We start from the raw sequence: 115343 nt of genomic DNA, 5'->3' as shown, positions 1-115343 counted from the left end.
GATCAGCCATTGTACCGCTTTCATCTTAGATGCAAAAGGACGTCTCTTGCCAATAGGCGTTCCCGGAGAGCTATGTGTCGGCGGTGACGGGGTGGCAAAAGGCTATTTGAACAGAGATGATGTAACAGCTGCCGTTTTTTCTCCTGATCCTTTCATACCTGGAAAAAAAATATACCGTACCGGTGATTTGGCGCGGTGGCTGCCCGATGGGAATCTAGAATATATCAGCCGGATTGACAGGCAGATTAAAATTCGCGGAAAACGGATTGAACCCGCTGAAATTGAAGCGCGGCTGTTAGAAATTGAAGGGGTCCGTGAAGCAGCAGTTACATTGGTGGAAACAGACGGAGAGGCGCAGTTATACACGCATTATGTTAGTGATGACAGCAGAAACGAAAAGGAAATTCGCGCTGCATTGGCACGTGTGCTTCCTGACTACATGATTCCGCAGCGCTGGGTCCGGGTTGACCGTATGCCGCTTACTGGAAACGGAAAAATCAATCGCAGCGCACTTCCTATTCCTGAAAACGAGTCTGAAAATCGTCAGGATCTTACACCGCCCAGAAACTGGGTCGAACAGGAATTGATGCAAATTTGGAAAAGCGTACTCGGTGTCAAAACGATCGGAATACATGATGATTTCTTTGCTATCGGCGGACATTCACTAAAAGCGCTTCAAGTGATACACATGCTTAAACATCATCAGCATATTGATATACCGATCGATGTCTTATTCGAAAATCCGACGATCGCCCAGCTTGCGGAAAAGCTTTATTCTAATCAGCTGACAGCGGCTGGCGAACAGCATGTGATCCAACTGAACGAGCAAGGCGGAAAAAACCTTTTCTGCTTCCCGCCGATTTCAGGCTTCGGGATTTATTTCAAAGACTTGGCACTACAGCTAAATCACAAAGCAGCCGTGTATGGCTTTCATTTTATTGAGGAAGACAGCCGCATCGAACAATACGTCAGCCGCATCACCGACATACAGCCAGAAGGACCGTACGTTCTATTAGGCTACTCCGCGGGCGGAAACTTGGCTTTTGAGGTCGTACAGGCTATGGAGCAGAAAGGATTAGTAGTCAGTGACTTCATTATCGTAGACGCCTACAAAAAGGATCAGTCTATAATAGCAGATACCGAAAAAGACGACTCAGCCGCATACCTGCCGGAAGCAGTCAGAGAAACAGTGATGCAGAAAAAAAGGTGCTATCAGGATTATTGGGCTCAGCTAATAAATGAAGGCCGCATCAAGTCAAACATTCATTTCATTGAAGCTGGCATTCAGTCGGAAACAAGCGGCCCGATGGTATTACAGAAATGGCAAGACGCCTCTGAGGAAGGCTATACCGAATACACCGGGTACGGCGCGCACAAAGACATGCTGGAAGGTGAATGTGCTGAAAAGAATGCAAACATCATACTTGATATATTAGACAAGATTACGTCAGATCAAAAAATGCTGCCAAACAAGCATTAAACAAATACAGGCCGGACAGAAGCGATCCTCTGTCCGGTTTTCTTTTTGCCAGAGAGTCGCGCATAAGAATGGATGCAAAAATGCGGGGAATGATAACAACATCCCTTTTCTTGGAGGCTTGTCATGGAACATCTTTCTTGGCTTACTTTTTTTATGCTGATACTGGCGAGTTACAGGCTGACACACTTAATTGTATTCGACAAAATTACTGAATTCATCCGAAAACCTTTTATGAAAAAGAAAAGGACTGTTGATGCAAACGGGCACGTGAATGAAAAAAACGTGCCGGCCTCAAACTTTGGCTATATGCTTAATTGCTACTGGTGCGCCGGCGTTTGGTGTGCCATCCTGATTGGGCTGGGCTATCTTTTTTTACCTGATATCGCTGTTCCGGTGATTTTCATACTATCGATCGCAGGCGCACAGGCCATTCTTGAATCAGCTGTCGGCGTAGGCGTAAAACTCGTTGACGTGTTAAAAAGTGTCCAAATACTCATAAATGATAAAAAATCCTAAAGCAGATAAAGATGCTTCGGGACTTTTTTACGTTCACCCGGTGATAATTCCGGTTTCTTCAATCGATTAAGCACCCTTTTACAGCCCGAGAATACCGTATTAACGAAATAGTGAAAGCGATGTAATGGGGGAGAAGAAACAGAATGAAGGGTTGTCAAAAGCCGATCGTACGTATTCTTGTCAGCTTGCTCATCGGAACGTTGATCATAACCGTTCCATATCTGGCCAAAGCACAAACGGACAGGGAACTGAGAGCCGTATGGATTGCATCCGTATTAAACCTTGATTGGCCATCAAAAAAAGGGTTATCGATTGAAGCGCAAAAACAGGAGTATCTCAGCCTGCTGGATGACGTTCAGTCAATGGGAATGAATGCCGTCATTGTTCAAATTAAGCCGACGGCCGATGCCTTTTATCCATCCGCTTACGGGCCTTGGTCTGAATATTTGACTGGTGTTCAAGGAAAAGACCCAGGTTATGATCCGCTCGCTTTTATGATTGAAGAAGCCCATAAACGAAATCTTGAATTTCACGCTTGGGTTAATCCTTACCGCATTACGATGAACCATACAGATCTCAATAAATTGTCTGAGGATCACCCGGCAAGAAAGCATCCTGACTGGGTCGCTGCTTACGGAAAGCAGCTTTATTATAATCCCGGCATTCCTGAAGCGAGGGATTTTATCGTCGAGGGCATTGAAGAAGTCGTAAAGCATTATGATATTGATGCCGTTCATATGGATGATTATTTTTACCCTTATAAAATAGCCGGACAGGAATTCCCTGATTCAGAACAGTACGAACAATACGGGAAAGGCACATTTCCTGATATTGATGACTGGCGAAGAGACAATGTAAACCAGCTTGTCAGCCAAATCAATCAAACAATCAAAGCTGAAAAACCATATGTTAAATTCGGCATCAGCCCATTCGGTGTATGGAGAAACATAGAAGACGACCCTACCGGATCAAATACCAAAGCAGGCGTCAGAAATTATGATGATCTTTATGCAGATACGAGACATTGGATCCAGCAAGGCGACATCGACTATATTGCCCCGCAAATTTACTGGAGCATCGGCTTCAACGCAGCGGCTTATGACGTGCTGGCTGATTGGTGGAGCAACGAAGTCAAAATCAGACCCGTTCATTTATACATCGGGCAGGCAGCTTATAAAATCAATAACAATTTTGACCCGCCATGGTCCGATCCTGAAGAATACGCCCGACAAATCAACCTCAACCGTCAGCTGGAGCTGGTGAAAGGAAGCATGCATTTCAGCCTCAAAGACCTCAATGATAATCCGCTCGGCATCAAAGACAGACTCATAACCGACCTGTACAGTAAGCCCGCACTGGTACCCGAAATGCCTTGGCTCGACAGCAAAGCGCCAAAAAAACCGAAACTGACCAAAGTAACCTCAGACGATAACGGAAATCTCCTGCACATACAAGACCACCCATCAAATCGAAAAACGAAGGAAACAGCCTATTATGCGATATACAGATCTGAAGGAAAACAAAAGCAAGCATTACTGGCCACCGCAAGAAAAACAAACGACAAGCAAACCTTCCTGGATGACACGGCAAAACCAAATAAAACCTATACGTATTATGTCACGTCAGCAGATCGGCTTCACAACGAAAGTAAGGCCTCGAAAAGAAAAATAAATCAATAGCCCTTAGAGACGGCTATTTACTAGCCGTCTCTTTATATTCCATTTTTCATGAATAGACAGGAAACGTATGGCCGGTGCTGAAGGACTAAGAGAAACAAATAAAAGAAATACAACTGGAGGAAAGAACGTGAATTCGGAAATGATTTTTACCGACTAGGACAAGATTATTGGCGTAGCATTGCAACTGAAGCCGTCCAAATGCTGGTCACTTTTTTATTTAAAAAAGTCAACGTAAACCGAATTCAAGCAGAGGTTATTCCTGCAAATGAAGCGTCAAAAAAAGTCCTCTTGAAAAATAATTTTATGAGAGAAGGCTTAATTAGACAGGCTTCTTATTGGGCCGGCAAAGGAGTTGTCGACTTAGAAATATATAGGAATACATCTGAATCTGCAGATTTTGATGTATGAAACGAGAAAAATGGGGGCAGCGGCTTGTTTATTGATACGTTTTTCCTTTGGAACCATGCCTTCATCCTCCCGGCACTTTCTGAAGGGCAAGAGATTGCGTTTGCAATATGGATGGTATGTGCTTACGCCATATATTTGTTCATTCCATTGCTGCTGTCATATAGAAAGTGATTCCGTTTTAATTTTCAGACTTCTTTTGTCAGGGAATGATTACTGAATTCACTTAATAGGATGTTACAAAGATGTGAAGGAGGAAACCAAGTGAATTTTGAGCTGACAAAAGAACAGCAAATGGTACGTGAAATGGTAAAGGATTTTGCAAAGAGAGAAATTGCTCCTCACGCAGAACATGTGGATCAAACGGGTGAATTCCCGATACAAACGTTTCAAAAAATGGGTGATCTGGGGCTGATGGGCATCCCCTTTCCTGAGGAATATGGAGGCTCAGGCGGAGATACGATTTCCTATGCCTTAGCTGTTGAAGAAATCGGCAAAGCATGCGGCAGTACAGGATTAAGCTATGCAGCTGCAGTTTCACTCGGTGCAAGCCCTCTATACTACTTCGGGACAGAAGAACAAAAACGGGAGCATTTGATTCCTCTAGCATCCGGAAAAGCACTCGGATCATTCGGTCTGACAGAACCAAATGCCGGCTCTGATGCAGGAGGCACGCAAACGAAAGCGGTTATAGATGGTGATGAATATGTGATGAACGGCGAAAAATGCTGGATCACAAATGCCAGCTATGCACGTACGGTGATTGTAACGGCAGTGACAGGCAAAAATGAGAGCGGACATAATATCATCTCCGCATTGATTGTTCCGACTGATACACCCGGCCTTACCATAACGAGCCCGTACGATAAAATGGGTGTGCGCGGGTCAAATACAGCGGAAATTTTGCTAGAGGATGTCCGTGTACCCGCAAATCACCTGCTCGGCGACCCTTCAAAAGGATTTAAACAGTTTCTTCATACCCTGGATGGCGGACGCATTTCAATTGCCGCTCTTGCAGTCGGCATTGCCCAAGCGGCACTAGACGCATCCTTAGCCTATGCAAAAGAACGAAAGCAGTTCGGACAGCCGATTTCTTCCTTTCAGGCCATTCAGTTTAAACTTGCCGACATGGCGATGGAAATTGATCTGGCCCGGCAAATGGTATTAAAAGCTGCCTGGCTGAAAGATCATAAGCGCCCGTTTACGAAAGAAGCGGCTTATGCCAAGCTGTTTGCCTCTGAAATGGCAACAAGGGCATGCAACCAAGCGATTCAAATCCACGGCGGTTCCGGCTACATGAGGGAATACGCGGTTGAACGGATGCTGCGGGATGCAAAATTGATGGAAATTGGAGAGGGCACATCAGAAATTCAGCGTATCGTGATCGCCAGACAGCTTCTGAAATAAAATGTAAACGCTTTCCGATCTCGTGAAAGGAGGACCGACACATGTCCGAACTCATCCATTGCACAATCGGCAGGCTGCTGGAACAAACGGCAGCAGCCTATCCTGATCAAGAAGCGGTTGTCTATCCCGACCGGAATCTCCGCTACACGTACGCGCAATTCAACAGGCTGTGCCGCCAAACCGCTAAAGGACTTATGGGGATGGGGATTGGAAAGGGAGACCACGTGGCCATATGGGCTTCGAATATACCGGAATGGCTTGCTGCTCAATTCGCCACCGCAAAAATCGGGGCCGTGCTCGTTACCGTGAATACGAATTACCAAGCCCAAGAGCTTGATTACTTGCTGAGACAATCAGATGCGGATGCGCTTATCGTCATGGATTCCTATCGCGGCACTTCTTATACAGGGATCCTCAACAGCTTAATTCCTGAGCTGAAGGATGCAGAGCCAGGGCAGCTGCAATCAGAACGCTATCCGTGTTTAAAAACACTGATTTATATCGGTGAAAAACGTTTACCAGGTATGTATCATTGGGACGATACAGAGATGCTGGCACAAACAGTGACAGATGTCGAGCTGGAAGCAAGAATGAACAGCCTTGAAAAAAATGACGTGATTAACATGCAATACACGTCAGGAACGACAGGATTTCCTAAAGGAGTGATGCTGACTCATTTTAATGTCATCAACAACGCCGTAAATATCGCTGAATGTATGAAATTAACCTCATCTGACCGCATGTGCATCCCGGTTCCGTTTTTCCATTGCTTCGGCTGCGTGCTTGGCGTTTTGGCATGTGTGTCCGTTGGTGCAGCTATGGTACCTGTTGTAGAATTTGAACCTGCCACAGTCCTTAAAACGGTTGAAAACGAGAAATGCACAGCGCTACACGGCGTACCGACCATGTTTATCGCGGAGCTTCATCATCAGAATTTTGATTCTTATGATCTGTCATCGTTGCGAACAGGCATCATGGCCGGATCATCCTGTCCAAGCGAAGTGATGAAAGCTGTCATTGAAAAAATGGGCATGACAGACATCACAATCGCTTACGGACAAACGGAAGCTTCGCCGGTGATTACACAAACAAGAGCTAATGATTCCTTCCAAAGAAGAGTGGAAACAACCGGCCGAGCCTTGCCTGAGGTCGAAGTGAAAATTGTGAAGCCCGGCACGTTTCAGGAGGTTCAAAGAGGTGTACAGGGAGAGCTTTGCACCCGTGGCTATCATGTCATGAAGGGCTATTATAAAGACGAAGATGCTACCCAAAAGGCAATTAACCCAGACGGATGGCTATTTACCGGTGATCTCGCTGTTATGGATGAGGACGGATACTGCCGCGTGACCGGGAGATTAAAAGACATGCTCATCAGAGGCGGTGAAAACATTTATCCGAGAGAAATAGAAGAATTTTTATACCGTCATCCAAATATTTTAGATGTACAGGTAGTTGGTGTGCCTGACGAAAAATATGGGGAGGAGGCTGCTGCCTGGATTAAGCTGAAAGAGGGGAAAACAGCTTCACCCGAAGAGCTGAAAGCCTATTGCAAAGGGAAAATCGCCCGCCACAAAATTCCGCGCTATTTCATCTTTACAGACGAGTATCCTATGACAGCCTCAGGCAAAATTCAAAAATATAAGTTGCGTGAAAAAACGATTCAGCTGTTTCACTTACCATCAAGTTAATGAGGGGTGAATTCATTTGTTTACAAAAGTGCTGATTGCCAATCGGGGAGAAATCGCAATGAGAATCATTCGTACGTGCAGCCGCCTTGGGATCAAAACGGCAGCCGTATATTCTGAAGCAGACAGAGATGCGCTCCATACAAAAGCAGCAACAGAGGCTTATTATATCGGAAAATCGAGAGTCAGTGAGAGCTATTTAAATATTGAGAGAATCATAGAGGCAGCGAAAAAAGCAAATGCCGACGCCATCCATCCGGGATATGGATTATTGTCAGAAAACAGCCGTTTTGCGCAACGCTGCAAAGAAGAAAACATTGTGTTTATCGGCCCTTCACCAGCTGTCATTGCCAAAATGGGAAGTAAAATTGAAGCAAGAAAGGCAATGGAGGAGGCAGGTGTTCCTGTAGTGCCCGGCGTTTCCGAATCCCTTGGAGACATTCAGGCAGCCTGCCTCGCCGCGAGTGAAATCGGCTACCCCGTTATGCTGAAAGCTTCAGCAGGGGGAGGCGGCATCGGAATGCAGCTCGTTCCTAACGAAGAAGCATTGATAAAGGCGTATGAAGGAAACAAAAAGCGCGCAGCAGATTTTTTCGGAGACGGATCCATGTATATAGAAAAGGTGATTGAACACGCCCGCCACATTGAAATTCAAATTCTTGCAGATCACCACGGGCATGCCGTGCATCTGTTTGAACGTGATTGCTCTGTCCAGAGACGCCACCAAAAGGTCATTGAAGAAGCCCCATCTTCATTTGTTGATGATGAGCTGAGATTGAAGATAGGAGAAACGGCAGTGAAAGCAGCCAAAGCGATCGGCTATGCCAATGCGGGAACAATCGAATTTTTAGTCGATGAGAATAAAAACTTTTATTTTCTGGAAATGAACACGAGATTGCAGGTAGAGCATCCCGTGACTGAAGAAATTACAGGTTTAGACTTAGTTGAGCAGCAAATAAGGGTTGCGGAGGGACAGACTCTCAAATTCGCTCAGCAGGACTTAAACCGAAACGGGCATGCCATAGAGGTCAGAATCTATGCGGAAGATCCGAAAACCTTTTATCCGTCACCGGGAACAATCACCACTTTTTCTCTCCCGACACAAAAGGGAGTACGGCACGAATGTGCAGTAGCAGCAGGGAGCGCGGTCACGCCTTTTTATGATCCAATGATCGCCAAAATGATCGTCACAGGCCAAAACAGAGAGGAAGCGATTGAGAGACTAAAGGAGGCGCTCCGTGATTATCGGATAGAAGGGATTAAAACGAATATTCCGCTTCTTTTACAGGCTGCTTCATCAGAAGCATTCAAAAAAGGAGACGTCACGACTGATTTTTTGAAAAACAACTTATAAAGGAGGCAGCTGTCATGACCATACACATTCAAATGGCAGGGAACCTGTGGAAGGTGCATGTTAAAGCCGGAGACCACATCGAAAAAGGCCAGGAAGTCGCCATTTTAGAATCAATGAAAATGGAAATCCCGATTGTTGCAGAGAGAAGTGGAACAGTAAAAGAAGTCAAGAAAAATGAAGGTGATTTCGTGAATGAAGGTGATGTGCTGCTCGAACTGAACGATCCAACTCAATGATCAGGGAGGCCAGACCATGTCCTATCCTAAACAAGTCATGTTAAGAGAAGTCGGCCCTCGGGACGGCCTGCAAAACGAACCGGTGTGGCTTGCAACAGAAGATAAAATCGCTTGGATCAACCAGCTGTCCCAAACAGGACTCTCCTATATCGAATTGACATCCTTCGTTCATCCAAAATGGATTCCCGCGCTTCGAGATGCTCTAGATGTGGCAAAAGGCATCAGCCGGGTAAAAGGCGTCACGTACGCAGCACTTGTTCCTAATCAAAAGGGACTGGAGAATGCGCTGGAAGGGGGTATTAACGAAGCTTCTGTCTTTATGTCCGCAAGCGAAACACACAACGTAAAAAACATCAACAAATCCACTGTTGACACTCTCCAAGTCCTCAAACAAGTAACCGACGACGCAAAAAAAGCAAATCTTACAGTAAGAGCCTATCTCTCCACAGTTTTCGGCTGTCCGTATGAAAAACGTGTACCGATTGAACAAGTAATTCGCCTAGCAGATTCTTTATTTGAATTCGGAATTTCTGAACTATCGCTTGGAGATACGATCGGAGCGGCAAATCCTGTACAGGTTGAAATCGTACTTGAAGCACTTTTGAAACGGTTCCCGGCAAGCCAGCTCGCACTCCACTTTCATGATACAAGGGGAACGGCTCTCGCCAATATCCTCACCGCACTGCAAATGGGCATCACAATATTTGACGGCTCAACAGGCGGGCTTGGCGGCTGCCCATATGCTCCAGGTTCCTCAGGAAATGCTGCGACAGAAGATATCGTGTGCATGTTTGAGCAAATGGGAATCGAAACAAACGTAAAGCTCGCCAAGTTGCTTCCAGCAGCCAAATGGATCGAGGAGAAAATCGGGAAACATCTTCCGAGCCGAAATTTACAGGTGTATAAATCATCTTTATAAAAGAAAGGAAAAACCAATGGGAGAATCTATCCTTTTTACTTCAAGAACAGAACACATTGCTGTCATCACCCTTAACAGGCCCCATGCGGCAAATGCCCTTTCAGCAGAAATGCTTAGCGACCTGCAATCCATTGTCCAAGAAATCGAATTCAACCCGAAAATCCGCTGCGTCATCCTGACAGGCGCCGGCGAAAAAGCATTCTGCGCTGGAGCAGATTTAAAAGAAAGAATAAAAATGAAACAAGATCAGGTTCTCAAAAGTGTATCCTTCATTCAGAGAACCGCTGCTTTACTCGAAGCCTTACCGCAGCCGGTGATAGCAGCCATAAACGGAAGTGCTTTAGGAGGCGGGCTTGAATTGGCAATGGCATGCGACATCCGTATAGCAGCCGAGAATGCTACATTAGGCCTTCCGGAAACGGCTTTAGCCATTATCCCAGGCGCAGGAGGGACACAAAGACTTCCCCGTCTGATCGGCAGAGGAAAGGCAAAAGAATTAATTTATACAGGCAGACGCATAACGGCCCATGAAGCCAAAGAAATAAACCTTGTAGAGCATGTTACGGCTTCTAGTGAGCTTATGGCCAAAGCAGAGGAACTGGCAGAAGCCATTTCAGCCAACGGACCAATTGCCGTCCGCCAGGCTAAATTCGCGATCAATAAAGGATTGGATACAAATCTGGCAACGGGATTATCAATTGAACAAAAAGCATATGAACACACGATCCCGACAAAGGACAGGACAGAGGGACTTCAAGCCTTTCAAGAAAAAAGACGTGCCGTATACACGGGAGAATAAAGATCGGAGGGAATGGCCTTATGGATTATGAAAAAGAACGAACAGAACGGGCGGAAAGGATACAAAAAGGCGGAGCGGAGAAGTATCATCGCAGCAACCAAGAAAAAGGCAAGCTCTTTGTAAGAGAGCGGCTTGCCCTCTTATTTGACGATGACATCGAGCTTGAGGACGCTTTTTTTGCAGAATGTATGTCAGACGGGCTTCCCGCCGACGGAGTCATAAGCGCCATCGGTAAAATCGGCGGCCAAACCGTCTGCGCCATGGCGAATGATTCTACAGTGAAAGCAGGCTCCTGGGGAGCAAAAACAGTCGAAAAAATCATCAGAATTCAAGAAACAGCAGAAAAATTAAACTGTCCGCTCATTTATTTAGTCGATTCGGCAGGCGCCAGAATCACCGACCAGATCAATGTATTCCCGGGTAGAAGAGGCGCAGGGAGAATTTTTTACAATCAGGTCAAATTGTCAGGGCGCATTCCCCAAATCTGCCTTCTATTCGGCCCGTCCGCAGCTGGGGGCGCTTATATTCCTGCCTTCTGCGATATTGTCGTCATGGTAGACGGCAATGCGTCCATGTATTTAGGCTCGCCACGCATGGCGGAAATGGTGATCGGCGAAAAGGTGTCACTTGAAGAGATGGGAGGCGCCCGCATGCATTGTTCAGTTTCAGGATGCGGAGATATTCTCGCAGAAACTGAACAAGAAGCCATTCACTTGGCACGCTCATATTTATCTTACTTCCCGGCAAATTATAAAGAAAAAGCGCCTGTACAAGAAAAACGGCCGCCAAAGCCCTTTGACATACCGCTTTCCGACGTTATTCCGCAAAACCAAAATGCACCTTTTAATATGTTTGAGCTGATCGATCGTGTAATAGATGAAGACTCTTTCTTTGAAATCAAAGCTTTATTCGCACCAGAAATCATTACAGGTCTAGCGAGGATTCACGGACAGCCTGTCGGAATTATCGCGAATCAGCCGAAAGTAAAAGGCGGCGTCTTGTTCCACGATTCCGCTGACAAAGCCGCTAAATTTATCACATTATGTGACGCTTTTCATATTCCATTGCTGTTCTTAGCGGACATTCCCGGCTTCATGATCGGAACAAAGGTAGAACAGGCCGGAATCATCCGTCATGGAGCCAAAATGATTTCAGCGATGTCAGAAGCAACCGTCCCCAAGCTTTCTGTGATTGTGAGAAAAGCCTATGGAGCGGGGTTATATGCAATGGCCGGACCGGCTTTCGAACCGGATTGCTGCATAGCGCTTCCAACCGCACAAATCGCCGTAATGGGCCCTGAAGCAGCCGTAAATGCTGTCTACGCCAAAAAAATCTCCGAGCTGCCAAAAGAGGAGAGAGCTGATTTTATCAGCAGCAAACGTGAGGAGTACAAAGAGGACATCAATATATACCGCTTGGCTTCAGAAATGATCATTGACGCGGTAATCCCAGCCAATTCATTGCGCGAAGAATTGCACAAACGGCTTAGGGCATACATGACAAAGAAAATGACATTCACCAATCGAAAACATCCGGTTTATCCAGTTTAAAAAAGAAGTACCAGGAGCGTGAATAAGCGCTCTTTTTATTGTTTATGATAATCTTATTATGTAAACTAATCAACTGTGCATAAAACCATCTGTTTTTTACAATAGTAAATAAAGGCTGCCGCACACCTATAGCGGCAATCTCCAGTATGATAAAAAGGGGCCTTTATTATGTACCATTTATATTCACATAACGACTTGGACGGAGTAGGGTGCGGGATCGTTGCAAAATTGGCTTTCGGGAAAGAAGTTGAGGTCCGTTATAACTCTGTCAACGGCTTAAATGCTCAAGTCCAATACTTCTTAGAAAAAGCAAAAGAGACCAGCAGACACGATGCCTTATTTATCACGGATCTTGCTGTCAATGAAGAAAATGAAAAAAGGCTGAACGAGTATGTCCATGCTGGCGGAAAAGTGAAACTGATTGACCATCATAAAACAGCCCTCCATTTGAATGAGCATGAGTGGGGATTTGTCCAGGTGGAATACGATGACGGACGTCTTGCATCGGCTACATCTCTTTTATACGACTACCTTGTCCAAAATGATCTGATGAAGCCGACAAACGCATTAGATCAATTTACAGAGCTCATCCGCCAATACGACACTTGGGAGTGGGAGCAGTACGATCAAAAACAGGCAAAGCGGCTTAATGACCTTTTCTTTTTGCTTTCAATTGATGAATTTGAACAAAAAATGATCCAGCGGCTTTCTGCACATGACGAATTCTTCTTTGATGAATTTGAAGTAAAACTGCTTGATTTAGAAGAAGAAAAAATCGAGCGCTACCTTCGCAGGAAAAAAAGAGAAATGGTGCAAACATTTGTTCACGAACACTGTGTAGGTATCGTTCACGCAGAATCGTACCATTCTGAACTCGGAAACAGACTCGGAAAAGACAATCCGCATCTTGATTACATTGCCATTTTAAGCATGGGATCAAAACGAGCCAGCTTACGCACCATTCATGATTACATTGATGTTTCAGAAGTAGCAGGCCGGTACGGAGGCGGGGGGCATGCGAAGGCTTCCGGCTGTTCCATAACGGACGAAGTATACGATTTGTTTGTAGCTGAAGCATTCCGAATGGAGCCGGTCCGCCCAGATGCATTTCGTAATTTCTATAACTTGAAAGGATCGGCAAACGGCTCATTATACGAAAATCGAGAACAAATGAGATTCTTCCTGTTTCCTTTGGACAACGCATGGAATATTCAAATTAACGGGGAGACACAGGACGAAACCTTCGCGGCTTTTGAGGAAGCAGAATGGTTTATTAAAAGGAATTATGCCGCATCTCTTGTACGGGATGAAGTGTTTGTCGCATTTTTAGCGGAACATATGAAGCTTTCTAATCATCATCGAAGATAACAAAAAAGATGCATAGGGGAAGAGTCATCCCTATGCATTTCCATAAGCTATCGTTTAAAAATGGCTGTGCGTTTTTTTATGACAAAATAAAGTGCAATGACCACAATCGCAAATATCATAATCGGCGTTGTATAGGTGCCCGCTATGTTCTCAACGTCATCCCACTGGCTTCCGAGCTGAATGCCTAAATAAACAAAGAGGATAGACCACGGAATGATAGCAAGCACAGTCAGTATCACAAATTTGAGAAACGGCATTTTGGCAATGCCTGCAGGAATGGATATCGCATGTCTGACAACCGGTATAAAACGTGCCGAGAAGACAACCCCCGTGCCGTACTTTTGAAACCAGCTTTCTGACATGTCAATGTGATGCTTTTTAATCAATAAGTACTTCCCGTATTTGTCCAAAAAAGGTCTGCCGCCATAGCGTCCAATCCAATAAATAAAGATCTGGGCAATGGTGCCCCCGATAACACCCGCAATGATTGCGCCGATAAAACCAATCGTGCCTTCTGATACCATATAGCCGCCATAGGCCAATACAATTTCACTCGGTATAATTTCGATCATCAAACCAATCGCAATGCCCGCATATCCCATATTCGTCAGCCATGTTAAAATTTCGCTTATCAAACTGCCCACATTCTTCACAACCTGTCCTTTTCTTTTTCACTATTATATGACTGATTGACCAGCAAGATGGTTACAAATTTTTTAATTGCAGCACTTCTTTTGTTTCCCGTTCAAGTGTTTCCCGCTCGAGCAATTCTTCTAGATAAGCTAAAAGCAGAGATCGCATTTCAGGACGCATTAAGCCGATTTCAGTGCTTGCTTTAAAACAGCCCAATTTATCGCCAATGTCATATCGTTTTCCTTTTAAAAGCCGCGCATGAATAGGCTGGGTGCGGCAAACCTCACGAAGTGCATCTGTTATTTGAATTTCGTTGCCTGCGCCTCTCCCAATCGACTTCAACACAGGGAAGATAGAAGGGGTCAGTACATATCGTCCCATCACGGCGATTTCCGAAGGCGCTTCTTCAGGAGAAGGCTTTTCAACTAAATCCTTCACTTCATACACATGCCCTTTAGAGCCTGATGTATTTATAATACCATATTTACTGACATCCTCAGGGAGAACTGACTGTACACCTACAACCTCTGTGCCGTAAGCATCGTATACATCCATTAATTGACGAAGAGCCGGTTTTTCAGACACCATAATATCATCGCCTAAAAGAACGACGAAAGGCTCACCTCCGATAAAATGCTCCGCACACAGCACCGCATGACCTAATCCGAGCGGCTCTTTCTGGCGGATGTAATGAATGTTGGCCAAATCGGCAATCTGCTGCATTTCCTTAAGCGTCTCCGTCTTGCCTTTTTCTCGCAGATTGAATTCCAATTCCGCCGACCGGTCAAAATGATCTTCAATCGAGCGTTTGTTTCTCCCTGTAATAATCCGTATATCTTCAATTCCTGACTCTACAGCCTCTTCTACAATGTATTGGATTGCTGGTTTGTCTACGATCGGGAGCATTTCTTTCGGCTGCGCCTTTGTCGCCGGCAGAAATCTCGTTCCTAAACCCGCTGCGGGAATGACCGCTTTTCTCACTTTTGTTCTCATTCATTTTCACTCCTGATCCTGTATGTTTTTCAGCGAATCTCCAAATACCCAGATTCGGTTTCCGGTAAAATTCATCATCATTCCGCCGATAGTGGCGGCGAGCTTACTCACCAAAAGCGAACAGCCGCCTCTTTGAAACAAATAAAGCAGCAAAAAGGTGATCCCCGACGCGGCAATATTAATCATGAGAAAGCGCACGATCTCTTTACTGTCAGCCTTACGTTTTACCTGAAACGTCCAATTCCGGTTCCACACATAGCTGTTGATGATACCTGCCGAATAGGAGCAGATCTGTGCCGGCAGATAAGGGATATGACAAGCGGTGAGGAAAAAGAAGACACCAAAATCTATCAGCGTATTGCCGACGCCCACGGTGCAAAAACGCCCTAATGTTTTTATTTTTTCTTTCAACATAACGGCATCCGGTTTTGACCTCCCTTCATAAAAGATGCATATGGCTGTCATATTGGGTGATATGGATTACTTTAGCGGAGAGTGTTGAATAAACAATTACTAAAATATGAACAAAACATGAAAAAGTAATGAGGCCTTGCAGATCCTTTAAGTTAATAGTTTGATCGTTTAGGTTGACGAATTTTACGAGCAACACTAATATTCCGCACAATTATTAACCTTTAATGATTTTTAGTTAACATTCATTTTCTAGGTAAGAAAGGAGGGGAATATGATGCAGGAAGAAGCATATTACAGCGTCAGAATGAGAGCTTCCCAGGGCGCCCCCATGAACAGGCAGAGAACGGGCCATCACTTACAGCAGATTACAGGAAGGGGTGAATGGCTTATTACATAAAGGCTTCTCGCGCTCAAGAGGGACAGCGACAAAGTAAAAGGCATCACAGGTCAGGCCGTAGTCATGGACGGCGGATATACCGCTCAATAGTTCTTATCCTCTTGAAAAAAACAGCCGCTCTGAACGGCTGTTTTTTTGTGCCTGTAGACCTTGAAGGCACAGTCTAAGGAAGAAGAGTTGGTAACAGCCTTCCATCACGGCTCTGATCATCTCTCTTTAAGACTGATTTTTCGGTGTCAGCCCCACTTATATATTTAATGAATAAATGTATCCAGTTTCTTTGTAAAACCGAACAATAATTCCTCCGAAAGTATTCTATACACATTTATTATAATCATGCTAGGATGTTAGATAAAGGATACTTTGTATAATATTGTATCCCTGTTCATTGTGATCGGAGGGAGCTGATGTAACTTGCATGAATTCAGACCAGCAGCAGTGTTGTCCGGACATCGGCAAGCTGTGAAACGTGTCATCAGGATGACGAAGGAAAAGGGAGCTAAATATACTTATTTGAATGTCAGTGCGCCTTTTCACAGTTCGATGATATGATCAGCATCCGAACAATTCCAGACTGTATTACACCAGTATTCCTTTCGGGATGCCGCATGGCCGATCATTTCCGCTTTTCAAATACTGGAGGCTGATAGGGAATCAAGGCTAGGAAATCAACGGTTTACTCTAGAAATTATCTATTTTTTGCGTTCTGGACCTGTGTCATCAATTTTTAAAAGAACCCCTTCATTTTAACGAAAAAGGAGGATGTTTAGTTATGGGTAAAAAGTGTAGCGTATGTTTATGGGTTCTTGCTTTATTATTGAGTTGCTTATTTGGGGAGTCTGCGTATGCTGCCAGTACTACAATTGCAAAACATATAGGAAATTCAAACCCGCTTATCGACCATCATTTGGGAGCAGATCCGGTTGCGCTGACCTATAACGGAAGAGTCTACATCTATATGTCAAGTGATGACTATGAATATAATAGCGACGGAACGATTAAGGATAATTCATTTGCCAATTTGAATAGAGTATTCGTCATCTCTTCAGCGGATATGGTGAACTGGACAGACCACGGAGCCATTCCGGTAGCAGGTGCCAACGGGGCTAATGGTGGCCGGGGGATTGCGAAATGGGCAGGTGCGTCCTGGGCCCCGTCAATTGCAGTAAAAAAAATAAACGGCAAGGATAAATTCTTCCTTTATTTCGCTAACAGCGGCGGAGGTATCGGGGTTCTCACCGCAGACAGCCCGATTGGTCCATGGACCGACCCAATTGGAAAAGCGCTCGTAACGCCAAGTACGCCAGGAATGTCTGGTGTTGTATGGCTTTTTGATCCGGCAGTATTTGTAGATGATGACGGCACCGGTTACCTGTATGCCGGGGGAGGCGTTCCTGGCGGTTCAAACCCAACGCAGGGACAATGGGCCAATCCTAAAACAGCAAGAGTCATGAAATTGGGCCCTGATATGACCAGTGTTGTTGGCAGTGCAGCTACAATTGATGCGCCTTTTATGTTTGAAGATTCGGGAATGCATAAGCATAACGGAAAATATTACTATTCCTATTGCATCAATTTCGGGGGCATGCACCCGGCCGATAAACCCCCAGGTGAGATTGGCTACATGACCAGTTCAAGTCCCATGGGTCCCTTTACATATAGAGGGCACTTCCTGAAAAATCCGGGAGCATTTTTCGGAGGTGGCGGAAACAACCACCATGCTGTTTTCAATTTTAAAAACGAGTGGTATGTGGTGTACCATACTCAAACTGTCAGTTCCGCTCTGTTCGGGGCCGGCAAAGGATACCGTTCTCCCCATATTAATAAGCTGGTGCACAATGCAGATGGATCCATTCAAGAGGTTGCGGCAAATTATGCAGGCGTAACACAGCTTTCCAATTTGAATCCATATAACCGGGTAGAAGCTGAAACGTTTGCCTGGAATGGACGCATTTTGACAGAGAAATCCTCAGCACCAGGCGGGCCGGTAAATAATCAACATGTAACAAGCATTCATAACGGAGACTGGATTGCTGTTGGAAATGCCGACTTCGGGGCGGGCGGTGCCAGGACGTTTAAAGCAAATGTAGCATCCACTGTAGGCGGGAAAATAGAAGTGCGCCTCGACAGTGCAAACGGTAAGCTTGCAGGAACCCTGAATGTACCTTCCACAGGTGGAGCGCAAACCTGGAGAGAAATAGAAACTGCGGTAAGCGGTGTAACCGGTGTGCACAAAGTATTCTTTGTATTTACCGGAACAGGTACAGGAAACTTGTTTAATTTTGATTACTGGCAGTTTACGCAACGATAGCACCTGTAATGGCACCGCTTAAGAAACGAGAAGGGTGCAGAACTGACCAACGCCGGAGCAGCCCCCATTGATCGGATAAGTCAACTCTGTTTGCAATATAAAAGGAGACAGAAAAAGACATATGAAGGAGAGGAAAAAATGATGTCATGCGTAAAAAAACCAATTTGTTTATTGTTGGTATGTTTCACTATGCTGTCAGTCATGTTAGCCGGACCAGGTGCTACTGAAGTTTTGGCAGCAAGTGATGTGACAGTTAATTTATCTGCAGAAAAACAAGTGATTCGCGGTTTTGGAGGAATGAACCACCCGGCTTGGATTGGAGATTTGACAGTTGCTCAAAGAGAAACCGCTTTTGGCAATGGACAGAATCAGTTAGGCTTTTCAATTTTAAGAATTCATATAGATGAAAATAGAAATAATTGGTACAGAGAAGTGGAGACTGCAAAGAGTGCAATCAAACATGGAGCAATCGTTTTTGCTTCTCCCTGGAATCCTCCAAGCGATATGGTTGAAACCTTCAATCATAATGGTGACGCATCAGCTAAACGGCTAAGATACGATAAATACGCCGCATACGCGCAGCATCTTAACGATTTTGTTACCTACATGAAGAATAATGGCGTGAATCTTTATGCGATTTCTGTTCAAAACGAGCCTGATTATGCCCACGAATGGACGTGGTGGACGCCACAAGAAATACTTCGTTTCATGAGAGAAAATGCCGGTTCCATTAATGCACGTGTCATTGCACCAGAATCATTTCAATACCTGAAAAATATATCGGACCCCATTTTGAACGATCCACAGGCGCTTAGGAACATGGATATTCTCGGAACTCACCTGTACGGTACTCAGGTCAGTCAGTTTCCTTATCCGCTTTTCAAACAAAAAGGAGCAGGGAAAGAGCTATGGATGACGGAAGTATACTATCCAAACAGTGACAATAATTCAGCGGATCGCTGGCCCGAGGCATTAGGCGTTTCAGAGCATATTCACCATTCAATGGTGGAGGGAGATTTTCAAACTTATGTTTGGTGGTACATCCGCAGATCTTACGGTCCTATGAAAGAGGACGGTACGATCAGCAAACGCGGTTACAATATGGCTCATTTCTCGAAGTTTGTGCGTCCCGGCTATGTAAGGGTAGATGCAACGAAAAATCCTAATGCGAACGTTTACGTGTCAGCCTATAAAGGTGATAACAAGGTCGTTATTGTTGCCATTAACAAAAGTAACACAGGGGTCAACCAAAACTTTGTGTTGCAGAATGGATCTGCTTCTCAGGTATCTAGATGGATCACGAGCGGAAGCAGCAATCTTCAACCTGGAACGAATCTCAATGTAACGGACAATCATTTTTGGGCCCATCTTCCAGCTCAAAGCGTCACAACATTTGTTGTAAAGCGTTAAAGACATCTGATTGTTCAAATAGATCATAGCAATGAGCCAATTTTCTCACACGAAAAAGAAAATTGGCTTATTTTCTGTGGTAGAAGAGAAGTGTTGATTTTTTAACAATGCACGGACATTGGGTATAATAGCTACACAACAAAGTATTAATAATAGATGACGAAAAAGAAATTTTGGAACTGATCAAAACAGTATTAAGAAGAGAAGGTATTGAGCGTGTGATCACAGCTTCTACTGCCCGTGATGGATTGGCTCAATTTCATCAAGAAAATCCAGATTTGGTTTTACTGGATATCATGCTGCCAGACGGTGAAGGCTATGATATCTGCAAGCAAATAAGAGCATTCGCCACTTTTATTAATGAAGGGGGAACAAGAAAGTGAAAACTTATGACGCATTTCCAGAACCAATTGGCGGCTATACTGTCGGTCGAACCCAGATGGATGTTGAGTACACGGCATCAGATCACTCAAAAAGAGAACTGACGGCGTTTGTGTATTATCCATCTGACAGCAGCGAAGGGAAGACTACATCAACGTACATGTTTTCTGAAGTCTATGAGATGCTTAATGATCAGCCACTTGTCACTGAGTATCTTAAAAAGAAGGATTTTTTCTCTATCGATATCAAGACCCAGTGTTACGACGACCTTGCTCTCTCCGGGAAGGAAAAGCGCTATCCGGTGTTATTCTATGTTTGCGGCGGGGGTGGTTCTCCAGAATGGGGTACAGTGATCTGTACAGACTTGGCAAGCATGGGATATATTGTGGTAAGCATCGGCCATCAGAATAGCACGATGTATAAGCGTAAAGATGGGCGCTTGTTTAATGTATCAAAGGATTTTTCGGATGTCATTATGGCGTTTTCTGAAGATCCGGAGATGCTGGCGTTAGCTGGTAAGATGGAGATGCGGCCTGACGATGAAACTGCCATTGAGATGTGCCATAACGTGCTTACACTGCCGATACTTGCCAAGTTAACAGAGTATAGTGAATTACAGACAGAAGATGTAAGGTATGTAGCCGATTATCTTTACAAACTGGACTCTGGAGAGCTGAATTCCAGCTTTAAGGGCAGATTGTTGCTTGACATCGGCATGGGCATAGTCGGACATTCTTATGGAGGGCCTACGACGGCGATTATTTGCCGGGACGACGACCGGTTCGCCTGCGGGATTGGCTTGGATAGCGGTGCGTTCGGCCTTCTCGACAGCGACCTTAAGAAACCCTTTTTGCTACTGTTTTGTGAACCTAACTATAACATGAATGCGATAATTGGCGCTAACAATAGCATGGAAACCTATTATTTCTCTGTTGATCGTGTTGCACATTTAGATTACTGCGACATCGTGTTTACCAGTGTTAATGAGGAACTCAGAGGCGAACGGGATGCTATGGAGATGCGAAATCTTGTTACAGACTATACGAAGAACTTTTTTGATCATTACTTACTGCAGAAGGCTGCAAGTGTGGAAAGTCTGGCATACGATGGAGTGGACTTGATCAAGAAGACCAGCAACAAGTGACATAACCGAGAGGTTGCTGATAAACGTATATTAAATTGTTAGTTTACATAATATATATTCTAGGAAGTAATTAATTTTAAAGAAATTCCGTCTCAATAACAAAGTATACTTAAGTTAGTGAGACGGAATAAAAAAATGTTCTGAGCTTCAGCAAGTCTTATTAAGAAACTTTAAAATGGCGAGGTCAACCCATAATAAACGGCTTCCAGCTCTTCTAATGTCATATCACCGTATGCACATTTGATCACCGAATCAGCAAACTCATCATAATCGTAATCACTGGTAAAACCTTGCTGCAGAAGTTTTTCATAGGCTTCAATCTGTTCTTTTTGGTTTTGGATATCTTTTTCCTTATTTGGATAGTCCGGCCCGTTAACCAGGTCGTTGTTTTGTTTGAATAGCAACATATACTGTTTCAATGTTTCGTCCACAGCTTACACCTCCTTGTTCTGCTGCTTATTAGATAATGAAAACGGACACCAATTGTGATGTCCGTCAATACAGTAACTATTTGGGTTCAGTTCCCCAAATTAGTTTTCCGTTATTATATAATGTGATTTTTTTTGTATCTTTAAACGTATTTGACTGAGAAAAAGAATAATCCCCGGTTTGTGAATAATTGCCCCAATCCTCATTGTGAAGACGAATTTGGATTTCTCCAGTGCTTGCTCCCGGTGACAGTGTCCCGTTTTTAAACCCAAGTTCCAGATAGGCATCTGCACCTTTTACAGGTTTTTGTAATGTCACAAACTTGTGCGTCACATTGCTGCATCCGATCTTCGCGTAGTCACAGTCGAAGTTTTGGCCTTTGTTTTTCGTGTTATACCAGTAGCGGACAGTTACATTTTTTAAATTAACGGTGGTCTTGCTGTTGTTTTTCACATGGATCTGAGGACGGATTTGGTTGCTGTTCACACTTCCATCCCCTGTTCTGTATTGCACAGATAGGCTGTTTTCCTGTACGGGTTTATCTTGCTTTGGTGTCTCAGATCTGTCTTCAGTCGAATGTTGGGAGCCACGGATCTTTTCCCTTACAAATGTCCCTGAAGCGGATAAATCTGATAACGGCCAGCCGCCTGTTTTAGATGCCCCCGGCTTTAAAGCTGAGGAAGATTCCTGCTTATCAGAAAGGTTCCAGTTTACCCAGCTGATTTTCTTGTTGTCGAGATAATTCAGCCATTCCCTCGACTGGTCAAGGAAGACCCCGCCATTTCCGGAAGCGTCACTCGTCCCCCATTCCGTTACAAAAATCGGCGCTCCTTTGCTGAGCGCATAATCGGCTTTATCCCTTAAATACTGGCCGTGTGTACCGGCATAAAAATGAAGCGCGTACATGACGTTTGCATCCTTAAGCTGATCATCCGCAGCATCATTTACATCCTGACTCCAAGTGCCTGTTCCCGTAATAATGATGTTATCCGGGTCATTTTTACGGATAACGGAAATCACTTCCTCCGCATACGGTTTGATGTCGCGCTTCCAATTTACATCACCGTTCGGTTCATTAGCAATTTCATATATAACGTTTGGTGAGTTTCCGTAAAGGCTTGACATTTCCTTAAAGAATTCTTTTGCCTTCTCTTTATTTTGATTTGGATTGCCGTCATTTAAAATATGCCAGTCAATGATGACATATATCCCGAGCTCTTTTGCCGCTTCAACAGCTTCTTTGACTTTATTTTTCACAGACGGATTCTCTATATAACCGCCTTCAGCCGTGTACATTGCCGCTCGGAAGACCGTAATTCCCCAATCGTCTCTTAGCCATTTTAAAGAGTCTTTATTGACATAATCGCCGAACCACTGCAAACCGTGTGAGCTGATCCCCTTCAGCTGCACCGATTTTCCGTTTTGATTGACTAGCTGAGTACCTTTAATGCTAAGCTGGCCATTAAGGGCTACAGGTGTTTTCGCCCCTGCCGCAGATGCTTCTGGTGCCGCGACACCACTAATTATTAATACTGTCATTACTAAACATGCGATAAAGATAGAGACTGAACGTTTCATATAGCATTCTCTCCTCCTCCAAATAATCATGTAAAACGTATGCCTATTAGCTGCCGCTCTTCCTCCCTTTCGTTTTTTAAACACGGACTCATTGTAAAAATCTCTCTTATGTTTGTCTATCAACCTAATTTCTTGTTTTTAGGCGGCTTAAAAGCCTGTCTATTGACTCTTTTTGAGTTGTTTTGTATACAGCTGATACATGTGTATCAGGGATAAAAGTGTTTGATCAGGACTTTGCACGTTATTTTTTAATGAAATCAAAAGATTCCGCTTTTTTTCGGCAAATAAAAAGCTGCATTCAAATCATTGAATGCAGCCGTTCCTTATCATTTATGCTTCTTGTTTCTCTTCTTCCCAAGTTTCAGCGTGTTTCAGTCCTGGGATATTTTTAGCTTTAAACACAGGATCAAGTCCTTGTTTGCGCTGTTTTGCGTAATCTTTATAGACTTTGTATGCTACGTTTGATAGCAGCGTGATTACAACTAAGTTAATCAGCGCCATAATCCCCATAAAGAGATCCGCCATGTCCCAAACAATTTGGAAACCTGCTACACATCCAAAGACAACCATAGCAATAACCGCAATACGGTAAATGTTCAGCCATGTTTTACTTGTTTTAATAAATTCAATGTTTGTCTCGCCATAATAGTAGTTTCCGACAACTGAGCTGAAAGCGAATAAGAACATTGCGACTGCTATAAAACTAGGTGCCCATCCTCCAATATGGTGGTTCAGAGCAGCCTGTGTGACTTGGATGCCGTCACCTTTTGGTGTTAGACTGTACAGCAAAATAATAAACGCTGTGGACGTACATACGATAAATGTATCGAAAAACACGCCTAATGTCTGGATAAAGCCTTGCTTTGCCGGATGCGAAACATGAGCTGTCGCAGCAGCGTTTGGCGCGCTACCCATTCCTGCTTCGTTAGAGAAAAGTCCGCGCTGTGCACCGATGACGATGATCGCTCCTATTCCTCCGCCGACAACTTGTTCAAATCCCAAAGCATTTTTGACAATGGTCGCAATAACGCTTGGAAATGCAGAAATATTAGTGAATACAACATATAGAGCTATGAGAATATAAAGACCAGCCATGACCGGAACAATCAATTGTGTCACTGCAACTACACGTTTTAAACCGCCGAAAATAATAAAAGCCGTTAAAGCAGCAAGAACAATAGCTACAACTATCTTGTTCACATGAAATGCGCCATCTAACGCTCCTGCAATTGTATTGGATTGAACAGCGTTAAAGATTAAACCGAATGATACGGTAATTAAGACAGCGAATACGATGCCGAGCCATCTGACTCCAAGACCTTTTTGAATATAGTAGGCCGGTCCACCGCGGAAATCGTTTCCGTCCTTCACTTTATAAAGCTGTGCCAACGTACTCTCAACAAAGCTTGAAGCCATACCTACAGCAGCTACAACCCACATCCAAAATACAGCGCCCGGTCCGCCTGTCGCAATTGCTAAGGCAACACCAGTCAAATTTCCTGTACCGACTCGGGATGCGGCAGAAATAAAGAATGCCTGCATAGAAGAAACACCTTTATTTCCATCAGGTTTCTCTCCTACTATTCTGAACATTTCAATAAAATAACGAAATTGGATAAAACCAAAACGAAGTGTAAAAAATAATCCAAGTCCTATTAAAATATAAAATAAATATTTCCAGATAAAATCACTTGGAATATTAATCAAACTGTTGAAAAAAGACTCCATATTTACCTCCCGTTTTCATCAATTCATAAAAAATTTAAATTTGATGTTAGATTTTTTAACATATCGAGTCTTATTATATCACATTATGTCGAATTAGGAAGTTTTTTCGGGAAGAATATTGTTCTAGATTGAAGTTACTCCTTCGGTCTCCCTCTCTATTATTTTTCTATGAATAAAAATTTCTTAATAAGCTTGTAAATAAGAGTCCTCTCTTGCCTGACATTTTCTGTTTCCTTTGATTCCAAAAGTAATAAATTCTAAACAACCAACATATCTTTTAAAATGTGTTTTTATTCACACCTTAGACCGGGTATACATACACTAATAAAAGAAATTTCTCTTTCAAAAATAAGCAAAAAGATATATACTTAACAAAGTGAAATTTATTTTTAAATTTAATAAATCAGGTTTACTTTCAGCATGGATTAGGGTATTATTATAAAAATATTCAGTAATATTAAAAGGGGGGAGATCATTTGAAAAAAGTAACGATACTGAAAGCGTCCATCTTATTTTTGGCGATTGCCAGTTTTCATTTGTTCTCAATTCCCCACGCCTTTGATATCGGCCATCATTATAAAGCCGTAGCCGACCAGCAGGAAATGCATGAGATGAAAGCCGGCCAAAATGCTGATGATGAGAAGAAATCCATCACAGGGGCATTTGCGCTGACTGCTTTATGGGCAATGGCTGTTCTGCTTCTGACCGCTGAAAGCAAAAGTACGGGATACTCCCGCAGGCGCCAGCGGAAAAAAAGCTTTATACTGGCCAAATTTTATCAATCGTCTTATTTCGACAAACTTCATGTTCAACATCACCCGAATATATAACGAAAATATGAGGAGGCTGTTAACATGTTGTTTATCTTAAGAATGGTGATTTTAGGCTTATTCTCTTTCACAGCGCTGAACTTATTTGTATGGCAAGGGATTGAAGTCATTCATGCCGTGACAGACTTATTCACCAGCCATGAAAGCTGATGAAAAACAAATATACCCGCTCACGATATGTGAGCGGGTTTTTTAATGATGATTATTCAGTTTTAAGACGCCAGACAGCTGTGATCTTGCCTGATTCTTCTTCATCAATAAAGAATGAACCATTGCTGTATCTGTCGTTTGTTCGCAATTCTTTAGCCTGCAGTTCTTTTCTGTCCCCTTTTTCCGTTTCTGCCATAAACCGCTCATTAAGTCCGCATGCAAACAGCGAAACGACACGATGTGGATTTTTCTTCAGCTCCCGCAGCATAACGACTCCCCGTTTTGCACGGGAGGTCTTTTCAAATTCAGAAAGACTCATACGTTTGACCGCTCCCCTTTGTGTGAACAATACAAGAGAATCGGATTCATGCAGAATTTCTCCTGACACGACAAAGTCTCCATCTTTCAAGTTAATTCCTTTAACGCCTGCTGCACGTGCACCCACAACATTCACTTCATCTTCTCCAAACCATAGGCCATACCCCAGATGTGTCGCCATCAAGATCTGACTGTCACCATTTGTCACGTGTACATCAATCAGCTCGTCTTCACCCTTTAGATTTAACGCTACAAGCGCTTTAGAATAACGCTGTGCTTTGTAATGCGTGAGTTCTGTCTTTTTCACCATGCCGTTTTTCGTGAAGAATAAAAGATAAGCAGACGGATCAAATTCTTTTATCGGGATGGCCTTAACAATCGATTCGTCCCGTTCAATCGTGATTATGTTTGAAAAATGCTGGCCCATGTCCTTCCATCTGATATCAGGCAGCTGGTGAACCGGACAATAGATGTAGCTTCCCTTATTTGTGAAAAGCAGCAGCACATCTGTCGTATTCATTTCAAACTGATGCAGCAGCCTGTCTGTATCCTTCATTCCGAAGTCCTGCCCGTTTGAAGCGGCAAAGGAACGCTGGCTTGTGCGCTTTAAGTAGCCATCTTTTGTAACGGTCACGTATACATCCTCAGAGGCAACCATGACTTCAAGATTAATTTTGATTTCCTCAATTTTTTCTTCAATGACAGAGCGTCTCGTGTCCGCATATTTCTTTTTCAGCGCTTTTAAGCTGTTTGTAATGACCTTTAACAGCTTTTTATCATTGCTCAGAATTGATTCAAGTTCTTCAATATTTTTGCTGAGTTCTTCAGCCTCTTCCTTGAGTGCTGTGATATCTGTATTTGTTAAACGATATAGCTGCAAGGACACGATAGCTTCAGCCTGAGGCTCAGTGAATTCATATTTCGCCATTAAATTGTTTTTGGCGTCACGTTTATCGCTTGAGGAGCGAATCGTTGCGATGACTTCATCCAAGATCGATAAAGCCTTCATAAGACCTTCTACAATGTGATGTCTGTCTTTTGCTTTTTGAAGCTCATAAACAGATCGGTTTGTGACCACTTCTTTTTGGTGGCCGATATATGCATCTAAAATAGCAGGCAGACTCATCAGCATTGGACGGCGGTTATGGATCGCCACCATATTAAAGTTATACGTAATCTGTAAATCAGTATTTTTATATAAGTAATTCAAAATGCCCTTGGCATCTGCTTCTTTCTTTAGTTCTACGACCACTCTAAGGCCGGTTCGGTCTGTCTCGTCTCGGACCTCGGAGATGCCTTCAACCTTTTTATCAATACGGTATTCGTCCATTTTTTTCACAAGGTTGGCTTTGTTGACTTCAAATGGGATTTCGGTAATCACAATTTGCTCTCGTCCGCCTCTGATCGCTTCGATCTCAGCTTTTCCGCGGATAATAATTTTCCCTTTTCCGGTTTCGTAGGCTTTTCTAATGCCATCAACGCCCTGGATAACTCCGCCTGTCGGAAAGTCAGGCCCTTTGATCACTTCCATGAGATCGTCTACAGAGCATGACGGCATTTGAATGCGTTTAATCACAGCATCAATGACTTCTCCTAAATGATGAGGCGGTATATCAGTCGCGTATCCTGCAGATATACCGGTAGATCCGTTGACCAGCAAGTTAGGGAACATAGCCGGAAGTACAACGGGCTCCTTGCTTGTATCATCAAAGTTCGGGACAAATTCAACTGTATTTTTGTCAATATCCCGCAGAAGCTCTGATGCAATCGAAGATAACTTCGCTTCTGTGTAACGCATGGCCGCCGGAGGATCTCCATCAATACTTCCGTTGTTCCCGTGCATTTCAATTAAAACATTACGCACTTTCCAGTCTTGGCTCATCCGCACCATTGCTTCATACACCGAACTGTCCCCGTGCGGATGGTAGTTACCGATGACGTTACCGACCGTTTTGGCCGCTTTTCTGAAATTTTTATCAAATGTGTTTCCGTCTGTATGCATCGCATACAGTATTCTGCGCTGTACGGGTTTTAAACCGTCGCGCGCATCAGGCAGCGCCCTGTCTTGAATAATATATTTACTATAGCGTCCAAAACGGTCGCCGATCACCTCTTCTAATGGTAAATCATGAAATAATTCTGGCTGTGACAATCATTAAACCTCCTCAGCGACCGATAAGTTTTCATTTTCTAAAATATTGCTTTCTTCGTCTAAGCCGAAAGCTACGTTTTTCTCAATCCACTTTCTGCGCGGCTCTACTTTATCGCCCATCAATGTCGTCACGCGTCTCTCAACACGTGCCGCGTCGTCAATTTTGACCCTTACAAGTGTACGGGACTCCGGATTCATCGTCGTTTCCCACAGCTGATCCGCGTTCATCTCACCAAGACCCTTGTATCGCTGGATTGTATAGCCCTTGCCGACTTTTTTCAGTACTCCATCCATCTCTTCATCAGACCATGCATATTCAATGATTTCTTTTTTACCGCTTCCTTTGCTGACCTTATATAAAGGAGGCAGTGCAATGAATACCTTTCCATTCTCAATGAGCGGCTTCATATAGCGATAGAAAAAGGTTAAAAGCAGCACTTGAATATGAGCGCCATCAGTATCGGCATCCGTCATAATGATGATTTTATCGTAGTTAATGTCGTCGATTGAAAAATCAGCTCCGACACCGCCGCCGATTGCATGAATGATCGTATTAATCTCTTCGTTTTTAAAGATATCAGCAAGCTTTGCTTTTTCCGTGTTAATGACTTTACCTCGCAATGGCAGAACCGCTTGGAATCTGCGGTCTCTTCCCTGCTTTGCTGAACCGCCCGCAGAGTCACCCTCAACGAGATACAACTCATTTTTTGCCGGATTTCTTGAACCCGCAGGTGTCAGCTTACCGCTTAATGTCGCTTCTGATTTTTTTCGTTTTTTGCCGCTTCTGGCTTCTTCCCGGGCTTTACGTGCCGCTTCTCGCGCCTGGCTGGCCTTTATTGCTTTTTTCACAAGAAGAGTAGCGGTGTCCCGATTTTCCTCTAAAAAGTAAGCAAGCTGTTCTGATACGATTGCGTCTACAGCAGATCTTGCTTCGCTTGTGCCGAGTTTTCCTTTTGTTTGTCCTTCAAATTGAAGAAGTTCTTCAGGAATACGGACAGAGATTATAGCTGAAAGCCCTTCCCTTATATCTGTGCCTTCAAGGTTTTTATCCTTTTCTTTCAGCAAAGCCACTTTTCTCGCATATTCATTAAAGGCTCTCGTCATCGCTGTCTTTGCACCTGACTCATGAGTACCGCCGTCTTTTGTTCTGACATTGTTAACAAACGACAGGATATTTTCAGAATAGCCGTCGTTAAACTGGAACGCAAAATCCACTTCGATGGAATGATGTTCTCCTTCAAACGAGACCACTTCAGACAGGGCATCTTTTTCCTCATTTAAGTAAGCAACAAACGCTTCTATGCCGTTCTCATAATAAAAGACTTCACGCTGGCCGTTCCGCTCGTCAATCAGTTCAATTTTTAATCCTTTTAATAAAAACGCTGATTCTCGTAATCGCTCAGAAAGCGTTTCAAAATTATAAGTTGTTGTGCTGAACATTGTCGGATCAGGTTTAAAGTGAGTAAGTGTGCCTGTCTTTTTTGTTTTGCCGATCTTTTCGAGAGATGTGACCGGTTTACCTCCGTTTTCAAAACGCTGCTGATAGACGAAGCCGTCCCGCTCAATCGTAACCGTCAGCCATTCAGATAAAGCATTCACGACAGATGCACCGACGCCGTGAAGCCCTCCGCTTGTCTTATAGCCGCCTTGACCGAATTTTCCGCCGGCGTGAAGCACCGTTAAAATGACTTCAGGGGTTGGTTTGCCGAGTTTATGCATTCCAGTCGGCATGCCGCGGCCTCTATCCTGTACAGAAATACTGTTGTCTTTATGTATTTTAACGATAATGTGATCACCATGGCCGGCAAGTACCTCATCGACTGAGTTATCTACTATTTCATAAACCAAGTGGTGCAAGCCTCTCGCGTCGGTTGAGCCAATGTACATACCCGGCCTTTTCCTAACGGCTTCAAGGCCTTCCAGCACCTGTATGGCATCTTCGTTGTAATCAAATTGCTGTTTTCTAGCCAAACGTACAAACCCCTTTCAAAAAACTAACATTCTCTTTTTCATTGTTTACCTGTCAATTGTATAAAAGTATTTTTCAAAATCCTTGCCCCGGTGCGCTTCTGCCTTGGACTCTTCATTATAACCAATGTAATCCCATTCTCAACATACAGCTAACGAATCATTCCGTATAACATCCAAAAGTGCTGTTTTTTCGATATAAGAACGTATGTTTGTTTATTATATATAAAGCAGCGGACCTTCGCAAATCGTACGGCCGGAACCCAGCTTAGCAAGGCATTCAAAAAAGCTGTTCAAGCTTTATTGTATCTGTTTCACAGTAATTCGCAAACAATATCTTTACATAAAAAAGCAAAAATCCTTGAATTCACAAGGATTTTTGCAGCTCTGCATCTATTTTGTTACAGCGTGTGCCACTTTTATGCACAGATCCATGATGACCGTTCTGCCTTCTTCCTTCAGCATCTGATAAGCCTCTTCGTTTACCAGGCCTTGCTGCGCCCAAAATACCGGGGCATCTGTCTCCAGAAACTCTTTAGCGACATCAGGAAGCTGTTCTGAACGTCTGAATACATTTACGATGTCAATCGGACCGTCAATTTCTTGTAACGATGATACGGCTTTTACACCGAGCGCCTCTTCGATCGTCGGATTTACCGGTATGATTTCGTATCCCGCATCCTGCATCGCTTTTGATACCATATACGATGTTCTTTCGGGACGATCTGAAAGCCCGACAACTGCTATTCTCTTACTTCCATCAAGAATTTCTTTGATTTCCGCTTTGGATGGGTTTTGCATGATAGACCACTCCTTTTTGTTTATTCTACAAGACCGATAAGGAAGAACGCAAAACATGATGTATGAATGATTAGATTTGTAAGCAAACTTTACAAAAAAACTTATCATCAGATCATGACATCTCATGTTAAAATAGAAAGTAGGGACATTGAAAAAGGAGAAATGTAGATGTTAATTGCTTTATTGATTATTTTGGCCTACTTGATAGGCAGTATTCCATCTGGCTTAATCGTAGGTAAGCTTGCCAAGGGGATTGATATTCGGGAGCATGGCAGCGGAAACTTGGGCGCTACCAACGCGTTCCGTACACTGGGCGTAAAAGCTGGTTCGATTGTCATAGCCGGAGATATTTTGAAAGGGACACTGGCAGCTGCATTGCCTTACCTCATGCATGTTGATATTCATCCGCTCCTTGCGGGAGTCATAGCGGTTCTTGGCCATGTGTTTCCTGTCTTCGCCAAATTTAAAGGCGGCAAAGCCGTGGCAACTTCGGGAGGCGTTTTGCTGTTTTATGCTCCTCTGTTATTCATTACAATGGTTGCGGTCTTTTTCATCTTTTTATACTTGACTAAATTTGTTTCTCTGTCATCAATGTTAACAGGGATATATACTGTCATATATAGTCTCTTTGTACATGATAAGTATTTATTGATTGTCGTCACGCTGCTCACTGTTTTTGTAATATACCGGCACCGGGCGAACATCAAACGAATTATCAATAAAACAGAACCTAAAGTCAAATGGTTATAAATGTTTGAAAAACTTCTATTTTGACACGAGGTAGCCTAATACGTTTATAATAGAGAAAATCAAATGATAACAAAGGGAAAAGGGGGTTCTGTTATGAATATGACAGTTAACGAAGACGCGCTGAACTGGTATAAAGAAGAGCTTGATTTACAAAACGGCGACCAAGTTCGTTTTTTTGTCCGCTATGGCGGCTGCAGCAACGTTCAAAAAGGTTTTTCTCTAGGAGTGACGAAAGATGCTCCTCAAGAGGCAGGAGTCACGGCAGAAGTCGGAGGCATCACCTTCTTTATTGAAGAAAGTGATCTTTGGTACTTTGACAACCATGATCTTCTCGTCAGCTATTCAGAGTCTGCTGATGAGCCTGTATTTGAATATCAATAAGAAAAAGAACGCATATGATATGCGTTCTTTTTTTATAAATGAAAACGTGTAAGATGATCGGTCAGGTTTTCTTGTTCTAGGATATATTTTTGCGTCTCACCCAAAAGATCAAAGTGGGGAAATTCGCTTTTTTTATGTATCCATTCTTCCTTCAAACCGTACGCCGCACCCCATTGAACCAGCTTATCAATATCTGCACAGCCTGCTTTTGTCACGGTTTTAGATTCCGGGAAACGGTCATCCAGCCAATAATGTGTTAAAAATGCGATTTCCCCTCTTTTGACTGCCTTCTTCCAGCGGTTAACTTCCTCCCGTTTTACGCCAAAAGCCATCTGTCATTCACTTCCCTATTTTTTGGCCTTTTCATATGCTGCGTGCCAATCGGGGAAAGCCTTACGAAACTGAATCGGTTTAAAACTTTCTTTATCCACACAAATATGAGATGATTTCGCTTCAATAGAAAGCTCACCGGCCGGATTATATATATGGTAGCCATATATGGTTTTAAAGCCGTTGTATTCCTCAATCCATGTGTGCACTACCGCAGTTTCCCCATAATGAAGGGGTTTTTTGTAGGAAATATTGATATCAACGACTGGGGAAAGAACGCCTTTCTTTTCCATATCACTGTACAAAAAGCCTAAGTCTTTAATGAGTGCCGTCCTTCCGACCTCCATCCAAACAAGATAATTCGCATGATACACGATCCCCATTTGATCTGTTTCAGCGTAACGCACTTCTATTTCTGTTTTTGATACATGCAAGATACTCTGCTCCCTTAATCAGTTTAGCCCCATTTTACCACATCCAAATCAGAAAGAAAAAAACCAGGTTTCCCTGGTTTTTAGGAACGGTATCCGTTTTCTCTCGCTTCGGATTCGTCTTGAATTTCATTGCGAAACGCCTCGATGCTCTCTTCCCGTCTCGCGTTTTTTTCTTTGATGCGCTGCTTATCTTCTCCTGAAGCAAACTCCATTGATTCTTCTGCTTCTTCTATATTTTCGATCGTATTTTGAACCATATCCTGCAGTTTCTCTACGTTGTCAGAACGGTCGTCAGGATTAGGCTGCTGATATTGATTTTGATTTTGGTTTTTTGTCATTGGGATGAACCTCCTTGAATAAAATCAATCCGGCTACTCGCCTTTCGTCTGCATGATAACTGGCTGTTGACCAGAAGTATCGTGCATTTTTTCCCCTTTATTGCGTTTATATTTAACAGGCTTTGTACCCAAGTGGCTCGGAGCATATTGAGGCTGACCGTTTTTCTTGTTGTTTCCCATGTTTATCCCTCCTCAACAAATAGGATTCTCAAAAGGAGGGGTAAACATGAATACAAATTAAAGGTTATTTTTGCTTGAATCTCTGTTCAAGTTTTTCCTCAAGCTGATTTAAATATTCCGTATTCGTCATCAGCTCTTTTTTGTTTTCCATGACGAGCTCATGAAAAGAACGTTTTCTCATCTTCTTCACTCTTCTCACCTCCGCGTATTCTTTTATTTTTTCCAATTCTGAAAATTTGTAAGCATGTTCGCACAAAAAAAAACTGAATCTAATGAATATCCAGTTTTTCTTTCATCTCTTTTTTTGTCATCGTCCCGATATGTATGTCTTTTATCACGCCTTTTTCATCTAAAATATAGGTAGTTGGGTATGAAAACACATTATAGTCTGCATTAATACCTTTTTTATCAATTAAAATGGGGAAGGTTAAATGATACGTATCTGCAAAGGCTTGCACCTGTTTTTCGCTTTTCTCAGCTGAAGTGAAATTAACTGCAATAACCGCTAAATCTGAGTGCTCCTTTTGCAGTTCCTCCATCGCCGGCATTTCCTGTCGGCACGGTTTACACCAAGTTGCCCAGAAGTTAAGCAGAACTTTTTTGCCTCTGACATCTGATAAGGAGCTGCTCTCTCCTGATAGCGTTTTCAAAGTAAAGTCAGGCGCTTGCTGTCCCTCTTCAATGCCTATTTCTTGTTTGCTAAATTGCTGATAGATGTTCCAGCACATGTATCCGGCAAGCCCTATTAACAGGATTCCTGCGACCCATTTTTTCAGCATATGTCATCCACCCCCGGAGCTATCTTATCTCATAAAAAGAAGAGAAAGCAGGGCGCCTTCTCTTCTTCATACGTCATGATTGCTTCATTTTTTCGCGAAGAACCATTTGCAGAATTCCGCCATGGCGGTAATAATCAATTTCAACTTCACTATCGAAGCGCACAAGTGCTTCAAATGTTTTTACATTTCCGTCTTCATCAATTGCTCTTACTGTAACGATATCACGAGGGCGTACGCTTTCATCAACATCCACCTCGATCGCTTCTTTACCGCTTAAGCCGAGTGTATCCGCATTTTCACCTTGTTTAAATTGTAGCGGGAGCACACCCATGAATACCAGATTACTTCTATGGATTCTTTCAAAGCTCTCAGCAATTACAGTTCTAATGCCGAGCAGGTTTGTTCCTTTTGCAGCCCAGTCACGGGAAGATCCCATACCATAATCTTTTCCAGCTAAGATAGCAAGGCCTGTTTTATCTTCTTTATATCTCATGCAGGCATCATAGATTGAAGTCACTTCACCAGTCGGCCAATACGTTGTATATCCGCCTTCTGTTCCCGGCGCGATCTGGTTTTTGATGCGGATGTTTGCAAAAGTTCCTCTCATCATAACCTCATGGTTTCCGCGGCGTGAACCGTAAGAGTTAAAGTCACGAGGTGACACACCTTTTGATTGCAAGTATTTTCCGGCAGGTGTATCTTTTCCGATTGCCCCTGCAGGAGAGATATGGTCGGTTGTGACTGAATCGCCGAATTTACCGACTACACGAAGACCTTTTAAAGGTTCAACCTTGCCTGGTTCAACTGACATTTCCTCGAAGAAAGGTGGGTTTTGGATATAGGTTGACTCATTATCCCATTTGTAAAGCGCTTCGTCTGTTGTCTCAATCTCATTCCAGCGCTTGTTGTCATCGAATACTGTTTCGTACTCCTTGCGGAAGAGCTCCGGTGTAACGGTTTGTTTAACAAGTGAATTAATTTCGTCCATTGACGGCCAAATATCGTTAAAGTACACTTTTTGTCCGTCTTTGCCGACACCGATCGGATCCGTCTTCAGGTTAATGTTCACTGTTCCAGCCAACGCATAAGCTACTACAAGCGGCGGAGAAGCAAGGTAGTTACCTTTCACAAGCGGATGAATACGTCCTTCAAAGTTACGGTTTCCAGAAAGAACAGACGTAATCAACAGGTCATTTTTCGCAACTGCTTCTTCAATTTCCGGTGAAAGCGGACCTGAGTTTCCGATACATGTTGTACATCCGTATCCTACGAGGTTAAAACCAAGCTCCTTCATGTATGGAAGAAGGCCTGAATTCACAAGATAACCTGTAACAACCTTAGAGCCCGGTGCAAGTGATGTTTTCACGTAATTAGGCACTTTGAGACCTAATTCAACCGCTTTTTTCGCCACAAGGCCGGCACCGATTAAGACGTATGGGTTAGATGTATTCGTACAGCTTGTAATCGCAGCAATAGCGATTGCACCTGTTTTCATGACTGTTTCTTCGCCGTTAAGCAATTTAAATTTAATTTCTTTGTCTTCCTCTTCGGCGTTTAATCCAAATCCTTGGTTACCCGCAGGGCTGACTAAGTGCTTTTTAAACGTTTCCTGCATATTAGAAAGCGGTATCAAATCCTGAGGGCGTTTTGGACCCGAAAGGTTGGCTTCAATTTTAGACAAATCAATTTCAACGACATCAGTAAATTGCGGGTCTTCTACGTCAGGAGTGTAGAACAAGCCGTTGCTTCTGCAGTATGCTTCTACTACATCAATATGTTCAGCATCGCGGCCTGTCAGACGCAGATAATTAAGAGCTTCTTCATCTACAGGGAAAAATCCGCATGTAGCACCGTATTCCGGAGCCATGTTGGCGATTGTCGCACGGTCTGCTAGCGGCAGTTCAGCAACTCCCGGTCCGAAGAACTCAACAAATTTGCCGACTACGCCTTTTTCACGCAGTACTTGTGTCACTTTTAACGCCAAGTCAGTGGCTGTTGTTCCGTTCGGAAGCTTTCCGACAAGTTTCGCGCCGATTACCTCAGGAACAGGGAAATAAGAAGGCTGCCCGAGCATTCCGGCTTCCGCTTCAATTCCGCCGACACCCCAGCCGAGAACACCGATTCCGTTAATCATTGTTGTATGCGAGTCGGTTCCTACCAGCGTATCAGGATACGTAATCAGTTCTCCGTCTTCTTCGACTGCGTGGACAACGCTTGCCAAGAACTCAAGGTTTACCTGGTGAACGATACCTGTTGCTGGCGGTACTGCCTGGTAGTTATTAAACGCTTTCTTTGCCCAGCTTAAAAATTTGTAACGCTCTGCATTTCTTTCAAATTCCAAGTCCATATTAATAGCCAAAGCATCTTCTGTGCCCGCTTTATCAACCTGTACAGAGTGGTCGATGACAAGATCAACAGGAATCTCAGGGTTGATTTTGTCAGGATCTCCGCCGACAGCTGCCATTGCTTTACGTAATGAAGCAAGGTCAACTACTGCCGGTACCCCAGTGAAATCTTGTAAAATAACGCGAGATGGTTTAAACGGAACATCGATTTCCTTTAACTCGGCAGTTCCCCATTTTGCCAAATTCTCCACGTGTTCTTTTTTGATGACGAATCCGTCAACTTGACGCAGTACAGATTCTAAAAGAACTTTGATGGAGTAAGGAAGCTTCGATACCTTTCCGATCCCCAGATCTTCCAATGCTTTCAAAGAGTAGTAATGATAGGTTTTCCCATTTGTAGTAAACGTTTTTCTCGCTTGGAAAACGTCTTGTGCTACAGTTTTTTGCTCGTTTGCCATTCTCCAAAATCCCCCTTCAGATCAGTTCATTCTCAGATGAACGTTACATTCCATCACAATTTTCTCACAATTTCATATTAAAACAAAATCATACATAAGTAAATATCAATGTTTTTATTAAATACAATAAGATCGGCTTATCAGGCGAAAAAACGGGAAATTTTACTGTTTACGCTCTCTCATATTCCTCATTGAAAGAAGCCATATTATGATTGAGGTGATAATGATGGTCAAAAGAAAAGCAAACCACGTAATAAATGGGATGAATGACGCAAAAAGCCAAGGCAAAGGGGCCGGCTATATAGAAAACGATCAGCTTGTACTGACTGAAGCAGAACGCCAAAATAACAAGAAAAGAAAAACCAATCAATAACGTTGAACTCTTTTAAGGAGGTTCTCATTTTATGACCAATAAAAATACAAGTAAAGATATGCATAAAAACGCCCCTAAAGGACACAATCCGGGTCAGCCGGAACCTCTTAGCGGAAGCAAGAAAGTAAAAAACAGAAATCACACAAGACAAAAGCACAATTCAAGTCATGATATGTAGTAAAAGCAGACCTTAGTGTCTGTTTTTTTATGCGTTCACCCATTTCTGACCAACTGCATATGCTAAAGCAAGGTTGATATATGGAGGAATGCTTCCATGACCCATTCAAAACGAAACGATGCTAATGATTTCGATGGTATGGAGGAATGGCTTCGACAATTTTTTGAAGATCCGTTCGCCTGGTACGACGAAACATTACCTATTGATCTATATGAAACAAGTCAGCAATATATTATTGAAGCAGACATATCGTCTTTACAGCCAACACAAATAACAATTACCTTGTCCGGATGTGAGTTCATCCTAACGGTTAAATCCTCGGAACAGACTCTTGAAAAACAAATGATGCTTCCTTTTTATTTGAATGACAAGTCGATTGAGACTGAATGCGAAAATCAAATTCTCACAGTTGCTGTCAATAAAGAGATGAATGAAGGCTCTTCTTTTTCTCTTCAATTTCCTCTCAGCTAAAATCAAAAGTCACTTTCATCCCCTATTATGAAAGTGACTTTTCTCCGTCCATTTATCGTCAAATACCCTCTAGTGACTCTCCCATGGCCAAATAGCAGATTCACTATACAATAGAATATGATCTATCATCTCTTTTGACTAGACGTCTATCATTTTTTTCTATTTTTTTTAACGTTGTTCTTCTATTCCTTCTTCATATACAATATGGTTAGTATAAGGGGGAATGATTGATGCTGGAAGGCTGGTTTTTGTGGTTTATTCTGTTTTGGGTGATCACGATGATTGTCTTGTTATCAATCGGCGGTTTTTTTATGTTCCGAAAGTTTTTAAAGCGTTTACCAAAAGAGGACGGCAGATCTGAGCTGGATTGGCAGGATTACTATATTGAAAACAGCAGACATCTATGGAGCAATGAAAACAAACAATTTCTCGATGAATTGGTTACACCTGTTCCAGAGCTGTTCAGAGATATAGCGAGAGCAAAAATTGCCGGAAAAATCGGAGAGCTGGCATTAAAAGAAAACGTAGCAGCGATTGATCAGCGGCTTATTATCAAAGGTTATATTCTGGCTACTCCGAAAAGAGATCATACCTTTTTAAAGAAGCATCTAAGAGACAAGAATATCGATATTGAACCTTATCAGGCCTTTCTTAAATAAAAAACCTTTCCCGCGAAGAGGAAAGGTTTTTTAATTCATTTGAATGTCTGCTGACTGCAGCTCGCTTTGAAGTTTTCGATATGACAGATACATGGCAATTCTCCACGGCACAATCATACCGAATGCCAGAATCCAAAACATACCGCTCAGTGCGCCGTAATCAACCGATGTGCTTAAAATCGATTTCATCACAATTCTGATCACCAAAAGGCCGATTAATATAAAGACAAATGCCTTAGACCGTTTCATGTAAATTTCATTATTTTTAATTTCAAACTTTGAAGTTTTTATAAGAAAAATAGAGAAAATCACGCCTAAAGTGATCGCTTCTAAAAACTCTTCACCTGTTACCCAAAAAACCGGAAATAAAAACATTAACGCCCCCGTACTCATAAAAATCGGCGGAAGAATGATTTTTTTCGCTGAAACAGGTTTATCGGAAGACTTAATTCTGACCACCATCACAGCTGCAGCCATTAAAACAGCAACAATTGATGAAACTATTATCATCATACTTATCATTCCTTTGTTTCTCGGAGTGTTGACACTATATACTATACTCCAAAACAATAAAAAAAACCATTTTGAAAAGAAATGACTTTCAATTCCCCATAACGCGATTCACAGCTTCTAATACTTTGGACTCCTCAAACGGTTTGACAATAAAATCTTTTGCCCCAAGTTCAATGGCTTCCGTAACAATTCTTTGCTGGCGCATTGCGGTACACATGATTATCTTTGCTTTAGGGTCAAAGGATATGATCTCTCGAAGCGCCTTAATGCCGTTTTTCACCGGCATCGTAATATCCATCGTCACTAAGTCCGGCCGAAGTTTTTTATACAGGTCAGCCGCTTGTTCGCCGTCCGCCGCCTCGCCTGCTATTATGTAATTTGCCTCTTCCAAGATCTCTCTGATTTTTACTCTCATGAACTTGGCGTCGTCTACAACTAAAACTCTTGTCATATTCCCCTCCAAAAATCGAATTCCTCAGGTAATAGTCTTATTGTACCAAAAACAAAAGGATTAGTAGTAGTGCAAAAGTAATTTAACAGTCAGAAACCTGTAAAACCACCAAAAAGATCCGACAGCAAAATAATGATCAAGCTCATCCAGTTAAAAAATAGCAGGATCCCAATTACAATCATAAGTACGCCGCCCGCTTTCATGATCAAAAGCTGATTCTTCCTGATCCACTTCAGCTTCGTAATGAAGAACGACAATAATACAAACGGAACGGCAAATCCGAGAACATATAGCATCATATACGGTACCGCTGAGCCAGGATTCGTACCTGCTAATGTGATAACAGCCCCCAAAATAGGACCGGTGCAAGGCGTCCAGCCAGCCGCAAAAGCCATACCGATTAAAATTGAACCGAAAAACCCCCCCGGCTTATGCTTAAAATGGACTCTGCGCTCTTTCATGATAACCTCAGGACGAAACACGCCAAGCGTGATAAAACCGAACAGAATAATGAGCAAAGCACCCACTTGCCGAATAGCATCATGATAATCCCTAAACAAGGTTCCAATAAAAGATGTACCATATCCTAAAGCAATAAAAATCACTGAAAACCCCAGCAAAAAAAACAGCGTATGAGCCAAGCTTCTTTTTTGCAGCAGCAGTTTCTCTGTTTTCACATCATCCATGCTCACTCCTGTAATATATGACAGGAAAGCCGGATACAGCGGCAGGCAGCAAGGCGAAATAAATGATAAAAATCCCGCCCCGAATGTCAGAAGATAATTCACATCTCCCATGTCATCATCCCTTCATAATTTGACATTCCTTCAAGTTATGACAAAATCATTTCATTTTTTTAACACTTTCACTCGAAGGATTTCTATTTTCAAAAAAAACTTATATAATTTAATTTGACATTGAGACATTGTACTCCTTCTCATTTGAAAATTAGTATAAATATGGATATAATATAAACATTCACTTTTGAAGATCTAATGTATGAAAGGATACATCCCTGTGATTAGAGAGCATCTATTAAATGAAATTGAAAAAAAAAGAGCAGAGCTGCTGCAAATTGTCATGGCAAACGGTATGACATCTCATATTACGATAGAACTCAGTCAGGAGCTTGACCATCTTCTCATACAATATCAAAAGCAGCGCCTTCGAGCAGTAGCGGGTGATGAATGATTGCAAAATAAAAAACCCGATAAAGGGTTTTTTATTTTATAACCATGTTTCTCTATATCATAATCTTTACGTATTATTTCGTTTGATTATTCATGGCTTTCATCATTTGATTGATTTTCTTTTGAGAAGGTTTCATTCCCATTTGCATCATCATCATGCGTAACATTTGTTCATTAATAGGCGGATTCTTTTTAAGGTAGCTCATCATATATTTACGAGCAATAAAAAACCCGAGTGCAACACCTATGAGCAGTGCAACAACGCCCACTAGGATGCCAACCCATAAAGTCATTTTATTTCCTCCTTCATGTTGTCTAGTTTAAAGTGTACTAAACCAAAAGCTATTATACAACATTTACATCTCTTTTTCTTCGGTTTTAGACAAAATTTCTTTCTTTCACCGGATTTAACCACCCATACCGCTTCGTATTGAAATCCATTGCGAGAAAGCAAGGGCTTACTTTGCGAAGAACTTCAAAAAATATCGTTTCTGCCTCGTAATCTCCGTTAGCTACAATTTCAATCATGTGTTCCCTCATCATAAAAGACGCTTGTCCCTTTGCTTTTGGCAGAGATAATCTATAAATATAATCCAGCTGTGTATAGTTTGTATTATTCAAATTCATTTTTAACCGCTGATGCATATGTAAAATCGGAATAGGTTTCGTAATATATTGAATTTGTTTCTCTGTCATTTCATACTGCTGCCTCGTCAGGCTTGTCCAATGATAGTCTTGAAACAGCTCAAACATAACCGATTCCCGCCCGAAATAGTGATTGGCAAATTCCTCTTTGATCAGGTACGTATAGTAGTGACGTTCCATCTTCTCATCCCCTTTTCCAGCAGCATTTCATTTGCAATCTATTATACAAAAGAAGAGAAGAAAGAATTGTCTATTACTGTTAACCAGCCAATACTATTTTTGTCGGATAAACAAGAAAAAGAGGATGATTTGACTCATCCCCTTTGAAAACCTTATTTATTGATTAATGCTTTAACTCGATCCACAACGTTTGCAACTGAGAAGCCGTATTCATTGATGATCGTTTCGCCAGGAGCGGAGGCACCGAATTTGTCAATGCCGAGCACGTCTCCTTCAAGCCCTGTGTATTTACCCCAGCCAAATGATGCGCCCATTTCAATCGCAAGGCGTTTTCTCACATCTGACGGAAGCACGGAGTTTTTGTATTCATCGGATTGTTTCTCAAAACGATCTACTGAAGGCATGCTGACGACAGAAACATCAATATTTTCTTTCGCCAATTCAGCCTGTGCTTCAATTGCCAGACCAACCTCTGAGCCCGTCGCGATAAGAAGAGCGTCCGGTGTTTCGTTTTTAGACTTAGAAACAACATAAGCACCCTTTTCTACACCAGCCAATGCCTCTTCAGCTGTTTGGTCGATTGTAGGAAGGTTTTGGCGTGTCAATACGAGTGCCGTTGGATGATCTGTGCTCTGTACCGCAAGCTTCCATGCCGCTGCTGTCTCATTACCGTCTGCAGGGCGAATTAAAGAAAGGTTAGGCATTGCGCGTAAAGAAGCAAGCTGCTCAACCGGCTCGTGAGTCGGTCCATCTTCACCGACCGCGATACTGTCGTGAGTAAAGACATATGTCACAGGAAGACCCATTAAGGCTGCAAGGCGAATCGCCGGACGCAAGTAATCAGAGAAGACAAAGAATGTTCCGCCGAATACACGGAGTCCGCCATGAAGCGCCATACCGTTTAAGGCTGCACCCATAGCAAATTCACGAACACCAAACCAGAAATTTTTGCCTGAGTAATCAAGCGCTGTATAATCACCGGAATTTTTAATCGTCGTTTTGTTTGATCCTGCTAAGTCTGCAGAACCGCCAACAAAGAACGGAATTTTATTCGCAAGACCGTTTAGAACCTCACCTGAAGAGGCACGGGATGCCAGACTGCTTCCTTTTTCATAAACAGGCACCTCTTGATCCCAGTCTTTCGGAAGTTCTCCTTTGATAGCCAGTTCAAGCTGTTGAGCGAGTTCCGGATAAATTTCTTTATATTTACCGAATTGGTCATTCCATTCCTGTTCCTTTTTCTCGCCGGATTCTTTTACTGTTTTTGCGAAATGCTCATATACTTCTGACGGAACGTAGAAATCTTCTTCATACGTCCATGCATAAGCTTCTTTTGTTAATTTACTTTCTTCTTTGCCAAGCGGAGCACCGTGAACACCGGAAGTGCCGGCACGGTTAGGGGAACCGAAACCAATTGTCGTTTTCACTTCAATTAATGTAGGTTTCTTGTCGTTTTGGCGTGCTTTTTCAATTGCGGCAGATAATTCTTCAATATTGTTTCCATCCTGAACGTAAAGAACTTCCCAGTTCATCGCCTCAAAACGCTGTTTTACGTTTTCAGAGAATGAACGATCCAGATCTCCATCCAATGAGATGTCATTTGAATCGTATAATACGATGAGACGGCCAAGCTGAAGATGGCCTGCTAGTGAAGCGGCTTCAGAAGAGATACCTTCCATTAAATCACCGTCACCGCAAATGCTGTATGTATAGTGATCGACTACATTGAATGAATCACGGTTGTAAGTTTCGGCTAAATGGCGTTCTGCAATAGCCATTCCGACCGCCATTGCGATTCCTTGTCCAAGCGGCCCTGTTGTTGCATCAACACCGGCTGTATGTCCGAATTCCGGATGTCCCGGTGTTTTGCTGCCCCACTGACGGAATCCCTTAAGATCTTCAATACTGAGATCATACCCGCTTAAATGAAGCATGCTGTATAAAAGTGCTGATCCGTGTCCCGCAGATAAAACAAAACGGTCGCGGTTAAACCACCCAGGGTTTGCCGGATTTACATTCATAAATTTTGTCCATAGCGTATATGCCATTGGCGCTGCCCCCATAGGCATTCCAGGGTGACCAGAGTTTGCTTTTTCAATAGCGTCTATTGATAGTGTGCGAATGGTAGCAACTGATTTCTTTTCAATTGTATCCATAAAAATCCCCTTCCTTATATGTTGTACCCTTTCATCATAAATGTCTGACGACTTTTTCTCAACTGTTTCAGCTTAAATTTGAGAGAAACTTGATGAATTTTGTCACCTGAAGAAAGCCCAGCTGTTTGTAGTATATACAAAAGAGGAATACGATATTGCCGTATTCCTCTTATATTAATGGAGTCTGTTATTTTTTTTTTCTCTTTTTAACTTTTCAGGTGTTACGTCATTGCCTTCAGGATCAATGATTTTTACACTTTTTAATGTGTTTTTCATAGAAGAACGAAATCCTTTTAGGTATTCTTGACGGAGCTTTTGCTGCTCGGCTTTTTCTTCTTCTGTGATAACGCCAGCTTTAGCTTTTGCGGCAAGTTCATTGATTCTGGCAATTTTTTCGTTTGAAATCATGATAAACTCCTTTATTGCATTTTGTGTATATACTACTAAAACACGAGGAGTTTTACAACTGATTCACTCGCCTGTCTGCTCATTCTCTATGTATTCTTGAAAACGCCGATGGACTGTCGCCTTTGACACATCATAGCCAAAACCTCTCAACGTAGCCGCGATTTCAGCAAACGTCAGTTTATTCGCTCTCAACCGGACAATCTCCGAGATCGGAACTTCTATTCTATCTTTTCCGCTGTTTTCATGCTGGTTTTTCAGGTTCTTTTGAGGCTTAAAACCATTTTTTACTGCGCGTTTCATTCCACGTTTAATTTTCATGTTGTGGATTTTTCTCTGGTATTCCTCCACAATACTGACGATTTCCAGCACCATAGAGTCAGCCTCCGATAACTCAAGTTCACCTCTGTGAGCTGTCGTAAATACTTTCACTCCTTCCCTGTAAATACAATGAAGAAGTGCAATTTTCGCGTTTCCCCGGCCGAGTCTTGTTTCATCCTGAACTAAAATCACATCAATATTTGAGTTCTTGATATGATCAAGCAAATCAAATACACCATCCCGGTCCATTTCATATCCGCTGGCTTTTTCAGAAATCACTTTGACGACTTCTATGCCGTTCTCAGCCGCAATGGCCGTAAGCTCCTCCTCCTGCCGCTTTAATGAGGTTTCTTGCTGTTCTTTATTTGTGCTTACGCGGGCATAAATGAGTGCTTTCACCTTTCTACCTTTCCTCTCTATTTAACAGTAGCCAGTTCGTATGCAGCCGGATGTTCCTTTTTTAATGGAATCACCAATTCATCTCCCGGCTGAAGTTCAGACGGCTGAAGATTATTTTTTTCAGCTACCCATTCAATAAAATCACTTTTATTTATCTTTTTTGAGTCAGCCACCTGGTCGGCAAGCGACCACAGCGTATCCCCCTGCTGAACTTTTATTTTAACATACTGGTTAAGCTCCTGGTCGCTGCTTGTATATGACAACAGAAGGATAACCACGCTTAGAATCACAGTGAACAGGCCGACAAAAATAATAGATTCTTTACTCATGATAACAACCTCCAACAAGAATGTTTGTTCGCATTTTTATAATTTCAGTATATACGAACAAACGTTTCTGTCAATTGTTTTTTCGAACCTATGTTTGTACTGTCAGGAAAATCATGCTATAATCTACTTAAAATCGACGTTTAGAGGTGCAAAAAATGACGAAGCTTTCAAAAAGGCAACTTGATATCCTCCGTTTTATTAAAGCAGAGGTTAAATCAAAAGGATATCCGCCTTCCGTTAGAGAGATCGGAGAGGCTGTCGGCCTTGCGTCCAGTTCAACTGTCCACGGCCATTTGGCCCGTTTGGAAACAAAAGGACTGATTAGACGCGATCCGACAAAACCAAGAGCGATAGAAATTCTGGATGAAGAAGTAGAGATTCCAAAGAGCCAAGTCGTTAATGTACCGGTAATCGGAAAAGTAACGGCCGGATCACCTATTACAGCGGTTGAAAACATTGAAGAATACTTCCCGCTTCCTGACCGTATGGTTCCTCCGGATGAGCATGTGTTTATGCTGGAGATTATGGGAGACAGTATGATTGACGCAGGTATACTTGATAAGGACTATGTTATTGTAAAACAGCAAAACACGGCGAATAACGGTGAAATCGTAGTGGCGATGACAGAAGATGATGAAGCTACGGTAAAACGTTTCTATAAAGAGGATACACACATTCGCCTACAGCCTGAAAATCCAACCATGGCTCCGATCATACTGCAGAATGTCAGCATATTAGGAAAAGTAATTGGTGTGTTCAGAACTGTCCATTAAACTATCAAACTATCAGGTACAAAGAATAAACCCCCTCTCCCTTTACGGAGTGGGGGTTTTGTTTTAAAAAAAAGCAGGTTCGCCCTGGCTTAGGTGCGAACCTGAATAGGAGGAAAAAGAACATCATGTTTACACCATAATTATCCATCATTTAATTGTTGAAGTCAAGAAATTTTCTTTCCTTAACGAAACTTTTTCTTTAAAAAATATTGTTTAAAAATGTAGTCGTTCCTATCTTATAAATGTTTCGATCTTGGACGTGAAAAGATTAGTTATACTCTGCTCTTTTATCATGAGCGAGATCAAAAAGAATATATTGAATATTTAGTACATAGTTTATTTAGTTAATTTATTCCACAAAAAAAGCTCACTGCTTTTCAATAAATGTGAGCATCAATCAAAAGTAAAATATTCTACACCATAGCGCCCTTTTACATGAACACTTCCACAGTTTGGGGAATGTTCTTCAGCTACTATTCGATACCGATGATACGGTTCAATGGAAACCTTATCTTGAGCGCTAAAATCAAACCAATTACCGATGAATTGTTTGGCGCTTAACGTAGTGTAATTACCTGTAAGTCCCATTCGCTGAAGCTTAATGTCAACTGAACAAGTATTCACTCCTCGTATCGTAAACTGGTACCCTAAAAAATAGTCAATTGCCGGTATATCACCAATGTTTTCTACATAAAGCGCTTTTGTTTCATCATTTAGAATGAAATCGGTTTTATATTCATAATGTAAAGTTGCTGCATGAATCGTCCCGGTTCCAAAAACACATAGCAAAACAGCTGTCATCAGCAAGATTTTATTTCTCAAATGCAATCCCCCTCCTTTACCATATATTACCCCCAAAAGATAAATATGTATATCCTCTGTTGCTCTGTTTCCCGTACTTTTTCAATCATAAAAATCCATATGGGTTTTAGCTTGCTTATAATATTGAAGTCTGTCTTGAAGAGTTCCTGTATGGAATTCAAATTTATGGCCGTCAGGATCGGTGAAATAAATTGATTTTCGATCACGTTCATCTCGTTCTCTCCCAGGCAAAATAGTAACTTGAAGATCTTTTAATTTTGCGGACATTTCTTCAAACTTACTTTCTTCAATTGTAAAAGCGATATGGGTATAAGAAGCCTTAATGTCATTTCTGGGAATGTCACGCTCTTCGTTGAGAGCCAGCCATATGCCGTTTAAATCAAAATATGCAGTGCTCCTTCCTTTGGCCAACAATTTAGCATCAAAGACATTTTGATAAAACTCGATGGATGTCAGTAAATCAGAAACAGAAAATAACAAGTGATTGATCCCTTTGATCTCCACTGTGTCTCCTCCTCAGTATTTATAGATAGCCGATTAAAAAACTTAAATATGGGACTTTCAATAATGCAATACAGACATTGGGATAAAGACGTTTTTTTAGTAAAAGCGTATAATTCTTCAAATTTTTACTCAGCCTGTTTCAAAAGATTGAAAGCTGGATTTTTATTTTTAGACGCTCATCCCCACCCTTATGTACGGGCGCTCCAGTCAGAAAGTTTCAATTCAACAAAGCAAAAAATACCAGTGTAAACAAAAGCAATTTGCTCAAAATAAACCATATTACTTAAGAAGGGAATGACCGTGATGAATGACTACGGCCTTCATGAAACGTTAGAATTGCTCGAATTGCTTACGTTTAAAAATCTTTGTTTGACAAAATCTTCAACCATGACGGGACTTGTACAAGATGAAGAATTAAAGAGTATTCTTGAACAGGATGCTCAAAAAACAAAACAGCAGGTTGCACGTTTGCAGGAATTGCTGTCAGTGAGAGGTGAACAAGCGTGAATGAGTTCTTTCAAAAATTAGCCGGAATGGGCAGCATGACCGAACAAGTGATCGCAACGGATTTTTTAATATCGGCAAAGACAGGCGTAAGGAATATTGCAGCTGCCATCACAGAATCTTCTTCCCCAGAAGTCAGAGAAACGCTGCAGCAATATTTACATGACGCGATTAATACCCATGAACAAATTTATCTTTATATGGCTGCAAAGGGTTTTTATCATTCTAAAGATTTAACTCAGCAAATAAGTGTCGATCTTGAGGCTGCAGATACCGCTAAAGATTTGCCTCAAATATAGGTGATCAAATGAAACATATTATCGCTCTTGCTTCTAAAACAGCTTTAACTCTTGCCCTCTTGTATGTGATTTTGGATAGAGTTTACCATGCTTCCTTCTTAAGTGTGCTGTTTATTGCATTTTTCTTAAGCTTTGTAACATACCTTTCCGGTGACATCCTGATCTTGCCGAGAACCAGCAATGTGACAGCTTCACTGGCTGACTTCGGGCTTTCACTCGTTATTCTTTGGGTCTTTCTTGAAACGCAAACGAGAAACGGTTTCTCACCGTTTGCAGCTGCTCTTATTGCTTCTGTCTGCCTGACTGTTTTTGAATATTTTTTTCACCGGTATTTGCTGAAAAATGTGTTGGATGAAACATTCAGAAACGAACTGACTGCTAAAGATAACACTTTGCAATATCAAACCGAGGCATCAGATGAATTGTTCCCTGAAGCCCCTGATCAGAAGGATGAAAAATAAGGAGGCGCAAAGCCTCCTTATTTTAATAACTGTTTTGCATAAAATGGGTCAACACTTCCGTAAAATCATAAAACCTCTCATTTTGAGTCGTGGATCTGCTTTTTAAAGAAAAGATGCCAAACAAAGATTCTCTAAAACCTGTACTCATCTCTAACTGGATGCTCAAACCGGTTTTTGATTTATTCGCTATATTGTTTGGACTTACGCCTGCATGCGGATGATCCGTACCAAGCAATTCAGCTGGAAAACCGGCTTTCTGCAGTTCTGAAACCAATTCTGCCGCTCTTGATCGGTCTGTTCCGCCGATTTGTATCTGTTGGTCCTCTCCTGCATACCCATGCAATGAAATGACATACTCATGACTTGCTACAAGTTTCAGTGCCTGAGGTTCATCAAAATGTGTGCTTGTTATATGCAGCACTGAATTTCCAGACGTCTTCAAACCTTCAAACAAATACATGGAATACTGTTGGCTGAGCTCTCTCGCTACTTCACTTGTGCCGCCTTCAATACCTCCCCCGTGAATAGCTAAAACAAGCACAGGGCTGCCGATTTCTTTTGTGACAATGCTGTAATCAGAAGGATCTTCGTTATTCTTTAATTCCTCGAAATTCTGATAGATATCCTCTGCACATACTGAAGAAACCGGAACAAACAACAAAAAAATTAACAACATTTTTACATTTTTTAAAGTTGATGGAAAACGTTTGACTATGTTACAATCAACATGCTTCAAGGAATGGAGCAAACGGCGGAGCAGGGATACTTTGGCCGGTTTCATCTACTCCGCCTCAAAACCAAAAACACAGGATGCTGGATTCTTTGAGGCTTTAGCACGAATTATCTCGTCCTCCTTGTTAAATTTTTGTTAAATTCACAATATTATATACCATTAGCCCGGGTGCTGTTCTTCACATTTATGAATTTATACTCCTTAGCAAAAAAGTAAGATCGCACCGGCTTTCCATTAAATAAAAAAATGCACCCGCCTGCTGGCTTGTGCACCTTTTACTTTCTGTTATTCCCGCGTTTCCTTACTTTGTTCAGCTTATTAATGTCTTTTTCAATTTTTCTTATACTCCGCTTTTGCGGAATGGCTTTTATTTCACTGTAAACAGCAATAAACCCGCTTAAAGTAACTGCTGCAATATAAACGAAACGGTGTTTAATAAAACGGACAACAAGATCATGGTCACCTGCTTCTTTTTCAAGCCTTTCGATCACATCTTTATCAAACAGCTGATCGACATAAACTTGCTTCATCCCCACTGCAAATCCCGCAGCCAGCCATACAATCAGAAATAAACTGATATACAACATAAAAACCCTTCCTTCCCCGTCTGTATGAGGTGCAGAATTAAAATGCGCCGGTCCATTGTTTGCCGGACGAGCAACTGTCAGATGAACGCTTGTCTTTGTTTTATATTCTTCATTTGGACGGGCAATATGTAATTTCATAATTAACAGTTAGAAATTGAATCCCAAACAGCCACATTTCGTGAACAGCTGTTAACCTGCTTGCACACGGAGCTTTTATAAGAAAGTTTTCAGATAATGGAAGCGGGCATGTCCCGATTCTTGTTCTAAGATAAATTCCTTCATCCCCAGCACCGCTTTTTCTCCGCCTGCTGGTCAGAATCAGGTTCTCTTTGTGATGATAAGGCTTTAAAACGCCTGTCATGTTACTGAAAGGAAGCGGCAGAGAAATATTCATGTACCCCTCTCCTTTTGAGCGATATACAGAATACAGCGCGGTGAAAATAGTTTCGTTTTTTTCATTTGTTCTGATCCAGGCACGCACCTTTTTTCTTCCGTCTTTTTTTGAATGGACACCTTTTATTGTACTGTGCATCCTATACCAGTCAGGGTTCGTTGACAGGTGTATTTGTCCGGTTCTTTTGCTGATGTATTCATACATTTTCGCAAAGGGCTGAAACCAAGTGCTCCACGTCACTTTTGCTTTTACCTCATAATCTTTCGTCTGTTCATAAAAAGAAACAATCAACGGTTTCAAATGCTCCGGTGAAAAATCGTTTGAACGAAGGCTTCTCATATCATCCACAAGTCCGCTATATTGAATGTTATTCTCAGCGTGAATGTTGTGCAAAAAGTTCTTTCCGATTGTTCTCTTTCCGTATATTCGGCTGAAAACCTTGGCACTCGCATCCGAGGGCTGAGGATTTTCTTTTCTCCATCCTGCTAGAGCCGGCAAAATGACACCGAATGCGTTCACGACACCGTGTATCCAAATCATTTGGCTGATGGTCAGTGTGACTTCTTGCCGAAATACACCGAACGAGTAAACCAAAGAGAAACAGATCGTTATCATTAAAACGAGAGAAGACATTCGGATAAGCACTTTGCCTGTCTTACTGCGAAAAGCTGTCTTAAATATTAAGTATGAGTTGAAATAAAGTGCCGCCATATAGATACCAACCGCCAAGATATCAAGTGTTTTTGAGTATGTTATTCCGAGTGCGATGAGGAGCGGCGACAGTAAAATAATCCATGTCCCCCAACCGTACATAACCCGTTTTTCTCTTTGGACTCTGCCAAGTAAACCATTAAAGATCGGGATAAGAAAAGCAGAATAGTGAAAATGAACAGCTGTGAGCAAAATAATGAGAGGACCGAAGTGCAGGATTTGTAAATGTGCAGCATAGGCAAAAAACCAAAATCCCCCTCCTCCCAAATAAACGAGTCCACATAAGATAGATGTTTCCTCTATTCTATGTATTTTTGTTTTCGAAAGCCGTAACATACCATACAGAGCCAACAAAGCAGTGTATATCCACCAGATCAGTGCAAAATACCCGACATCTGTCACAAGGGCTAATACCGCGAAAACAGCTGCTGCAGGATAGATGTGCATCAATAATTTTTCCAAAGATCGAATAGACCTGTGAACCGATTGATGAAAAACAAAAGGAAAAATTCCCGGCACAAAAAAGAGAATGGAAAACAAGACAAGTGCCTCCGCAACTGATATGTCGGGAGCTTCAGATGCAAGAAACCAGATGAAACAAAGCGCATGAATGATGCCGTGTCGTTTTAACATACTTCTCCCTCTGTTTCCTGAAACGTCCCTTTATAATAAAAAAGAGTGCCAAGAATTGCATTTTCCACATGAACTTGAATCGTGAAGCAGTTGTTGCTTTCATCAAACGTTTCACAAACAGTGGAATTACCGCTCAGCCATTTTGGCAAAGGAATCCTTTTCCCGCATATTAATAGCCATTGCTTTCCTGATGTAATGTGGAGAGACCCGTCAGAGAGTGCTTCAAAAGTTAAAACGGACAGCAAAATATGAGGTTGGCCGAAAAAATCAAGTATTTGTTTTTCACTTTCGTCGTATACCATAACTGCATCAAAGAAACGCTTCTTATCTTTAAAGACAAAAGTCCGATTCCATTCAACCCCCGTATGTTCTTGCTCCGTAAGACATGTTCTGTTTTTAATTGTAAAAGGGATGTCCTTTCCTCTCTCTGAAAAGAAACATCTAAAAAACACCCCGCACTTCAGCAGCATTCTGACCAAAAAAGAACCTCCGCTTATTTCTGACATCGTTCCTCTTCCGCTGAATGTATGTGACCGGTCTAATTGATAACGTTTCTGCAGCTTGGGATGTAATAGATGATAATTTATAATTGTTTTTTTATACATTGAACTCACCATTTCACTTCTTTCTTTTTTCGTTCCGTATGCCGAGCGCTTGGAAGCCGGAGACTGATCAAGCCGCTTGCCGCAGTAACCACACTTAATAATAAAGAACATATTCCGGCATCCAGAAAAGCATAGACAGCAAAGATACAGGCCTGCACAGCATGAAGTATCCATTTTCTCTTTAATGGACTCAGCCATAAAATGCCCAAAACTATTATCGCTGCTCTTGCCATGTTGTTCGTTTCACGATCTGCAAATCCGTGGTAAAACCAAAACAGACTAAAAAACAAGCACGTCAGCATATAGACAAACGCATAACGGATCAATTGTTTCGGATGTTTATTTTGTTCAATCCAAAGTCTCAATGAATCAAAACTCCATGCTGTTGCCCAGCCCATCAGCGGCCGAAATAATAAACGGTCAATCCATCTTCCCAGAAAGCCATATGCCGTTTCATATTGATACTGCGTCATAAAGGTAAGCTTCCCGTTATCATGCTGTATGTATTTCCAATACCCGCTGCCTTTTTTAATCAGGGATAACGGATGGTTGGAGGAAAAGACCAGGGAGGATACTCTTTGAGAGGAATGCAACTTCGTTCCCGCGGTTTCCCCAGCACCTGACACCTTTAATCCAAAGCCAATTCTTGTCTCGTAAAGAAACCTCTGCGGTTCATTTACGCCTCTATGCAAATACGTAATGTCAGAAAACCGCAGATCCCATTCCTTATGTAGCGATGGGTTTTGCGTATATTCCCAAAGCTTGTCCAGGTCAGATGTCATCTCGATTTCTACATAAATCGGCTTCTGTTTCACAGCCCTCCCCCCTTCTTTTCAAGAAGTTCCTATATTCATATATATAGGATAAAAATATGTTATCATTAAAATCTGAGTTCAAAGCCTTCTACATCATCTGAAACCTCCACAGGTATCCCCATAATGGTTTTAGGTTTGGAAACGCAAACAAAACGCATCTCTTCTTTTAGCTGCTGAAATGCGCTTTCATTAACTGCAATTTTGGCCGGTTTTCCCGGACTATTATCAATGGCCGCTTTAATTTTACCGAGCATGCAGAACCCTCCTATTTACAATCTCATCAAGTTAGAAAAAGCAGTGATATCAGCAAAATTACATTCACAACAGCCAAAATGCCTGAAATATATGCTATGCTCTTCCTTTTTCTCCAGAAAAACAGCACATTGGCAAATAACACAACGCTGATCAGTGCATCAAATACCCGCCATGCTAATTGATTTAAAAGAAATCTTTGTTCAAAAAAGCCTATTGCAGCCACACAAATAATGAAGAATGAAAAGATGATAATATATACTTTCCACTCTCTTGCTGTATTTCGTATTTTCGCATGAGACTTCCACTGCCTTTCATCAATCAATATAACAATAAAAGGATACTCAATTCAATTTTAATCGTGGAATTTATCTATTGAAACACTTGCCGACAACAGGTTCAGCATCATTTATACACACTATGGATATGATTTCGTTAGATGATATAAAATTTGCGTGAAAGTCTAAATTGAATAATGAGGAGAAAATATGGATATCAAGAGAATACATTATGGGATATTACGAAACATATATTATTAGAGGGGCCTATTCAAAACATTTAGGAGACAGTCTCAACTTCATTCGGCATAGCCAAGTGGATTATGCCGAATGATTTTCAGCTGCAGGAAGGATATAAATTTCGCTTACATACCATTTGGACCATCTCCTTGCAAAGTTTGGACGGTTCATGCCCCCGGCGAGCTTTCTTTTGAATGGGATACCGCTGGATGAATTGCTACATTTCAATTAACAGACATAGGGAAAAAACAGAATTTACTCTCATCCTCAGCGGATGGAAAAAGCCGAACGAAATGATTGGTAAAGCTCGGGATAAGATGGATGACTGCTGGACAGGCATGGTGAATCCTTCGCATGGCGGTTCAAGAGTGAGATATTTCATTCCTCATACAGTATAAAAAGAGAGAGTCCCTCTCTCTTTTACTCTGACAAACTTATATTCCCTGTACTGTATCTCTCAAATCAATCGTAAAACGTCACTGTTTTTGATTTACCAGAGTAATCAGTAACAAAGAATTCTGCCTTGTTATTGCTTCCATCTACAAATTTCCCTATACTGCTAAAGGTATGACATTCTCCGGGTGAAAAATAATTAGAGCCCACATATTCATCAGGGTTGTCACCAGGATCATCCTCATATAGGTGCAGCGATACGGAGAAAGGTGTACTTCCTGAAAGACAAACTCTAAAATCGCCTCCGCTCGAGTATAGCGTCGGACTTGAATAAGTATAGGTGTAAGTTCCAAGCTTATCCCACTCTCCGGCTCCAGTAGTTCCCGCTTTTTCTGCATGTGCCGATAATGGAAAAGCCACAGCGAACATGAAAACAGACAGGTATCCTATTAGCTTGTTGAATCTCTTCATTACGATCTCTCCCTTATGATAATCATAGCAAGTTACAGTTATATTTGTATCACCCCCTTTAAATAAAATCGCAGGTATGTGTAAGGCATTGGAAGCTTCATACGTTTTTATCATCAGCATTTTTTCCTGAAGAAACCACATCATTCTCCATTCGCCTTTGTTTACAAAACATTCAAAACAGACGTATTCTCATTTGAACCGCCATCTTTTATAATTTGTTAATAAGGTTGTACTTCAAACAGGAGGAGGAAAAATATCATGGAATTAAGCGTCACAAAAATGTTAGTTATTTTATTTGTAGGCTTTTTAGTGTTTGGTCCTGATAAGCTGCCTGCGCTTGGCCGGGCCGCTGGAAAAGCCTTAACAGAATTTAAAAAAGCGACCAGCGGATTGACTCAAGACATAAGAAATAGTGGTTCAGAACACAAAGAAGACAAGCAAATGTAAGGTAAAATGATTTGGCGGCCGATGAACATCGGCTTTTTATATTGATTTGTTTCTGCGCGATCCCTCAGTTTTCCTCTGATTACCCTCAATTTTTTTTGGACAGCCCTTTTTTGAGTTTGTGATTTAAACTGTCCAATCCGTAAAATCTAACTTCCATATAATAAAGCGTATGATCATAAAAGGAGGGGTATTTATGGGTTATTTCAAAAAATATAAAGAAGAGTATTATACGGTTAAAAAAACGTATTACAAGAAGTATTACGACTATGACAAAAAATATTCTGATCACCATGACAAAAAAGATTATTACTGTGATTATGACAAAAAACATTATGATCACGACAAAAAAGACTATGACTACGTTGTAGAGTATAAAAAACGTAAGAAACACTGCTAATACTCCATTTAATCTCCTCAATTTTGCTTCCCCGGTCAATGGCCGGGGGTTTTTTTGCAGAAAAAACTAAGCTTCAATGTCTATATGAATCATAGGTCTAATGTTATTTGCTCCTTAATGCCGATTTTTTAATAAAAATTGAATATTTAGTACATAGTTTAATTAGTTTTATTATAGATCTATGGTGTCAATTTATAAACATAACCCATTCATAAACATGAGATTTTAACGATTTTGTCGATTTATCTTAATAAAAGAAGTTCCAAAATAAGGTATAATAATTGCGAAACCACTTTTAAAAGGGGGAATTTTTTTGAAAAAAGTATTGATTGCAGGTGCAGTAGGAACAGCTATTCTTTTTGGAACCATTTCTTCAGGTGTTCCAGGCCTTCTAGGAGCAGACACTCAAGTAGCAAAAGCGGCTTCCCAGCTGCCTAAGGGAATCGGCGGACGCGCCTACCTGAACAGCACAGGCGCTGTTTTCACGGCTAAAATTAAGCTTCCCGACACAGTGAACATCCAAGACTCTGTCTCTACCCCTTATATTTATTCAGGCTTTAGCGCAAAAAACGGAACTGAAGCAGATATTGGTCTTCAGTACAGCAAACAATACAACGTATGGAAACCGCTCATGAAAGTCGGTTCTAAAAATGATGAAACATATATCGAAGGAAAAGAGAAATTCACTTACAATAAAGGGTTTCGTCCCGGAAGCACAGTGCAAATGACGATCTACAAAAACTTGAACGGGAATACTCGCATGACCCTCTGGGGAACGAACAATGATGGCTATACCGGACGTATTATCATGGAAATCCAAGGAACGAACATTGGCACTCTATCGAAATGGAAAACACTTGCCACCGCTGCGGTTTCAACTGAAAGCCAGCGCTCTGCCATTAAAGCAACTTTTTCAACAACTTTTAACAATATTACAATCGACAATAAAGCAGTGACACCTGTCGTAGATACACAGGATTTTGCAAAAGTCCTCCCTTCTGGAAATAACGTTACGATTTCTGTTAATAAATAAAGAAGCATCAAAAGGCCGCTGGCAATGCCGGCGGCCTTTTTTTATTGTATAACCTGAAAAATAAATCCACATTAACTTACACTGACTAAAATGATCACTCCAATAATGATGTCCTCATTTACCGCAATTTCTCCTTACGATCTAAGATTTGTTAATTAAAAATTTCTTGTTTAACTCAAAAGCTATTAAAATGTTGAAAATGCAGATGGGAAATATAAACCGAATAGGTAAAGTGTATTCAAGTCTGCTAAGGAGTTGGGGTTCCATAAGCGTAGGAATCTGAGCCACTGGTTTTATAGACATAAGTAACCTCCTACTTTCCATCTGATTTCTTGTTCATGACTTACATTTCTTGAAAACTAATGGATTTAAAAGGAATTCTGGCTACAAATACAGAATTGGAAAGATAAGCGCAAAAGGTGCTACAGTAAACTTTAACTGCAATACTGATAACTGCGCTTATATTAAAAGAAAGAGGTGTCTTTAGAATGGTTCACTTTAATAACTACCCTGATCCTACTCTAAACGCCAAATCTGAGTCACACCCGGAGTATACATCTGACATTGAACATCTCAAGACGAGAATGCAAAATCTTATTAAGCATTCTGTAACAGAACAAAACGTCGAAGTTACTGACGCGCGGGTCACGGCTGAAGGAGAGATCACCTCTCTTTTAAAAGAACGTCTTGACAAAGAATACCATAAGCTTTTAAGCAAAATCACGCGGGAAGTAAATGTGGAAGACTTCGGAGCTGTTCCCGATGGACGAGACAATACAGAAGCTTTTCGAAAAGCAATCGGGAATGGCCGCGTCAAAGTATATGTTCCTGCCGGCGAATATCTGGTTCAAGGGATTAAACTTCCGTCCTGGACAACAATTGTAGGGCAAGGTAAAGGAATTACCGTAATTAAACTTCATGAAGACACTCCCGCTCATGAATGGGTAATCACAAATGATGATTACCAAAATGGGAACCGAAATATTTTTGTTCAAGGAATGTCATTAGACTGGAATCCAAATAGACAATGCGGTGTAAAAAATCCTGGTGGTCAATTCTCCAGCTGTTTAACTTTTGCTAAAGTTGAATATGGATGGATTAGAGATGTGGAAGCCATTAACGCAGGCCTTCACGGTATTGATATTACATCCCCAACGTACGATCATTTACCTGATACCGACTGGACTAAAGACGGCTCAAAATATATTTGGATTGATAACTGTGTGGCATATGGTTCAGGAGATGACGGCATTACTACCCATTATAGTGAATACATCTTTATTTCAAATTGCCATTCCGGTAATCCGCGAGGAACGGAGTTTGCAGAGGGTGTATCCAACTCCAACGGTATAGAAATCGACGATGGGTCTAAGCATGTGTGGCTTTTGAATAACTTTACAAGCGGAAACATTCGTGGAGTAGAGGTTAAAGCGCATGCAATGTGGCCTGCCTCTCAAAATGTCCATATCATCGGCCATGTTTCTTATCGTGATGTCCGGGCATTTGATCTTCGTCATATTGGTCATCATCAAGCCACAGATCCTGAAAGCACAACGGCTTATGATGTCACACTTATTGATTGTTCAGCAATTGAACCGGTGTTCAACTCTCTTTATGAAACTGTCACGCCAAGAGCGCTAGTTGTTTCAGCATATAAAAACGTTAATGTAAGCGGATTCACAGCAATTGGTAATCCCGACTATGACTATAAGGAAAATCCTGTCGTAGCTTTGCAATACCGCAGTCAGAACATCACCCTTAACGGTATAAAAATTCGCGGATTTAAAAAAGCCGGTGTTGATATTCATTTATCAGGCGGGTCAAATAAGACTGATTATATTAAAATTTCAAACTTCGATATTTATCAATCTGCTCCAAAAGGAATTTCAATCGGTGGCGGTCTCTATAATGTGAATATACTAAACGGTACAATGATTGCTGATAACGGAGCAATCGGAATTCAGTCTCCAAATAACCAGACCGTTATTCTCGGTGTTCAGGCAGAAGGTTATAGTGCGGCAGTCTCCATTAAAGGTCAAACCTACCAGCATGTACCCATTAATTTAAAAGGTGGCGCACAGCTTGCAACAACCTCTGGCTTCGCCTTTAACCAAACGAGCGCAGTTATCGCTGGTACCGGAGACATTACGGCGAAGGGTGAAAGAAATGCGGTCATCGGCGCTTCCGGAGGCTCTAGCACAGAAGGCTCTCGGGCATTAATCGCTTCTTCAAACAATGCCCATATTAAAGGAAACAATGTTTCAAGAACAATATTGTCTTCTGAAAGTATTATACTGGAAGAACCCTACACCGTGGCAGGAGGCCATCAATCATTGAAATGGCTTCTTGACTCAGTTGGAGGAAACGGGACATTTGCAGGAGCGATCAGTTCTTCCTTAAATGGATATGGAGAGTATTTTGAGAGTTCAACTGGGCAGTTAATCCATACAGGTACAATCGTAACTTTAAGAGGTGAAAAAATAGCGCCCGCCTACGTGGGAGATTACATGCTTGGAGTTATTTCGGAAACAGCAGCTTTCATTTCAGGAGCATCCAGCTTCGTCTGGCAGGACCGTTATTTGACTAATGAGTTTGGCGGATTCATTTATGAGGATATGACCGACAAGGAAACCGGTGAATTGATACGTGTGCCAAAACAAAATCCAGAATATGATTCAGTGCTGGAGACCGCTTATCATTCACGAGCTGTAAGGGACGAATGGCATGTGGTTGGACTGATGGGACAGCATTATGTACGTATTGATGAAACTGTGAGTCAAGGAGACTATCTTACTGCGCGTAATGGCATAGGAACAAAAGCATCTGAAGGAACCTGGAAAGTAATGAAAATCACTACCGCTTACACTCCAAAAAAAGGGTATGGCATCGCACTCACCATCATTAGATAGTGCCTATCTGGGACAAGTTCTTTGTACTGGTGAGAGATTAGATGATATCTGTTTTTTTCATCTTCTGCTGGTTTTAATATCAAGCTTTTTCAAGCTATAATAGCCCAAGATTCAGGCTCATTTTTCTTGAAAACTTGGGCTTCATGACCACTTCAATAGAAATCAAAAATATGTAACAAACTAAAATACAACAATTTTATAGACATCCTTGTCATGTACGCATAAAACTAATTAGCGCATTAAAATGATTCCATGCATTCTATTTAAGGTTTTGATCCCTATTCCCTTCTTCCACTGATACTATCCAATACAAGATACTTACCTTTTTTATACATTTCATTTTTAACGTTGAATGTATCCGTATCTCTTTTTCCCTCAGTTCTTTTATTCAAATAATTCGTTCATCACTTGCTGCATCACAACCCCCTTTTTGATTTTCATATACCAATCCAGTACAATATTCAAAAACCAAAAGGATGATGAACATGTGTGGCAGATTCACCTTATTCTCAGCATTTGAAGACATCATTGAGCAATTCAACATAGATCACTTCTTGCCTGAAGACGAATATCAACCAAGCTATAATATCGCGCCATCACAAAACATTCTTACTATTATTAATGATGGATCAAGCAACCGCCTTGGAAAATTAAGATGGGGTCTTATTCCTCCTTGGGCTAAAGATGAAAAGATCGGTTATAAAATGATCAATGCTCGTGCCGAAACATTGGCCGAGAAGACCAGCTTTCGAAAACCACTTGTCAGCAAACGCTGCATCATTCCGGCCGACAGCTTTTATGAATGGAAACGCTTTGATCCAAAGACAAAAATTCCTATGCGTATAAAACTTAAATCATCTAACCTATTTGGTTTTGCTGGCTTATACGAAAAATGGAATACACCTGAAGGTCATCCGCTCTACACTTGCACAATCATTACGACAAAACCTAATGAGCTTATGGAGGACATCCATGATCGAATGCCGGTTATATTGAGTTGCGAACATGAGAAAGAATGGCTGAACCCTAAAAATACAGATCCCGATTATCTCAAAAGCTTACTGCTGCCATATGATGATGATGACATGGAAGCATACCAGGTTTCATCATTCGTTAACTCACCTAAAAACAATTCACCTGAGCTTATTGAACCCCATTAAGCACCGCTGCCAGATTGCTTTATATATCACCTTCGGCCTAAGCTTTATAAAACGAACGTGTACATGATCAAAAAACAATCCCTTATGTGCCATGCGTTATTTTTAGACCAATGGTTCAGTTATCCGCACAATTTTTAAATTGAATCCTTAAAGATATTGAGCATTTCTCTGCAATGAGAAATGCTTTTTTCTTGCCCAAAGTGAAAAAGATAGCTATAAAACAACAAGAAAATCATCTATTTCAATGTTTTTTTATTGTAAAACGATAAATAATGTGCTACATTCAAATCGACAATATTAGGTGAGGTGCTTTTTATGAAACGAGGATCAACACTCTTTTTAAGGATAGCTGTTATTCTGATTGGAATTCCAGTTCTTGCTTTGTGCATATTTTTGGTGCCAGAGATAGCGAACTTTGCAGCGGAATTGTATCCAGATATTTCTTATCTAAAATATCTCGTTTATATCGATTTGTATGCAGCGGCAATACCTTTTTATTTCGCTCTGTATCAAGCCTTTACACTTTTAAGCTATATTGACCGGAATAAAGCTTTCTCGGAATTATCAGTAAGAGCTTTAAAGAAAATAAAATACAGTGCAATCACAATCAGTCTTTTACTTGTGGCAGGCATGCCACTCTTCTATCTCATCGCGGAGATGGACGACGCTCCAGGTATCATACTAATCGGATTGGTCCTTATTTTTGCCTCAATGGTTATCGCAGTCTTTGCTGCTGTTCTCCAAAGGCTTTTGCAAGAAGCTATAGATATAAAATCAGAAAATGATTTAACAGTCTGAGGTGAAAACAATGGCAATTATAATCAATATTGATGTGATGCTGGCTAAAAGGAAAATGAGCGTAACGGAACTGTCCGAGAAGGTTGGAATCACGATGGCTAATCTTTCTATATTGAAAAATGGAAAGGCAAAGGCCATTCGATTATCAACTTTAGAGGCGATTTGTAAGGCTTTAGAATGTCAACCAGGAGATATTTTGGAATACCAAAGTGATGAAGACACCCATGATTAATAAAGCAGGAATCATTATGAATGGAAAAGATAATGACTCGGCAGTGATTCTATGCACATAACCCTATGTCTATTTAGCTAACTTTGGAGGCAAAAATTCATGAAAGCATTTAAACAGCTCATTTGTTTTGGCTGGGAGCAGGCCCTATCATGTCTGTTTCCTGTCGTTATTTTTGCCTCTTTGGCAATTACACAAATCATACCGCTTCCCCTCCTGCCACGGTATGACTGGCTGCTCATCATCTGCCTCTTCATGCAATTGTGGATGGTGTATTCCGGACTTGAAACTCGGGATGAATTAAAGGTAATCACAATGTTCCACCTGATTGGACTTGCTCTTGAACTTTTCAAGGTACATATGGGCTCCTGGTCTTATCCGGAGCAGGGATATTCCAAAATTTTTGGAGTGCCTTTGTATAGCGGCTTCATGTACGCAAGTGTAGCCAGTTATCTTTGCCAGGCATGGAGGAGGCTAAAGGTTGAACTGGTTAAGTGGCCGCCGTTTTGGGCCGTGGTACCTCTTGCCGCTGCGATTTATTTAAATTTTTTCATCCACCATTATTGGATTGACGTCCGCTTTTGGTTATCCGGACTTGTCATGATCGTCTTTTGGCAATCATGGGTCACATATGAGGTGAATGGAACTCGTTATCGTATGCCACTCGCCCTTTCATTTATGCTCATCGGATTTTTTATATGGATAGCCGAAAATATCGCAACGTTTTTTGGGGCTTGGGAATACCCAAACCAAACCGATGCATGGAGTCTTGTTCATCTAGGAAAAGTGAGTTCATGGCTCTTGTTAGTGATTGTCAGCTTTCTTATAGTCGCAACGTTAAAACAAGTGAAGGGGAAAAATTCCACCAGGGTAGATACTAGTCCATTTTTATAATTGTTAAGAATTTTCTTTTATAAAAGTCGGATCCTACAGTAAGGAATTGGCATACGAAATTCTGAATAAGATAAACTGTAAAAAGCAACGTTTAATTTGTTGCTTTTTTCTTTATAAATAGCTGCCGGAAAAATAGAGGGCTAATTCAGTAAGATTTCGACCAGGCAGTAATGATTTAATCAACATCAGCTCTCGTTTAGAGAGCTCAGTCGTTTGGACTTAATCTTATGTCTTTCTAACTCAACCTCCATAAAGGAAGTCGTCAGGTTGAATAAGGTGAATGAATAGCTTATGTCATTTAACGCTCGGCATTTATTTCTTTTGGAAGCTGTGATGGCGCTTTGGGAACTTTTCGCAGTTTGTTATTGATGACATCAGAGGAATAAAGTGTAACAATCATACTTCCCTCATTTCGTTTGGCCCTAATTAAGACCGGTTGGTTATATTGATTATGAAAGCGAAAGTCAGGGCCTCCCCAGCTTACGGTGGCATCACGTCCGGACGGCACATATGGTACGCTTCTTGTATGAGAATAGCGCTGAACGATTTGCAGCCCCGCACGATCGACAGCATTAAATAAAGTTGATGACACCTGACAAATTCCCCCACCTACACCTTCAGACAACTCACCCTTCACAATAATAGGCGCTCGCATGTAACCTTTGTCCTGCGTTCTCATCCCAACAACTTGATTAAAAGAAAACGTCTCATTAGGAAAAACAACATGATTGTCAATTGCTTTTGCAGAAAGGGAAATATTGTGTGATCGGCTTTTATTGCTTGAATTAAAATAAGTTACATACTGGCCTAGCTGCTGCGTACTGATGTGAGCAAGCAACTCGCTGTCAACTTTCGGATAAATGTTTAATTCCGGCACTTCTATATTGGATGGGCCATGACCAAAGAAATAGGCGTAAAATTTCTCCTTAAACGCCTGTTGATAAAGTCTGTAACCCATTTTCCCAGGGATGATGATTCCTTGATCGTTAAGCTTGGCGTTTATGGGCTCCCGGTAAATTTGTTGATCAAGCCGTTTGATGAACTTATAGTATTTTTTATGATCAATCATTGGGGTCCCGGGAAGAGGCATCGTAAAATCTTCGCGGTGAACAGTAGCAATCGTCCGTCCTTGTTGTGTGATTGTTAAACTGTCAGATGGCTCGCTGGGCTGAGCTAATAATAAAAGGCCGGTGATCCAAATTTGTATCATAAGTCGGCACCTCCCGACAATTAGTATGAGCAGAAGCTTATCCTTTGATGTATTTCAACTTATCATAGCGTTCTCAAGCGCTTGGTCTTTGTATGAACACAAAAGTCAAAGCAAACAATCAGTGCCTTCGCTAAGAAAGCTTGAACAATTGTAATTGCAGTTCTTTTGCTTAAGAGATTTTAGTCAATGTCTGCTTCAGCATCCACCATATCTCTTCACTGCCCATTGGCTGACATCAAAACAAACGTCAGGATCATGGGCACTATTTTTATTTAGCTGTACTATCTGATCCTCGGTCACCGTATCGATCCTCATCTCTTTACAAGCCTTATGTATCAGTTGCTCGAAGTAAAGAAATCAAAATTGAACAATCCGCAAAAAAAGAATTAAAAACGAGAGTACTGACAGCTTCGGCCGTCGGTTAGCATCTACTCGTTAGATGAAGTGTTTGCTGTTGAATGATTTCAGTTAAGCTTGAATAAAATCAAATTGAAAGCATCCAACCATTGATATTAAGAATTTATTGAACGGCTAAATACGCTATATACTACTCTATAAGAAGGAAGGAAGCGTCGATGACAAAGCTTTGCCGAGAAGTTTGGATCGAAGTAAATCTTGATGCCATAAAAAAAAATGTGCGAGCAATACGCCATCATATACCAAAAAAGAGCAAAATTATGGCTGTCGTGAAAGCGAACGGTTATGGTCATGGGTCAGTAGAAGTGGCGCGACATGCACTGGAACACGGGGCGAGTGAGCTCGCTGTGGCCAGCGTGGAGGAAGGAATCGTTTTACGAAAAGCGGGAATTATAGCACCTATCCTTGTGCTTGGTTTTACATCCCTTAGTTGTGTGAAAAAGTCAGCAGCTTGGAATATAGAATTATCAGCATTTCAGGTTGATTGGATTAAAAAAGCTAACAGAATATTGGAAAACGAAGAGAGTACTAGTCGTTTGGGTATTCATATAAATGTGGATACTGGAATGGGTCGATTAGGTGTACGCACAAAAGAAAAGCTTTTAGCAGTAGTGGAAGCATTAACAGAAAGTAAATTCCTAAGATGGTCAGGTATCTTTACACATTTTTCTACAGCTGATGAAGCTGACACCACACTAACTAAGCTACAGCATGAAAAATTCATCAATTTTCTCAGCTTTCTAAAGAACCGCGGCATTGAACTGCCCACCGTGCACATGAGCAACACGGCTGCAGCTATCGCTTTTCCTGAATATAGTGCTGATATGATTCGTTTAGGTATCGGTTTATATGGTTTATATCCTTCAGACTATATCAAACAACTAAACCTCGTTAAGCTCGAACCTGCATTAAGTTTAAAGGCGCGCATCGCTTATGTGAAAACCATGCGGACAGAACCCCGAACCATTAGTTATGGTGCTACATACATCGCAGAACCCGAAGAAGTCATTGCTACACTCCCGGTCGGCTATGCTGACGGTTATTCTCGCGCACTTTCCAATCGCGGGTTTGTTCTTCATCGCGGAAAACGAGTGCCGGTGGTGGGAAGAGTGACAATGGATATGATCATGGTTAGTTTAGGAGAGAGTGAAGGCAAACAAGGAGAGGAAGTTGTGATTTACGGTCATCAAAAGGGAGCTGAGATTCCCGTTGATGAAGTTGCTGAAATGCTTAATACGATCAACTATGAAGTGGTGTCTACATTAAGTCGCCGTGTCCCCCGTTTTTATATAAGAGATGGCGAAATTTTCAAGGTATCAACTCCAGTAATGTACGTGTAGATTTTTTCTTTCATTTTTTTCCAAATGAGAGGTCAATCCCTCTTTTATGCTGATTTAAGATCCTATAATAAGAGGGATTCAGTTTTACACACTTATCCCCTCCATCGTCTGCAATTTTAGAAAGAAGATCACAATACCAAATAGGAATTTTAGGTATTATTTCTCGATTAATTAAGAAGAAGTATTGTGAATACTTAAGCTACTTAGTCGCTGCCTTTTTCCCGTTTTGCAGAAAAACAGAGTCCCAGATCCAAAAGATTACAGCAAACGATATACTAAATAAGTAAACTTCGTATTCCATCAGAAAGTCTAAGGTGTTCCTTGGATCAGTAATTACAGCGAAGAATAACCATACTAAGAAGGAAAAGAATATGTATATGAGTAAATATTTCGGGTTAAACCTCTTTGGATTGCGATTTACGAAATATTGAACAGGTGCAGCAAAGATTACATAAAAGATAAACAGAATAACACTTATGAAGAAGTATGGAATGTAGCCATCATAATCAATGCCAAAAACATAAACAACAGCAGCTGATAATGCAGACAAGACATGAACACATATGATCCTTAAAACTTGCATGTTTAAATCCCCTTTCATAATGTAAGCATCACTATGATGATCTCAATTATTGTTAAAATTGACATACCTACTTCCTGAATTAAATTTAGACTAGACTAAAGCTCCGTCACGTTCGAACTTTACAAATAGATTTACTTTGTTTCTTCAAATTGACAAGAACAATAAATTGAATTGTGATCTCTATCTATAAAGTATGTATCCCGGATGAAGAAATTTGTGTAGCCAGCTGTCTTGAGTATCGCTTTACTCATCATGAGCTCTTAATCAGTTGGAAAAGCCACATTAGCAGTAAATGCTGCATGTACTTCCAAATTTTTATATTAAAACACCTCAAAACACAATTGTCCCCTACTCTGACAAGGGATAAAGGCACTTGTTACACAAGATACTGCATCCGTTCAGCATTTGTCATATTCTTTAGATTATTGTTATACGCTAATAATTCTATACATATTATAGGTCAAAACCCAATCACTTTTTAACATAATGTTATCAAATGGAAAAAGCTCTCAACAGAGAGCTTTAAATCAAGTTTAATGATAAGTGCATTATTATATAAAGTAAGGATAAAAACAACAAAATTAGAACAGTGCCAAGAGTTCCAACAAAACACAAAGAATTAGACATAGAGTATTATATATATATTGAGATAACCCAGAAAAATTTTAAGCGAACTTAGAAAATTTAATGACTATTTTTGAAGTTTAGTTTATGATTCCTGATTTGAGTAGGTATAGGCTCTCTTTTTGGTTGGTGGTACAGATGCCGATTTATTTATTGATGTAACTCTATACGGTTTTAAAAAACAAAATAAAAGGTTTTTGAACTAAGGATAGCCTTCAAATGATTGGCTATTTCTTTTTAGATGAATTGGTTATAGCAACTGAACGAAATGAATTAGACTTTAATATAAACAAATGAAAATAAAAGGTTGGCTTTTTACAAAGGAAGATTTGGTGAAGTTGAATACTTTGATGAAAAATTCGCTAAGCGAAAGTAACATTAAAACAAAGCTAAGAAAACTTAAAGATTATTTCCGAATCAATATAAGACATTTATCTCTGTACTCTAACATAAAAAAGCAAAAGAGCGTTTTATAGCACCTAACGGAAAGACTTTATGACAATAGGTTACTTAAGTACTTTCTCTACTCCTCAAGGAATCTTAGTTAAAATCAGAATATCATAAAAGTCTCCTTTCCAGAGTGGAGGGAGATTAAACAGAGTTTTGTTTATCCTCCCTCTAGTCTTGACTATAATTTAATAAAAAAGCCTTTTTAAGGTTCATCGTTAAGATAGTATGAACTTGGTGTATTCAGTTAAAAAATAAATAGTATAGCTTTGATTAGACGTAATACGGTGGAATAGTTGAACCCTCACCAGACTTATCTGAGTCAGACAGAGTTAAAGCTAATAATACAATTAATCTCGTCGGATTAAATAAAATTGTTACTGATGATCTAAAAAGCAATCCTCAAATAGCTGACAGACGTTCTTTAGAACGTCGTGAAAAATGGGAGCTAGCTAATACTCTTAAAAGTCAACTACTATCCCAAGCAAAAGTAGATAATCTAGCATTAGAGATGTTTAAGCTTCTTGTAGAACAGAGTGGGATGTTCTCGGTTTGGATGTCTGTATTTAAAGAACATAAATTCTTCTTGAAAGAAATTTTAGATGTGTTTCCAGGTACTGATTTACTAAGGTTACCATTGAATTCAATATATAACAAGCCTGTCAAGGATGAATGATATCCTTGTATTTTTTTATATTAAGAGACAAATTGATACGAATATACAGAATTCCGTCTGAAATTAACTTAATTTGGCTATACTTAAGCTGTTTATGTTTCAATCTTTTTACGGAGGTGGTTTTTTGTCAAAAGCAGTTTATATTGGTTCAACACCTATCTTTCACTGTTGGAAAATCCCCATTGACTTCATACGATTTTACTTTCATCATGAATAGTCCCCTCCAAAAAGTTTAATCACACATTACCCAATAAACAGAAAAAATTATGCGTCGATAAAAATCTTTATTTTTCCATAAACGGAATAAATAATATAACTTATTCTTCAGGGCTTCCTATTCTCCTCCCTCATTGTTTGAACTCTTTTCCTGCAAGCATCCCCCGAAAAGGGGAATTAAGACAAAATATTCTATATTAGTTATAGACGAATTTAGGGTTCAGCCTTAGTTGTTCGATTTGTAACATTTTTTCTTTTTAAATTCTAAACTAGATTGTATTGAAATCAGATATAACAAAATACTGTCCCAAAAATAATTTGTCATAATATAAAACTTCTGTCTTTTTGTTACATTGATTGTTTATTGATTTATAACATTCTATTTTCTATTCAACATACAATTGGTGTTTTCGGTTCTGTTGCAAAGATTTTTAAACTGAGATAACCTGTAGAAAAAGTGTGAGCAGGAGAATGATATATGGGGTATATTAAAGGAAAACAGTTTAAAAAGGATATTATTTTGGTAGCCATCGGCTACTATTGCCGTTTTTCTTTAAGCTATCGTGATGTATCCGAAATCTTGAAAGAGCGTGGTGTATCGGTTCACCCAACAACCATCATGCGCTGGGTTCATGAATATGGAAACCTTATCTATCAAATTTGGAAGAAGAAAAATAAAAACGTTCAATTATCTTGGAAACTAGATGAAACCTATATAAAAGTCAAAGGAAATGGTGTTATTTATATCGTGCAATTGATAAAGACGGGCACACATTGGATATTCAACTTCGTAAAAAACGGGATCATCAGGCTGCCTATGCCTTTATGAAAAGATTGGTTAAAACGTTTGGAGAACCAGCGGTTCTCACTACAGACAAAGCACCAGCATTACTTTGCGCATTTAACAAATTAAGAGAAATATAAACGAAACCGAAGTCTTGGCTCAGACTTCGGTTTTTCGACATACAATGAATTACAGGAGCTACTAACAATCGCATACAATGTACAACTTTTTGTTGGCACCACTTAACCTTAACAAAACTTCGCGACAGAACCCCTATAAAAATCAGAGCTTCATCTCCTTGAAAATATATTAACGTACAAAATCCGCGTTTTGCCGTCAGTACCCCTTTGTAATCGGGAGGAAGAATTGGATGTTCTAAAATACACCGTGAGGTGCTAGAGGAAGTGCCATCATGTATAGTGTGATGGAAACTGCAAAAGAGAACAATCTAAGTCCCTATCATTATATTCATTATTTGTTTGAAACGCTGCCTAACATCAATTTAAACACTAAAGAAGAAATTGATAAAGTCTTGCTGTGGTCAAAGTAATTGCCATCTAGCTGTAGAGCGCCGAAAAAAAGTGAAGTAAACAAAAAACTCCAAAATCAACTTTTATTGTATATTTCGGAATTAATTGATGTAAAGAAAGAGAACCGCAACACTTCCTAAAACCTGGGTGCTTACACCCACAAACACACAAGATTAAGAAGCCTTCTTCATTCGTTGTTGCTCTTTAATTTGTTCAGCAACAGCTGCAACATGAATACATCCCATATATAGGTCGTCAGCATCTGTATTTTTCACGCTAACTTGTATACTCAAAATTCCTTTGATTTGTTTTTGGATGGTAAAACACGTTTCTCTACTCTTTCATATAGAGTAAGCAATTGCTTGATAAAAGAAAATTTCGGTACTAACCAATACGAAAATAACGCTGAAACACACCCTATTAAAGCCCCTATTGCAACATCAAAAGGATAATGAACCCCTACCCAAATACGAGAGATCGCTACACAAAATGCAAGTATAAGCCATAACCATCCAGTCTTTTTACGAACAAGCCAAAATGAAAAACAAATCGAAAAAAAGAGAATCGTATGGTCACTAGGAAATGAATTATCTACAGCATGATCGACAAGTTTATTAACATCAGGCAATACTGCAAACGGTTGATAATTCAAATGAAATTTCCCTGCTATTTTTCCAATCACCTCAGCAATCACAAAAGCAACCATCGCTTGAATAACCATCATCCTACTTTTTCTGGATCCGGTAAACCAATAAGCTATAATAATTAAAGCCAAAATATATACCATATATTCTGCCAAAAATACCATGGCTGAGTTTAGGAATGGATATTGTTTACCTAAATCATTAATTGCTCGAAAAATATCAATATTGAATTGAGAAAAAGACATTTTCAAATCCCTCCTTTATAGTAAGGTGTATAACTGATTGCCATATACCTTCATTACATGAATAGTTTTGATTATTGTACTCATCTAAAAATACCAACCTTCTTGTACGTTTATAATTTTATTATGGAAAAAAAGGTTTAAATGAGACTTAACTACTTCTTAAATATGTGAATGTACTGTTTCTTACTCTAACATGACGTTTTCACTTGAAAAATAAGCGGCATACGTACGTATATTTCGACTAATGTTTTAAACGCGAGCTGAGAAAACATCATCTTACTTCCCCTCCCACGCTTTTTTTACTTTCATAAAAATAGGTATCACCATGAGTATGACATTTCCATCTCCTTCTTCTTTCTTTTTTTTCATTATAATAAAAAAAGAAAAAGGAAAACATCGAACTTCCTTACAAATATTCGTGTATTCTTACAATTTTGTCATTTTTCTCGTCATTTTGTAAATGTGTTCATCGCCTTGCCTTTCCTATTTTCAAAAACTCTTGTAACTCTGGGTTTATAATCAGGCTGTTGAGAAAATTTCGACAGCCTTTATTTTCTTAAAATATCCATTCTCATGTAATAAAATAAAAGAAAGACTTACAAGGACGGTGTCTTTCTCATTTGCACACAAGAAATTCTTCTCAAAACGCAGCTGAATTTGTTCTTCTCGACCAACTTGTGGAAGAGGATCATCTGCTTCGAAAAATTGATAAATACATAGACTTCTCTTTTATCATTTAAAAGGTAAAGCCGTACTACAGCGAAAACAAAGGCCGCTCCTCACTTGATCCGCTAATTTTATTCAAAATGATGTTTATCGGCTACCTCTACGCTATCCGTTCAGAAAGACAGCTCGAAAAAGAAATTTACTACAATATGGCGTACAGATGGTTTTTGGGACTGAATATCAATGTCCGGTTCCGCACCACTCCACCAAACAACTGGAACAGACGCACACGCTTTAAAGATACAACCATCTTCCAAGACATTTTTGATGAGATCGTTCTCCAGGCCATCAATCATGACATGGTGGGCGGACGTGTCCTATTCACCGATTCAACTCATCTGAAAGCCAATGCCAACAAGCATACATACACAAGAAAAACAATTGCGCAGGATACCCAAAACTATATCAAGGATTTAAATGAAGCCATTCAAGAGGATCGGGAGGAACACGGAAAAAAGCCATTAACAATCAAAGAGGAGGTAAAAGCTGAAAAAGAGATCCGCCATAGTACAACAGATCCGGAAAGTGGATATCTGTATCGTGAAAACAAACCAGAAGGTTTTTTCTATTTAGACACCGCACAACAGATATGAAATACAACATTATCACAGATACCTATGTCACACCTGGAAATGTCCATGATTCTATGCCCTATCTTGACCGATTGGATCACCAAATCGCACGATTTGGGTTTCAAGTAGAAGCTGTCGCCCTTGATTCCGGATATTTAACGACTCCAATCTGTAAAGGATTATCTGACCGACAAATCTTTGGTGTCATCGCACATAGACGTTATCACCCTATCCGAGGCTTGTTTCCAAAATGGAAATTTCATTATGACAGTGAACAAGACAGATACATTTGTCCAAATCACCAAACACTTACATACTCAACAACTGACCGAAAAGGCTACCGGGGTCATACAAATCAAATCCTGAAATATGTTCCTCATGCTTGAAAACTGTACAAAATCAAAGAATCGGCAGAAAGTGATGTATGGGAATACCATAAAGAAAAGGTCAGACAAAATCGCTTGTCTGTTTCAGGAAAAAACCTCTACAAAAAAAGAAAAGAAAAATAGAGCGAAGCTTTGCAGATTCAAAACAGCTGCATGGGCTTCGCTATTACAGGTTGAGGGGACAACGAAATGTGAGCGAACAAGTTCTCCTCACAGCCGCATGCCAGAACATGAAGAAGATTGCCACATACCTATCCAAGCAGGGATAGATATGTGGGAGCCTTTTTCTGTATCTAAAATACAATAAGCATCTAAAGAAACAAAAAAGCTTGTAGAAAAAACATCGTTTTCTCTACAAGCTGGGTTTATATTCTTCTTTCTGTATGCAACGCCTAGTTTCGCAACAATTTTAAAATCACATATTTCTAGACCTAGACTGCTGCTGGTTTATTGGACTAGCGTAACCAATTGTCACTTATCATTATTGGCTACTTTCAGTTTCACATTCATTATTTTGTCTTCCATACAGTTATCCCGAGTATCGCCATAAATGACATAACTGTATCCTATTTTGCTCATTCTTAGCTCCGTTTTATGTTTAGTCTGCTCCTCTCTCTTTGACGAACAACCATAATCCAATTGCAAAGATAAACAAAATATAGGCGATATCTATCGCTAACGATATAGGTAAGCCAACTAATTCCGATTTATATTGTGACGTAGTCCAATAAACACTTAAATCATCATGATGAATGAATAGAATGTGTGTCCATGATGTAGATAAGAGACTACCTCCAAATATCATTTGTAAAAAGTATAGCACTAAGCTACCGCCTACTGCGATAGCAGCTGATCTCGTCCACACGCCAATCAAGGATGCTAGACTTGCATATAGGCAACATTGCAATACGATTGCTCCGATAGAGTATATAACATCCGTCATGTCGCCCCATTGTATGTTTTTTGGAGCCATCAGAAGATTCACTAACAAAGAAACAATGAATATATTAACAACACTCGTAATGATGAGCAAAATCATCGAAGCAATTTTTGCAACATACAACCGTGTGCGCGAGGACGTATGCAGGAACAGTTGTTTCAGAGTACCATATTGATACTCATCCGTCCAAATAAGAGGTGACAAAACAATTGCCCAAGGTAGAATAACAAGCATTCCCGATAAGCCAAGCAAAGCATTTACCATTTGAGCCACCGTATCATCAGCCTTGAGATTACTGGTGTATGCCCAAGAGAACAGTACCGTCATCACAATAAAACCAATGTGTGAAAGAATAAAGATTCTTTTATTCACTATCTTCAAACATTCATTCCATAACAATTTAACTCACCTCACCGCGCGCAGTTGTCCATTTTAAAAACTTATCCTCTAAACTCGTATGTGCCGACAACACCCGATGAACTTCCACCCCGGCATCACACAATGCCCGAATCAGCTTTGGAACTTGACCTTCATCAATAGCTACTGTCATAGTATGCAAACCGTTAGATAATTTCTGTGTCTGCATATAATCCAATGCATGATAATCATCCCCAAACAAGTTAACCACAACTTCGCTTGTAAGCTCAACATTATCAATGTGAAGAGTGATACAGAATTCCCCATCATTTAACCCATCATCAATCCGCTGCTCTGTCACTAAGCAGCCATTCTGCATAATAACCACTCGGCGTGCCATCTGCTCAATCTCAGACAGTTGATGACTGGAAATCACAATTGCTACGCCCAACTCTGCCGCAATTTTATTTAAATAGTTCCGGGTTTCACGGACACCAGAAGGATCAAGTGCATTCATCGGCTCATCTAACACAAGCAACTTTGGCTTTCGCAGTAGTGCTTGTGCAATTCCCAAGCGTTGTTTCATTCCCATGGAGTACGTGCCTACTCGCTGCTTAAGCGCATGTTCTATACCGGTTAGATTGGCTACCTCTAGCAACCAATCCTTACTCGCATTTTTGTGCAAACGCTGATATTGACGTAAATTTTCGTATCCACTCAAATAAGGATAGAATGCAGGTGCTTCAATCACTGCCCCTACATTGAAGAGTGCTTTAGAAAACTGACTCTTAATACTGTAACCTGCAATCTTCACGTCCCCGGCACTTATTGTGCTTAGACCAACTATCATCTTCATAGTGGTTGTCTTGCCCGCTCCGTTCGCACCAAGTAGTCCAATAATCTCTCCCTCTACCACATCGAATGATATGTCTTGCACAATCAACTTGCCCTTGATTTCTTTCGTTAGGTGTTGCACCGATAGTACCGTTTTCAATTGTCCCACTCCTTACAATATAAGTACATAGTACAGCCTCATTTCATGAATTCATTAAGAACAGCCTGCAAAGAAAAATCAGCTATGAACTCATTTTTTTATAGTAATATTGATAATAATTTGAAGTATGTAACAACTGACTATGATTTCCTACATCGCAAACCTTCCCATTCTCCAAAACAATGATCATGTCGCTATTCATCACCGTCGATAACCGATGGGCTATCACTATTCGTGTACAATTAATACTAGATAAATATTCATCTACCCGCGCTTCACTTATATGATCCAAAGCGCTCGTTGCTTCATCCAATACTAGTACGGTTGGATTATTAAGTAGTGCCCTGGCCAAAGCTATTCGTTGTCTTTGCCCTCCTGAAATATTCCTGCCCATTTCAGCCAAAACTGTCTGATATTTCATCGGCATCGCCATAATTTCATCGTGAATATTCGCTGCTTTTGCCACCCGCACTACTTCATCCATAGTTACACCATCCTGGTGTAGGACAATGTTATCATAAATACTACGATTGAGTAATGATATATCCTGTGGCACTATTCCCATCTGTTTACGCACATATTGCATATCCAAATCCGAGGTTTCATGATTATCATAGTATATTTCCCCCGAGGTTGGTGTAAATAACCCAATCATCAAATGAGCTAAAGTCGATTTCCCAGAACCAGATTGTCCAATAATGGCTATCTTCTGCCCTAGCTTTATATGTAAAGAAATGTCGTTTATCACCTTCGGACTATACTTCGAATAGGAGAAGCTGACATGTGATAGTCTAATATCTCCTCTTACTTTTACTTGCAATTTACCTTCATTCTGCTCAATTGGAGATTCCAGCACGTCATGTGTTCTTTTCAAAATAGTAGTCGTAAGAATATATGAGTTTATCGTATTCATAAGACTTGATGATGTAGTGAAAAGTAGCGTCGCAATTGCTTGAAATGAGACAAGCTCACCAACCGTCATAGAACTGTATTTACCAGTAACTAACAGAACGCCGATACTTAGCACAATGAGTGGTGACATAAACTGCAATCCATTGCTAGTTGTTGTAATGTAGCTATTCAAATTTTCCTTACGGCGGTACACCTGCAATAAATGCTTGAATTTATTAAGCCATTGGGAGTAAACTTGCTGTTCTGTCCCTGATATTTTTACTCCCATAATACCGTACAACATCTCTGTCTGCACAGCTTGCACCTCTGTCGTTGCCACCACTTGTTGCTGATTAATCTCTGCTACATAGCGTTTAGTGAAAATGACCAACAAAATATTTATGCTTACCAGCAAAAATACAACCATCGCAAGCAATGGAGATATGAACAACATATAACCAGACAATACAAATAACATGAAGCCATCCAATATACCTGTAATCAGAGTGCCTGAGAGCTGATTTCGGATTGTGGCCAAGCTATTCATTCGAAAAAGCATGTCCCCATACGAACGTAATAAGAAGAACGGTAAAGGCAACTTCAATAAATGTGAGAAAAAGCTTGTCTGCATCTCATAATCCAAAGCATTGTGCAATCGAACCAAAACACGACTGCGCGCGAATGTAATTAACATGTATGCAAGTAGAAAGCTGATTATAGATATAAAAACCGTTATAGATAAACTCGAATTTTTCGGAATCATAATTTCGTCAATAACATGTTTCATGAATAACGGCATACCTACTATTATGACTTGCAAAGCCAGTGTAATAAGAAGAACATATACAAACAGATTTTTATGTGATTTTACATAGACTAAAGAATTTAACCAAACATTCTGATCTTTCTCAACGTCGAGTCGTTCTGTTAAATCCATTGTCATCAAAAATCCAGTAAATTGCTCGCTGAAGCTCTTTAATGACAGCTTGATTCTTCCAAAACGTGGGTCAACAATACGAGCATCATTGTTATCTATCTTTTCAAGAACTACAAAATGACCTTGGTTCCAATGTAGAATTGCTGGTAAAGAAACCTGCTTTAATTGATCAATATGTTCAATGCGATAAGCTTTAACACCAAAGCCTAGGCTCTCAGCAATTCTCTTTAATTGCAATAGTGTTGTACCATCCCGTCCAACGTCCGCCCTTTCACGTAGTCTAGATAATGAAACTTCCTTTTGATAGTAGGCTGATAACATAGCAAGGCAACAAAGTCCACATTCCGACTGATGCATCTGCTCGACATACGGTACACGCCGACGAGCCATTACATTCTCTCCCTTCTACTTTGATTTATGATAACACAATTTATCCAGAAATAGCAGAGAAGAATTTATCATTCTCCAAGTTTAAAATGTTAGGAACTTTATCCGGAAATGCCTGCTTTAATAGACCAAATCCAATACCCGACAGACCACCCATTAATCCTTTAATATCAAAAGCGCGATGGACCCCCGTGTTATTCCATGGTTGGTCATTTAGAAGTCTGAGCAGATACGCTCTGACTACATTGATAGTATCCTCATTACGATCAAGAACTGAATTAGCATAAAGTAATATTTCTAATTGTCCAAAATCGCCGTGACAATAAACAGGTTCTGTCCCAAAACCTAATTTAAGAGTTGTTTCAAGAGCAATATTAATTTCTTGATCAATATGTGCGTCCCAATATCCATTTTCCAACAATCGTAGTCGAGATAATAATATGCCCGGCGCACCATGACACCATGTAACCCTTGCAGTATCATTAGGAGTAACCCAATTTTTCAATTCAGCACAATAGTTTGCACGCTCATACTGTAATCCCTTTTCAATATATTCAATGTACTCTGCACGTTGAGTTACCCTGTATAACGATGATAATGAAGCAATAATTCCAGATACGCCGTGAGAATACCCCACATAGAGCTTACGATTCGGTGTCGTAAACCAAGCCATACTACCATCTGGCAATGTTTGTGCATTCTGAAGCAAATGCTCCGCACATTTCTCCGCACCTTGCAACGCCTCTGTCCAACCCGTTCCATGATATATATGTAAAAGTACATCAATAGCTCCAGCTGCACCACCTATATAATCGAATGCGGTGTCTATATCAACGAGTTCACAATAATAAGGAAGGTATTCTTTAACAGTTTGTAGTAACTCTTCATCATTCCATAAGCGTGACAACTGATAAGTAGCAAATACGCCACCACCGATGCTACCAACTTCAAATGCTCCAATGTTTAACGATACAGCATTTGATCTGCACTTATCCCTCATAATTTCTAACAACGGCTGCAATGCTTTTCGAGCCATATTTTTATATTGGTTATTTGCAGTCAGTTCAGATAAATAACCCAAAAACAAAGCAATTCCACCCTTCCCATTATAAAGGTCATTTCCTACTGGAATTAGTCTCAGTTTTCTCTCATCATCACCACTGGCTACTAAACCAATCCATGTTATATCATCAGCTGCAGTATTCGAAGGTATAATTGCCGATTGAACCAAACTTTCTCCAATTGAAGTAGCTAATCGGACATACTCGGCTTTCCAATTAGACCCTAGCACATCGTTTGAATCTTTTAATTGAATTTCAGGAATACGATAGGAATAAAGGTCAGGCTTAGATGCTAAAACAGACATATTTAGTAATTGCAACTGTTCTTTTAAGTCCTTCTCGCCCATTTTATCGATTTTGTTTATTACAATGTCTATACCTGATTGCTCAAATAACTGCGGAATTCGTTCACCATTAGATGCCCAAGCATCTCTTTCAGACGGACAGGTGTAAAAGATAGGGATATCTCCGTCTTCAATATCGCGCATCTCGTAGGGAACAAATTTTAAATGTTTAGGATCAGCTAAGCATTGCAACCATAATCGATGCAAAACAACTTTACGATCTAATTCGTCTCGCAATAAATCAGGATGATATAGCGTACGCATTAGTTCACCATATGCTCTAGTATTTCGCACTATCACTCTAACTCTAACGTCATCAAACTCTCGAATCATTTCTTTCAGTCTGTGCTTATTCTCCATCATAATCCTGTATGCTTGAGCAAAACCCTGTTCAATGTCATTAATATATCGATAACTATCTACAACTTCATTATTATAATGTGGAAGATTATGAGTTTTTCCTGATTCCCCCATACTTCTTTCTAACCTCATTCGATCCGTTCCTCTGTCAACGAGACTCACTGCATTCGGTACTTTTTTTCCACCAGATCCAAAAATACCGCTAATGTCAAAACCTGAGTACGTCTCTGAGTTGTAAATATACTGTGGTAACATGCCAGAAGACATAACAGAATAATATAGAATTTCATAGGCATGACCATTGGCGTCATGTTCAAATTTCTTCGTACTTATATGACGATGAAACAAAGATTCTAGATCAATTACAACAGGGCTAGATCCATGCGCAATAATATTCTCATAATGGAAGTCCGTAGCGTTAAACATGTACATCATAGCCAAGTTTACGCCCATATTTTTATAGAATTCACTAATTTCTTCAAGGGATTTGCACTCAGAAAACTCCACAAACTCTGTCCAACCGTAACTTCCACAATCTATATTTTCTATTATTTTCATATACGGAACACCAAACTGTCGCATCCACGACAGAATTCGATAATATCCTTTATCAACCTTTAGTGAACGGGGTTTATATACCAATTTGCATCCTGTCGTAAACTCTAACATCGTTACACTTCGTCCATCGTGAGTATCGCCTACACCAATATGTAGCCGAACAAGCTTGCCAAACTGCTTGACCTCAGGCATATGTGAAACAATTTTCGAATAGTCAGCCGTGAACCTATTTAACACTTCACTAACATGGGCTGCCCATTTTTCAGTTATACGAAGCAATGTACGAATTAACTCAGGGTATTCATTGGCCAATTGTCTTAAATACTCTTTGTCATGTAGCAAATTTTCAAAGTACTGGTACCTCTTTTCTGAAGTTTCTCCTTGTAGAAGTCCTTGATCACTTAATACATTTAATTCCAATATTAAAGTTTTGTAACTAAACTCTATGATTCTTTGGAATAAAGAAGGTAGCAGACTTTTAAAAAAAGAATTACTTGTATGTAAAATATGAGAAGCTAAACCACGAATTGTTCCCTGCTTTTCCAATAAATCAATAGCGAGTAATAAAAAACGTTCAACGAATCCTGAAAATACGGGCGGAGTAGTAGAAAAGTAGTCTTCCACCGAGCCTTTCAACAACTCTTCCCACTGATATTTCCATGTTAAATCATTTTTCTGCAAATTTATAATGGTCCCAACTTCTAGATTGGACACCTCTTTTAGGCTCTTTTCCAAATACTCTTCTTTATCATAGAAAAATTTTGACCAAAATTTTAACTTTTCACTAGTATTTATCACTATATAAAACAACCTTTCTATAATTTAGGTATACAGCCGAGATACGTGTAAAAATAGGTCATAGACTTACTTTTATTTCTAGAGGCGATTTAGTGAGCTTATAAATATTGTTTCGTCTATTTTTATTAAAGAATTTGTCTATTATGGGTTAACCTTAATCATCCATTAGTTAGCTACTGAAAACACTTCGTTTCAATTGTATAAAAACAAGTTCAAAATTTATAGAGAAAACCTTGATTTTAAGTCAGTTTGAAAATATAATTAAGGTTATGACTCAAAATTACATGTATCTCGGCTGTATCCCAATTTAGAAGTAGATAATTGACACAACTACATGGAGCGGAGGGCATTTCAAGCTATATACTCAGCAAGCACCATTTACAATGCTTCGATAATATTAGCAGAATGCCCTCCGATAGAATCCATGTCAAACCTAAACGGATCACCACTCCGTTACTACTGTGAATCAACTTGCTCTAGAATAAAGTAAGGTATTCCTTAAGATTTGCACTAACATCCCCATAGCCAAGGCGTACAATCAGCCGTAATGGTAGTAAGACAATTACCATCCGTAAAGCCTAGCGCTTGAGCACCACCAGCTACTGTATCCATCTCAGTATCTGTCAATTCAGATAATACACTACCTACCGGATTATATGTGGCTGCATTAAGATTTTCCATTTGATTTTTCCATTGCATAGTTATCACCTCCTTGTTACTACTGTGAATCAACTTGCTCTAGAATAAAGTAAGGTATTCCTTAAGATTTGCACTAACATCCCCATAGCCAAGGCGTACAATCAGCCGTAATGGTAGTAAGACAATTACCATCCGTAAAGCCTAGCGCTTGAGCACCACCAGCTACTGTATCCATCTCAGTATCTGTCAATTCAGATAATACACTACCTACCGGATTATATGTGGCTGCATTAAGATTTTCCATTTGATTTTTCCATTGCATAGTTATCACCTCCTTGTTACTACTGTGAATCAACTTGCTCTAGAATAAAGTAAGGTATTCCTTAAGTTTGCACTAACATCCCCATAGCCAAGGCGTACAATCAGCCGTAATGGTAGTAAGACAATTACCATCCGTAAAGCCTAGCGCTTGAGCACCACCAGCTACTGTATCCATCTCAGTATCTGTCAATTCAGATAATACACTACCTACCGGATTATATGTGGCTGCATTAAGATTTTCCATTTGATTTTTCCATTGCATAGTTATCACCTCCTTGTTACTACTGTGAATCAACTTGCTCTAGAATAAAGTAAGGTATTCCTTAAGTTTGCACTAACATCCCCATAGCCAAGGCGTACAATCAGCCGTAATGGTAGTAAGACAATTACCATCCGTAAAGCCTAGCGCTTGAGCACCACCAGCTACTGTATCCATCTCAGTATCTGTCAATTCAGATAATACACTACCTACCGGATTATATGTAGCTGCATTAAGATTTTCCATTTGATTTTTCCATTGCATAGTTATCACCTCCTTGTTACTACTGTGAATCAACTTGCTCTAGAATAAAGTAAGGTATTCCTTAAGTTTGCACTAACATCCCCATAGCCAAGGCGTACAATCAGCCGTAATGGTAGTAAGACAATTACCATCCGTAAAGCCTAGCGCTTGAGCACCACCAGCTACTGTATCCATCTCAGTATCTGTCAATTCAGATAATACACTACCTACCGGATTATATGTAGCTGCATTAAGATTTTCCATTTGATTTTTCCATTGCATAGTTATCACCTCCTTTCATAAACTTTATCCTGCCGAGCAGGACAAAGTTGTTCACCTCCATAAGAGAAGCTGAATAATAGCACACTAACTACCCACTTCATATTCATCAATAATATTTAATCTCATATATTAAGAGATTAAATAATAGAGGATTTCATAGTTCATATCTCTTACATGGTTAATATTAACATGGAACATTATGGTTAGTAAAGAGGGTTTGTATATTTATGGCATATTTTAGGGTTCTGGCGCGGAAATTTTAAGATAATTGCAAGTAATTTCTAAATCTTGGACATACTGATACTATCACTTTTAAAAAGGTGCGTGATCAGTATGGAAAAGTGAAATTTATTTAAGTGGAAGCATTATCATCATGATATTATTTTGCAAACAGGGTTCTGTTGCAGAGATTTTTAAACTGAGATAACCTGTAGAAAAAGTGTGAGCAGGAGAATGATATATGGGGTATATTAAAGGAAAACAGTTTAAAAAGGATATTATTTTGGTAGCCATCGGCTACTATTGCCGTTTTTCTTTAAGCTATCGTGATGTATCCGAAATCTTGAAAGAGCGTGGTGTATCGGTTCACCCAACAACCATCCTGCGCTGGGTTCATGAATATGGAAACCTTATCTATCAAATTTGGAAGAAGAAAAATAAAAACGTTCAATTATCTTGGAAACTAGATGAAACTTATATAAAAGTCAAAGGAAAATTATGTTATTTATATCATGCAATTGATAAAGACGGGCACACATTGGATATTCAACTTCGTAAAAAACGGGATCATCAGGCTGCCTATGCCTTTATGAAAAGATTGGTTAAAACGTTTGGAGAACCAGCGGTTCTCACTACAGACAAAGCACCAGCATTATTTTGCGCATTAAAAAATTAAGAGAACAAGGCTTTTATATAAATACAACTCATTGTACAATCAAGCATTTGAACAATCTCATTGAACAGGACCATAGGGGGGTTCAGCCGAGATACGTGTAAAAATGGGTCATGGTGATACAATATTTACCAAATAACTGTTATTGAGGGTGCTTATATCAATATTAAGAAATAGATTATTAAGATTTTTGATTTAAATTTGGATAGCAACAAAAAATATAGACATAAGAGTAGGTAGAGAATATCAACTGACTACCTACTCAAGAGGAATTATTGTTTTAAAACATTACTCTTGTAATCAACTTGTCTTCTTCTCTTTCTTCACTGTTAGTTTGCTTTGAAACAGTGAAGAAAATAAATAGAATAATCCTGGTAAGATAATTATTAAACCGGCAATTCCATATGTCTGCCTTATATTCATATGTAAGAAAGATGACGATGCGAACACTATGCCTATTGGCATAGTAATTCGGAGAAAGAGCAAACGTACAGCACTAAGTTGGGGTAGGCGATCTTTAGGAGCTTCACGCTGAAAAACGGCTGCACTTTGAGCATTAAAAAGTGGAAAAGCAATCCCCTCCGAATAACTCACATATCCAAGCTAACGGTATGGAATGAACAAAGAATAATAGGACAAAGGAGAGACCTCCTCCTATTAAACCAAGATACATAGTTTGAGGTGTTTTAGGAACCCGCGTAAGTAAGACCATTCCGAGTGCATAGCCGATTGGGAAAGCACCAGAAAAGATGGCATATTCCCATGAGTGACCGTTAAGTTCTCCTTTTATAAACGGAATACCAATAACCATTGCTGTTCCTACTGCAAACTGGACGGTGGAGGAAAGAAGAGACAATTTTAAGAGAAAAGGATACTTGAAGAATATACCGTATCCTGTCTTCATTTCAGCCCACCAAAACCTTTTTGACCAGGTAGCCACTTTTTCTGTACTTCTTATAGGAATCTGTAATAGTGAAAGAAAACTGATAAAGAACATAATAGATGAAAATACATACATAAAATGTATAGGACTTACTAGTAGTAACAAAGATGTAGCTTCGGGAGCTATAAAGCTCATAAGGCGAATGGTAGCATCTAATAATCCATTTGCCTGAGTAAGTTCCTCTTCTTTACAAATATCAGGGAGCAGGGAAAAAGAAATGCTAGCATAGATGGGCTGCAACAGTCCCAATGTACATTTATGTTTCGTTTTCTCATGCATATCTAATTGGATGAGGCGCACTTCTTCTTGATTAAAGTAATGTTCATAAGCTTTAACAGTATCCTGGTGACGCCACATATAAACAATCAGCTGCTCTTTATACCTATGAAATTCACTTTCATCCTTTGCCCTCTCGTAAATCATTTTCATTCTGGTTGTAACAAACCAATGCCTTGCTTTATGGAGATTTAATTTTAGACCGTTGTATTTCATAGCCTTATTCCAATGATAAAACCATGCTTCTCTTTTCAAACCTGTTCCGCGAAAATTTACAAAAATTAGAACATTATCATTCAAGTCATTTAGTTTTTTAGAACATTTAGTGTATTTAATGCGTTCATGATTTATATAATGTTTCAATAATTTTGCTGTATTCGGACTAAACTGAATGTATTTCACACGTTTTCCATAACTTCCCTTGCTAAATGTCATTGCTTCCGTTTCTCTTTTTGCTTTTCGATAATCTCCAATCAAAAGTTCTACAACCTCAGATACTTTGGCACCTGTCTCGAAAAGCATGAGGGTAACAATTCTTTCTCGGAGTGTCCAACCTACTGCATGTCCTCCGGAAGATATGAATCATTAATTATGTGCGGCTCCCATTCACTTGCCCCCATTTTGAAATACGAATCAGTGATCTTTCTATAGGAAATCGGTTCCTCTGTACCACTTATTTCCGGCATCCGTGGAGCATCTAAATGTTCTCCACTTTTATTAAAATATGCCGAATTAATAACTGATTGAATATCAATTAAAGGGTTATCAAATTTATAAAGCCTTGCTCTACAAGTAAATTTATAAAATGATTTCGTTGCAGAAAGAAAGGACTTTACAGTTAATGGACTCTTGTAAGTGAGGTTTTCATATAAATAGAGTCCTCCGCAGCAACTTTACACCCCAACTTATCCATTAAATAATACTCCACTGCCACACGAACCATCTCAGGATTACTATCCCACTTCATCTCAAGTAATTGATTGGTACTTGCCACTCCCACCCATGTCATTAACCGATTTAAATATGACTTAGCAGTGTTCACAGAATATCTTTTACACAGTCTGCATAATATTCTGTAAGAGGCATAAAAGGATCATTTTTTTGATCGAACACCAATAACTCATATGAACTTTTAATGGTTTTAGAACATTTCACACAGTAGTACCTGTTAACCATCCCTCCTTCATTTTTTAATTTTCTGTCCTGCACAACAAAAAGAACACTCAAATAATATTATATTCACGAAAGTTATTTTCAGTAAAGTATGTATTTATTTCACTTTATTAGTAATCCATGTGCATATCAGAGTGAAATATTTTTTTATTAATATAATATCCACCCAGTTTTTAAGCCTCAAAAAGAGCACGCCCTTCATCAGCATGCTTACTTGGTTTTTCATCTTGTATAACAAGTGCCTTTATCCCTTGTCAGAGTAGGCTTATTCCAACATCTTTGATTTTAATCTTTCTGTTATAAAGTTTAAGATTTTCATGGCAATCTCTCCGTACTATTCCCTTTATTGTGCCAAGAGATTTATGTCTCATTAAAACTGCTGTTTTATTCAGAAATCAAACACCTTGGGTATCTTTCTTATTCTTAAACCATTGAATAGCATTTCGGCGAGTTATTGCAACAGATATTAATAGCAGCGTACCGACAATAAGCAACATAAAAAAGATCACAAACAGCGCTCCTGTTCCTGGAACAATTTCTTCATAGGTAATAAAGCGATCATCCTCCTGCAGAACGAAGAACCGAGAATTTTCGAGGAAGGCTAGATGAAAAGCGATTGACGCTTATAAGCTTCCTGTTACAATGCGCAGAAGTTGAAGGATGAATCCAAAAGACAACAATAAAACGATGTAATCTAATGTGATTTTTTTAAGTCCTTTTTAGTTTCCTATATTTCATTTCACTTTTTAATAATGAACGGCACTTCATACTATGCCTTTCAAGAGATTGTACATTTTGTCTCGGACGTGAAATGTAATGAGATTTCTTCTGAATTATTTTGCGAATTGGACTTTTTATAAAGTCATGGATTATACACTAGCTGCTGTAAGGTTTATATTCAAGTCCAAATCAAAACAGAATGAGTATCCAGATCACTTCGAAGAAAGACGCCGCCATAGAAACTAAACCATCCTTCTATGATCGTTATCGATACGTGTGTTTTTCCGATAACGATCCATCCTTATATGTTTAGTTAAAAAACTATCTTTTAATTTAGACTTGTTCAGCTTGTCGTATAGTATCTAACAGTTTCTTTTTCAAATGTTTTTATGCGATTGCCTTCGAATCAAACCCTTACTCTTGTTTCGTTTTCAAATTCATTATTTAAAGCAGCTACCTATTCAGAGGATTTCTCTAAAAAATCTCTAATTGTCTTAGGAGCAATCTTTATAGCTCTAAGGCTAGGTATTTATCAACTCCTTCATCTTACTTGAGATCGCTTTGATCATTGTTTTGGTATTATTGCAGTAAACTTAATGAAGCTTATTGCGAATCGGTTAAGGAAAACACCTCATGGAAAAGAATTTTAACTCTTTTCCTTTTTTATGCTAAGTGCCCCTTTCTATTGGTCTCTTATGTATGAAATCAAATGCAATATCAACTTTCTCAGGTTCCATTTCCTCTATTTCTCGCTGCACAACAATAATTAGTTGGCCATTTTCCTGACGATCCATGCTCTGGACTGAATATCCTTTAGCAGCATAATATTCACCAATAATCTCATTTACGTAGTTGCTATGCAGATTCGTCTTTATCACTCATATGCCATCCACATCTATTTTATTTTTATTCTTTATAGGTTTAAATGTATCCTATACTCAGCTGAAATAAGGAGATTGTCTTTAAGGAACAGTACTTCCTCTATCTGTTGACCATGTGATCCCAAAGTGAAAATCAAAAATCGCTATAGCTTCTTATTATTCATACTGTAATCGTCATTAAACCCCCCTTACAGATTTCAATAGAAATAATTCTATAAACATCTTAATATCCACATCCAAATGACATTAACCGACACACAATTTCCATATATATATGGAAACAATTTCGCTTCCCTAATCCACAAAACCATATAATGTGGTTGTAGAAAAAAACTATAGAAATGGGGGATTTTACATGAGTTACAAAAAAGCATTAACATGTGTCGCATTATCTGTAGGTTTACTTGTTTCAGCATCTCCAGCGTTCGCTGCAAGTACAAGCCCGGATCAGAAAATAGCAACTGTTGTAAGTGATGATTTTAAAGCTCAAGCTATCACATGGGATCTGCCTAGCACTACAGGTATTTTTGCCAACACATTTGAAAAAGACGGAATCCGCTGGATTTAAAAAGTATTACAATAGTCTCGGAAGGACATTGGATTGGCCACTACGAAGGTGTACGAATATAAGATCGTAATTTGGGGCTTCTGGCTCCCTTTTTTAACTTCATCGTCTTCCGCATTCAGAACATTTGTAAATATCCATATGCCCATAGTTCTAATTCACTTTCGCCGCAGCTAGGACAAATAATATCTTCGACCGCGCCCTTCAATAACTCAGGATTTTGATAATATCGCCGATAATTTTGTTTGTTGCTGTCTTCGAAAATAACAGACGTGCTTCTTTCTTTTTCTCGTTAACGATGTACCATAGCCTTCCAGCAATCTTATTTCTCCGATGAATGTTCCCGCCCTGTATGGATTCCATAGCTCCGTTTCCTTCTGCTTGACGATTTCACCCGCATACATTATTTTCATATTACTCTTTGATTAGTTTCCGTCATAAGTGCCGCTGTAGAGCTGTTGGTGACACAAACCAAAACACCATTACACTGACGACGCAATACCCACTCACCATCGATGGTTAGGCTCCTTCCTTTATCATCCCGATAATGCATATGCTCGCCGTCCCATACTCTGAATGCTGTGTTCATTGCGCATCCTCCTATACATCTCTTTTGATCGTTTTTAAAACGAATGAAGCCATGTTTTTCATATCTACTTTGTGAAAATACTTTCTATCTTCTGTATCACACAGAGAAATTTTATAGCTATGTTGGATTGTTCATAGATTTTATATGTATCAGTTTTCTAAAGCATAATGCACATGGTTTACTTTCTGTTGAGGAGATCCTCCTATTTTCACGCTATTTCCTCCTTAACACCCTTGTGCAGCCGCATTTAGAGCAGCAGGCATCTGGGCGGATTTATATATTTAAACGAAGTTCACCAAATTTTAACAAAAAATCCCTTGGATATTTTTGTATTACATGTAAAAATACAAGTGTATTAAAAAACAAAAGGAGTGTTTAAAATGAGAATGAAAAAAGTTTTAGCTGGTTCTGCTTTATCCCTTGCTTTGCTGGTATCAGCTGTCCCTGCTTTTGCTGCTAGTCCAGATGGTGCACATTCTGAAAATAATAGTGTTGCTTCAAGTGATTTCAAAGCTAAACTTTATACAAAAGAAGAAACAAATGACTCCGGCATCTTTATTAATACGCATACCGATGCGGAAGGAATCACTTGGTTCCTGAAAAGAATCAATAAAAACAGCGATGGAACTTGGACAGCATATTATGAAGGTCGTAAACTTTAGCCATTAGAGAGGGAGCTGCTCCCTTCTATTATTCTTATTTAAAAAGAAAAGTTTTCCACTATGTGGTCTCATAAGTAAGAAATCAAATGCAATATCAACTTTCCCTAATTCCTTCTTTTCTGTTACTCGCTGAGATCCTCAATGGTCTCGACTGATTCACCCTTAGCTGCAATATAAGTAATTGATCATACCATTGATGTGATTGCTGTATAAGGTTCGTCTTTAAAATACAAGCCTCCATACATGAAAAACGATGGACTCTCCATCTTCATTATTAAAGACAAGATTGAATATATGCAGTGCTTCATCAGAACAACTATTTCTTATAAAAGTATAAAATAAGTGTTCGTTTTCATCTTTCCTGTTACGAAAACTCTACTCAAGCCAGAAATCATTTTGTTTTTTTAAAAAACATTCTTGATTTTCACATTTATATAAGCACTCATAAAACATCAGATCATATCCATTATATTTAACTAAAATGCAGGTATAAGAGCTATTATATGGAGATTTAACTACCAAATATATGGGGGCATATTTACATCTAAATACTCAAAAACAAACAAACGTGCCTATAGCACTTTCATTCCACACCCTACCCAAATTTTCATTTTCCTAATTCCGCCTCAAAAAAATCACCCTATTCTACATCGTAATCGCTATCGTAAAACCGTATAGTGCCAATGTTTTTCTCTCTTATAATTCCTCCTATTTCTTCAATATTTACTTAAAGCAGCCACTTCCCTCTACTCTCTCTTATGTTTTACGATCGTTTAATCCCTATTCACCAATCAAATTAGCATATATCCTTATGTTTATCGCCTTTTTAAACTCTTTTTTAATTTTTACGATAAGCATGTTATTCGTGTACGATATATGACTTGATTGTATTTGTTGACAATTTGACAGAGAAATTTAATGCACTTCTAACTTTTTTAATTGCAATGGGAATTGTGGTTGACCCCACAACTCAAGGCATTTCTGACAGTGAACAAGCAATGGATTACGAATCTGCACAATAAACCCCTACGTTCTCTTAATTGAGGAGGGTATTTTTTCGTTTTTAAGATAACATTGATCTTCCTTATTCATCTAAATATGATAAAATATTACATATTTAGATATTTCATATAGGAGGGCTTGTGTTGGAGCAGATGATCTCTTCTTCTAATGTCGGTCGGAGTGAAAATAAATGAGTGGTATAAATACATAAGATTGTTTAGTGTCCCAGATTCGGAAATATTGAAAGCTGAGGTCGAGGAAGAAATAAGACATATGAAGGAAGACCAAGATTTATTGCTTTACTATTCTCTCATGTGTTTTCGCCATCAATTGATGCTGGATTACCTTGAACCAAAAACAATGAACGAAGAACTCCCTAAAATTTCAGATTTATTAGAAAAGATCGAAAGTCCTCAAACTGATTTGAAAGGAATTCTTGAATATTATTTTAACTTTTTCCGTGGAATGTATGAATTTGAACAATACGAATATCTTAATGCCATAAGCTTCTATAAGCAAGCCGAGAGAAAATTATCACTTGTTGCAGATGAGATTGAACGAGCAGAATTCCACTACAAAGTTGCAGAAATTTATTATCATATGAAGCAAACTCATATGTCGATGCATCACATTGTTCAAGCAATCGATAGTTATAAAGCACATGAAAACTACACTGTAAGAGTTATTCAATGCTCATTTGTCATCGGTCTAAACTATTTGGATATGGACTTCCCTGAAAAAGCGATCCCTCATTTTAAAGATGCTCTAGATAAAGCAAGAAAAATCGATATGTCACGATTAATCGGATCATCTCTGTACAATCTTGGCTTATGTTCATTTGCTGAGGAAGCTTATGAAAAGGCGGCTGAGTACTTTAAGGAGGGTATTAGAGTATACCAGGATAATGGGTATGAGCACTCAAATCGTTTATTAGACATCTTACTTATGTTGACAAAAACCACATTTAAAATGAGAAATCATTCCGAGGGAATTTCTTGGTGTGCACATGGTCTGTCTTTGTCCGAAGATTTAAACGATGAGATCATGGCCAAAATGTTTGAATTCATTCATGCCCTATATGTAGATAACGACAAAGGAAAATTAGATTCGATTCTAAATTATTTAGAATTAAAGTCAATGTTTTCAGACGTGGAGGATTTAGCAGCAGATGCAGCGAAGTATTACAATGAAAAAGAAGACCATAAAGTGGCTGTTGCTTATTATGAGAAAGTGCTTTATGCCCGTAAACAAATTCAGAGAGGGGATTGTCTTTATGAAACTTAAGATGCATCTGTCTTTATTTTAGCCATTGTTTTAATTGGATTTGTAAGCATTTATTTAACTAACACTCAAAAAGATGTCCAAGAAGCACGCAGAGGACATACAGCAAGTATTGGTTATTCCACTGACGGACATTCATTTGAAGTTGCTAGTAGAGGTCATACTTCTTAAATATGTATCATTCCCCCTTCAAATTTTGAAGGGATTATTTTTACGATCTATGTCCACCAGTTAGACCTGCTTTCTAAAGCGCAGTTCCTGCAGGTGTATAAGAAACTGCTCTCAGAATCGCTTCCGATCCATATTTGTTTCTATCTCATCCATTACAGACCGCTTACTTATTAGAGTTATCTTCAATATTAGACAGAATAACTGAGATACTTCGTACTTACATGATTCTAGTAAGAAGATTGTTATTATCATTATTTTGACCGATGTTCCCCTTTAAAAGAATCATGTATGATCGACATAGAAAACGCTTTCAAAAGAAAGGGGATACCAACATGTCTAATCGTATGAAACGAGTGTTGTTGCTTCTTGTCACTGGGTTGTTTATGAGTTTGTCTGCATTCACTTCTACTGCTTCGGCTCAAACAGGTGGATCGTTTTTTGACCCTTTTAATGGCTACAACTCTGGATTTTGGCAAAAAGCAAATGGTTATTCGAATGGAAATATGTTCAACTGCACTTGGCGTGCAAATAACGTATCAATGACGTCATTAGGGGAAATGCGTTTGGCGCTAACAAGTCCATCTTATAACAAGTTTGACTGCGGGGAAAACCGCTCTGTTCAAACATATGGCTATGGACTTTATGAAGTCAGGATGAAACCAGCTAAAAACGTAGGAATTGTTTCATCGTTCTTCACTTACACAGGTCCAACAGATGGAACTCCTTGGGATGAGATTGATATCGAATTTTTAGGAAAAGACACAACAAAGGTTCAATTTAACTATTATACAAATGGTGTAGGAAACCATGAGAAGCTCGTGGATCTCGGATTTGATGCTGCCAACGCCTATCACACGTATGCGTTCGATTGGCAGCCAAACTCTATTAAATGGTATGTCGATGGGCAATTAAAACATACTGCGACAAACCAAATTCCGACAACACCTGGTAAGATCATGATGAACTTGTGGAATGGTACGGGTGTAGATGAATGGCTCGGTTCCTACAATGGTGTGACACCGCTATACGCTCATTACGACTGGGTGCGCTATACAAAAAAATAATGCCAAAATAAGAGCCTGCTGCCGCACTCTAGCCAGGCTCTTATGATTGTAATGTGAATGCCGATCACATACTTCTGTAAAGCTTCCGGATTGCCTTCGAACGTATACATTTGTAAAAACAGAAAAATTTTTATAAAATGTTTTGCACATCTTGATAATTTGTTCTAACTTTTGAAAATTCATTTCAAAAATGAGAAAACTAGTTTCTATTTTCTTTGTCAGTTAAGCTTCTTAAGAATGGACATTTAGGTAGTTCTGTATCATTATCTCTTAGGAAATACTGTTTCCATTCGTGATTATCTACATTTCCGTAACTGTTTAAAGCAGGATGAATGGAAATGGTATCATATTTAGTAATTCTTTTTCTTACCTGTTCTTTAATTTTTTTAGCGTATTTTTCGTTCTTATTAAATTCTTGAAGAACCCAACGTGGAGTAATGGCCATCATCATATAAGGAAAATGCCTACTCTTTCTCTCTTCATGCTTAGGGGTGGCACAATACATAAAATACTGTTCCCCATGAAAACAGTATTCCCATTCATGTTCTGATGGATTTTGAGGAATATGAATGGGCCAATCCTTCTCATCTAGGTCATGTAACTTGTTAAGTTGCTCCCAGAACAATGATTCAAAATCCTCTACGCTGCTGTTATTAATAAGATCTTGAGGTGTGTCAAAGAATATAATCAACGTTGTATACTTTCCGTAATCCCTACAGTTTATCGTGAACTCTTTTAGTAAATTGGCTAGTTCTAGGGATGTTTGATCTTTTTGAGGTTGGCCTACAAATCCATACCTGAGATGCCCAAGTGAGAAAGATTGAGTAGCTGGAATACATGGAAAAAGATGTTCTTTGTCTTTCATTTTGTTACGAAAAGCATTCAGTGCATCCCTTTGCCAAGGTAAAAGACATTCTTGGCAAACGTCTTCACTACCTCTAATTAAGTTTGTCATACAATAGCCTCCTAACTTCAATAGACTATTGCAAAAGTGTTGCATAGGTGATTGTCCTATTAAGTAATTGGGCCACTGTTCTTATAACACTCCTATGGTTGTACGGCCTCCCACTTTTAAATTAAAGAAGAACCAGAGTTTGGCTCGGTGCATCTCAATAATCCAGTATTTATATTTATGATTTATGTCCACCAGTAAGCCCAGCTCTGTGAAGCGCAGTTCCTGCAGGTGTGTAAGAAACTGCTCTTAGTATCGCTTTCGATCCGTATTTGCTTCTAATTCCATCCATAACGAACCCAAGCTTCCTTCTCTTCTCGTTATCCACTTCAAATAAACTCAACTGCTGATGTACATCATCCTCAATATTTGAAAGTGTGACTGAGATACTTCGCACAGTCTTACCCGAGTAAAACGTATGAAAAAGCATCAAGCAGCATCTATAAATATCCATCGTGATATTTGTGGGAAGATCAATTGTTTTGGATCGATGGAATCCACCACCAAGCTCATCCTTGCTGTATCCAATTCCAAGGCTGATTGTTCGGCCAACTTTATTATGTGTACGCGCCCTTCTTGCGACTTCCTCACAAATCTCTAACAGAACAGCCTTAATCTCTTCTCTCCTTGTATAATCCCTCAGTAAAATCTGACTCTTACCGAAACTAATCTGACCCTGCATCAGTGGAGCTCCTATTTCAGATAAATCGATTCCATGAGCATGATAATACAACTGGTTCCCCATTATTCCAAATTTCTTCTCAAGTAGCTCTAATGGAAATTTGGCTAACTGACCTACAGTTGATATCCCCATTCGGTTCAGGTTTCTTTCCATCCTCCCCCCTATTCCCCACATTTTAGACAACGGGTGAACCTTCCAGAGTTTATTTGGCACATCTTCATATCTCCAACGTGCAATACCACTCTTTGTTTTCTTACTCTCCAGGTCAAGTGCAAGCTTACTTAACAACATATTGTCACCAATCCCAACTGTACACATAAGCCCAAATTCTCTCCACATGCTGCTTTGTATTGCTTTGGCCATTTCTTCAGGATCTTCTTTTCCTGCATCTAAAAAAGATTCATCAATTGAATACGTATGGACACATTTTTCAGGAACAAATCTGTAAAACAGCTTTGTAATCTCAGTCGAAACTCTGATGAAAAGCTTCATTTGCGGATTTACAATGTGTATTCTTGGATCTTCAGGTATCTCAAATAGTCTCGATCCTGTTTTGATTCCAAAATCTTTTTTAAGTGCAGGAGATGCAGCTAATACTACACTTCCCTGTCTCTCCGTATTCCCTACAACAGCAAGATAGCATGTTAAGGGGTTCAAACCCATTGTGACAGCCGATACAGAAGCATAAAAGGATTTCATATCGACACAAAGTATATTTTTACGTGGAAATTGTGAGTAATCAATCATTGTATGTGACTCCTATGATGTTATTCATGTTGATATAGACTGTATTGTCGTTCTGATCTTTAACGTGTAGCTTCTGTTGTTCAAAATTAATGTAATGGACTCTGCCGGTAACATTTTCAACGAACCCGTTGTTAAAAAGCTTCAATACCAGCTCTTTATTAAATTCTAGCGCTTCAGAGACGATAATATCCATCTCTTCAATTTGTTGAGCGTCTAAGGACGGCTTTTCAATTTTTGATACATCAAGTAAGTCTTGTTTAAGCTGTGTTAAGTGTTCTGGGAGCATCATTGATGTCCATTTGATTGTCCCTCGATCTCTAAGCAATTAGGCTCACTCCTTTATTGAACTAATATTAACAGAACGAATGTTCTCTATTCAATATAAACAGGAACAAAAGTTCGATGTAAATGTTGGTAATACTATTTCCTATCTAAAGACACAAAAAATAACAAGGGCGACAACACCCTTGTTATTTTTTGTGTGGCCGAGAGGGACTGGTTATTCACCCACTAGTGCCCTCAACATAATAAATTATGAAAGCTTGTTTTATTACAATCTCTATCTTCCTTTTTAACATTTCTATATGTTTTGACGAATTATAGATTAAAAAAGAAAAAGGTACCGTTTGGTACCTTTTTTATCATTATTTCGTATTTCTTGTGAATTTTGGTAATCCGAATATAATGGCTAGGATGCCGCAGATCCCAATTAAAACAGGATAGAAAGAGTAATGCAAGATGCTGACAGGTGAAATATTTCCAAACTTCCCGGCCGATAACATCTGCGCGCCATAAGGAATTAGGCCTTGTATCACACAAGAAAAGATATCTAAGATACTTGCCGACTTTCTATTGTCGATTTTAAATTCATCAGAGATATTTTTGGCAATCGGCCCAGCTGCAATAATAGCAATCGTATTATTGGCAGTAGCTAGGTTCGTAACGCTGACCAATCCGGCAATACCGGCTTCAGCACCTTTTTTCGAACGAATTCTTTTAGAAATAAACCCCAGTAAAAAGTCGATCCCTCCGTTTTGTTTCATAATGCCGACCATTCCGCCAATTAACATGGAAAGGATAATAAGATCAGACATTCCGGCAATTCCATCCGTAATTGATTTAAAGTAAGACTCAAGCGTCAAGCTGCCGCTTGCAAACCCTATAATTCCTGTTAAGATCAATCCGCCAAAAATGACAGCCACCACATTAAAACCAATTAACGCAAAGACTAACACGGCAACATAAGGAAGTACTTTAAACCAGCTGTAGGATTCAGCTCCGATATGTCCCACATGTCCTGTCGGTATAAAAAATAATAAAATGACAGTTATGATAGCAGCAGGCAAAACGATCAAAAAATTCGTTTTAAATTTATCCATCATTTGTGTTTTTTGTGACCGTACTGCCGCGATGGTTGTGTCCGAAATAAAAGAAAGATTATCTCCAAACATAGCTCCCCCGACAACAGCTGCAATAGCGATTGCAGTGGGCAAGCCAAGTTCTCCGCTCAAACCGGCGCTAATTGGAGTAACTGCTGCAATCGTCCCCATTGATGTTCCCATCGAAACAGAAATAAAACAAGCAATGATAAAAAGCCCTGGCAGTATAAACTGCTGCGGAATAATGCTCAAAGCAAGGTTGACGGTTGAGTGTACCGCTCCCATCGCCTCAGCTGCAGAAGCAAAAGCACCTGCTAATATAAAGATGATAACCATAATAATGATATCAGGATGTCCCGCACCGGAAGCAAACCATTCTATTTTCTGATTGAGCGATTGCTTCTGGTTAAATAAAAGCGCAAAAGCAGATGCTATAATAGCCGCAATCAATATTGGCAATTTATAGAAATCTCCAGTCAATACACCGGAGCCGACAAAAAGCCCTACAAATAATACTAGTGGCAATAGCGCCCAAGGATTTCCATTTTGTTTCATCTAAGTAGCCACCTCTAATTTCAATATCAAAGCCGTTAAACACAGTCTAAGCAACATTCCATACTTTAAAAGGCTACAGTAAAAAAGTCAAGCGGGAAAATAGTATAATAATTATTAAATTAATAACAGAATTGAAAGAAGGATTTTTCAAGGAGAGGAAAAAAACACACCTCATCCACAGATTATTTGGAAGATCCTATACAAATAAGGTTAGGTCTACTTAGATTAAACAACGAGCAAGCCCTTGGATGGGCAGTTTTTTCGGGATGACCATCCTCGCTTTCATGAAAGAAAAGCCACTGATTGTTTATTTCGGTCTGTTTAAGGAAGCTATGAAACAATTTGCAAATTGGACAAGAATCAGAAAAGAAATTAATCTGACTGTAATACGTCTATAATGTATACTGGGAGGAAAGAGAACTGACCGAGGACGACAGAAACAGTAGAATCAACAGTTATGAGATAAAATCGATGTAGATTAAAACAGCTGCACCTAATTGATGCAGCTGTTTATTTATGTATCACTTGCTGTCATTTTATTTTGAGTTATTTCTCATTGCCAGCTAAACCGTATTTTTTAAAAATGAATATTCTGAAAAAGTGAGATGGTCAGAAGTAGTGTTGATAGGGTACCGGCAGACATTAAAGTTATTATTTTTCGTCCGTTTTTCCCTTTACCATTCTCTTTTGAAGATTTTACTAGCTCTCGGGATACCGCACTCCATATAACTATAGATACTATAGCTACTATGGAAATCATTTCTGTAGACATATTTAAGCCTCCTTCATTTATGATTTGATTTTCTCTAATTTTAACATATATCATTCCATTAAATAGTCCTTTTTGATTTAGGACAGGTGTCAGCCTTCTGGTATTACCACTGTAACCAGAGACGAGGTGCGCCAACATCTGCTATTACTTTATGGATAAAACGATTATTTTATTTGGAACACAGGACTTTATCGATGACCAAGTGATATTATCCATGATTCAGTTCAAGTTCTTCTCTTGTCATCCCAAAGCAAATACCATCATAATAAGCTCCTTTAGTGAAAATGATATTTCTTAGTTGTCCCTCTTTCATGAAACCTAATTTTTCATGCAAACGCATGGATGGATTATTAAAAGAATATACAGTTATATTTACTTTTTGATAGGCTAGCTCTAAAAAGAAAAAGCGAAGAACCATCAAGATCATTTCTTTGGCGTATCCTTTACCTCTATATGGCTCAAATACAGCCAGATAATAATCGAAGGTACCATTTTTCCTGTCACAATCAAAGGTTTCAATCATACCAACGATATTATTATCTCTATCAACTGCAATAAAACGGAAATCATCTTTTTCCAATTGTTCTTCTATCCATTCTCTCATTTTATTAGCTGAACGAGGAAAATGGAGCGAGTCCATATTACGTAGAATTTCATCATCTAAGGATTCAAATATAACGATATCTTCAGGTTGAACCGCTCGTAGTGTAAGATTTTCCCCTGTCCAATAAGTAACTGCCATTTTACCTTTTCCTCCATTTATCTCCATACTTTGCTTAACTGTTTAGAGAGTCATCATCTAATTCAATGTAGAGAATTCCATCATCTTCTTCATCAGCTTCAACTGATTCATCAACTAAACTTAAGATAAACACCTCAAACGTAATGGCAATCAGGAAAAAGTCTTTATTTGGATGACTTAATTCATGATCCCAAAACCATACCTTTTCACTATCGATGTTGCATATTTCATTCCCACCTGCAGAGCTTGCAATAGGAATTATATTTCTAGGAAAGCGATCAGAATATGTATCGATCGCTTTCTGAAGGCTGTTATGATCGTTCGCTAAACCATAAAAACCTTCTAGCAATTGTGTGTCAACGTTCTTATCCATCCAAGGGTCTTTCTCTATAGGTTTATAGCAAACGTCATACTCAATCTCATCTGTTGTTTTTTCACTTTCTAGATAACATCCTCCATATTTCTTCAAAAAGTCCTTTTAATCTGAAGGTAATTGATTGCCTATATTCATTTCAATCTCTTTGAGTTGTCCATTCCTTTGCCTATTGATTCCTGCAGCTTTTTAAAGTCTTGCTGAATAAATAGTTTGTTTGGTTCTGTTTCAGCGTATTCTGTTTTTAAATCCTCATCAAGCTTGTTTAGCTTATTGATTGTTTTTTACGTTTGTCATCTGCAAAAGAAAGTTTGTCTTTGAAGTCTTCTGTTGAGAATATTCCAAGGGGAAGAATATCATTGATGTCGTTTAGTATGTCTTTCATTGCTTTTTTCTGTTCAGACATAATGGATTTTGATTTTGTGTATGCATTTACAAGTTCATGTTCTAGAAAGATTTCTTCTATGTAAGCATCAGATATCTTAGCATCTTCAAGTTTTGCAGAAATGCTGCTTAAGAAGGCAATCTTCATGTCAATTAAATCAATCCATTGATCTGTAACCCCCGACATGATCATGATAAAACGCTTTGATTTTGTTAGCACTCTTACCTGAAACTCGCTATTATCTAGGTCAGCTACACCTTTAAATGTTTTTCTGAGCTTAACCATTTGTAACCTTAGTTCCTTGTACTCTATAGTTCTTTTATCCGTTTCACAGAGTAGTGAATCAACTTTAAAAACCTTCATTTCCAATCCAGTGAAAACAACTCCAAAAAAGAGATCACTGATACCTCAAGCAAACTTGAACAATCAGGATTAAATCTATTAGCACCATCACATGTTTTTTGGAAGAAGATCCTAGAAGAGAAAAGAGTTAAATGGGGAACTAAAGAACGTACAGCGTATAGAAATTGGTACGATAAGAAATATGGCAAAAGAACTTGGGCTAATTTTGAAAACCACCATCAACTTTCAAGGGAATATGGCGGCGGAAATATGACTGGGAATTTAATTCCTTTGGATAAGAGCTTCCGTAGAACAGAAGTCAATCCATGGTGGGCTTCTTACTATAATTAGAGTCCTTTACTCATCTATGTTTTCATAATAAGCTTTAATATTCCTTTCAACTTCCCAATACTTATTTCCGTTTGAGCTTAAAAGCCGATCAAACCAAATTTCAAAATTCGCTTTTAAATCTACTGCTTCATCAAAATGATCAATCGAATCCAAATAAAATAAGTAATCTAAGTCCCCTTTTTCATATCTATTCGAATCTATAACATATCTTCCATCAAAATGATACCCAATCAAAAGACACTTTTCTGGAAGGTCTTCTGTTTCATTGTATTTCAAAACATCATCAATACTGAGTATTTCAATTCCATCAAGAAACTCCAATCCATTATGTAGAGCTAGGAACTCCTTATAGTCCTTCGGTAAACTCACGTTAAAATGAGACTCTAATTTTCTAATTTCTCCTTCTGTTGCGGGTTCTTTAAATTCAAATGTAGCATCTTCTAATACGAAACCGCCTGGTTCAATCATTGGAAAATTGCCATACTTCGAAATAGCTTCTTTAATACCGGCCAGTGTCAAATGAATAAGTTTGCCTTCTTCCATATCCTCCCCCTATCATCAATTATCTAGATTTTACCATGTCACGCAGCTACAATGAAAACATTACTAATAGGACAGCAATGTGATACTAGGAAACAATTTTATTCATTAAAGAAGCAGCATTAGTGGTGAACAAAATGTAAGTGTTATTTGCTGTTTTAATTACTATCCTATCTGTTGATCCATAAGGAAGCCCAATCCTTACTGCGCTTTTCTCCTCTCCTCCATAGTTTGGATCAAGGAATACATCGCTAATTTCTTTAATTGGTATTTCAATTTTGGATAGCTGCCAATTGATAATTAAGTTATCATTTGATTTCTCAACTTTGATTCCAAGCATAAAAACATTCTCCTTTTGACTATGAATTCAGTAAATTTTTAGATACCCTTAAATCCTACGCTGACTTTTAAATATTTTTTGGGATTACAATTTAAATTTGGCTATTATAAATCCAAATTTAATAAGAGCCTTTTAAGGCCCTTATTTTTCTTTTATCCTTGGTATGAATTTGTTACAAACTCTTTTGCTTTATTAGCAACAGCTTCCCAAGTGGCGGCAGCATTATCGAGATCTGTAGAAAGCTTATTTATATCCTCATTCTCAATCCCTTGTTCGAGTGAATAAAATTGATTTACTATAGTACGCCAAATGCCTTCAATTTGTCCGATAAACTCCATAGACCTTTCTGCTTGGGCCATTACATTATCCAAGTCTAAATTGATGCTTAAAAACAGACTTAAAACTTTTATTTCTAATGAAAGTTGTGCATCTATATTGTTTAACAAATTCTGAAAATGATCAATTTGTTGTTTAACTGATTGTATATCAGAACACTCTAATATTTCAGATACAATAAAACCAAATAAAGGGCCTAGATCAAATCTGAATTTTACTTTCTCATTAATATCATGTCTTTCAACAAGTGTACCTAATAATTTTTTTAATCCTAAGAACATATTTATTGAATGATGTATCTCACTCTCACCATTGTATTGTGAATATAGAGAAGCAATTCCTTTTTCAAAAGAACTCTTCAATTGTCTAACACCTATACAGTTGTTACCACCTTGAAGAAGGAAATTTAATTGATTTTGAACCATTTTTATATATTGTGGATGCTGATTGAGTTCACTAGCAAGCATTAAACAGGTTGACTGAAATTGCTTCGCAGCCTCTTGTCTTCCTTGTTCATTGCTATCGTTAGCCATTACTTGTAAGCTTATTTTCATCTCACTATTTATAATATCAGATGCAAAAGATCCAACATTGTTAATATCGTTAACCATATTAAGAACACAGCTAAATAAATTTTCCATCCACCAGTCACACAACTGTTTATATTCGTTATAAACATCATATAATTTCTGAAAATCTTGAGATATTTCAACGTTATCTGGTAAGTTCAAATAAGTTTCCAGCTCTTCATTACTCACAGGCAAACCCGTTCCGGTAAGAATATTCGCTTGAGTATTTGCCCAATATCCAGTAGATATTAGAAGCCCATCTCTTCCTAAAAGACCCTGTGGCCCATATTGGGATGTTGAATCTAAAACATTTTCAAATTTCATTTCTTGACCTGCCTTTCTTATCATCTAGAGTTTATATATTTAATATAACAAAAAAATCTTCCAAATTATTTTATTTTTTCAATTATTTTTATTCGATAAAAAAGCGAATATGAATCTAATTTTGTAAGGCAAATCAAAAATGAAAATTCAACTAAACTAATTATAATGATAGTCGCCTTCATCACAAGACAAAATTTTAGAACACACTAAATTCACAATAATTGGATACAGGATTATAATTATTGATGATCTACCGATATAGTTAGAGAACAAACATTCTAAAAAGGGATAAGAAATTGAAGAAAGTAATATTAGGATTTGCTGTAATCACTCTAAGCTTATCATTGGCTGCCTGCGGTTCAAATGATACTGAAAAAAACAGTACAGAACCTAAAGAAACAAGTTTCTAAGGATGCCAAACAGACAGAACCAAAGGAAGCTAAACAGGAAACGGCTGCTGACAAATCTAAGGCAAAGATACAATAAGGAATTGGTAGATGTTACATTAGATAGAGTTGTTGATGGAGATACGATTAAGGTGAAATACAACGGGAACGTTGATACAGTTCGTTACTTACTAGTTGACACTCCTGAGTCTAAAAAGCCAGACTCTTGTGTTCAGCCATACGGTGAGGATGCATCTAAAAGAAACAAAAAATTGGTTAGCGACGGCGAAATGCGCAATTAGAATTTGATAAAGGTGACCACCGAGATAAATATGAGAGATTGTTAGCTTACGTTTATGTCGATGGTAAGTCTGTTCAAGAAACATTGTTAAAAGAAGGATTAGCCAGAGTAGCATATGTTTATGAGCCAAATACGAAATACATAGATCAATTCAGGAAAGATGAGCAAGAGGCAAAATCAGATAAGCTTTTTATAAGTGGAGTAAGAATGGTTATGTGACTTACAAAGGATTTAATGGCTGTGTTAAACAGAAAGATGCTGCGGTTAAAAAAGCGACAACATTTAGACCGGCAACATCTCAGCCTACAACTCCAAAGGTATCAAGAAACACTTCTTCAAGTGAGAAGGATGCATCTTCCTCTTCTTCAGCATCAACTGGAGAGACAGAAACGTTTAAAAATTGTACTGAGTTAAGAAAGAAGTATCCGAATGGAGTACCTAGCTCTCACCCTGCTTACCAATCTAAAATGGATAGGGATCATGACAACTATGCATGTGAACGATAAAAAAGGAGATAAGTGATGACACAAAAATCTCATAAATTAAACTCTAAGTTTGGAATCATAGATTACCCATTATTCTTAAAAGATCTTGAGTCCTTCATTCAAGAGTTCCCTAAATCGGAAAGAAAGTTTTATGAATATGCGTTTAAAGCTTTTAAAAAAAGTTGGAAAAAAGGAAAAGATTTTATATATGACTTCTGCTGATCCAAAGCTTACTAAATTTGGTTTTATGGTTATTACTGAAAAGAAACTTCTATTTGTTACTATGAAAGGCGGTATTTTTGGCGTTGCAGATACTGAAGTTGTTGAATTTAAAAGTATCAAAGAAGTTGATTTTGATATTGCCCCAAATCCATTGGGAATGGCTACAATGCAATTGGGAATTCTCCCCTTAAAAATCAAAGGTAAGCTTGGAATGAGTAGCAAACGCACCATTAGTTGATTTAATATTATGGATAACAGAGTTTCTTATATTTAATGTAGTTTTAAATGGGTTTCTAAGGTTACTTGGTTATTTATGTTAAACTAAATATAGAGAGATTGTAAAACCTTCTACTTAAATTAACGGGTCAGTTAGTTAAAGTAGATGAATAAAAAAACATAACACCTTTCATCAAGGTATTTGCTAAAAATTTAATTGTCGCAAACTTACAGTTATAATTAATAAGTATCTAATAAGAGGTTATAGATAGGAGATGAACTAAATGAAAAAAATAGTAGAAAGTACAACTTTTCCAAGAACTAAACAGTCTATAACAGAAGATTTGAAAGCTTTAGGATTAAAGAAAGGAATGACCGTACTTGTACATTCCTCCTTATCATCTATAGGATGGGTAAATGGTGGGGCTGTTGCTGTAATTCAAGCATTAATAGATGTTGTTACTGAAGAAGGTACCATCGTGATGCCTTCTCAATCCGTGGAATTATCTGATCCAAAAGAATGGGGAAACCCTCCCGTACCAGAGGAGTGGTGGGATATTATTAGAGATAGTATGCCAGCCTATAATTCTAACTATACCCCCACTACTAGAGGGATGGGGCAAATAGTAGAGTTATTCAGGTCTTATCCAGAAGTTCAAAGAAGTAATCACCCAAACTACTCTTTCATAGCTTGGGGAAAACATAAAAACAAAATCCTTAATCAACATCCTTTAGAATTCGGACTGGGTGAACAATCACCTCTGGGGAAACTTTATATACGTCAATCATATGTTTTACTATTAGGTGCTGATTTTGATAGTAGTACCTGTTTCCATCTCGCTGAGTACAGAATTCCTTATCAAAAAATTATAAACAGGGGTGCACCTATGATAGTAGAAGGTAAAAGAGTATGGAAAGAATATAAAGAACTTGAATTTAGAGAAGAACTATTTCAAGAAGTCGGTCAAGCGTTTGAAGCAGAACATAATATGAAAGTTGGTAAAGTGGGTTCTGCTAATTGTCGCCTTTTTTCACTTACAGAAGCAGTGGATTTTGCTGAGAAATGGTTTATTAATAATGATAGTAAAAATAAAAAAAAATAGCTTGGTCTATCTACCAAATGAGTTTAGTAAAACTTTTTTAAGCTATCGGGTTCTTTAGATTAAAAATGACAGTCATCTTTGCACTTATAACGTTGGCGACCTTATCGCTTACCATAATGTACGACTGACATCAATACGTCAGCCAATTCAAAAGCCATGTCTCCTTCTGTCCCTGTGGCATTATGTTTAATATTGTTCAGCAACCACTTTAGGTATTCGACACTTTGGATTGGAAAAAGAGAAATCCTATGAATCTCCATAGGGTTCTTATTAGCAAGAATTTTTTCGACTTCTTCCTTCTGAATAGCATCCGGATCATCTGAATTAATACTATAAATTTGATCAAAATCTGCATTTTCGTCATCCTGAACCTCTTCGTACTCATGTATATAGAGTTTAGATAAAAATTCACCAAATGAATCTGAAATCTTAAAGTCATTATTTAATTCAAAGTCAAAGTAATGAACAGGTGGATTTTGATTAGTTTGGCGATAATCCAATGCAACCCAATTATGTCCATCCCCCTGTATTAACAATAATCTTTGTGGTAGCCCCCACTCTTTTATTAGATATTCACTTTCTAAGATCCCCAGATCCTTTCCTAGTCCTCTAATATGATCAACTTCGATATGATCGTCTGCCCAAGATGTTTCCTGATCTGTTGGGAATGCATTAAAATGAATCAATCCACCATTTTGTTGAACGATCAATTTTTTATATGCTTCGGGCAAATTCATTTTCAACTTTTTTCGATCTTTTTTATTTCTTCTTCTCTAATGTCTTTTAACCTAAAAGGATCATAGTCACTGTTCTTCCAAATCTCACTCATTGTTATTTACCTCCTATGGCTATGTGATTCTCTAAGGCTTATACCTAATTAAATTTGGAAAGTTCCATTAAAGTTGTGATAAAAATAAAACAGGCGTTGGTGATTTTTCACTTTTGAGATGTAGCTTGAAACAGTCATGACAAAAGATGAAACACCGGGTTACAAAGGAAAGGTATCGGCTTTCATTTTTATACCGCCAGGTTCTAAAATATAGTTTCTAAATGAACCTGCATTAATCCATGCATTTGTATGAGGCTTCACTCTTTGAAATAAGGCATTAAACCAGCTCTTAAAGCCTGAGATACAACGTTAGTACAGTCTCCATTTTTATAATTTTCATTTGGAGACAAAGCATAATTGTCAGCGTATTCCTTGGCTTTCCAACGATTATATCCTTTTACAGCAGATGCAGATGCAGAGACTTCCGATCCGTTGATCTTTTCTAATTCAGATTTTTGTTGCGTTGACAGTTCCTAATTTTTCTTCAATTTCTTGCTTGTAATTCTTTATATTTGACGAATCGTCACCTTCATTCCCATAATGAGGCGTAGAAGTTTTTTTGTCTTAGATACCACTTTGCTTTCTGATGAAAGACTTTGTTTCTTGGAAGCATTATTATCCTGTATCTACTTTTTCTTCACCAAAAACAGAGTTTCTAACATTATAGGCCGCATAGGAGGAAAAATGAAAAAAAGGATCAAAACATTGCTATCTGTTTTAGCAACAGTATTAATCATATTAATTTTAATGCCTCCCCTTTCACCAGTTTTGTTCAATATTTCTTCAGAAAAAGGAGCCATTAGACACGAAATCTATAAAATGGGATACCCCTATCAAAGCTATTTCACAATTCTTCAAAAAAGGGAAAGTGACAAATCATCAGGAAGTCTTTATTCTTTGATGTTATTTAATGCTTGGAAAAGTGAAACTGGTCAAACTCCTTATCTCTGTTATTCAAAGAAAGTAACAGAGGACGAATACAAAGTCAATTGCGGAACAGCACCTTAATTAGTTAAAAGCCCCTCTCTATGAGAGGGGCTTTTTCCACCATTTTTATGTTACATTAAAATATTCAGAAGCAATCAATCTATACTAGGATTTAACAAATAATATATTCCTGATTTCTAATCCACATGAGGGGTTACATTATATTCTGTCCTGAGTTTCATTTTTAAATCTTTTGTTTTGTTAACTCCAGTATATAATTTATACTTTTTACCTAAATACAACCTTCCAGACGCATTATTACTATCAATCAACGGTTGGTCATGCCCTCCGTAGCACTCATGCTGTGTGTTCAATGAATATTTACGAGGATTATATCTCCACAATTATGGAGTAATTTTTTATTGTTTTTTTGTGGGTGTTTTGTGGGTGGTCTATGATTTATATTAAGTTATTAAAATTGTTAAATAATCAAAAAATCCCCTGACACCAATAGTGCCAAGGGATTGAAAGATTAATACTGAGACATATACTGTTCGCGCTCCCAAGGATGAACTTGTGTGCGGAACATATCCCACTCGATTTCTTTTGCTTCGATGAAGTGCTCGAATAGGTGCTCGCCCAGGGCTTTGACCATCACTTCGTTTGATTTGAATTCGTCTAACGCTTCAGCCAGTGTTGCAGGCAGGTCGACGATTCCGTTTTCCATGCGCTCTTCTTTGCTCATCACGTAGATGTTGCGGTCGATTGGAGCTGGTGCTTCTAATTTGTTTTTGATTCCGTCTAAACCTGCAGCAAGCAATACGCTCAGGGCAAGGTACGGATTCGCAGCTGGATCTACGCTACGCACTTCAACACGTGTGCTGATGCCGCGGGAAGCCGGAATACGGATAAGCGGGCTTCTGTTTTGCGCGCTCCATGCAACGTAGCAAGGTGCTTCATAGCCAGGAACAAGACGTTTGTAAGAGTTCACTGTCGGGTTTGTTACTGCTGTAAAGCTTGTTGCATGCTTCACGATACCTGCAATGAAGTGTTTCGCTGTTTCACTTAACTGAAGATCTGCGTTTGCATCATAGAATGAGTTAACGCCATCTTTGAAGAGTGATAGATTGCAGTGCATACCTGAACCGTTCACACCGAACAACGGTTTTGGCATAAATGTCGCATGCAGACCGTGTTTGCGGGCAATTGTTTTAACAACTAGTTTAAACGTTTGGATGTCGTCACAAGAACGGACTGCACCAGCATATTTAAAGTCGATTTCATGCTGACCAGGCGCTACTTCGTGGTGAGATGCTTCGATTTCAAAGCCCATCTCTTCAAGCTCAAGAACGATATCGCGGCGGCAGTTTTCTCCCAAGTCAGTTGGAGCTAAGTCGAAATATCCGCCTTTGTCGTTTAATTCAAGAGTCGGTTCGCCTTTTTCGTCTAATTTGAATAAGAAGAATTCAGGCTCAGGTCCTAGGTTGAAATCACTGAAGCCCAGGTCTTCCATTTCTTTCAGAATCCGTTTTAAGTTGTTTCGCGGGTCACCTTCGAAAGGTGTGCCATCCGGATTGTAAATATCACAGATGAAACGTGCTACTTTACCTTTTTCAGCTGTCCATGGGAAGATAACAAATGTATTTAGATCAGGATACAGGTACATATCTGATTCTTCGATGCGAACGAAACCTTCAATAGAAGATCCGTCAAACATGACCTTATTATCAAGTGCTTTTGGAAGCTGGCTTACAGGAATCTCAACGTTCTTGATTGTTCCAAGAATGTCGGTAAATTGCAGGCGGATGTACTTGACGTTTTCCTCATTTACTAATTTTACGATATCTTCTCTTGTATACTTTGCCATTTCGTAAAACTCCTCCTCTAAAAGGTAAATGTATATAGCAAAACAGTTGCTAACGGATTAATGAAAGAAGCGGGACATGTCGCCTTGACGGAATGTATTTCCTCTTTGAAAACGGCCGGCTTGCATAAGCTCGTTTTTCAGGAGCTGTCTCAGTTCGTCATCAGACAGATCATGTTTCATTGGTTTCTTCGTCTTCTCATTTTGTTTCTGTTCCGGCTCAGCCGAAGCTTTCGCCAGAATTTGTTTAATTCCTGCCATGTTTACACCTTGTTCAATCAGGTGTTTAATTTCTAACAGTTTATCTACATCGTGAAATGAGAATAATCGTCTATTTCCTTCGCTTCTAGCTGGAAATATCAGTCCATTTTCCTCATAATACCGAATTTGTCTTGCTGATAATTCGGTCAATTGCATGACAATTCCTATTGGAAATAAAGGCATTGAGCGGCGAATGTTATCACTCATCTCAATTTCCTCCTTTTCTTAACTTAGTTTCATTATAGGTGATGTTATATTTTGTGTCAACAACATGTAAGGATTCTTAACATGAAATTCAGTGAAAATTTGAAACTATTCAAATTAATTTCTTATCCATTAAAGAATCCACTGCACTGCATATGGCGTTTTTCACATGCGCATAGGTTAATCCTCCCTGGACATACGCTACATACGGCGGGCGGATAGGGCCATCAGCTGATAATTCAATGCTTGCTCCTTGTATAAATGTGCCCGCTGCCATAATCACATCGTCCTCGTATCCAGGCATGTAGCTCGGATAAGGAGTTACGTGAGCATTGATAGGCGACGCATATTGAATCGCCTGACAAAAGGCAATCATCTTTTCTCTGTCGGAGAACTCTACAGATTGAATTAAGTCTGTTCTTTTCGCGTCCCAGCTCGGGTTAGATGTGAACCCCAGTTTTTCAAGAAATCTGGCTGTAAACACCGCTCCCTTTAAGCTTTGAGATACAACATGAGGTGCCAAAAAGAAACCTTGGTACATTTCCTGGAGCGAGTACAGCGACGCTCCGGCTTCCCGGCCGATGCCCGGTGAAGTCATTCGATATGAACAAGCCTCGATCCATTCAGATTTCCCAACGAGGTACCCGCCTGTTTTGGCTAGACCGCCTCCCGGATTCTTGATAAGAGATCCCGCCATGAGATCAGCGCCTACATGACAAGGTTCAAGCTCTTCTACAAATTCTCCATAACAGTTGTCCACAAAAACAATAAGGTTTTCATTGATTTCCTTTACAAAACGGATCATTTCTTTAATTTCACTAATTAAGAAAGAAGGACGATTGGCATATCCTTTTGAGCGCTGAATGCCGATCACCTTTGTCTTCGGATTGATAGCTGCAGCGACAGCATCGTAATCTACTTTTCCGTCTTCAGTCAGGTCAACCGCATTGTAGCCGATTTGGAAATCCTTTAGCGATCCAGAATTTTCTCCGCCTCTGACGCCGACAATTTCTTCTAACGTATCATACGGCTTGCCTGTGATATAAAGCAGCTCGTCCCCCGGTCTGAGGACACCGAATAAAGCAATGGAAATCGCATGTGTGCCTGATATAATTTGAGGCCTGACAAGCCCGGCTTCGCCCCCAAACACATCTGCATAAATGCTTTCAAGTGTATCTCTTCCGATGTCATCATAGCCGTATCCTGTAGACGGCGTAAAATGAGTGTCGCTCACCTTGTGTTTTCTATAGCTTTGAAGCACTCTCCATTCATTGCGTTCACTGATTTCTTCTATTTGTTTATGAACGCCGGCAATTTCCGTTTCCACTTCCATTGCTGTTTTTTTTAATAAATCTCCGTGTGTTAAAGTTTCGAACATGTCCTTGTATTCCCTTCTTACATATACTTCTTCAATTCACCGATGATACTTTGCTCTTCTTGTACAAATCCTGATATGTCGTACTGTTCGTTTTCTTCATTAAAATTAAAACGGTCAACCATCGTTTCGGATTTGATTCTGGAGAGAAGCTTGCCCTCACTTGCCGGTACCTGCGCTTCAAAAGGCGTTAACATTTCTTGGCGCAAATAACGCTGGATGGCTTCTTTAAACTTTTCAGCATCCTCCTCAAATCTCGCACTGACCATGATATGATTCTTCCCAACGGACGGGATAAAGTCAGGCAACTTTTGATCGCGTTTATTGTAAGCCGTCAGCACCGGGATATCATCTGCTTCAAGCTCTTCCAGCAAGCGAAGCACCGTTTTTTCGTGCCCTGCGTAATCCTCATTTGAGGAATCAATCAGATGCAGAATCACATCCGCTTCTTTTACTTCTTCAAGCGTTGAGCGGAATGCAGCGATCAGTGTCGTCGGAAGATCTTGAATAAAACCGACCGTATCTGAAAGGAGCACGCTGTAGCCGCTTGGCAGCACCATTTTTCTGGTCATAGGGTCCAGTGTGGCGAACAGAAGGTCTTCTTCATAGCTGTCAGCGCTTGTCAGGCGGTTAAACCACGTTGATTTCCCCGCGTTCGTATACCCGACAAGAGCGATTTGCAGCACACCGTTTTTCTTTCTTCTTTCACGGTAGCGGCTTCTATGGCGAATGACGGCGGATAACTGCGTGTTAATTTCGTGAATGCGATTTCTAATATGGCGGCGGTCGGTTTCCAGTTTTGTTTCTCCCGGTCCTCGCGCGCCGATCCCTCCGCCTTGCCGGGAAAGGTTGATCCCCTGTCCCGTCAGACGCGGGAGCGCATACTGGAGCTGCGCCAGCTCAATTTGAAGCTTTCCTTCCCGTGTTCTTGCTCTTTTCGCGAATATATCTAATATCAATTGCGTGCGGTCGATGATTTTCACTTCAATCGTAGTTGCCAAGGACTTTAGCTGACTTGGTGACAGTTCATCATTAAAAATAAGGAGATCGGCTTCAAGCTCTTCAACGAGCGCCTTCAGCTCTTCAACCTTCCCTTTTCCTATATATGTAGCTGCGTCGGCCCGGTTTCTTTTTTGCGTGACGCTGGTCAATACCGTTCCCTCTGCTGTTTTTGTCAGTGATGCAAGCTCTTCCATGGAATTTTCAAAATGCTCATCTGTGATATGCGGCAGCTGACATCCGACTAAAATGGCCTTTTCCTGTCTTATTTCTTGTTCGTTCAAATGGATGTTCCTTTCTTTTGCATATTGTGGGCAGTAGTATTATCATACCAAACCCTGCATGTGTATACCACAAAACGATTCCTGCGAAAAGCAAGAAATACATTAGAAAAAAAGACCTCTCACAGCAAGAGGTCTATACCGAGCCAGCGGCGTCTTCTTTAATTGAGAGATCTTGGCTTTTAATGGTCATCAAATCGCTTTTTAAGTATTGGTCGCCCATTAGAAGTCTCATAGCTTGCGCTCTAATCGATTTTTCAATGACATTTCTGACAAAACGGCCATTGCTGAATTTAATGGGACTTGTTGTGCTTTTGACTGTCATTAAGTAATCCTTTAATTTCCATTCAGCTTTCTGACTGAGCTGGTATTCCCGTTCTGCGATCATTCGTTTCGCAATTTCCATAAGCTGGTTGACAGAATAATCCGGAAAATCGATGGAGATGGGAAATCTGGATTGGAGACCGGGATTCAATGATAAAAAATGCTCCATTTCCCGTGAATATCCGGCAAGAATTAAAATGAATTCATGCTGTTTGTCTTCCATGTGCTTGAATACGGTTTAATCTTTTATGCGAGTTATTAAACTCCCCTCCCTGCTCGCTTTTAAGAAAATCCACATGGCTGTTTTCGTTGTTGAGCGAAGAGCTTTTCCATACAACCTCCATATGATCATCATCAAACAGAGTAACCCTTTCAATAAAGAAATCAATAAATTGCCGCTTTTCTTCTATTGTAATTTCTTCTTTAATCATTTTAGAAAACGAAGTAATATACTCAATCATTTTTTGTTTCTTATCTTCAGTTTGTTTGTTCGCAGTCAATTGTGAGTTGATTATTTTAATCTCATTCTCAATATGTTCTTTGTTTTGTTCCAATGGCTGAGACAGCTGATCAAACATGCTTTCTTTGATTTTTCCTTTTCCAAAAAGAATTACGTAATTTGCAATTTCTTCATCTATCTCATTTAGCTGTTTTTCTAATCGACTTACCTTTTTCTTGAGTTCTTCAATTTTCTTCTGATTAGACGCTTCCTCTAAAAAGGATTCTAAAAATTCTTCTGGGTTCTTCATCAGTTTTGCAAACCAGTTCCAAAAAACCCCGTCTACAATATCAACTCTCCAATTCTTTCCTTTACAAGAAACAACTTTCTTGCCATTCTGATATCCTTTTGCATTCTTAGCTCTACAAGAATAATATTTATAAACACCGGACTTAGTTTTAGAGGTTATTCCTGAGCCACATGCCCCTCCACAACGTCCACATTTAGCTTTACCTTTTAACAAATAGTCTCTTGTCGCTCGACTTCGTCCCTTAAAGTTGCTTTTTAATTGCTCAATAATTTGCTCTCGTGTTGCTTTGTCCCACATTGGAGGTATTTTTATCAATATCCATTCGTCTTTATTTGTTGGCACCTGTTTTTTCTTACCGTTAATTTGAACAACTTTTGTCTTTCCATAATAAAAATCACCTGTATAATCTTCATTCTGTAGCATTCTACTTACAGTCGCTTGATACCAGGTTTTTCCGTTAGGAGCAGCAACCCCCCTTCTTGAAAGCTCTTTAGCTATATCATTTGAGGACATTTTTTTGTTTAAAAGCAAATCCTTCATTTCAAGCAAAATTTCTTTTTCTTCTTCGTTGTACTCAGGAAGATCTGTAACTGTGTTAAATTTGTACCCGTACAACCTTTTAAATGAGGGGAACTCCCCTTTCTTAGCTTTAGCCAATCTCCCTCGCTTTGAGTTAGCATGGATTTTCGCCTTATTGTATTGGGCAATTGAACCTTGAATGTTGTACATCAGCATTGATTCAGGATCATGAGGATTAACTTCAAATTCAATAAACTCTATATCAACACCCATACCCCATATTCTTCTTGATACCACACCCTGTAAGGTGTTATCCCTAGTTAGACGATCTGGGTGTAATACAATGAATTTTTTCCCTAGCCCTTTTTCTAATAAATATAAAGCGTGATTTAGAGCTGGCCGGTTCGGATCATCTCCCATGCCACCTGGCTCAACTAGTGCAATTAATTCGCTTTCTTTATATCCAAACTTAGATATAGCCCTTTCTTTACATCTCTCTATTTGTGATTCAATAGAAAAACCCTTATTAGCTTGATCTGTTGTTGAAACCCTGGCATAAATCAATGCATTTATTTTACCAATCAAATGCATTATATTGTCCGTGCTTAGCTTTTGATCTCCCTTTAATATAAGCAATAGAACATAACCTCCATATTGCTTTATTTTTTATGTCTGTATATAAGTACGAGTATACCATGGAAAAACTGGCATACTCGCTTTGTCTTACGCCTTTTTATACTTGTACATTAAAGTAGCTGCAAATTCATAAAATTCCTTAGATGATATCACCTCTTTAACCCAATTTTCCACATCCTTATTTATAATTGTGGTTACCTTATAGTTCTCTGGGCATTCTCTTCTTTTGCTCATTGATGTACCACTCCCTTAGATGACTTGTCATCAATGTATGAACTGAGTGGGTTGTCCAATAACTTGGATTTCTTTATCAAATCATCGCAAAGTTTGTTTAGATAATATGTATAATTCACTTTCTTTTTCATCCAGCGCACTTCTGTACCGATCTCTTCACAGATCGCAATCGGGATACTGGACTTGTTAACTTTATTCTTATATGTATGTTCCAACTGTTTTTCAGCTATGTTCTTATATGTAAGGAAATCATCAATATGTACGAAATAAACCTTGTTCTCAGGCTCTCTAAATTGAAACAGAAAGCCAGGGATTATGTTTGGATATTGTGTTGCTTCCTTTAAATATTTAATCTGCTGCGGCTTTATAATCTTCTCGCTGAAGGAAATGGATTTGTTCTTTGTCGACTTAAGCTCAAAGGGGAACAAGTATCCGTTAAAATGCAAAAAACAGTCATATTTGTTTTTTGATACTGCTGCCCCCCTTTTCAAGAACATTGGATTAACATCTTTAATCCGGTAGAAGAACAACTTTTGATCTGCTGCAGATTTTTCAATGTTCGCTTCAAAAACTTTCCCTTGATTGTTTGCTCCCAATCAATCACTCTCCTAATCTATATTGAAGGTAAAATATGTATGTGTTAAAATTGGTCTTACATTTGTTAATTGAGGATAATAATCCAGAAAGGTTGATTAATATGAACCTTTATTTAGTTCCGGCGCTCGTTATTTCACTTTGTTTGAATGTGGTTTTATATATTCAATTAACAAAGAATAAAACTGCTGAATCCACTAAAATAAGATGGAAAGAAAGGATAGGACTTAACAATCCCTTAACCGCTTTGATTTGGGCTTTTCTTTGCATTTCAATAGTGTTAAGTCTCTTTGGCTTATTAGTTGGACTTTTCAATTCATAAACACCTTAACTCATCCACTAATTTTATTTTTATTCTAAATAAAAGACCGATTTTATCTATAATTCAAAACAAAATATTCTTAATTTTTATCATGTGATCTAGCTCTTCTTTAAATGTTTTACATTTATCCTTGTCAATCTCTTTACCTGTTTCATCTAGGAGCTTACCTTCGTCTGTGATGACACATGTCTGTCCGCAAAATTCAATCCCATTAGATTCAATTAGCTTTATGAAATCATCATAAGTAAATTCAGTTCCATCTTCGTTAAACAGCGCTCCTTCAATATGTAATCCAATTGTTTTTACATTTTTCATTGAAACAATCCTCCCCAAATTACTCCTGCAGCTATAGCAGCTATAAAGACAGAAACAAATTTCATTATTATGAAGAACTTGATATGCTTTGTTTCATCTTCAGTTAAGTTCAAATCTGATAAAGCGAATAAACCAAACATTATCAACAAAATCCAAGCTGTTACAATCATCTACTTAGAACCTCTTTCGACTGTGTAACCACCGGTAATGTCATTTAAGATCGTGCTACTTGATGAAAGCTTTTTGCTCTCACTATCTTTATTTTTAGTGTAATTAATGAAATCATCGAACTGGATCAAATACACTCCGTAAGCTGTGTTATTCAATTTATAAACGGTATCGTCACTTGGTTTCGAAAACCAGCTTTCAGTACCTTGGCCATACACTTCAAAAATTTGAACAATCTCGTCCTTATACTCAAAATAAGCCAGCTTATTTTCAAATTCACATTCCTCATCAACTGGATTTCCTACATGATTTGTCGCATATTCCATCATTGAAGTAAGCATGTAACCTAATTCAACGTCCGAGAAACTTAGTTGAGGCTTAGGTGTTCCATAATAAATATCAGCCTCATTTAGAGATCCCCTCTGATTAACTTCTTTAATGATCTCTTCAATAGCGGTGTAGCCTTCATGAATGATGAAATCTCTTCGCATCTCGTCTCTTCTTTTGTATTCCTCTAAGAAACTTGTTATCTTAAACTCTGCATTTTTCATTTAAATCCTCCTTGTATGAACCGATTATTTCTTGCATTCGTTGAAAGAAAGTAATAATGCAACCTCTAGCATCAAAGGGGTATTCGCAATCAATTTCAGCACTGGATATGTATATTTCATATTCAATGCTCGATATTAGTTGAGCACTATAGGGTAGTTCGACTTGTAAGTACCTTTTCAGATTAGGTAGCTGCTCATTGACATACTTCAGAAACTTCTTTTCATAGTCAGGAACCTGTTCATATAGTTTGTTTACAAGCTCTTCAATTGTATCTGTTTGTACTTTGTAGAGGTTCTCGAACAGTGCTTTGTTTATTTCCATCAGCTCACTTAAAGCTTTTACGGTTTTCTGATTTCCAGTCAGAGTAACTCCCCACCATTCAATTTCCTGTGAAATGTTTTCTTGCATTTGTCCCCATAAGAAATTGCTATTGAATCCTCTTAGTTTATTAATAAG

112 protein-coding genes and 19 pseudogenes (2 of these 131 cut by a window edge) are annotated in these 115343 nt (G+C 39.4%); 55 read left to right on the top strand and 76 right to left on the bottom strand.

Translation table 11 applies throughout. From position 1 onward, the window contains the following. The 13 genes and pseudogenes from fenB to NST56_RS11235 all read left to right on the top strand — a co-directional run. A protein-coding gene (fenB, locus tag NST56_RS11295) for a fengycin non-ribosomal peptide synthetase FenB (RefSeq protein WP_339176759.1) crosses the window boundary here: on the top strand, nucleotides 1-1480 show its 3' end. The gene continues 2345 nt to the left of window position 1, outside the view; only the last 1480 of its 3825 coding nucleotides appear in the window; the start codon falls outside the window, past its left edge; its stop codon occupies nucleotides 1478-1480. Nucleotides 1481-1603: 123 nt separating this feature from the next. Next, entirely contained in the window at nucleotides 1604-1996 is a 393-nt protein-coding gene (locus tag NST56_RS11290) for a DUF1360 domain-containing protein (protein ID WP_010334451.1), read from the top strand. Between the two features lie 143 nt (nucleotides 1997-2139). Continuing rightward, nucleotides 2140-3675, top strand: a complete 1536-nt coding sequence (locus NST56_RS11285; RefSeq protein ID WP_339176757.1) for a glycoside hydrolase family 10 protein — start codon at nucleotides 2140-2142, stop codon at nucleotides 3673-3675. A gap of 147 nt (nucleotides 3676-3822) precedes the next feature. Beyond that, a pseudogene (locus NST56_RS11280) lies at nucleotides 3823-4083 on the top strand (GNAT family protein); the annotation flags it as partial. Between the two features lie 15 nt (nucleotides 4084-4098). Then, nucleotides 4099-4254 (top strand): annotated as a pseudogene (locus NST56_RS11275) (hypothetical protein); the annotation flags it as partial. A gap of 90 nt (nucleotides 4255-4344) precedes the next feature. Beyond that, nucleotides 4345-5487 carry an acyl-CoA dehydrogenase family protein gene (locus NST56_RS11270; protein ID WP_268450435.1) on the top strand — a complete coding sequence of 381 codons (1143 nt, stop codon included), beginning with the start codon at nucleotides 4345-4347 and terminating at the stop codon, nucleotides 5485-5487. 41 nt (nucleotides 5488-5528) lie between these two features. Then, entirely contained in the window at nucleotides 5529-7175 is a 1647-nt protein-coding gene (locus NST56_RS11265; RefSeq protein WP_339176754.1) for an AMP-binding protein, read from the top strand. Between the two features lie 16 nt (nucleotides 7176-7191). Further along, entirely contained in the window at nucleotides 7192-8526 is a 1335-nt protein-coding gene (locus tag NST56_RS11260) for an acetyl-CoA carboxylase biotin carboxylase subunit (protein ID WP_339176752.1), read from the top strand. Nucleotides 8527-8540: 14 nt separating this feature from the next. Further along, nucleotides 8541-8762, top strand: coding sequence for an acetyl-CoA carboxylase biotin carboxyl carrier protein subunit (locus NST56_RS11255; RefSeq protein ID WP_010334445.1), 222 nt, complete (start codon nucleotides 8541-8543; stop codon nucleotides 8760-8762). Nucleotides 8763-8778: 16 nt separating this feature from the next. Then, a complete protein-coding gene (ldeG, locus tag NST56_RS11250; protein ID WP_339176749.1) occupies nucleotides 8779-9681 on the top strand; it encodes a hydroxymethylglutaryl-CoA lyase in 903 nt (300 codons plus the stop codon). A gap of 16 nt (nucleotides 9682-9697) precedes the next feature. Beyond that, nucleotides 9698-10480 carry an enoyl-CoA hydratase gene (locus NST56_RS11245; RefSeq protein WP_339176748.1) on the top strand — a complete coding sequence of 261 codons (783 nt, stop codon included), beginning with the start codon at nucleotides 9698-9700 and terminating at the stop codon, nucleotides 10478-10480. Nucleotides 10481-10500: 20 nt separating this feature from the next. Continuing rightward, nucleotides 10501-12030: an acyl-CoA carboxylase subunit beta gene (locus NST56_RS11240; protein ID WP_339176747.1), complete on the top strand. Its 1530-nt coding sequence runs from the start codon at nucleotides 10501-10503 to the stop codon at nucleotides 12028-12030. A 168-nt stretch (nucleotides 12031-12198) separates the two neighbouring features. Next, a complete protein-coding gene (locus tag NST56_RS11235) occupies nucleotides 12199-13398 on the top strand; it encodes a DHH family phosphoesterase (RefSeq protein ID WP_168747964.1) in 1200 nt (399 codons plus the stop codon). A gap of 47 nt (nucleotides 13399-13445) precedes the next feature. On the opposite strand, the gene NST56_RS11230 is transcribed toward NST56_RS11235, so the two are convergent. From NST56_RS11230 to NST56_RS11220, 3 genes are all read right to left on the bottom strand, one after another. Beyond that, nucleotides 13446-14042: a DedA family protein gene (locus NST56_RS11230; protein ID WP_326332969.1), complete on the bottom strand. Its 597-nt coding sequence runs from the start codon at nucleotides 14040-14042 to the stop codon at nucleotides 13446-13448. Between the two features lie 61 nt (nucleotides 14043-14103). Then, a complete protein-coding gene (gene galU / locus NST56_RS11225; protein WP_339176740.1) occupies nucleotides 14104-15024 on the bottom strand; it encodes a UTP--glucose-1-phosphate uridylyltransferase GalU in 921 nt (306 codons plus the stop codon). Nucleotides 15025-15030: 6 nt separating this feature from the next. Then, nucleotides 15031-15489, bottom strand: coding sequence for a GtrA family protein (locus NST56_RS11220; RefSeq protein ID WP_339176738.1), 459 nt, complete (start codon nucleotides 15487-15489; stop codon nucleotides 15031-15033). 223 nt (nucleotides 15490-15712) lie between these two features. Between NST56_RS11220 and NST56_RS11215 the strand changes: the two are divergent. The 6 genes and pseudogenes from NST56_RS11215 to NST56_RS11190 all read left to right on the top strand — a co-directional run. Then, nucleotides 15713-15860: pseudogene (locus tag NST56_RS11215) on the top strand (6-carboxyhexanoate--CoA ligase); the annotation flags it as partial. A gap of 390 nt (nucleotides 15861-16250) precedes the next feature. Continuing rightward, nucleotides 16251-16456, top strand: a pseudogene (locus NST56_RS11210) (malonyl CoA-acyl carrier protein transacylase); the annotation flags it as partial. A 151-nt stretch (nucleotides 16457-16607) separates the two neighbouring features. Beyond that, nucleotides 16608-18146, top strand: a complete 1539-nt coding sequence (gene xynD, locus NST56_RS11205) for an alpha-L-arabinofuranosidase (RefSeq protein ID WP_010334436.1) — start codon at nucleotides 16608-16610, stop codon at nucleotides 18144-18146. 138 nt (nucleotides 18147-18284) lie between these two features. Then, nucleotides 18285-19556: a glucuronoxylanase gene (locus NST56_RS11200; RefSeq protein WP_339182013.1), complete on the top strand. Its 1272-nt coding sequence runs from the start codon at nucleotides 18285-18287 to the stop codon at nucleotides 19554-19556. 149 nt (nucleotides 19557-19705) lie between these two features. Further along, nucleotides 19706-19897 (top strand): annotated as a pseudogene (locus NST56_RS11195) (response regulator); the annotation flags it as partial. A gap of 38 nt (nucleotides 19898-19935) precedes the next feature. Then, the gene (locus NST56_RS11190) at nucleotides 19936-21081 is read left to right on the top strand and encodes a choline esterase (RefSeq protein ID WP_339182010.1); all 1146 of its coding nucleotides are present in this window, start codon (nucleotides 19936-19938) and stop codon (nucleotides 21079-21081) included. A 170-nt stretch (nucleotides 21082-21251) separates the two neighbouring features. Here the strand turns inward: NST56_RS11190 and NST56_RS11185 are convergent, their stop codons facing one another. The 3 genes from NST56_RS11185 to NST56_RS11175 form a co-directional block, all read right to left on the bottom strand. Next, nucleotides 21252-21512 carry a YnfE family protein gene (locus NST56_RS11185; RefSeq protein ID WP_168747957.1) on the bottom strand — a complete coding sequence of 87 codons (261 nt, stop codon included), beginning with the start codon at nucleotides 21510-21512 and terminating at the stop codon, nucleotides 21252-21254. Nucleotides 21513-21588: 76 nt separating this feature from the next. Then, nucleotides 21589-23088 (bottom strand): cellulase family glycosylhydrolase, encoded by a 1500-nt coding sequence (locus tag NST56_RS11180; RefSeq protein WP_339182007.1) that lies wholly within the window; start codon nucleotides 23086-23088, stop codon nucleotides 21589-21591. Between the two features lie 330 nt (nucleotides 23089-23418). After that, nucleotides 23419-24816 carry an alanine/glycine:cation symporter family protein gene (locus NST56_RS11175; RefSeq protein WP_168747955.1) on the bottom strand — a complete coding sequence of 466 codons (1398 nt, stop codon included), beginning with the start codon at nucleotides 24814-24816 and terminating at the stop codon, nucleotides 23419-23421. A gap of 476 nt (nucleotides 24817-25292) precedes the next feature. Between NST56_RS11175 and NST56_RS11170 the strand changes: the two genes are divergently transcribed. Then, nucleotides 25293-25646 (top strand): hypothetical protein, encoded by a 354-nt coding sequence (locus NST56_RS11170; RefSeq protein ID WP_229147432.1) that lies wholly within the window; start codon nucleotides 25293-25295, stop codon nucleotides 25644-25646. Nucleotides 25647-25670: 24 nt separating this feature from the next. Further along, entirely contained in the window at nucleotides 25671-25796 is a 126-nt protein-coding gene (locus tag NST56_RS11165) for a hypothetical protein (protein ID WP_010334426.1), read from the top strand. Nucleotides 25797-25848: 52 nt separating this feature from the next. Here the strand turns inward: NST56_RS11165 and parC are convergent, their stop codons facing one another. The 3 genes from parC to NST56_RS11150 form a co-directional block, all read right to left on the bottom strand. Further along, nucleotides 25849-28266, bottom strand: coding sequence for a DNA topoisomerase IV subunit A (gene parC / locus NST56_RS11160; RefSeq protein ID WP_168747953.1), 2418 nt, complete (start codon nucleotides 28264-28266; stop codon nucleotides 25849-25851). Nucleotides 28267-28269: 3 nt separating this feature from the next. Further along, complete coding sequence (parE, locus tag NST56_RS11155; RefSeq protein ID WP_268472510.1) at nucleotides 28270-30237, bottom strand: DNA topoisomerase IV subunit B; 1968 nt, start codon at nucleotides 30235-30237, stop codon at nucleotides 28270-28272. Nucleotides 30238-30627: 390 nt separating this feature from the next. Next, nucleotides 30628-31035 carry a CoA-binding protein gene (locus NST56_RS11150; RefSeq protein ID WP_268447457.1) on the bottom strand — a complete coding sequence of 136 codons (408 nt, stop codon included), beginning with the start codon at nucleotides 31033-31035 and terminating at the stop codon, nucleotides 30628-30630. 168 nt (nucleotides 31036-31203) lie between these two features. Here NST56_RS11150 and plsY point away from each other — a divergent pair, with 168 nt between their 5' ends. Together plsY and NST56_RS11140 are read left to right on the top strand one after the other, a co-directional pair. After that, entirely contained in the window at nucleotides 31204-31785 is a 582-nt protein-coding gene (plsY, locus tag NST56_RS11145; RefSeq protein ID WP_010334422.1) for a glycerol-3-phosphate 1-O-acyltransferase PlsY, read from the top strand. 93 nt (nucleotides 31786-31878) lie between these two features. After that, nucleotides 31879-32166 carry a HesB/YadR/YfhF family protein gene (locus NST56_RS11140; RefSeq protein WP_029441412.1) on the top strand — a complete coding sequence of 96 codons (288 nt, stop codon included), beginning with the start codon at nucleotides 31879-31881 and terminating at the stop codon, nucleotides 32164-32166. Between the two features lie 32 nt (nucleotides 32167-32198). Here NST56_RS11140 and NST56_RS11135 read toward each other — a convergent pair whose 3' ends face one another. From NST56_RS11135 to acnA, 7 genes are all read right to left on the bottom strand, one after another. Further along, on the bottom strand, nucleotides 32199-32498 hold the full coding sequence (locus NST56_RS11135) for a hypothetical protein (protein WP_010334420.1): 300 nt from the start codon (nucleotides 32496-32498) through the stop codon (nucleotides 32199-32201). A 15-nt stretch (nucleotides 32499-32513) separates the two neighbouring features. Continuing rightward, nucleotides 32514-32930: a YbgC/FadM family acyl-CoA thioesterase gene (locus NST56_RS11130; protein WP_010334419.1), complete on the bottom strand. Its 417-nt coding sequence runs from the start codon at nucleotides 32928-32930 to the stop codon at nucleotides 32514-32516. Between the two features lie 80 nt (nucleotides 32931-33010). Continuing rightward, the gene (gene tlp, locus NST56_RS11125; RefSeq protein ID WP_286058487.1) at nucleotides 33011-33268 is read right to left on the bottom strand and encodes a small acid-soluble spore protein Tlp; all 258 of its coding nucleotides are present in this window, start codon (nucleotides 33266-33268) and stop codon (nucleotides 33011-33013) included. 33 nt (nucleotides 33269-33301) lie between these two features. Beyond that, a complete protein-coding gene (locus tag NST56_RS11120; protein ID WP_010334417.1) occupies nucleotides 33302-33448 on the bottom strand; it encodes an acid-soluble spore protein N in 147 nt (48 codons plus the stop codon). A gap of 64 nt (nucleotides 33449-33512) precedes the next feature. Continuing rightward, nucleotides 33513-33638 (bottom strand): FbpB family small basic protein, encoded by a 126-nt coding sequence (locus NST56_RS11115; RefSeq protein WP_003244964.1) that lies wholly within the window; start codon nucleotides 33636-33638, stop codon nucleotides 33513-33515. 79 nt (nucleotides 33639-33717) lie between these two features. Next, nucleotides 33718-34227: a redoxin domain-containing protein gene (locus tag NST56_RS11110; RefSeq protein ID WP_339181996.1), complete on the bottom strand. Its 510-nt coding sequence runs from the start codon at nucleotides 34225-34227 to the stop codon at nucleotides 33718-33720. 73 nt (nucleotides 34228-34300) lie between these two features. Then, nucleotides 34301-37030 (bottom strand): aconitate hydratase AcnA, encoded by a 2730-nt coding sequence (gene acnA, locus NST56_RS11105; RefSeq protein WP_168747947.1) that lies wholly within the window; start codon nucleotides 37028-37030, stop codon nucleotides 34301-34303. Nucleotides 37031-37256: 226 nt separating this feature from the next. Between acnA and sspO the strand changes: the two genes are divergently transcribed. The 4 genes from sspO to NST56_RS11085 all read left to right on the top strand — a co-directional run bounded on the left by sspO (nucleotide 37257) and on the right by NST56_RS11085 (nucleotide 38711). Further along, nucleotides 37257-37403, top strand: a complete 147-nt coding sequence (gene sspO / locus NST56_RS11100; RefSeq protein ID WP_003244839.1) for an acid-soluble spore protein SspO — start codon at nucleotides 37257-37259, stop codon at nucleotides 37401-37403. A gap of 31 nt (nucleotides 37404-37434) precedes the next feature. After that, nucleotides 37435-37581, top strand: a complete 147-nt coding sequence (locus tag NST56_RS11095) for a small acid-soluble spore protein P (RefSeq protein WP_003221237.1) — start codon at nucleotides 37435-37437, stop codon at nucleotides 37579-37581. Nucleotides 37582-37659: 78 nt separating this feature from the next. Continuing rightward, nucleotides 37660-38052, top strand: coding sequence for an outer spore coat protein CotM (cotM, locus tag NST56_RS11090; RefSeq protein ID WP_339182186.1), 393 nt, complete (start codon nucleotides 37660-37662; stop codon nucleotides 38050-38052). A 230-nt stretch (nucleotides 38053-38282) separates the two neighbouring features. Continuing rightward, on the top strand, nucleotides 38283-38711 hold the full coding sequence (locus NST56_RS11085) for a DUF2621 domain-containing protein (protein WP_268447454.1): 429 nt from the start codon (nucleotides 38283-38285) through the stop codon (nucleotides 38709-38711). A 30-nt stretch (nucleotides 38712-38741) separates the two neighbouring features. Here the strand turns inward: NST56_RS11085 and NST56_RS11080 are convergent, their stop codons facing one another. From NST56_RS11080 to NST56_RS11070, 3 genes are all read right to left on the bottom strand, one after another. After that, complete coding sequence (locus tag NST56_RS11080) at nucleotides 38742-39233, bottom strand: CcdC family protein (RefSeq protein WP_081720869.1); 492 nt, start codon at nucleotides 39231-39233, stop codon at nucleotides 38742-38744. Nucleotides 39234-39312: 79 nt separating this feature from the next. After that, nucleotides 39313-39675: a response regulator gene (locus NST56_RS11075; protein ID WP_010334411.1), complete on the bottom strand. Its 363-nt coding sequence runs from the start codon at nucleotides 39673-39675 to the stop codon at nucleotides 39313-39315. A gap of 89 nt (nucleotides 39676-39764) precedes the next feature. Further along, nucleotides 39765-40472, bottom strand: a complete 708-nt coding sequence (locus NST56_RS11070; RefSeq protein ID WP_168747945.1) for a cytochrome c biogenesis protein CcdA — start codon at nucleotides 40470-40472, stop codon at nucleotides 39765-39767. A 220-nt stretch (nucleotides 40473-40692) separates the two neighbouring features. Here NST56_RS11070 and ynzD point away from each other — a divergent pair, with 220 nt between their 5' ends. Beyond that, nucleotides 40693-40866: an aspartyl-phosphate phosphatase YnzD gene (gene ynzD, locus NST56_RS11065; RefSeq protein ID WP_024121579.1), complete on the top strand. Its 174-nt coding sequence runs from the start codon at nucleotides 40693-40695 to the stop codon at nucleotides 40864-40866. A gap of 73 nt (nucleotides 40867-40939) precedes the next feature. Here the strand turns inward: ynzD and NST56_RS11060 are convergent, their stop codons facing one another. The 6 genes from NST56_RS11060 to yneA form a co-directional block, all read right to left on the bottom strand. Further along, nucleotides 40940-41158, bottom strand: coding sequence for a YneF family protein (locus tag NST56_RS11060; protein WP_003221221.1), 219 nt, complete (start codon nucleotides 41156-41158; stop codon nucleotides 40940-40942). Between the two features lie 85 nt (nucleotides 41159-41243). Beyond that, on the bottom strand, nucleotides 41244-41690 hold the full coding sequence (sirA, locus tag NST56_RS11055; RefSeq protein WP_029441408.1) for a sporulation inhibitor of replication protein SirA: 447 nt from the start codon (nucleotides 41688-41690) through the stop codon (nucleotides 41244-41246). Between the two features lie 152 nt (nucleotides 41691-41842). Continuing rightward, nucleotides 41843-43846: a transketolase gene (gene tkt, locus NST56_RS11050; protein ID WP_339181991.1), complete on the bottom strand. Its 2004-nt coding sequence runs from the start codon at nucleotides 43844-43846 to the stop codon at nucleotides 41843-41845. Nucleotides 43847-44020: 174 nt separating this feature from the next. Further along, nucleotides 44021-44254: a DUF896 domain-containing protein gene (locus NST56_RS11045; RefSeq protein ID WP_029441406.1), complete on the bottom strand. Its 234-nt coding sequence runs from the start codon at nucleotides 44252-44254 to the stop codon at nucleotides 44021-44023. A gap of 63 nt (nucleotides 44255-44317) precedes the next feature. Then, entirely contained in the window at nucleotides 44318-44971 is a 654-nt protein-coding gene (locus NST56_RS11040) for a recombinase family protein (RefSeq protein WP_010334407.1), read from the bottom strand. A 17-nt stretch (nucleotides 44972-44988) separates the two neighbouring features. Beyond that, complete coding sequence (gene yneA, locus NST56_RS11035; protein ID WP_168747943.1) at nucleotides 44989-45300, bottom strand: cell division suppressor protein YneA; 312 nt, start codon at nucleotides 45298-45300, stop codon at nucleotides 44989-44991. 155 nt (nucleotides 45301-45455) lie between these two features. Between yneA and lexA the strand changes: the two genes are divergently transcribed. Continuing rightward, entirely contained in the window at nucleotides 45456-46073 is a 618-nt protein-coding gene (lexA, locus tag NST56_RS11030; protein ID WP_010334405.1) for a transcriptional repressor LexA, read from the top strand. A 393-nt stretch (nucleotides 46074-46466) separates the two neighbouring features. Here the strand turns inward: lexA and NST56_RS11025 are convergent, their stop codons facing one another. Together NST56_RS11025 and fosM are read right to left on the bottom strand one after the other, a co-directional pair. After that, nucleotides 46467-46895, bottom strand: a complete 429-nt coding sequence (locus NST56_RS11025) for a hypothetical protein (protein ID WP_339181988.1) — start codon at nucleotides 46893-46895, stop codon at nucleotides 46467-46469. An 81-nt stretch (nucleotides 46896-46976) separates the two neighbouring features. Further along, on the bottom strand, nucleotides 46977-47399 hold the full coding sequence (gene fosM, locus NST56_RS11020; protein WP_010334403.1) for a FosM family fosfomycin resistance protein: 423 nt from the start codon (nucleotides 47397-47399) through the stop codon (nucleotides 46977-46979). Nucleotides 47400-47702: 303 nt separating this feature from the next. On the opposite strand from fosM, the gene NST56_RS11015 reads away from it, so the two are divergent. The 3 genes from NST56_RS11015 to NST56_RS11005 are packed head-to-tail and all read left to right on the top strand — an operon-like array spanning nucleotide 47703 to nucleotide 48663. Then, nucleotides 47703-47906: a DUF892 family protein gene (locus tag NST56_RS11015; RefSeq protein WP_339182182.1), complete on the top strand. Its 204-nt coding sequence runs from the start codon at nucleotides 47703-47705 to the stop codon at nucleotides 47904-47906. After that, the gene (locus NST56_RS11010; RefSeq protein WP_010334401.1) at nucleotides 47903-48202 is read left to right on the top strand and encodes a spore coat protein; all 300 of its coding nucleotides are present in this window, start codon (nucleotides 47903-47905) and stop codon (nucleotides 48200-48202) included. The genes NST56_RS11015 and NST56_RS11010 overlap by 4 nt, the downstream gene beginning before the upstream one ends. A gap of 8 nt (nucleotides 48203-48210) precedes the next feature. Continuing rightward, nucleotides 48211-48663 (top strand): YndM family protein, encoded by a 453-nt coding sequence (locus tag NST56_RS11005; protein WP_268451161.1) that lies wholly within the window; start codon nucleotides 48211-48213, stop codon nucleotides 48661-48663. Nucleotides 48664-48685: 22 nt separating this feature from the next. On the opposite strand, the gene NST56_RS11000 is transcribed toward NST56_RS11005, so the two are convergent. The 6 genes from NST56_RS11000 to NST56_RS10975 form a co-directional block, all read right to left on the bottom strand. Continuing rightward, nucleotides 48686-49444: a poly-gamma-glutamate hydrolase family protein gene (locus tag NST56_RS11000; protein WP_339181980.1), complete on the bottom strand. Its 759-nt coding sequence runs from the start codon at nucleotides 49442-49444 to the stop codon at nucleotides 48686-48688. A gap of 227 nt (nucleotides 49445-49671) precedes the next feature. After that, nucleotides 49672-49983 (bottom strand): hypothetical protein, encoded by a 312-nt coding sequence (locus tag NST56_RS10995; protein ID WP_026014714.1) that lies wholly within the window; start codon nucleotides 49981-49983, stop codon nucleotides 49672-49674. A 109-nt stretch (nucleotides 49984-50092) separates the two neighbouring features. Further along, complete coding sequence (locus tag NST56_RS10990) at nucleotides 50093-51721, bottom strand: YndJ family protein (RefSeq protein ID WP_339181977.1); 1629 nt, start codon at nucleotides 51719-51721, stop codon at nucleotides 50093-50095. Continuing rightward, on the bottom strand, nucleotides 51715-52335 hold the full coding sequence (locus NST56_RS10985; RefSeq protein WP_339182179.1) for a DUF4166 domain-containing protein: 621 nt from the start codon (nucleotides 52333-52335) through the stop codon (nucleotides 51715-51717). The genes NST56_RS10990 and NST56_RS10985 overlap by 7 nt, the downstream gene beginning before the upstream one ends. After that, a complete protein-coding gene (locus tag NST56_RS10980; RefSeq protein ID WP_339181974.1) occupies nucleotides 52332-53141 on the bottom strand; it encodes a hypothetical protein in 810 nt (269 codons plus the stop codon). Before NST56_RS10980 ends, NST56_RS10985 begins: the two co-directional genes overlap by 4 nt. A gap of 65 nt (nucleotides 53142-53206) precedes the next feature. Then, nucleotides 53207-53395, bottom strand: coding sequence for a hypothetical protein (locus NST56_RS10975; RefSeq protein WP_010334394.1), 189 nt, complete (start codon nucleotides 53393-53395; stop codon nucleotides 53207-53209). A 473-nt stretch (nucleotides 53396-53868) separates the two neighbouring features. Here NST56_RS10975 and NST56_RS10970 point away from each other — a divergent pair. Next, nucleotides 53869-54309 (top strand): annotated as a pseudogene (locus tag NST56_RS10970) (SRPBCC domain-containing protein). Between the two features lie 64 nt (nucleotides 54310-54373). Here the strand turns inward: NST56_RS10970 and NST56_RS10965 are convergent. Next, a complete protein-coding gene (locus tag NST56_RS10965; protein ID WP_339182176.1) occupies nucleotides 54374-54775 on the bottom strand; it encodes a hypothetical protein in 402 nt (133 codons plus the stop codon). Between the two features lie 258 nt (nucleotides 54776-55033). Between NST56_RS10965 and NST56_RS10960 the strand changes: the two genes are divergently transcribed. The 8 genes from NST56_RS10960 (at nucleotide 55034) to NST56_RS10925 (ending at nucleotide 62642) form a co-directional block, all read left to right on the top strand. Beyond that, complete coding sequence (locus NST56_RS10960; protein ID WP_010334390.1) at nucleotides 55034-55222, top strand: twin-arginine translocase TatA/TatE family subunit; 189 nt, start codon at nucleotides 55034-55036, stop codon at nucleotides 55220-55222. Nucleotides 55223-55415: 193 nt separating this feature from the next. Continuing rightward, nucleotides 55416-55619 carry a spore coat protein CotC gene (gene cotC, locus NST56_RS10955; protein ID WP_168747932.1) on the top strand — a complete coding sequence of 68 codons (204 nt, stop codon included), beginning with the start codon at nucleotides 55416-55418 and terminating at the stop codon, nucleotides 55617-55619. Nucleotides 55620-55932: 313 nt separating this feature from the next. Beyond that, nucleotides 55933-56652: a YrpD family protein gene (locus NST56_RS10950; RefSeq protein ID WP_339181970.1), complete on the top strand. Its 720-nt coding sequence runs from the start codon at nucleotides 55933-55935 to the stop codon at nucleotides 56650-56652. 488 nt (nucleotides 56653-57140) lie between these two features. After that, nucleotides 57141-59561, top strand: a complete 2421-nt coding sequence (locus NST56_RS10945) for a peptidase G2 autoproteolytic cleavage domain-containing protein (protein WP_339181967.1) — start codon at nucleotides 57141-57143, stop codon at nucleotides 59559-59561. A 485-nt stretch (nucleotides 59562-60046) separates the two neighbouring features. Then, the gene (locus tag NST56_RS10940; protein ID WP_339181962.1) at nucleotides 60047-60721 is read left to right on the top strand and encodes an SOS response-associated peptidase; all 675 of its coding nucleotides are present in this window, start codon (nucleotides 60047-60049) and stop codon (nucleotides 60719-60721) included. 315 nt (nucleotides 60722-61036) lie between these two features. Continuing rightward, complete coding sequence (locus NST56_RS10935; protein ID WP_168747928.1) at nucleotides 61037-61519, top strand: DUF2975 domain-containing protein; 483 nt, start codon at nucleotides 61037-61039, stop codon at nucleotides 61517-61519. Between the two features lie 10 nt (nucleotides 61520-61529). Then, nucleotides 61530-61751, top strand: a complete 222-nt coding sequence (locus NST56_RS10930; protein WP_229147484.1) for a helix-turn-helix transcriptional regulator — start codon at nucleotides 61530-61532, stop codon at nucleotides 61749-61751. A 99-nt stretch (nucleotides 61752-61850) separates the two neighbouring features. After that, nucleotides 61851-62642, top strand: a complete 792-nt coding sequence (locus NST56_RS10925) for a DUF817 domain-containing protein (RefSeq protein WP_268450518.1) — start codon at nucleotides 61851-61853, stop codon at nucleotides 62640-62642. Nucleotides 62643-62940: 298 nt separating this feature from the next. Here NST56_RS10925 and NST56_RS10920 read toward each other — a convergent pair whose 3' ends face one another. Continuing rightward, nucleotides 62941-63852, bottom strand: coding sequence for a VanW family protein (locus tag NST56_RS10920; RefSeq protein ID WP_339181957.1), 912 nt, complete (start codon nucleotides 63850-63852; stop codon nucleotides 62941-62943). 575 nt (nucleotides 63853-64427) lie between these two features. On the opposite strand from NST56_RS10920, the gene alr reads away from it, so the two are divergent. Next, the gene (gene alr, locus NST56_RS10915) at nucleotides 64428-65609 is read left to right on the top strand and encodes an alanine racemase (protein ID WP_339181954.1); all 1182 of its coding nucleotides are present in this window, start codon (nucleotides 64428-64430) and stop codon (nucleotides 65607-65609) included. A 199-nt stretch (nucleotides 65610-65808) separates the two neighbouring features. Here alr and NST56_RS10910 read toward each other — a convergent pair whose 3' ends face one another. After that, nucleotides 65809-66192: a UPF0715 family protein gene (locus tag NST56_RS10910; RefSeq protein ID WP_339181951.1), complete on the bottom strand. Its 384-nt coding sequence runs from the start codon at nucleotides 66190-66192 to the stop codon at nucleotides 65809-65811. 2441 nt (nucleotides 66193-68633) lie between these two features. Here NST56_RS10910 and NST56_RS10905 point away from each other — a divergent pair. Together NST56_RS10905 and NST56_RS10900 are read left to right on the top strand one after the other, a co-directional pair. Continuing rightward, nucleotides 68634-69070 (top strand): annotated as a pseudogene (locus tag NST56_RS10905) (IS6 family transposase); the annotation flags it as partial. 212 nt (nucleotides 69071-69282) lie between these two features. Next, nucleotides 69283-69489: pseudogene (locus NST56_RS10900) on the top strand (transposase domain-containing protein); the annotation flags it as partial. A 269-nt stretch (nucleotides 69490-69758) separates the two neighbouring features. Here NST56_RS10900 and NST56_RS10895 read toward each other — a convergent pair. Then, nucleotides 69759-70358 carry an undecaprenyl-diphosphatase gene (locus NST56_RS10895; RefSeq protein WP_010334377.1) on the bottom strand — a complete coding sequence of 200 codons (600 nt, stop codon included), beginning with the start codon at nucleotides 70356-70358 and terminating at the stop codon, nucleotides 69759-69761. Nucleotides 70359-70978: 620 nt separating this feature from the next. Between NST56_RS10895 and NST56_RS10890 the strand changes: the two are divergent. Next, a pseudogene (locus tag NST56_RS10890) lies at nucleotides 70979-72311 on the top strand (IS1182 family transposase). A 329-nt stretch (nucleotides 72312-72640) separates the two neighbouring features. On the opposite strand, the gene NST56_RS10885 reads toward NST56_RS10890, so the two are convergent. From NST56_RS10885 to NST56_RS10845, 9 genes are all read right to left on the bottom strand, one after another. Continuing rightward, nucleotides 72641-73381: an ABC transporter permease gene (locus tag NST56_RS10885; RefSeq protein WP_339181946.1), complete on the bottom strand. Its 741-nt coding sequence runs from the start codon at nucleotides 73379-73381 to the stop codon at nucleotides 72641-72643. Nucleotide 73382: 1 nt separating this feature from the next. Beyond that, complete coding sequence (locus tag NST56_RS10880; RefSeq protein WP_010334374.1) at nucleotides 73383-74333, bottom strand: ABC transporter ATP-binding protein; 951 nt, start codon at nucleotides 74331-74333, stop codon at nucleotides 73383-73385. Nucleotides 74334-74415: 82 nt separating this feature from the next. Next, on the bottom strand, nucleotides 74416-76551 hold the full coding sequence (locus tag NST56_RS10875) for a peptidase domain-containing ABC transporter (RefSeq protein WP_339181943.1): 2136 nt from the start codon (nucleotides 76549-76551) through the stop codon (nucleotides 74416-74418). Between the two features lie 40 nt (nucleotides 76552-76591). Further along, on the bottom strand, nucleotides 76592-79669 hold the full coding sequence (locus NST56_RS10870; RefSeq protein ID WP_339181940.1) for a type 2 lanthipeptide synthetase LanM family protein: 3078 nt from the start codon (nucleotides 79667-79669) through the stop codon (nucleotides 76592-76594). A gap of 510 nt (nucleotides 79670-80179) precedes the next feature. After that, on the bottom strand, nucleotides 80180-80368 hold the full coding sequence (locus NST56_RS10865; RefSeq protein WP_010334371.1) for a plantaricin C family lantibiotic: 189 nt from the start codon (nucleotides 80366-80368) through the stop codon (nucleotides 80180-80182). 73 nt (nucleotides 80369-80441) lie between these two features. Beyond that, nucleotides 80442-80630: a plantaricin C family lantibiotic gene (locus NST56_RS10860; protein WP_010334371.1), complete on the bottom strand. Its 189-nt coding sequence runs from the start codon at nucleotides 80628-80630 to the stop codon at nucleotides 80442-80444. 72 nt (nucleotides 80631-80702) lie between these two features. Then, nucleotides 80703-80891 (bottom strand): plantaricin C family lantibiotic, encoded by a 189-nt coding sequence (locus NST56_RS10855; RefSeq protein WP_010334371.1) that lies wholly within the window; start codon nucleotides 80889-80891, stop codon nucleotides 80703-80705. A 72-nt stretch (nucleotides 80892-80963) separates the two neighbouring features. After that, the gene (locus NST56_RS10850; RefSeq protein WP_010334371.1) at nucleotides 80964-81152 is read right to left on the bottom strand and encodes a plantaricin C family lantibiotic; all 189 of its coding nucleotides are present in this window, start codon (nucleotides 81150-81152) and stop codon (nucleotides 80964-80966) included. Nucleotides 81153-81224: 72 nt separating this feature from the next. Next, nucleotides 81225-81413 carry a plantaricin C family lantibiotic gene (locus NST56_RS10845; protein WP_010334371.1) on the bottom strand — a complete coding sequence of 63 codons (189 nt, stop codon included), beginning with the start codon at nucleotides 81411-81413 and terminating at the stop codon, nucleotides 81225-81227. 460 nt (nucleotides 81414-81873) lie between these two features. Between NST56_RS10845 and NST56_RS10840 the strand changes: the two are divergent. Then, nucleotides 81874-82400, top strand: a pseudogene (locus NST56_RS10840) (IS6 family transposase); the annotation flags it as partial. Nucleotides 82401-82861: 461 nt separating this feature from the next. On the opposite strand, the gene NST56_RS10835 reads toward NST56_RS10840, so the two are convergent. The 3 genes and pseudogenes from NST56_RS10835 to NST56_RS10825 all read right to left on the bottom strand — a co-directional run bounded on the left by NST56_RS10835 (nucleotide 82862) and on the right by NST56_RS10825 (nucleotide 86295). Then, nucleotides 82862-84058 (bottom strand): MFS transporter, encoded by a 1197-nt coding sequence (locus NST56_RS10835; RefSeq protein ID WP_339182173.1) that lies wholly within the window; start codon nucleotides 84056-84058, stop codon nucleotides 82862-82864. Between the two features lie 1034 nt (nucleotides 84059-85092). After that, nucleotides 85093-85413, bottom strand: a pseudogene (locus tag NST56_RS10830) (CPBP family intramembrane glutamate endopeptidase); the annotation flags it as partial. 672 nt (nucleotides 85414-86085) lie between these two features. Further along, nucleotides 86086-86295 (bottom strand): hypothetical protein, encoded by a 210-nt coding sequence (locus NST56_RS10825; protein ID WP_010334367.1) that lies wholly within the window; start codon nucleotides 86293-86295, stop codon nucleotides 86086-86088. A gap of 358 nt (nucleotides 86296-86653) precedes the next feature. Here NST56_RS10825 and NST56_RS10820 point away from each other — a divergent pair, with 358 nt between their 5' ends. Next, nucleotides 86654-86866, top strand: coding sequence for an LCI fold-containing protein (locus NST56_RS10820; RefSeq protein ID WP_010334366.1), 213 nt, complete (start codon nucleotides 86654-86656; stop codon nucleotides 86864-86866). A gap of 115 nt (nucleotides 86867-86981) precedes the next feature. Here the strand turns inward: NST56_RS10820 and NST56_RS10815 are convergent. Beyond that, nucleotides 86982-87452, bottom strand: a pseudogene (locus NST56_RS10815) (YopX family protein). 380 nt (nucleotides 87453-87832) lie between these two features. On the opposite strand from NST56_RS10815, the gene NST56_RS10810 reads away from it, so the two are divergent. The 3 genes and pseudogenes from NST56_RS10810 to NST56_RS10800 all read left to right on the top strand — a co-directional run bounded on the left by NST56_RS10810 (nucleotide 87833) and on the right by NST56_RS10800 (nucleotide 90400). Next, a complete protein-coding gene (locus NST56_RS10810; protein ID WP_010334364.1) occupies nucleotides 87833-88114 on the top strand; it encodes an LCI fold-containing protein in 282 nt (93 codons plus the stop codon). An 881-nt stretch (nucleotides 88115-88995) separates the two neighbouring features. Further along, nucleotides 88996-89136, top strand: coding sequence for a phage holin (locus NST56_RS10805; protein ID WP_339181934.1), 141 nt, complete (start codon nucleotides 88996-88998; stop codon nucleotides 89134-89136). Between the two features lie 123 nt (nucleotides 89137-89259). Then, nucleotides 89260-90400: pseudogene (locus NST56_RS10800) on the top strand (aspartate phosphatase). 241 nt (nucleotides 90401-90641) lie between these two features. On the opposite strand, the pseudogene NST56_RS10795 reads toward NST56_RS10800, so the two are convergent. Beyond that, a pseudogene (locus NST56_RS10795) lies at nucleotides 90642-90785 on the bottom strand (hypothetical protein); the annotation flags it as partial. A 115-nt stretch (nucleotides 90786-90900) separates the two neighbouring features. Here NST56_RS10795 and bglS point away from each other — a divergent pair. Next, nucleotides 90901-91632, top strand: coding sequence for a beta-glucanase (bglS, locus tag NST56_RS10790; protein ID WP_339181931.1), 732 nt, complete (start codon nucleotides 90901-90903; stop codon nucleotides 91630-91632). A 199-nt stretch (nucleotides 91633-91831) separates the two neighbouring features. Here bglS and NST56_RS10785 read toward each other — a convergent pair whose 3' ends face one another. From NST56_RS10785 to NST56_RS10735, 11 genes and pseudogenes are all read right to left on the bottom strand, one after another. Next, on the bottom strand, nucleotides 91832-92587 hold the full coding sequence (locus NST56_RS10785) for a YqcI/YcgG family protein (RefSeq protein WP_286058499.1): 756 nt from the start codon (nucleotides 92585-92587) through the stop codon (nucleotides 91832-91834). Nucleotides 92588-92762: 175 nt separating this feature from the next. Further along, nucleotides 92763-94013 carry a UV damage repair protein UvrX gene (locus tag NST56_RS10780; RefSeq protein WP_339181928.1) on the bottom strand — a complete coding sequence of 417 codons (1251 nt, stop codon included), beginning with the start codon at nucleotides 94011-94013 and terminating at the stop codon, nucleotides 92763-92765. After that, nucleotides 94006-94299, bottom strand: coding sequence for a YolD-like family protein (locus NST56_RS10775; protein ID WP_081720806.1), 294 nt, complete (start codon nucleotides 94297-94299; stop codon nucleotides 94006-94008). Before NST56_RS10775 ends, NST56_RS10780 begins: the two co-directional genes overlap by 8 nt. Before the next feature lie 358 nt (nucleotides 94300-94657). Further along, nucleotides 94658-95947, bottom strand: coding sequence for a Na+/H+ antiporter NhaC family protein (locus tag NST56_RS10770; protein ID WP_010334354.1), 1290 nt, complete (start codon nucleotides 95945-95947; stop codon nucleotides 94658-94660). A gap of 577 nt (nucleotides 95948-96524) precedes the next feature. Continuing rightward, the gene (locus NST56_RS10765; RefSeq protein ID WP_286058501.1) at nucleotides 96525-96719 is read right to left on the bottom strand and encodes a hypothetical protein; all 195 of its coding nucleotides are present in this window, start codon (nucleotides 96717-96719) and stop codon (nucleotides 96525-96527) included. 208 nt (nucleotides 96720-96927) lie between these two features. Next, the gene (locus NST56_RS10760) at nucleotides 96928-97461 is read right to left on the bottom strand and encodes a GNAT family protein (RefSeq protein ID WP_339181924.1); all 534 of its coding nucleotides are present in this window, start codon (nucleotides 97459-97461) and stop codon (nucleotides 96928-96930) included. Between the two features lie 34 nt (nucleotides 97462-97495). Next, nucleotides 97496-97990 (bottom strand): annotated as a pseudogene (locus NST56_RS10755) (SMI1/KNR4 family protein); the annotation flags it as partial. 109 nt (nucleotides 97991-98099) lie between these two features. Next, on the bottom strand, nucleotides 98100-98582 hold the full coding sequence (locus tag NST56_RS10750) for a T7SS effector LXG polymorphic toxin (protein ID WP_339182169.1): 483 nt from the start codon (nucleotides 98580-98582) through the stop codon (nucleotides 98100-98102). Nucleotides 98583-98918: 336 nt separating this feature from the next. Beyond that, nucleotides 98919-99455, bottom strand: coding sequence for an SMI1/KNR4 family protein (locus NST56_RS10745; protein WP_286058503.1), 537 nt, complete (start codon nucleotides 99453-99455; stop codon nucleotides 98919-98921). Nucleotides 99456-99540: 85 nt separating this feature from the next. Further along, nucleotides 99541-99792 carry a hypothetical protein gene (locus NST56_RS10740; RefSeq protein ID WP_339181921.1) on the bottom strand — a complete coding sequence of 84 codons (252 nt, stop codon included), beginning with the start codon at nucleotides 99790-99792 and terminating at the stop codon, nucleotides 99541-99543. Between the two features lie 152 nt (nucleotides 99793-99944). Continuing rightward, a pseudogene (locus NST56_RS10735) lies at nucleotides 99945-100208 on the bottom strand (toxin); the annotation flags it as partial. A 1109-nt stretch (nucleotides 100209-101317) separates the two neighbouring features. On the opposite strand from NST56_RS10735, the pseudogene NST56_RS10730 reads away from it, so the two are divergent. The 3 genes and pseudogenes from NST56_RS10730 to aacD all read left to right on the top strand — a co-directional run bounded on the left by NST56_RS10730 (nucleotide 101318) and on the right by aacD (nucleotide 103734). Continuing rightward, a pseudogene (locus NST56_RS10730) lies at nucleotides 101318-102214 on the top strand (thermonuclease family protein). Nucleotides 102215-102229: 15 nt separating this feature from the next. After that, nucleotides 102230-102653: pseudogene (locus tag NST56_RS10725) on the top strand (PH domain-containing protein). 262 nt (nucleotides 102654-102915) lie between these two features. After that, nucleotides 102916-103734, top strand: a complete 819-nt coding sequence (gene aacD, locus NST56_RS10720; RefSeq protein ID WP_339181919.1) for an aminoglycoside N3'-acetyltransferase — start codon at nucleotides 102916-102918, stop codon at nucleotides 103732-103734. Nucleotides 103735-103835: 101 nt separating this feature from the next. On the opposite strand, the gene NST56_RS10715 is transcribed toward aacD, so the two are convergent. Further along, nucleotides 103836-104471 (bottom strand): SMI1/KNR4 family protein, encoded by a 636-nt coding sequence (locus tag NST56_RS10715; protein ID WP_339182167.1) that lies wholly within the window; start codon nucleotides 104469-104471, stop codon nucleotides 103836-103838. Nucleotides 104472-104820: 349 nt separating this feature from the next. Beyond that, nucleotides 104821-104913 (bottom strand): amidase domain-containing protein, encoded by a 93-nt coding sequence (locus tag NST56_RS10710; RefSeq protein ID WP_326333486.1) that lies wholly within the window; start codon nucleotides 104911-104913, stop codon nucleotides 104821-104823. Nucleotides 104914-105247: 334 nt separating this feature from the next. On the opposite strand from NST56_RS10710, the gene NST56_RS10705 reads away from it, so the two are divergent. Further along, nucleotides 105248-105571, top strand: coding sequence for a hypothetical protein (locus NST56_RS10705; RefSeq protein ID WP_339181915.1), 324 nt, complete (start codon nucleotides 105248-105250; stop codon nucleotides 105569-105571). 451 nt (nucleotides 105572-106022) lie between these two features. Here NST56_RS10705 and glnA read toward each other — a convergent pair whose 3' ends face one another. The 12 genes and pseudogenes from glnA to NST56_RS10645 all read right to left on the bottom strand — a co-directional run. After that, a complete protein-coding gene (glnA, locus tag NST56_RS10700) occupies nucleotides 106023-107357 on the bottom strand; it encodes a type I glutamate--ammonia ligase (protein ID WP_024121509.1) in 1335 nt (444 codons plus the stop codon). A 57-nt stretch (nucleotides 107358-107414) separates the two neighbouring features. Continuing rightward, nucleotides 107415-107822, bottom strand: a complete 408-nt coding sequence (gene glnR / locus NST56_RS10695) for a transcriptional repressor GlnR (RefSeq protein WP_010334345.1) — start codon at nucleotides 107820-107822, stop codon at nucleotides 107415-107417. Between the two features lie 109 nt (nucleotides 107823-107931). Then, nucleotides 107932-109197 (bottom strand): aminotransferase class I/II-fold pyridoxal phosphate-dependent enzyme, encoded by a 1266-nt coding sequence (locus NST56_RS10690; RefSeq protein WP_326197010.1) that lies wholly within the window; start codon nucleotides 109195-109197, stop codon nucleotides 107932-107934. A gap of 17 nt (nucleotides 109198-109214) precedes the next feature. Further along, nucleotides 109215-110477, bottom strand: a complete 1263-nt coding sequence (gene hflX / locus NST56_RS10685; protein WP_339181911.1) for a GTPase HflX — start codon at nucleotides 110475-110477, stop codon at nucleotides 109215-109217. Between the two features lie 133 nt (nucleotides 110478-110610). Further along, nucleotides 110611-111036, bottom strand: a pseudogene (locus NST56_RS10680) (stage V sporulation protein K); the annotation flags it as partial. Further along, nucleotides 111002-112702, bottom strand: a complete 1701-nt coding sequence (locus NST56_RS10675; protein ID WP_339181908.1) for a recombinase family protein — start codon at nucleotides 112700-112702, stop codon at nucleotides 111002-111004. The pseudogene NST56_RS10680 and the gene NST56_RS10675, both read right to left, overlap by 35 nt. A gap of 87 nt (nucleotides 112703-112789) precedes the next feature. Next, nucleotides 112790-112936, bottom strand: coding sequence for a hypothetical protein (locus NST56_RS10670; RefSeq protein ID WP_339181905.1), 147 nt, complete (start codon nucleotides 112934-112936; stop codon nucleotides 112790-112792). After that, nucleotides 112933-113532 carry a hypothetical protein gene (locus tag NST56_RS10665; RefSeq protein ID WP_339181902.1) on the bottom strand — a complete coding sequence of 200 codons (600 nt, stop codon included), beginning with the start codon at nucleotides 113530-113532 and terminating at the stop codon, nucleotides 112933-112935. The genes NST56_RS10670 and NST56_RS10665 overlap by 4 nt, the downstream gene beginning before the upstream one ends. Nucleotides 113533-113915: 383 nt before the next feature. Continuing rightward, entirely contained in the window at nucleotides 113916-114167 is a 252-nt protein-coding gene (locus tag NST56_RS10660; protein WP_216394200.1) for a hypothetical protein, read from the bottom strand. Further along, nucleotides 114164-114337 (bottom strand): hypothetical protein, encoded by a 174-nt coding sequence (locus NST56_RS10655; protein ID WP_064814932.1) that lies wholly within the window; start codon nucleotides 114335-114337, stop codon nucleotides 114164-114166. The genes NST56_RS10660 and NST56_RS10655 overlap by 4 nt, the downstream gene beginning before the upstream one ends. Further along, nucleotides 114338-114886: a hypothetical protein gene (locus tag NST56_RS10650; protein WP_268422004.1), complete on the bottom strand. Its 549-nt coding sequence runs from the start codon at nucleotides 114884-114886 to the stop codon at nucleotides 114338-114340. Next, nucleotides 114867-115343: the 3' portion of a hypothetical protein gene (locus NST56_RS10645; RefSeq protein WP_339181896.1), read on the bottom strand. It continues 69 nt past the right edge of the window; the window shows 477 of its 546 coding nt (coding positions 70-546); its start codon lies beyond the right edge, outside the window — the gene reads right to left on this strand; it ends in the stop codon at nucleotides 114867-114869. Before NST56_RS10645 ends, NST56_RS10650 begins: the two co-directional genes overlap by 20 nt.

Source organism: Bacillus sp. FSL R5-0560 (assembly GCF_037966305.1).
In the GTDB taxonomy this organism is placed as follows: domain Bacteria; phylum Bacillota; class Bacilli; order Bacillales; family Bacillaceae; genus Bacillus; species Bacillus mojavensis.
This window is presented reverse-complemented; position numbering and strand designations above follow the sequence as displayed.

Excerpts from the sequence above, each read along its gene's own strand:
- NST56_RS10925 (WP_268450518.1), top strand. The coding sequence starts at position 61,851 with ATGAAAGCATTTAAACAGCTCATTTGTTTTGGCTGGGAGCAGGCCCTA.
- xynD (WP_010334436.1), top strand. The coding sequence starts at position 16,608 with ATGGGTAAAAAGTGTAGCGTATGTTTATGGGTTCTTGCTTTATTATTG.
- NST56_RS10770 (WP_010334354.1), bottom strand. The coding sequence starts at position 95,947 with ATGAAACAAAATGGAAATCCTTGGGCGCTATTGCCACTAGTATTATTT.
- NST56_RS11180 (WP_339182007.1), bottom strand. The coding sequence starts at position 23,088 with ATGAAACGTTCAGTCTCTATCTTTATCGCATGTTTAGTAATGACAGTA.
- NST56_RS10990 (WP_339181977.1), bottom strand. The coding sequence starts at position 51,721 with ATGTTAAAACGACACGGCATCATTCATGCGCTTTGTTTCATCTGGTTT.
- NST56_RS10860 (WP_010334371.1), bottom strand. The coding sequence starts at position 80,630 with ATGCAATGGAAAAATCAAATGGAAAATCTTAATGCAGCCACATATAAT.
- NST56_RS10650 (WP_268422004.1), bottom strand. The coding sequence starts at position 114,886 with ATGAAAAATGCAGAGTTTAAGATAACAAGTTTCTTAGAGGAATACAAA.
- NST56_RS10850 (WP_010334371.1), bottom strand. The coding sequence starts at position 81,152 with ATGCAATGGAAAAATCAAATGGAAAATCTTAATGCAGCTACATATAAT.
- glnA (WP_024121509.1), bottom strand. The coding sequence starts at position 107,357 with ATGGCAAAGTATACAAGAGAAGATATCGTAAAATTAGTAAATGAGGAA.
- sirA (WP_029441408.1), bottom strand. The coding sequence starts at position 41,690 with ATGGAACGTCACTACTATACGTACCTGATCAAAGAGGAATTTGCCAAT.
- yneA (WP_168747943.1), bottom strand. The coding sequence starts at position 45,300 with ATGAGTAAAGAATCTATTATTTTTGTCGGCCTGTTCACTGTGATTCTA.
- bglS (WP_339181931.1), top strand. The coding sequence starts at position 90,901 with ATGTCTAATCGTATGAAACGAGTGTTGTTGCTTCTTGTCACTGGGTTG.
- galU (WP_339176740.1), bottom strand. The coding sequence starts at position 15,024 with ATGAGAACAAAAGTGAGAAAAGCGGTCATTCCCGCAGCGGGTTTAGGA.
- NST56_RS11265 (WP_339176754.1), top strand. The coding sequence starts at position 5,529 with ATGTCCGAACTCATCCATTGCACAATCGGCAGGCTGCTGGAACAAACG.
- NST56_RS10935 (WP_168747928.1), top strand. The coding sequence starts at position 61,037 with ATGAAACGAGGATCAACACTCTTTTTAAGGATAGCTGTTATTCTGATT.
- NST56_RS11015 (WP_339182182.1), top strand. The coding sequence starts at position 47,703 with ATGAATGACTACGGCCTTCATGAAACGTTAGAATTGCTCGAATTGCTT.
- glnR (WP_010334345.1), bottom strand. The coding sequence starts at position 107,822 with ATGAGTGATAACATTCGCCGCTCAATGCCTTTATTTCCAATAGGAATT.
- NST56_RS10960 (WP_010334390.1), top strand. The coding sequence starts at position 55,034 with ATGGAATTAAGCGTCACAAAAATGTTAGTTATTTTATTTGTAGGCTTT.
- NST56_RS10975 (WP_010334394.1), bottom strand. The coding sequence starts at position 53,395 with ATGCTCGGTAAAATTAAAGCGGCCATTGATAATAGTCCGGGAAAACCG.
- NST56_RS10705 (WP_339181915.1), top strand. The coding sequence starts at position 105,248 with ATGAAAAAAAGGATCAAAACATTGCTATCTGTTTTAGCAACAGTATTA.
- NST56_RS11290 (WP_010334451.1), top strand. The coding sequence starts at position 1,604 with ATGGAACATCTTTCTTGGCTTACTTTTTTTATGCTGATACTGGCGAGT.
- NST56_RS11200 (WP_339182013.1), top strand. The coding sequence starts at position 18,285 with ATGATGTCATGCGTAAAAAAACCAATTTGTTTATTGTTGGTATGTTTC.
- NST56_RS10920 (WP_339181957.1), bottom strand. The coding sequence starts at position 63,852 with ATGATACAAATTTGGATCACCGGCCTTTTATTATTAGCTCAGCCCAGC.
- NST56_RS10750 (WP_339182169.1), bottom strand. The coding sequence starts at position 98,582 with ATGAAGGTTTTTAAAGTTGATTCACTACTCTGTGAAACGGATAAAAGA.
- ldeG (WP_339176749.1), top strand. The coding sequence starts at position 8,779 with ATGTCCTATCCTAAACAAGTCATGTTAAGAGAAGTCGGCCCTCGGGAC.
- NST56_RS11045 (WP_029441406.1), bottom strand. The coding sequence starts at position 44,254 with ATGATTTCAAACGAAAAAATTGCCAGAATCAATGAACTTGCCGCAAAA.
- NST56_RS10780 (WP_339181928.1), bottom strand. The coding sequence starts at position 94,013 with ATGATTGATTACTCACAATTTCCACGTAAAAATATACTTTGTGTCGAT.
- NST56_RS10845 (WP_010334371.1), bottom strand. The coding sequence starts at position 81,413 with ATGCAATGGAAAAATCAAATGGAAAATCTTAATGCAGCTACATATAAT.
- NST56_RS11135 (WP_010334420.1), bottom strand. The coding sequence starts at position 32,498 with ATGGCTTTTGGCGTAAAACGGGAGGAAGTTAACCGCTGGAAGAAGGCA.
- NST56_RS11285 (WP_339176757.1), top strand. The coding sequence starts at position 2,140 with ATGAAGGGTTGTCAAAAGCCGATCGTACGTATTCTTGTCAGCTTGCTC.
- NST56_RS10965 (WP_339182176.1), bottom strand. The coding sequence starts at position 54,775 with ATGAAGAGATTCAACAAGCTAATAGGATACCTGTCTGTTTTCATGTTC.
- NST56_RS11060 (WP_003221221.1), bottom strand. The coding sequence starts at position 41,158 with ATGACTTTATGGGTTGGCATCCTAGTGGGCGTTGTTGCACTGCTCATA.
- NST56_RS10785 (WP_286058499.1), bottom strand. The coding sequence starts at position 92,587 with ATGACAAACTTAATTAGAGGTAGTGAAGACGTTTGCCAAGAATGTCTT.
- NST56_RS10855 (WP_010334371.1), bottom strand. The coding sequence starts at position 80,891 with ATGCAATGGAAAAATCAAATGGAAAATCTTAATGCAGCCACATATAAT.
- NST56_RS11000 (WP_339181980.1), bottom strand. The coding sequence starts at position 49,444 with ATGAAACCGGCCAAAGTATCCCTGCTCCGCCGTTTGCTCCATTCCTTG.
- aacD (WP_339181919.1), top strand. The coding sequence starts at position 102,916 with ATGAAAAAAATAGTAGAAAGTACAACTTTTCCAAGAACTAAACAGTCT.
- NST56_RS10760 (WP_339181924.1), bottom strand. The coding sequence starts at position 97,461 with ATGGCAGTTACTTATTGGACAGGGGAAAATCTTACACTACGAGCGGTT.
- NST56_RS10740 (WP_339181921.1), bottom strand. The coding sequence starts at position 99,792 with ATGCTTGGAATCAAAGTTGAGAAATCAAATGATAACTTAATTATCAAT.
- cotC (WP_168747932.1), top strand. The coding sequence starts at position 55,416 with ATGGGTTATTTCAAAAAATATAAAGAAGAGTATTATACGGTTAAAAAA.
- NST56_RS11110 (WP_339181996.1), bottom strand. The coding sequence starts at position 34,227 with ATGCTGAAAAAATGGGTCGCAGGAATCCTGTTAATAGGGCTTGCCGGA.
- NST56_RS10715 (WP_339182167.1), bottom strand. The coding sequence starts at position 104,471 with ATGAATTTGCCCGAAGCATATAAAAAATTGATCGTTCAACAAAATGGT.
- NST56_RS10820 (WP_010334366.1), top strand. The coding sequence starts at position 86,654 with ATGAGTTACAAAAAAGCATTAACATGTGTCGCATTATCTGTAGGTTTA.
- acnA (WP_168747947.1), bottom strand. The coding sequence starts at position 37,030 with ATGGCAAACGAGCAAAAAACTGTAGCACAAGACGTTTTCCAAGCGAGA.
- NST56_RS11255 (WP_010334445.1), top strand. The coding sequence starts at position 8,541 with ATGACCATACACATTCAAATGGCAGGGAACCTGTGGAAGGTGCATGTT.
- NST56_RS10875 (WP_339181943.1), bottom strand. The coding sequence starts at position 76,551 with ATGGCTCGTCGGCGTGTACCGTATGTCGAGCAGATGCATCAGTCGGAA.
- NST56_RS10995 (WP_026014714.1), bottom strand. The coding sequence starts at position 49,983 with ATGTTGTATATCAGTTTATTTCTGATTGTATGGCTGGCTGCGGGATTT.
- NST56_RS10655 (WP_064814932.1), bottom strand. The coding sequence starts at position 114,337 with ATGATTGTAACAGCTTGGATTTTGTTGATAATGTTTGGTTTATTCGCT.
- NST56_RS10910 (WP_339181951.1), bottom strand. The coding sequence starts at position 66,192 with ATGCAAGTTTTAAGGATCATATGTGTTCATGTCTTGTCTGCATTATCA.
- NST56_RS11165 (WP_010334426.1), top strand. The coding sequence starts at position 25,671 with ATGTTGTTTATCTTAAGAATGGTGATTTTAGGCTTATTCTCTTTCACA.
- NST56_RS11245 (WP_339176748.1), top strand. The coding sequence starts at position 9,698 with ATGGGAGAATCTATCCTTTTTACTTCAAGAACAGAACACATTGCTGTC.
- NST56_RS10895 (WP_010334377.1), bottom strand. The coding sequence starts at position 70,358 with ATGTCTTTTTCTCAATTCAATATTGATATTTTTCGAGCAATTAATGAT.
- NST56_RS10765 (WP_286058501.1), bottom strand. The coding sequence starts at position 96,719 with ATGTCTACAGAAATGATTTCCATAGTAGCTATAGTATCTATAGTTATA.
- NST56_RS10670 (WP_339181905.1), bottom strand. The coding sequence starts at position 112,936 with ATGAGCAAAAGAAGAGAATGCCCAGAGAACTATAAGGTAACCACAATT.
- lexA (WP_010334405.1), top strand. The coding sequence starts at position 45,456 with ATGACGAAGCTTTCAAAAAGGCAACTTGATATCCTCCGTTTTATTAAA.
- NST56_RS11175 (WP_168747955.1), bottom strand. The coding sequence starts at position 24,816 with ATGGAGTCTTTTTTCAACAGTTTGATTAATATTCCAAGTGATTTTATC.
- NST56_RS11150 (WP_268447457.1), bottom strand. The coding sequence starts at position 31,035 with ATGCAAAACCCATCCAAAGCGGAAATCAAAGAAATTCTTGATGGAAGT.
- NST56_RS10945 (WP_339181967.1), top strand. The coding sequence starts at position 57,141 with ATGGTTCACTTTAATAACTACCCTGATCCTACTCTAAACGCCAAATCT.
- NST56_RS10690 (WP_326197010.1), bottom strand. The coding sequence starts at position 109,197 with ATGTTCGAAACTTTAACACACGGAGATTTATTAAAAAAAACAGCAATG.
- NST56_RS10930 (WP_229147484.1), top strand. The coding sequence starts at position 61,530 with ATGGCAATTATAATCAATATTGATGTGATGCTGGCTAAAAGGAAAATG.
- NST56_RS11120 (WP_010334417.1), bottom strand. The coding sequence starts at position 33,448 with ATGGGAAACAACAAGAAAAACGGTCAGCCTCAATATGCTCCGAGCCAC.
- NST56_RS11080 (WP_081720869.1), bottom strand. The coding sequence starts at position 39,233 with ATGATAAGTATGATGATAATAGTTTCATCAATTGTTGCTGTTTTAATG.
- NST56_RS11095 (WP_003221237.1), top strand. The coding sequence starts at position 37,435 with ATGACCAATAAAAATACAAGTAAAGATATGCATAAAAACGCCCCTAAA.
- NST56_RS11140 (WP_029441412.1), top strand. The coding sequence starts at position 31,879 with ATGAATATGACAGTTAACGAAGACGCGCTGAACTGGTATAAAGAAGAG.
- NST56_RS11085 (WP_268447454.1), top strand. The coding sequence starts at position 38,283 with ATGCTGGAAGGCTGGTTTTTGTGGTTTATTCTGTTTTGGGTGATCACG.
- NST56_RS10940 (WP_339181962.1), top strand. The coding sequence starts at position 60,047 with ATGTGTGGCAGATTCACCTTATTCTCAGCATTTGAAGACATCATTGAG.
- NST56_RS10865 (WP_010334371.1), bottom strand. The coding sequence starts at position 80,368 with ATGCAATGGAAAAATCAAATGGAAAATCTTAATGCAGCCACATATAAT.
- NST56_RS11235 (WP_168747964.1), top strand. The coding sequence starts at position 12,199 with ATGTACCATTTATATTCACATAACGACTTGGACGGAGTAGGGTGCGGG.
- alr (WP_339181954.1), top strand. The coding sequence starts at position 64,428 with ATGACAAAGCTTTGCCGAGAAGTTTGGATCGAAGTAAATCTTGATGCC.
- sspO (WP_003244839.1), top strand. The coding sequence starts at position 37,257 with ATGGTCAAAAGAAAAGCAAACCACGTAATAAATGGGATGAATGACGCA.
- NST56_RS10810 (WP_010334364.1), top strand. The coding sequence starts at position 87,833 with ATGAGAATGAAAAAAGTTTTAGCTGGTTCTGCTTTATCCCTTGCTTTG.
- tkt (WP_339181991.1), bottom strand. The coding sequence starts at position 43,846 with ATGGATACAATTGAAAAGAAATCAGTTGCTACCATTCGCACACTATCA.
- NST56_RS10745 (WP_286058503.1), bottom strand. The coding sequence starts at position 99,455 with ATGGAAGAAGGCAAACTTATTCATTTGACACTGGCCGGTATTAAAGAA.
- NST56_RS11005 (WP_268451161.1), top strand. The coding sequence starts at position 48,211 with ATGAAACATATTATCGCTCTTGCTTCTAAAACAGCTTTAACTCTTGCC.
- tlp (WP_286058487.1), bottom strand. The coding sequence starts at position 33,268 with ATGACAAAAAACCAAAATCAAAATCAATATCAGCAGCCTAATCCTGAC.
- plsY (WP_010334422.1), top strand. The coding sequence starts at position 31,204 with ATGTTAATTGCTTTATTGATTATTTTGGCCTACTTGATAGGCAGTATT.
- NST56_RS11075 (WP_010334411.1), bottom strand. The coding sequence starts at position 39,675 with ATGACAAGAGTTTTAGTTGTAGACGACGCCAAGTTCATGAGAGTAAAA.
- NST56_RS11240 (WP_339176747.1), top strand. The coding sequence starts at position 10,501 with ATGGATTATGAAAAAGAACGAACAGAACGGGCGGAAAGGATACAAAAA.
- NST56_RS10660 (WP_216394200.1), bottom strand. The coding sequence starts at position 114,167 with ATGAAAAATGTAAAAACAATTGGATTACATATTGAAGGAGCGCTGTTT.
- NST56_RS11220 (WP_339176738.1), bottom strand. The coding sequence starts at position 15,489 with ATGACAGCCATATGCATCTTTTATGAAGGGAGGTCAAAACCGGATGCC.
- NST56_RS11070 (WP_168747945.1), bottom strand. The coding sequence starts at position 40,472 with ATGGGAGATGTGAATTATCTTCTGACATTCGGGGCGGGATTTTTATCA.
- NST56_RS10775 (WP_081720806.1), bottom strand. The coding sequence starts at position 94,299 with ATGCTCCCAGAACACTTAACACAGCTTAAACAAGACTTACTTGATGTA.